The 115,343-nt window shown below is 47.5% G+C and carries 104 protein-coding genes and 1 pseudogene (2 of these 105 only partly in view); 67 read left to right on the top strand and 38 right to left on the bottom strand.

Annotated features, from left to right (window positions below):
* Positions 1-501, top strand: the 3' portion of a protein-coding gene (gene tadA / locus DI392_RS05205; protein ID WP_109318846.1) for a tRNA adenosine(34) deaminase TadA. The gene continues 12 nt to the left of window position 1, outside the view; 501 of the gene's 513 nt are visible here — the last part of the coding sequence; its start codon lies beyond the left edge, outside the window; it ends in the stop codon at positions 499-501.
* A 335-nt stretch (positions 502-836) separates the two neighbouring features.
* Here tadA and mltF read toward each other — a convergent pair whose 3' ends face one another.
* The gene (mltF, locus tag DI392_RS05200; protein ID WP_109318845.1) at positions 837-2,471 is read right to left on the bottom strand and encodes a membrane-bound lytic murein transglycosylase MltF; all 1,635 of its coding nucleotides are present in this window, start codon (positions 2,469-2,471) and stop codon (positions 837-839) included.
* A gap of 290 nt (positions 2,472-2,761) precedes the next feature.
* On the opposite strand from mltF, the gene purL reads away from it, so the two are divergent.
* On the top strand, positions 2,762-6,655 hold the full coding sequence (gene purL, locus DI392_RS05195; protein WP_109318844.1) for a phosphoribosylformylglycinamidine synthase: 3,894 nt from the start codon (positions 2,762-2,764) through the stop codon (positions 6,653-6,655).
* Between the two features lie 353 nt (positions 6,656-7,008).
* On the opposite strand, the gene DI392_RS05190 is transcribed toward purL, so the two are convergent.
* Positions 7,009-8,481, bottom strand: a complete 1,473-nt coding sequence (locus DI392_RS05190; protein WP_109318843.1) for an aminoacyl-histidine dipeptidase — start codon at positions 8,479-8,481, stop codon at positions 7,009-7,011.
* An 885-nt stretch (positions 8,482-9,366) separates the two neighbouring features.
* Here DI392_RS05190 and DI392_RS05185 point away from each other — a divergent pair.
* The 14 genes from DI392_RS05185 (at position 9,367) to pgpA (ending at position 21,649) form a co-directional block, all read left to right on the top strand.
* A complete protein-coding gene (locus DI392_RS05185; protein ID WP_109318842.1) occupies positions 9,367-10,656 on the top strand; it encodes an NCS2 family permease in 1,290 nt (429 codons plus the stop codon).
* A 34-nt stretch (positions 10,657-10,690) separates the two neighbouring features.
* Entirely contained in the window at positions 10,691-11,149 is a 459-nt protein-coding gene (gene gpt, locus DI392_RS05180; protein ID WP_109318841.1) for a xanthine phosphoribosyltransferase, read from the top strand.
* A 106-nt stretch (positions 11,150-11,255) separates the two neighbouring features.
* On the top strand, positions 11,256-12,500 hold the full coding sequence (gene frsA / locus DI392_RS05175) for an esterase FrsA (protein ID WP_109318840.1): 1,245 nt from the start codon (positions 11,256-11,258) through the stop codon (positions 12,498-12,500).
* 91 nt (positions 12,501-12,591) lie between these two features.
* Positions 12,592-12,996: a sigma factor-binding protein Crl gene (crl, locus tag DI392_RS05170; RefSeq protein ID WP_109318839.1), complete on the top strand. Its 405-nt coding sequence runs from the start codon at positions 12,592-12,594 to the stop codon at positions 12,994-12,996.
* Positions 12,997-13,120: 124 nt separating this feature from the next.
* The gene (gene proB, locus DI392_RS05165) at positions 13,121-14,257 is read left to right on the top strand and encodes a glutamate 5-kinase (RefSeq protein WP_109319030.1); all 1,137 of its coding nucleotides are present in this window, start codon (positions 13,121-13,123) and stop codon (positions 14,255-14,257) included.
* Between the two features lie 10 nt (positions 14,258-14,267).
* The gene (locus tag DI392_RS05160) at positions 14,268-15,518 is read left to right on the top strand and encodes a glutamate-5-semialdehyde dehydrogenase (protein ID WP_109318838.1); all 1,251 of its coding nucleotides are present in this window, start codon (positions 14,268-14,270) and stop codon (positions 15,516-15,518) included.
* A gap of 15 nt (positions 15,519-15,533) precedes the next feature.
* Positions 15,534-15,983, top strand: coding sequence for a transcriptional regulator NrdR (gene nrdR / locus DI392_RS05155; protein WP_109318837.1), 450 nt, complete (start codon positions 15,534-15,536; stop codon positions 15,981-15,983).
* Positions 15,984-15,993: 10 nt separating this feature from the next.
* Positions 15,994-17,148, top strand: coding sequence for a bifunctional diaminohydroxyphosphoribosylaminopyrimidine deaminase/5-amino-6-(5-phosphoribosylamino)uracil reductase RibD (ribD, locus tag DI392_RS05150; RefSeq protein ID WP_109318836.1), 1,155 nt, complete (start codon positions 15,994-15,996; stop codon positions 17,146-17,148).
* A 3-nt stretch (positions 17,149-17,151) separates the two neighbouring features.
* Positions 17,152-17,808 (top strand): riboflavin synthase, encoded by a 657-nt coding sequence (locus tag DI392_RS05145; RefSeq protein ID WP_109318835.1) that lies wholly within the window; start codon positions 17,152-17,154, stop codon positions 17,806-17,808.
* 79 nt (positions 17,809-17,887) lie between these two features.
* Positions 17,888-18,997, top strand: a complete 1,110-nt coding sequence (gene ribBA / locus DI392_RS05140) for a bifunctional 3,4-dihydroxy-2-butanone-4-phosphate synthase/GTP cyclohydrolase II (RefSeq protein WP_109318834.1) — start codon at positions 17,888-17,890, stop codon at positions 18,995-18,997.
* 132 nt (positions 18,998-19,129) lie between these two features.
* A complete protein-coding gene (ribH, locus tag DI392_RS05135; RefSeq protein ID WP_109318833.1) occupies positions 19,130-19,600 on the top strand; it encodes a 6,7-dimethyl-8-ribityllumazine synthase in 471 nt (156 codons plus the stop codon).
* A complete protein-coding gene (gene nusB, locus DI392_RS05130) occupies positions 19,600-20,067 on the top strand; it encodes a transcription antitermination factor NusB (RefSeq protein ID WP_109318832.1) in 468 nt (155 codons plus the stop codon). The genes ribH and nusB overlap by 1 nt, the downstream gene beginning before the upstream one ends.
* A gap of 91 nt (positions 20,068-20,158) precedes the next feature.
* Positions 20,159-21,145: a thiamine-phosphate kinase gene (gene thiL, locus DI392_RS05125; protein ID WP_109318831.1), complete on the top strand. Its 987-nt coding sequence runs from the start codon at positions 20,159-20,161 to the stop codon at positions 21,143-21,145.
* 9 nt (positions 21,146-21,154) lie between these two features.
* Positions 21,155-21,649: a phosphatidylglycerophosphatase A gene (pgpA, locus tag DI392_RS05120; RefSeq protein WP_109318830.1), complete on the top strand. Its 495-nt coding sequence runs from the start codon at positions 21,155-21,157 to the stop codon at positions 21,647-21,649.
* A 133-nt stretch (positions 21,650-21,782) separates the two neighbouring features.
* Here the strand turns inward: pgpA and dxs are convergent, their stop codons facing one another.
* Genes dxs through xseB form a run of 3 tightly spaced genes read right to left on the bottom strand, consistent with a single transcriptional unit; the run spans position 21,783 to position 24,833 of the window.
* Positions 21,783-23,669 (bottom strand): 1-deoxy-D-xylulose-5-phosphate synthase, encoded by a 1,887-nt coding sequence (dxs, locus tag DI392_RS05115; protein ID WP_109318829.1) that lies wholly within the window; start codon positions 23,667-23,669, stop codon positions 21,783-21,785.
* Between the two features lie 21 nt (positions 23,670-23,690).
* Positions 23,691-24,575 carry a (2E,6E)-farnesyl diphosphate synthase gene (gene ispA, locus DI392_RS05110; protein ID WP_109318828.1) on the bottom strand — a complete coding sequence of 295 codons (885 nt, stop codon included), beginning with the start codon at positions 24,573-24,575 and terminating at the stop codon, positions 23,691-23,693.
* A gap of 6 nt (positions 24,576-24,581) precedes the next feature.
* On the bottom strand, positions 24,582-24,833 hold the full coding sequence (gene xseB / locus DI392_RS05105) for an exodeoxyribonuclease VII small subunit (protein WP_109318827.1): 252 nt from the start codon (positions 24,831-24,833) through the stop codon (positions 24,582-24,584).
* Positions 24,834-25,140: 307 nt separating this feature from the next.
* Here xseB and pomA point away from each other — a divergent pair, with 307 nt between their 5' ends.
* The 5 genes from pomA (at position 25,141) to rlmM (ending at position 30,977) form a co-directional block, all read left to right on the top strand.
* Positions 25,141-25,905, top strand: coding sequence for a flagellar motor protein PomA (pomA, locus tag DI392_RS05100; RefSeq protein WP_109318826.1), 765 nt, complete (start codon positions 25,141-25,143; stop codon positions 25,903-25,905).
* Positions 25,906-25,924: 19 nt separating this feature from the next.
* Positions 25,925-26,899: a flagellar motor protein MotB gene (locus DI392_RS05095; RefSeq protein ID WP_109318825.1), complete on the top strand. Its 975-nt coding sequence runs from the start codon at positions 25,925-25,927 to the stop codon at positions 26,897-26,899.
* 98 nt (positions 26,900-26,997) lie between these two features.
* On the top strand, positions 26,998-28,446 hold the full coding sequence (gene thiI / locus DI392_RS05090; RefSeq protein WP_109318824.1) for a tRNA uracil 4-sulfurtransferase ThiI: 1,449 nt from the start codon (positions 26,998-27,000) through the stop codon (positions 28,444-28,446).
* A 465-nt stretch (positions 28,447-28,911) separates the two neighbouring features.
* Positions 28,912-29,817: a transcriptional regulator GcvA gene (locus tag DI392_RS05085; protein WP_109318823.1), complete on the top strand. Its 906-nt coding sequence runs from the start codon at positions 28,912-28,914 to the stop codon at positions 29,815-29,817.
* 68 nt (positions 29,818-29,885) lie between these two features.
* Positions 29,886-30,977, top strand: a complete 1,092-nt coding sequence (rlmM, locus tag DI392_RS05080) for a 23S rRNA (cytidine(2498)-2'-O)-methyltransferase RlmM (protein WP_109318822.1) — start codon at positions 29,886-29,888, stop codon at positions 30,975-30,977.
* On the opposite strand, the gene xni is transcribed toward rlmM, so the two are convergent.
* The 5 genes from xni to queF all read right to left on the bottom strand — a co-directional run bounded on the left by xni (position 30,934) and on the right by queF (position 38,241).
* Positions 30,934-31,752: a flap endonuclease Xni gene (xni, locus tag DI392_RS05075; RefSeq protein WP_109318821.1), complete on the bottom strand. Its 819-nt coding sequence runs from the start codon at positions 31,750-31,752 to the stop codon at positions 30,934-30,936. The genes rlmM and xni overlap by 44 nt on opposite strands.
* Positions 31,753-31,825: 73 nt before the next feature.
* Positions 31,826-33,181: a nucleotide 5'-monophosphate nucleosidase PpnN gene (gene ppnN, locus DI392_RS05070; protein WP_109318820.1), complete on the bottom strand. Its 1,356-nt coding sequence runs from the start codon at positions 33,179-33,181 to the stop codon at positions 31,826-31,828.
* 179 nt (positions 33,182-33,360) lie between these two features.
* Positions 33,361-34,941, bottom strand: a complete 1,581-nt coding sequence (locus DI392_RS05065) for a GGDEF domain-containing protein (RefSeq protein WP_109318819.1) — start codon at positions 34,939-34,941, stop codon at positions 33,361-33,363.
* A 123-nt stretch (positions 34,942-35,064) separates the two neighbouring features.
* Entirely contained in the window at positions 35,065-37,362 is a 2,298-nt protein-coding gene (locus DI392_RS05060; RefSeq protein WP_146194520.1) for a tetratricopeptide repeat protein, read from the bottom strand.
* Between the two features lie 33 nt (positions 37,363-37,395).
* Positions 37,396-38,241 carry an NADPH-dependent 7-cyano-7-deazaguanine reductase QueF gene (gene queF, locus DI392_RS05055; protein WP_109318817.1) on the bottom strand — a complete coding sequence of 282 codons (846 nt, stop codon included), beginning with the start codon at positions 38,239-38,241 and terminating at the stop codon, positions 37,396-37,398.
* A gap of 89 nt (positions 38,242-38,330) precedes the next feature.
* Here queF and syd point away from each other — a divergent pair, with 89 nt between their 5' ends.
* Positions 38,331-38,876: a SecY-interacting protein gene (gene syd / locus DI392_RS05050; RefSeq protein WP_109318816.1), complete on the top strand. Its 546-nt coding sequence runs from the start codon at positions 38,331-38,333 to the stop codon at positions 38,874-38,876.
* A 4-nt stretch (positions 38,877-38,880) separates the two neighbouring features.
* A complete protein-coding gene (locus DI392_RS05045; protein WP_109318815.1) occupies positions 38,881-39,657 on the top strand; it encodes a Zn-ribbon-containing protein in 777 nt (258 codons plus the stop codon).
* Between the two features lie 10 nt (positions 39,658-39,667).
* On the opposite strand, the gene DI392_RS05040 is transcribed toward DI392_RS05045, so the two are convergent.
* The 3 genes from DI392_RS05040 to DI392_RS05030 form a co-directional block, all read right to left on the bottom strand.
* Complete coding sequence (locus DI392_RS05040; protein ID WP_109318814.1) at positions 39,668-40,114, bottom strand: YaiI/YqxD family protein; 447 nt, start codon at positions 40,112-40,114, stop codon at positions 39,668-39,670.
* Positions 40,111-40,392 carry a hypothetical protein gene (locus DI392_RS05035; RefSeq protein ID WP_109318813.1) on the bottom strand — a complete coding sequence of 94 codons (282 nt, stop codon included), beginning with the start codon at positions 40,390-40,392 and terminating at the stop codon, positions 40,111-40,113. Before DI392_RS05035 ends, DI392_RS05040 begins: the two co-directional genes overlap by 4 nt.
* A 729-nt stretch (positions 40,393-41,121) precedes the next feature.
* The gene (locus tag DI392_RS05030) at positions 41,122-42,156 is read right to left on the bottom strand and encodes a DUF3549 family protein (protein ID WP_109318812.1); all 1,035 of its coding nucleotides are present in this window, start codon (positions 42,154-42,156) and stop codon (positions 41,122-41,124) included.
* 124 nt (positions 42,157-42,280) lie between these two features.
* Here DI392_RS05030 and DI392_RS05025 point away from each other — a divergent pair, with 124 nt between their 5' ends.
* Positions 42,281-42,595: a YqcC family protein gene (locus DI392_RS05025; protein ID WP_109318811.1), complete on the top strand. Its 315-nt coding sequence runs from the start codon at positions 42,281-42,283 to the stop codon at positions 42,593-42,595.
* Positions 42,595-43,311 carry a tRNA pseudouridine(65) synthase TruC gene (gene truC / locus DI392_RS05020; protein ID WP_109318810.1) on the top strand — a complete coding sequence of 239 codons (717 nt, stop codon included), beginning with the start codon at positions 42,595-42,597 and terminating at the stop codon, positions 43,309-43,311. The genes DI392_RS05025 and truC overlap by 1 nt, the downstream gene beginning before the upstream one ends.
* Positions 43,312-43,469: 158 nt before the next feature.
* On the opposite strand, the gene glnD is transcribed toward truC, so the two are convergent.
* Both glnD and map read right to left on the bottom strand, forming a co-directional pair.
* Positions 43,470-46,094: a bifunctional uridylyltransferase/uridylyl-removing protein GlnD gene (gene glnD, locus DI392_RS05015; protein WP_109318809.1), complete on the bottom strand. Its 2,625-nt coding sequence runs from the start codon at positions 46,092-46,094 to the stop codon at positions 43,470-43,472.
* Positions 46,095-46,274: 180 nt separating this feature from the next.
* Complete coding sequence (gene map, locus DI392_RS05010) at positions 46,275-47,153, bottom strand: type I methionyl aminopeptidase (protein ID WP_109318808.1); 879 nt, start codon at positions 47,151-47,153, stop codon at positions 46,275-46,277.
* A 363-nt stretch (positions 47,154-47,516) separates the two neighbouring features.
* Here map and rpsB point away from each other — a divergent pair, with 363 nt between their 5' ends.
* The 21 genes from rpsB (at position 47,517) to DI392_RS04905 (ending at position 70,427) form a co-directional block, all read left to right on the top strand.
* Complete coding sequence (gene rpsB, locus DI392_RS05005) at positions 47,517-48,254, top strand: 30S ribosomal protein S2 (RefSeq protein ID WP_146194519.1); 738 nt, start codon at positions 47,517-47,519, stop codon at positions 48,252-48,254.
* Positions 48,255-48,419: 165 nt separating this feature from the next.
* The gene (tsf, locus tag DI392_RS05000; protein WP_109318807.1) at positions 48,420-49,262 is read left to right on the top strand and encodes a translation elongation factor Ts; all 843 of its coding nucleotides are present in this window, start codon (positions 48,420-48,422) and stop codon (positions 49,260-49,262) included.
* A gap of 166 nt (positions 49,263-49,428) precedes the next feature.
* Complete coding sequence (pyrH, locus tag DI392_RS04995; protein WP_109318806.1) at positions 49,429-50,151, top strand: UMP kinase; 723 nt, start codon at positions 49,429-49,431, stop codon at positions 50,149-50,151.
* A 107-nt stretch (positions 50,152-50,258) separates the two neighbouring features.
* Positions 50,259-50,816, top strand: coding sequence for a ribosome recycling factor (frr, locus tag DI392_RS04990; RefSeq protein ID WP_109318805.1), 558 nt, complete (start codon positions 50,259-50,261; stop codon positions 50,814-50,816).
* Positions 50,817-50,937: 121 nt separating this feature from the next.
* Positions 50,938-51,693: an undecaprenyl pyrophosphate synthase gene (locus tag DI392_RS04985; protein WP_109319028.1), complete on the top strand. Its 756-nt coding sequence runs from the start codon at positions 50,938-50,940 to the stop codon at positions 51,691-51,693.
* A gap of 10 nt (positions 51,694-51,703) precedes the next feature.
* Positions 51,704-52,546 (top strand): phosphatidate cytidylyltransferase, encoded by an 843-nt coding sequence (locus DI392_RS04980; protein WP_109318804.1) that lies wholly within the window; start codon positions 51,704-51,706, stop codon positions 52,544-52,546.
* Between the two features lie 64 nt (positions 52,547-52,610).
* Positions 52,611-53,819, top strand: coding sequence for a 1-deoxy-D-xylulose-5-phosphate reductoisomerase (gene ispC, locus DI392_RS04975; protein WP_109318803.1), 1,209 nt, complete (start codon positions 52,611-52,613; stop codon positions 53,817-53,819).
* Entirely contained in the window at positions 53,816-55,174 is a 1,359-nt protein-coding gene (gene rseP, locus DI392_RS04970) for a sigma E protease regulator RseP (protein WP_109318802.1), read from the top strand. The genes ispC and rseP overlap by 4 nt, the downstream gene beginning before the upstream one ends.
* Positions 55,175-55,267: 93 nt before the next feature.
* Positions 55,268-57,694: an outer membrane protein assembly factor BamA gene (bamA, locus tag DI392_RS04965; RefSeq protein WP_109318801.1), complete on the top strand. Its 2,427-nt coding sequence runs from the start codon at positions 55,268-55,270 to the stop codon at positions 57,692-57,694.
* 12 nt (positions 57,695-57,706) lie between these two features.
* Entirely contained in the window at positions 57,707-58,216 is a 510-nt protein-coding gene (locus DI392_RS04960) for an OmpH/Skp family outer membrane protein (protein ID WP_109318800.1), read from the top strand.
* A 13-nt stretch (positions 58,217-58,229) separates the two neighbouring features.
* Positions 58,230-59,249 (top strand): UDP-3-O-(3-hydroxymyristoyl)glucosamine N-acyltransferase, encoded by a 1,020-nt coding sequence (gene lpxD / locus DI392_RS04955; RefSeq protein ID WP_109318799.1) that lies wholly within the window; start codon positions 58,230-58,232, stop codon positions 59,247-59,249.
* Positions 59,250-59,363: 114 nt separating this feature from the next.
* On the top strand, positions 59,364-59,795 hold the full coding sequence (fabZ, locus tag DI392_RS04950; protein WP_181388369.1) for a 3-hydroxyacyl-ACP dehydratase FabZ: 432 nt from the start codon (positions 59,364-59,366) through the stop codon (positions 59,793-59,795).
* Between the two features lie 5 nt (positions 59,796-59,800).
* Positions 59,801-60,589, top strand: coding sequence for an acyl-ACP--UDP-N-acetylglucosamine O-acyltransferase (gene lpxA / locus DI392_RS04945; protein WP_109318798.1), 789 nt, complete (start codon positions 59,801-59,803; stop codon positions 60,587-60,589).
* A 231-nt stretch (positions 60,590-60,820) separates the two neighbouring features.
* Complete coding sequence (gene lpxB, locus DI392_RS04940) at positions 60,821-61,969, top strand: lipid-A-disaccharide synthase (RefSeq protein ID WP_109318797.1); 1,149 nt, start codon at positions 60,821-60,823, stop codon at positions 61,967-61,969.
* Positions 61,962-62,570, top strand: a complete 609-nt coding sequence (rnhB, locus tag DI392_RS04935; RefSeq protein WP_109318796.1) for a ribonuclease HII — start codon at positions 61,962-61,964, stop codon at positions 62,568-62,570. Before lpxB ends, rnhB begins: the two co-directional genes overlap by 8 nt.
* A complete protein-coding gene (dnaE, locus tag DI392_RS04930; protein WP_109318795.1) occupies positions 62,563-66,042 on the top strand; it encodes a DNA polymerase III subunit alpha in 3,480 nt (1,159 codons plus the stop codon). Before rnhB ends, dnaE begins: the two co-directional genes overlap by 8 nt.
* 46 nt (positions 66,043-66,088) lie before the next feature.
* The gene (accA, locus tag DI392_RS04925; protein ID WP_109318794.1) at positions 66,089-67,048 is read left to right on the top strand and encodes an acetyl-CoA carboxylase carboxyl transferase subunit alpha; all 960 of its coding nucleotides are present in this window, start codon (positions 66,089-66,091) and stop codon (positions 67,046-67,048) included.
* A gap of 257 nt (positions 67,049-67,305) precedes the next feature.
* Positions 67,306-68,631 carry a tRNA lysidine(34) synthetase TilS gene (tilS, locus tag DI392_RS04920; RefSeq protein WP_109318793.1) on the top strand — a complete coding sequence of 442 codons (1,326 nt, stop codon included), beginning with the start codon at positions 67,306-67,308 and terminating at the stop codon, positions 68,629-68,631.
* 3 nt (positions 68,632-68,634) lie between these two features.
* On the top strand, positions 68,635-68,946 hold the full coding sequence (locus tag DI392_RS04915) for a c-type cytochrome (protein ID WP_109318792.1): 312 nt from the start codon (positions 68,635-68,637) through the stop codon (positions 68,944-68,946).
* 81 nt (positions 68,947-69,027) lie between these two features.
* Positions 69,028-69,366 (top strand): nitrogen regulatory protein P-II, encoded by a 339-nt coding sequence (gene glnB / locus DI392_RS04910; RefSeq protein ID WP_109318791.1) that lies wholly within the window; start codon positions 69,028-69,030, stop codon positions 69,364-69,366.
* 206 nt (positions 69,367-69,572) lie between these two features.
* Entirely contained in the window at positions 69,573-70,427 is an 855-nt protein-coding gene (locus DI392_RS04905) for an endonuclease/exonuclease/phosphatase family protein (RefSeq protein WP_109318790.1), read from the top strand.
* Here the strand turns inward: DI392_RS04905 and DI392_RS04900 are convergent.
* Both DI392_RS04900 and gloB read right to left on the bottom strand, forming a co-directional pair.
* The gene (locus tag DI392_RS04900; protein ID WP_109319026.1) at positions 70,424-72,037 is read right to left on the bottom strand and encodes a lytic transglycosylase; all 1,614 of its coding nucleotides are present in this window, start codon (positions 72,035-72,037) and stop codon (positions 70,424-70,426) included. The genes DI392_RS04905 and DI392_RS04900 overlap by 4 nt on opposite strands.
* A 72-nt stretch (positions 72,038-72,109) precedes the next feature.
* Complete coding sequence (gloB, locus tag DI392_RS04895) at positions 72,110-72,868, bottom strand: hydroxyacylglutathione hydrolase (protein WP_109318789.1); 759 nt, start codon at positions 72,866-72,868, stop codon at positions 72,110-72,112.
* Positions 72,869-72,903: 35 nt separating this feature from the next.
* On the opposite strand from gloB, the gene DI392_RS04890 reads away from it, so the two are divergent.
* Entirely contained in the window at positions 72,904-73,635 is a 732-nt protein-coding gene (locus DI392_RS04890) for a class I SAM-dependent methyltransferase (protein WP_109318788.1), read from the top strand.
* 4 nt (positions 73,636-73,639) lie between these two features.
* On the opposite strand, the gene rnhA is transcribed toward DI392_RS04890, so the two are convergent.
* Entirely contained in the window at positions 73,640-74,104 is a 465-nt protein-coding gene (rnhA, locus tag DI392_RS04885; protein ID WP_109318787.1) for a ribonuclease HI, read from the bottom strand.
* 57 nt (positions 74,105-74,161) lie between these two features.
* Here rnhA and dnaQ point away from each other — a divergent pair, with 57 nt between their 5' ends.
* The 4 genes and pseudogenes from dnaQ to DI392_RS04865 form a co-directional block, all read left to right on the top strand.
* A complete protein-coding gene (dnaQ, locus tag DI392_RS04880; RefSeq protein WP_109318786.1) occupies positions 74,162-74,923 on the top strand; it encodes a DNA polymerase III subunit epsilon in 762 nt (253 codons plus the stop codon).
* 74 nt (positions 74,924-74,997) lie between these two features.
* Positions 74,998-76,251 carry a TIGR03503 family protein gene (locus DI392_RS04875; protein WP_109318785.1) on the top strand — a complete coding sequence of 418 codons (1,254 nt, stop codon included), beginning with the start codon at positions 74,998-75,000 and terminating at the stop codon, positions 76,249-76,251.
* 91 nt (positions 76,252-76,342) lie between these two features.
* Positions 76,343-76,927 (top strand): D-sedoheptulose 7-phosphate isomerase, encoded by a 585-nt coding sequence (gene lpcA, locus DI392_RS04870; protein ID WP_109318784.1) that lies wholly within the window; start codon positions 76,343-76,345, stop codon positions 76,925-76,927.
* 33 nt (positions 76,928-76,960) lie between these two features.
* Positions 76,961-77,725, top strand: a pseudogene (locus tag DI392_RS04865) (class II glutamine amidotransferase); the annotation flags it as partial.
* A gap of 134 nt (positions 77,726-77,859) precedes the next feature.
* Here the strand turns inward: DI392_RS04865 and purN are convergent.
* On the bottom strand, positions 77,860-78,516 hold the full coding sequence (gene purN / locus DI392_RS04860) for a phosphoribosylglycinamide formyltransferase (RefSeq protein ID WP_109318782.1): 657 nt from the start codon (positions 78,514-78,516) through the stop codon (positions 77,860-77,862).
* A gap of 13 nt (positions 78,517-78,529) precedes the next feature.
* On the bottom strand, positions 78,530-79,570 hold the full coding sequence (gene purM / locus DI392_RS04855) for a phosphoribosylformylglycinamidine cyclo-ligase (RefSeq protein ID WP_109318781.1): 1,041 nt from the start codon (positions 79,568-79,570) through the stop codon (positions 78,530-78,532).
* A 173-nt stretch (positions 79,571-79,743) separates the two neighbouring features.
* On the opposite strand from purM, the gene upp reads away from it, so the two are divergent.
* Positions 79,744-80,370, top strand: a complete 627-nt coding sequence (gene upp, locus DI392_RS04850; RefSeq protein WP_109318780.1) for a uracil phosphoribosyltransferase — start codon at positions 79,744-79,746, stop codon at positions 80,368-80,370.
* Between the two features lie 126 nt (positions 80,371-80,496).
* Here upp and DI392_RS04845 read toward each other — a convergent pair whose 3' ends face one another.
* Complete coding sequence (locus tag DI392_RS04845) at positions 80,497-81,744, bottom strand: uracil-xanthine permease family protein (protein WP_109318779.1); 1,248 nt, start codon at positions 81,742-81,744, stop codon at positions 80,497-80,499.
* A 259-nt stretch (positions 81,745-82,003) separates the two neighbouring features.
* Between DI392_RS04845 and DI392_RS04840 the strand changes: the two genes are divergently transcribed.
* Positions 82,004-83,194: a DUF2066 domain-containing protein gene (locus tag DI392_RS04840; RefSeq protein WP_181388361.1), complete on the top strand. Its 1,191-nt coding sequence runs from the start codon at positions 82,004-82,006 to the stop codon at positions 83,192-83,194.
* 69 nt (positions 83,195-83,263) lie between these two features.
* Here the strand turns inward: DI392_RS04840 and bepA are convergent, their stop codons facing one another.
* Entirely contained in the window at positions 83,264-84,724 is a 1,461-nt protein-coding gene (bepA, locus tag DI392_RS04835) for a beta-barrel assembly-enhancing protease (protein ID WP_109318777.1), read from the bottom strand.
* A 162-nt stretch (positions 84,725-84,886) separates the two neighbouring features.
* Here bepA and DI392_RS04830 point away from each other — a divergent pair, with 162 nt between their 5' ends.
* Entirely contained in the window at positions 84,887-85,984 is a 1,098-nt protein-coding gene (locus DI392_RS04830) for an AI-2E family transporter (RefSeq protein ID WP_109318776.1), read from the top strand.
* A gap of 91 nt (positions 85,985-86,075) precedes the next feature.
* Here the strand turns inward: DI392_RS04830 and bcp are convergent, their stop codons facing one another.
* The 4 genes from bcp to DI392_RS04810 all read right to left on the bottom strand — a co-directional run bounded on the left by bcp (position 86,076) and on the right by DI392_RS04810 (position 90,895).
* Positions 86,076-86,537 (bottom strand): thioredoxin-dependent thiol peroxidase, encoded by a 462-nt coding sequence (gene bcp, locus DI392_RS04825; RefSeq protein WP_181388360.1) that lies wholly within the window; start codon positions 86,535-86,537, stop codon positions 86,076-86,078.
* A gap of 213 nt (positions 86,538-86,750) precedes the next feature.
* Positions 86,751-89,549, bottom strand: coding sequence for a heavy metal translocating P-type ATPase (locus DI392_RS04820; protein WP_109318774.1), 2,799 nt, complete (start codon positions 89,547-89,549; stop codon positions 86,751-86,753).
* Entirely contained in the window at positions 89,539-89,982 is a 444-nt protein-coding gene (locus DI392_RS04815) for a MerR family transcriptional regulator (RefSeq protein ID WP_109318773.1), read from the bottom strand. Before DI392_RS04815 ends, DI392_RS04820 begins: the two co-directional genes overlap by 11 nt.
* 370 nt (positions 89,983-90,352) lie before the next feature.
* Complete coding sequence (locus DI392_RS04810; protein ID WP_109318772.1) at positions 90,353-90,895, bottom strand: glycine cleavage system transcriptional repressor; 543 nt, start codon at positions 90,893-90,895, stop codon at positions 90,353-90,355.
* 199 nt (positions 90,896-91,094) lie between these two features.
* Here DI392_RS04810 and dapA point away from each other — a divergent pair, with 199 nt between their 5' ends.
* Complete coding sequence (dapA, locus tag DI392_RS04805) at positions 91,095-91,973, top strand: 4-hydroxy-tetrahydrodipicolinate synthase (RefSeq protein ID WP_109318771.1); 879 nt, start codon at positions 91,095-91,097, stop codon at positions 91,971-91,973.
* 81 nt (positions 91,974-92,054) lie between these two features.
* Complete coding sequence (gene bamC, locus DI392_RS04800) at positions 92,055-93,074, top strand: outer membrane protein assembly factor BamC (RefSeq protein ID WP_109318770.1); 1,020 nt, start codon at positions 92,055-92,057, stop codon at positions 93,072-93,074.
* 69 nt (positions 93,075-93,143) lie between these two features.
* Here the strand turns inward: bamC and DI392_RS04795 are convergent, their stop codons facing one another.
* The 4 genes from DI392_RS04795 to DI392_RS04780 are packed head-to-tail and all read right to left on the bottom strand — an operon-like array spanning position 93,144 to position 95,540.
* Positions 93,144-93,332 (bottom strand): DUF2897 family protein, encoded by a 189-nt coding sequence (locus DI392_RS04795; protein WP_109318769.1) that lies wholly within the window; start codon positions 93,330-93,332, stop codon positions 93,144-93,146.
* Positions 93,333-93,336: 4 nt separating this feature from the next.
* Positions 93,337-94,017: a M15 family metallopeptidase gene (locus DI392_RS04790; RefSeq protein ID WP_109318768.1), complete on the bottom strand. Its 681-nt coding sequence runs from the start codon at positions 94,015-94,017 to the stop codon at positions 93,337-93,339.
* 9 nt (positions 94,018-94,026) lie between these two features.
* A complete protein-coding gene (gene dapE / locus DI392_RS04785; RefSeq protein ID WP_109318767.1) occupies positions 94,027-95,163 on the bottom strand; it encodes a succinyl-diaminopimelate desuccinylase in 1,137 nt (378 codons plus the stop codon).
* A 26-nt stretch (positions 95,164-95,189) separates the two neighbouring features.
* Positions 95,190-95,540: an ArsC family reductase gene (locus DI392_RS04780; RefSeq protein WP_109318766.1), complete on the bottom strand. Its 351-nt coding sequence runs from the start codon at positions 95,538-95,540 to the stop codon at positions 95,190-95,192.
* A gap of 208 nt (positions 95,541-95,748) precedes the next feature.
* Here DI392_RS04780 and DI392_RS04775 point away from each other — a divergent pair, with 208 nt between their 5' ends.
* Positions 95,749-96,036, top strand: a complete 288-nt coding sequence (locus DI392_RS04775) for a winged helix-turn-helix domain-containing protein (protein WP_109318765.1) — start codon at positions 95,749-95,751, stop codon at positions 96,034-96,036.
* A gap of 65 nt (positions 96,037-96,101) precedes the next feature.
* Here the strand turns inward: DI392_RS04775 and DI392_RS04770 are convergent, their stop codons facing one another.
* A complete protein-coding gene (locus DI392_RS04770; protein WP_109318764.1) occupies positions 96,102-96,449 on the bottom strand; it encodes a DUF2956 domain-containing protein in 348 nt (115 codons plus the stop codon).
* 80 nt (positions 96,450-96,529) lie between these two features.
* Here DI392_RS04770 and DI392_RS04765 point away from each other — a divergent pair, with 80 nt between their 5' ends.
* The 4 genes from DI392_RS04765 to DI392_RS04750 all read left to right on the top strand — a co-directional run bounded on the left by DI392_RS04765 (position 96,530) and on the right by DI392_RS04750 (position 100,625).
* Positions 96,530-96,988, top strand: coding sequence for a DUF2919 domain-containing protein (locus DI392_RS04765; RefSeq protein ID WP_109319025.1), 459 nt, complete (start codon positions 96,530-96,532; stop codon positions 96,986-96,988).
* Between the two features lie 77 nt (positions 96,989-97,065).
* Positions 97,066-97,968: a Dyp-type peroxidase gene (locus DI392_RS04760; protein WP_109318763.1), complete on the top strand. Its 903-nt coding sequence runs from the start codon at positions 97,066-97,068 to the stop codon at positions 97,966-97,968.
* Positions 97,969-98,057: 89 nt separating this feature from the next.
* Positions 98,058-99,191, top strand: a complete 1,134-nt coding sequence (locus DI392_RS04755) for a flagellin (protein WP_109318762.1) — start codon at positions 98,058-98,060, stop codon at positions 99,189-99,191.
* A 300-nt stretch (positions 99,192-99,491) separates the two neighbouring features.
* A complete protein-coding gene (locus DI392_RS04750; protein WP_109318761.1) occupies positions 99,492-100,625 on the top strand; it encodes a flagellin in 1,134 nt (377 codons plus the stop codon).
* A 411-nt stretch (positions 100,626-101,036) separates the two neighbouring features.
* On the opposite strand, the gene crr is transcribed toward DI392_RS04750, so the two are convergent.
* The 5 genes from crr to cysZ form a co-directional block, all read right to left on the bottom strand.
* Entirely contained in the window at positions 101,037-101,546 is a 510-nt protein-coding gene (gene crr / locus DI392_RS04745; RefSeq protein WP_109318760.1) for a PTS glucose transporter subunit IIA, read from the bottom strand.
* A 41-nt stretch (positions 101,547-101,587) separates the two neighbouring features.
* The gene (gene ptsI / locus DI392_RS04740) at positions 101,588-103,315 is read right to left on the bottom strand and encodes a phosphoenolpyruvate-protein phosphotransferase PtsI (RefSeq protein ID WP_109318759.1); all 1,728 of its coding nucleotides are present in this window, start codon (positions 103,313-103,315) and stop codon (positions 101,588-101,590) included.
* 148 nt (positions 103,316-103,463) lie between these two features.
* The gene (locus tag DI392_RS04735) at positions 103,464-103,721 is read right to left on the bottom strand and encodes an HPr family phosphocarrier protein (protein ID WP_109318758.1); all 258 of its coding nucleotides are present in this window, start codon (positions 103,719-103,721) and stop codon (positions 103,464-103,466) included.
* 303 nt (positions 103,722-104,024) lie between these two features.
* A complete protein-coding gene (gene cysK, locus DI392_RS04730) occupies positions 104,025-104,993 on the bottom strand; it encodes a cysteine synthase A (RefSeq protein WP_109318757.1) in 969 nt (322 codons plus the stop codon).
* A gap of 173 nt (positions 104,994-105,166) precedes the next feature.
* On the bottom strand, positions 105,167-105,895 hold the full coding sequence (gene cysZ, locus DI392_RS04725) for a sulfate transporter CysZ (protein WP_109318756.1): 729 nt from the start codon (positions 105,893-105,895) through the stop codon (positions 105,167-105,169).
* 215 nt (positions 105,896-106,110) lie between these two features.
* Here cysZ and zipA point away from each other — a divergent pair, with 215 nt between their 5' ends.
* The 6 genes from zipA (at position 106,111) to DI392_RS04695 (ending at position 113,170) form a co-directional block, all read left to right on the top strand.
* Positions 106,111-107,019: a cell division protein ZipA gene (gene zipA, locus DI392_RS04720; protein WP_109318755.1), complete on the top strand. Its 909-nt coding sequence runs from the start codon at positions 106,111-106,113 to the stop codon at positions 107,017-107,019.
* A 108-nt stretch (positions 107,020-107,127) separates the two neighbouring features.
* Complete coding sequence (ligA, locus tag DI392_RS04715; RefSeq protein ID WP_109318754.1) at positions 107,128-109,143, top strand: NAD-dependent DNA ligase LigA; 2,016 nt, start codon at positions 107,128-107,130, stop codon at positions 109,141-109,143.
* Positions 109,144-109,714: 571 nt separating this feature from the next.
* Entirely contained in the window at positions 109,715-110,791 is a 1,077-nt protein-coding gene (locus DI392_RS04710) for a porin (RefSeq protein ID WP_109318753.1), read from the top strand.
* Between the two features lie 76 nt (positions 110,792-110,867).
* On the top strand, positions 110,868-111,608 hold the full coding sequence (locus DI392_RS04705; protein WP_109318752.1) for a YccT family protein: 741 nt from the start codon (positions 110,868-110,870) through the stop codon (positions 111,606-111,608).
* A 180-nt stretch (positions 111,609-111,788) separates the two neighbouring features.
* Positions 111,789-112,706 (top strand): SPFH domain-containing protein, encoded by a 918-nt coding sequence (locus DI392_RS04700; protein WP_109318751.1) that lies wholly within the window; start codon positions 111,789-111,791, stop codon positions 112,704-112,706.
* Positions 112,707-112,717: 11 nt separating this feature from the next.
* Positions 112,718-113,170: an NfeD family protein gene (locus tag DI392_RS04695; protein WP_181388359.1), complete on the top strand. Its 453-nt coding sequence runs from the start codon at positions 112,718-112,720 to the stop codon at positions 113,168-113,170.
* A gap of 107 nt (positions 113,171-113,277) precedes the next feature.
* Here DI392_RS04695 and DI392_RS04690 read toward each other — a convergent pair whose 3' ends face one another.
* Both DI392_RS04690 and DI392_RS04685 read right to left on the bottom strand, forming a co-directional pair.
* A complete protein-coding gene (locus tag DI392_RS04690; protein WP_109318750.1) occupies positions 113,278-114,132 on the bottom strand; it encodes a co-chaperone YbbN in 855 nt (284 codons plus the stop codon).
* A 430-nt stretch (positions 114,133-114,562) separates the two neighbouring features.
* Positions 114,563-115,343: the 3' portion of an SDR family oxidoreductase gene (locus DI392_RS04685; RefSeq protein WP_109318749.1), read on the bottom strand. 50 nt of this gene lie beyond the right edge of the window; only the last 781 of its 831 coding nucleotides appear in the window; its start codon lies beyond the right edge, outside the window — the gene reads right to left on this strand; the stop codon is at positions 114,563-114,565.

The following is a 115,343-nucleotide window of genomic DNA, read 5'->3' as shown; positions in this document are numbered from 1 at the left end:
TCCGAACAGGATAAACAGTTTATGCGCCGGGCTATCGAGCTGGCTTCTTTTGCGGAGCAGGAAGGCGAGGTACCAGTTGGCGCGGTATTGGTGAAAGAAGGGAAGATCATTGCGGAAGGGTGGAATCGCTCGATTGGTGACAATGATGCAACGGCTCATGCTGAAATCCAGGTGTTGAGGAAAGCGGGTCAGGAGCTGGAAAACTACCGGCTGCTGGATACGACGTTGTATGTCACATTGGAACCTTGTCCTATGTGTGCGGGTGCATTACTGCACAGCCGGGTTAAGCGTATTGTCTATGGCGCACCGGACTTAAAAGCCGGAGCTGCCGGAACGGTGCTGGACCTGTTTGACAGTCAGGCTGCTTACCACTATGCCGTCGTTGAAGCGGGTCTTCTGGAAACTGAGTGCAGAGAGCAGTTACAGGCCTTTTTTAAGCGCAGACGTAAAGAGAAAAAAGCAGAGAAGCAACAGAAGAAACTTGGGCAGAGTCCGGGTTAACACTGTCAGAAAGCACCGTCTGTTGAGATTAGAGGTATTCAGAATAAGATAAGTTCAGAGGCAAACATCGGCGATGTTTGCCTGTAGGTCGTTCATTATTTGGCGAGCATAAAAGCCCGATTACGCCAGATGATTTTCTTTTTATTGTTGGCTAACATGCGCTTGCGGCGGTTGGTCGAAACCGTTTTCTGTGCCAGGCGCTTAGCCAGTTTCTTTTTGAGGCCATAAGCTCATCCCCCAACTTCATTATTGTAATTAAGGACATGAACTCACCGTTCACGTCCTTATTATCGATATATCAGATTAGCTTATAGAAGGCAACGATTAAGAAGTGATTACTCGGCTTTACTCTCTATGGGCGGTGTGTTCTTTACTTCACTGATGGCCGCAGTGGGTTCTTTGACTATCTCTGTCAGATTCGCCCGGACTACGCCATTATCAGTATTATGGGAGTTCTGAACGGGTTCTGAGCCTTCTTCCTGTGATTCCTCCGAGGAAGAGTTTTGAATAGTCTCAGTAGTTTCTGAGAGAGGCATATCAATGACCTGCAGATCATCGACATTCACTTCGGCTTCTGCGACGGCCTGCTTTTCTACATGGCCAATAATAGACTGGTAGTAACCCCGGATATTTTCGACGTATTTTTTCGCTTCGTCTCCCCGGGCGTAACCATAGCGGGTCTTGCTGTAAAACTGACGACGTTTCAGCAGAGGCAGCCGTTCTTTTACGTCCGTCCATGAGTCCGGATCGCCACCCTGCATTTTAGTCAGGCGACGCGCATCCATCATATGCCCGTAGCCGACATTATAGGATGCAAGAGCAAACCACATTTTTTCATGTTCAGAAATAGAATCGGGGACCCGCTCAACAATACTGCTCAGGTATTTTACGCCACCGTGGATCGACTGCTCTGGATCCAGACGGTTTTTAACCCCGACAATTTTCGCTGTTGGCAGGGTCAGCATCATCATACCCCGAACCCCTGTAGGCGATTTTGCCCTTGGGTTCCAGTGCGATTCCTGATAAGAGACAGCGGCAATCAGACGCCAGTCAAATTCCTGAGAATATTGCTTAAACAGAGGTTCCCATTTAGGGAGTTTATCATCCAGAGCACGGATAAATGCCCGGGTATCTACGTAGTCAAAGCTTTCTACGTGGCCAAAGTATTTTTCCTCTAGTTGGGCCAGCTCACCTGATTGTTTGATATTGCCGAAAAACTCAATGAGCAAGGCATACAGAGATTCATCATCTGCCCGGCGGATAAACCAGGAGATAGGCTGGTCTTCTGTAAGCTCAAAGCCTCTGTCCAAATCAGGGTAGAGTCGTTGACTCAGTGCCACTTCTACCGAGTCGGCAACAGTAAAGGCCAGCTCTCCGGTTGAAACCCGCTCCAGAAGATCTTTTACGTCAGCATTGGGATCGGTCTGAAATTCTAAGTCAGGAAATTCTTGCTTCTGCTCTTCCAGTGTATGGATAAAGTGCGAGCCTTTTACAACGGTCAGTTTGTCATCCGTTTCCTGAAGGCGTTTAACCAGTTTTTCCATACTATTAGGACGCCAGCTACCGGTTTTGTATACCATTTGCTGGCTCACATAGTAATAAGCAGGGGTTGCGCGGTATTTTTTCAACCGTTCAGGTGACTGGGAGAGTCCGGCAGCGATGATGTCGATTTCACCTTTTTCCAGCGCAGGGAAAAGCCCCGTCAGATGATAAGCGGGTTTCATTTCCAGTTTGACGCCAAGCTCATCAGCAAAGCGTTTGGCTAAGTCATAGTCCAGCCCGGTAGGGCCATCAGGACCGATATAATAAGCGAGCTGGTTATTGAGTGTCCCGATCCGAAGGACACCGCGTTCACGAACTTTATCCAGTTCACTTTTCGGGTCTGACTCAATTTGGCATCCGGCCAATACAACACCAAACAGGGTCAGAATGACTACCTGATATATCCACCGGGAAAAAATCTTATGCATCTGAGTTTACATCATAAAGCTAATCGACAGTCCCATTTATATCAGAGGGAGAGGAAAGGGCAAAGAACTGTGCAAAAAAACAGTGATTAATTTCCAGTTTCCGACAAATTGTAAAAAATGACGCAAACGGTTGCTTTGGGTGTTACGTCACAAAAAGTTTTCCTCTATAATACGCCCGCAACAAAAGAGGTGAAATTGGTATAAGTTTACAACTGGAGTTTATACCTAGGTATACCCCGTTGAATTTATTCCAATATCACCTTAATCAATTGCATAAGAGACCTAAGCACATGGAAATACTGCGTGGCTCCCCAGCTCTATCTGAGTTTCGAGTTAACAAACTGTTGGAACTTTGTCGTGAACGAAGCCTGCCTGTAACCGATATTTACGCCGAATTTATGCACTTTGCAGACTTGACTGCAGACCTTGATGCGTCTGAGAAGGAAAAGCTCGCGAAGCTGCTGACTTACGGCCCAACCATCGAAGAGCACGAGCCGCAAGGTCTTCTGCTGCTGGTGACTCCTCGCCCGGGTACTATCTCCCCTTGGTCTTCTAAGTCTACTGATATCGCCATCAACTGTGGTCTGGATAAAGTGAAACGTCTTGAGCGTGGTGCCGCTTATTACGTGGAAACATCCGCTGATTTATCAGATGTCCAGTTGTCTGAGCTAAAGGCGATTATCCATGACCGTATGATGGAAAGCGTCTTTACCGATATGAATGAAGCTCAAGCTCTGTTTGCTGTTGCTGAGCCTGCTCCTGTGGCTCATGTCGATATTCTGTCTGGCGGACGTCAAGCGTTGGAAGAAGCTAACCTTTCTCTTGGTCTGGCTCTTGCGGACGATGAAATTGACTATCTGGTGGAAAGTTTCACTAAGATGGGGCGTAACCCGAATGATATCGAGCTGATGATGTTTGCTCAGGCGAACTCAGAGCACTGCCGTCATAAAATTTTCAACGCAGACTGGACCATTGATGGTGCTAAACAGGAAAAATCCCTGTTTAAGATGATTAAGAACACCTTTGAAACGACACCAGATTATGTGTTGTCTGCTTATAAAGATAATGCAGCGGTAATGACTGGTTCAAAAGTGGGCCGTTTCTTCCCGGATCCTGAATCCCGTCAGTATAACTACCACAATGAAGATGCGCATATCCTGATGAAAGTGGAAACGCATAACCACCCGACAGCGATTTCTCCGTGGCCGGGTGCTTCAACGGGGTCTGGCGGTGAAATCCGTGACGAAGGTGCAACAGGTATCGGCGGTAAGCCGAAAGCTGGCTTGGTTGGCTTTACCGTGTCTAACCTGCGTATTCCGAACTTTGAGCAGCCTTGGGAAACCGATTTCGGTAAGCCGGGTCGTATCGTAAACGCATTGGATATTATGCTGGAAGGCCCTCTGGGTGGTGCGGCATTTAATAACGAATTTGGTCGCCCTAACCTGCTGGGTTACTTCCGTACTTATGAAGAGAAAGTGAACTCGCATAACGGCGAAGAGATCCGTGGTTACCACAAGCCGATTATGATCGCTGGTGGTATGGGGAATATCCGTGACGAACACGTACAGAAACGCGAGATCCCGGTAGGCGCGAGCATCATCGTGCTGGGCGGTCCGGCGATGAACATCGGCCTTGGTGGCGGTGCGGCTTCTTCTATGGCGTCTGGTCAGTCTGCGGAAGATCTGGATTTTGCTTCTGTACAGCGTGAAAACCCTGAAATGGAACGTCGTTGTCAGGAAGTTATCGACCGCTGCTGGCAGATGGGTGAAGAGAACCCGATTGCCTTTATCCACGATGTGGGCGCGGGCGGTATTTCTAACGCACTGCCTGAGCTGGTCGATGACGGCGAACGTGGCGGTAAATTCCAGCTGCGTGATGTGCCGAATGATGAGCCGGGCATGAGCCCTCTGGAAATCTGGTGTAACGAATCTCAGGAACGTTACGTTCTGGCGGTAGCACCGGAGAACATGGACGAGTTTGACGCTATCTGTAAGCGTGAACGTGCTCCTTATGCGGTTGTGGGTGTGGCAACAGAAGAACGTCACCTGACTCTGGAAGATTCTCATTTCGATAATACGCCGATTGATATGTCTATGGACATTCTGCTTGGCAAGCCGCCGAAGATGTCTCGTGATGCGGTGACGCTGAAAGCGCAGAACCCAGCCATTGACCGCTCTGGCATTGAAATGAATGAAGCCGTGGATCGCGTACTGCGTCTGCCTGCTGTTGCAGAGAAGACTTTCCTTATCACCATCGGTGACCGTAGCGTGACCGGTCTGGTTGCTCGTGATCAGATGGTCGGTCCATGGCAGGTGCCGGTGGCAAACTGCGCGGTGACAGCGGCAAGTTATGATACTTATCACGGTGAAGCGATGTCGATGGGTGAGCGTACACCTGTTGCACTGCTTGACTTCGGTGCATCTGCCCGCCTGGCGGTTGGTGAATCTCTGACAAACATCGCAGCGACAGAAATTGGTGATATCAAACACATTAAACTGTCTGCAAACTGGATGTCTCCAGCGGGTCACCCGGGTGAAGATGCGGGTCTGTATGAAGCGGTTAAAGCGGTCGGTGAAGAGCTGTGTCCTGCACTTGGCCTGACTATCCCGGTTGGTAAAGACTCCATGTCGATGAAGACCAAGTGGGAAGACGAAGGCGAGCAGAAGGAAGTGACTTCTCCGCTATCACTGATCATCACGGCGTTTGCCCGTGTGGAAGATGTGCGTAAGACAGTAACGCCTCAGCTTCGTACTGACAAAGGTGATTCCAGCCTGATCCTGATTGACCTGGGTAACGGTAAGAATCGTCTGGGAGCAACGGCTCTGGCTCAGGTTTATAAGCAACTGGGTGACAAACCTGCGGATGTGGACAGTGCAGAACAGCTGAAAGGTTTCTATGACGCAGTTCAGGCGCTGGTTAAAGATGATAAGCTGGTGGCTTACCACGATAAAGGCGATGGCGGTCTGCTGGCAGCGCTGGCAGAAATGGCATTTGCCGGTCACTGTGGTGTTCAGGCTGATATTGCAGCTCTGGGTGATGACACTCTGGCGGCTCTGTTTAACGAAGAGCTGGGTGCTGTGGTTCAGGTTCTGAATAGCGATGTCGAAGCGGTACAGGCGACACTGGCTCAATATGGTCTTGCTGAGTGCAGCCACGTAATTGGTGCGGTAGAGCAGTCTGATAAGCTAGTGGTTAAATCCGGAGAGCAGGTTATTGTTGACCGTTCCCGTACTGAGCTACGTACCATCTGGGCAGAAACCACGCATAAGATGCAGGCGCTGCGTGACAACCCTGCGTGTGCGGATCAGGAATTCGAAGCGAAGAAAAACGATGCGGATCCTGGCCTGAACGTAAAACTAAGCTTCGATGTGCATGAAGATGTAGCCGCTCCGTATATCGCGAAAGGGGCTAAGCCTAAGATGGCAATCCTTCGTGAGCAGGGCGTGAACTCTCACGTTGAAATGGCGGCGGCATTTGACCGTGCAGGCTTTGAAGCAACCGATATCCATATGAGTGATATCCTGACTGGTCAGGCTGTTCTTGATGAGTACAACGGTCTGGTAGCTTGTGGCGGCTTCTCATACGGTGACGTACTGGGCGCTGGTGAGGGTTGGGCGAAATCCATCCTGTTCAATGCACAGGCACGTGACCAGTTTGAAGCCTTCTTCAAGCGTGAAGATACTTTCTCTCTTGGTGTTTGTAACGGTTGTCAGATGCTGTCTAATCTGCATGAGCTTATTCCGGGCGCGGATCTGTGGCCACGTTTCGTACGTAACGAATCTGAGCGTTTTGAAGCGCGTTTCAGCCTGGTTGAAGTTCAGAAGTCTGATTCTGTCTTCTTTAATGGCATGGAAGGCTCTCGTATGCCGATTGCAGTTTCTCACGGTGAAGGTCGTGTGGAAGTGCGTGATGATGCTCATCTGGCTGCTATCGAAGCATCCGGTACGGTTGCGGTACGTTATGTGGATAATATGGGTAACCCGACTCAGCAGTATCCGAATAACCCGAACGGTTCACCAAATGCGATTACCGGTCTGACAACCAAAGATGGCCGTGTAACCATTATGATGCCTCACCCGGAACGTGTATTCCGTACAGTAGCTAACTCTTGGGCTCCGGATGCATGGGGTGAAGATTCAGCGTGGATGCGTATGTTCCGCAACGCTAGGGTTAATGTGGGATAATTAGAGACTAGTAATAGGGCACGGTAACGTGCCCTTGAAAGTTTATTGTTATTCTTAAACCATCGTTATTCCTTAATTGATCGTCATTCCTGCGAAGGCAGGAATCTTGTCAACTTGGGGATAATGGTTAAGTAGATCCCTGCCTTCGCAGGGATGACGAATGAATGAAGTGCTTGTGATTGGGATGAGGGGGCTTTTTCTGAATTCTGAAAGCAAAGCGCTCTGTATTCTTGATATAAAAAAGCCTGCTAACTTCACCAGTTAGCAGGCTTTCTCTTTTATAGTTTCTAGTTTCTAGTTTCTAGTTTCTAGTTTCTAGCTTCTAGCTTCTAGAAGCGTAGCGATCTAATCTCTTATTTCTTCTCCGGAATATTCTCCAGAATTGCCTGCATCTGTTCCCAGTACAGAGCAACGGTGTCGATCTTCACTTTTTCATCCGGTGAGTGTGGGAACTTGATCGTCGGGCCGAATGACACCATATCCATGTCAGGATATGGATTCTTGAACAGGCCGCACTCCAGGCCGGCGTGGATCACCATGATATTAGGCTTATTGCCGTACAGTTTTTCATAGGTATCACGGAAAATGTGCATGATCTCTGAATCCGAATCCGGCTTCCAGCCCGGGTAAGCACCTTTCGACTCAATAGAGGCTCCGGCCAGCTCAGCAACAGAACCCAGCATCTCCTGAACCTGAATACGGCCTGAGTCGATGAGAGAACGGATTAGGCAGCGTACTGAGATCTGGTTTTCTTCAGTCTGGATAACACCCACATTCAAAGAGGTTTCAACCACGCCTTCAATGTCATCACTCATTCGGATCACGCCATTCGGGCAGGCATTCAGAGCGGCAATAAACCGGGCTTGTTCTGCCTGAGCAAATGGAGCCTGGGTGCTTTCACTCACTTCGTAGAAGGCAATAATATCGGTTTCGATACGGCTAAGCTCAGACTTGATCATCTCTGCGTATTGATCGAACTGCTCGTGTAGCTGACCTTCGTTTTCTGTTGGTACCGCGACAGTAGCAAAGGCTTCTCGTGGTATGGCATTACGCAGAGTACCACCACGGAAATCGATCAGACGCAGGCCCAGCTCCTGTGCATGACTGGCGAGAAAGCGCGCCAGCAGTTTGTTGGCATTACCTCGTCCTGTGTGAATATCACAGCCGGAATGTCCGCCTTTCAGTCCTTTCAGAGTCAACTGGCGGGTGGAGTATCCGGCTGGAAGCACTTCACGCTGCATGGTAAAGGTCATGGTAGTATCAATACCACCAGCACAGCCCATATACACTTCACCTTCCTGTTCGGAGTCGGTATTCAGCAGAATATCACCATCCAGCCAGCCCTTTTCCAGGCCAAAAGCACCTGTCATGCCTGCTTCTTCATTGATAGTCAGAAGTACTTCAAGGGGGCCGTGCTTGATATCGTCAGAGGCCAGAACCGCCAGGCATGAAGCCATACCTATACCATTGTCAGCCCCCAGAGTCGTCCCTTTTGCTGTTACCCATTCACCATCAATGTATGCCTGGATAGGATCGGTGCTGAAATTATGGTCTGTGTCTTCATTTTTCTGCGGAACCATATCCATGTGTGCCTGGAGTACAACACCCTTACGGTTTTCCATGCCTTCAGTAGCCGGTTTTTTTATGAAGATATTTCCCGTTTGATCCCGTTTTACATCTAAGCCCTGTTCGGTAGCCCAGTTAACAATGAAGGATGCTAAGGCTTCTTCTTCATAAGAAGGGTGGGGAATTGAACAAATGAGGTCAAAAAATTGCCATAGGACCTGAGGGGAAAGGGAACTGATTTGTGAGTGATGTTTGGTCACAGGAAAAACTCCTTTTTTGTTATTTTTACTCAGATGTTAACTCTGTATTGATTTATTTTTCTGGTTTAAATAACTGTGTTATCTGTTTGGTCATAGTGTTGTTTATCATAACACCAGATTAAATCTAGCAGAAGTGGCTAAAATTTAGGGTGTGAAGTCAGTAATTATTGTTTTTGTAATTTAATTACTTTAAATGTGGTTTTTTAAGGTTGAAAAGAAAAAGTGTGATTTAGATCACTTTAGCTGTTGTAATAAAATTTCAAGGTGGTATATTTATAACCAAGTCAGCGCAACACCTAATCCAGCGTAATTTTGGATAACGGTTGCTGAAGTGTTTCTGAAAATCTGGGTTGTAACGTCTGTTTACATCTGGGATTTTTACCACCCTACATGTTTTGGTTGTTAATCTAGGTTGTAAGTGATTGATTGCTGAATGTGTGATTTGAACTTTGTGTTCACCCTAATGTTATTGGAAATTTATTACAGCTTAAGGCTGTTTTTATTCTCCCGCTGCTCAAATTGAGTAGCGGTTTTTTATTTCTGGTTGATGTAATCCATTGCATTTGTGTTGTGTTCTCTGCTTTTAAACTGAATTATTGGTTTGAGTGGCATTTTTTTATGTTTACCTGTATTAAATTAGGGTGAAAGCAGTGGTTTTATTATTATGTGATTAAAACTTAATCATTTTTATGTCTTGTATTTTCCTTTGTAAATCATGTCTTTATTTTTGTGGTTTCAGTAATGTTAAGTGAATGTTTATGTTTTTTACCATTCTAATTGTCTGGTGAGGCTTTTTGATGGTGGAATTTGCCTTTTGATAACTTTATAATTCGCGCAATCGTTTACTTGTTGTTTTCTTTTTGAACTAAATGTTAGGACATCACGATGCTGGAAAAACTATTCAAACTGAGTGAGAACGGTACGGACGTTCGCACTGAGGTTATTGCCGGTGTAACCACATTCCTTACAATGGCTTACATCATCTTCGTTAACCCCGCTATTCTGTCTGCTACAGGCATGGATAAAGGGGCTATTTTTGTTGCAACCTGCCTTGCGGCGGCGATTGGCTGTTTTATTATGGGCTTTGTCGCTAATTACCCTATCGCACAGGCTCCGGGTATGGGGCTAAACGCCTTCTTCACCTATTCTGTCGTGCTTGGTATGGGTCATACCTGGCAGGTCGCACTGGCGGCAGTATTCTGTTCTGGTGTACTGTTTATCCTGCTAAGCCTTTTCCGGATTCGTGAATGGATCATCAATTCTATTCCTATGGCTCTGCGTACAGGGATCTCTGCGGGTATTGGTCTGTTTCTGGCATTTATCGCTCTGCAAGGTGCTGGTATCGTCGGTGACAACCCAGCAACACTGGTTTCTCTGGGCGACATGACTAACCTGCATGCCGTTCTTGCTGCTGTTGGCTTCTTCCTGACGGTTGCTCTGGTTACTCATGGTTTCAAAGCGGCAGTAATGATTGCTATTCTGGCGATCACTGCTTTGGGTATCATTTTTGGTGATGTTCAATACCACGGTATTCTGTCTACTCCGCCAAGCATTGCGCCTACTTTCATGCAGCTGGATTTCTCCGCTGTTTTTGAAGTGGGTATGATCTCCGTTGTGTTTGCATTCCTGTTTGTTGATCTGTTTGACACTGCCGGTACTCTGGTTGGTGTGGCAACCAAAGCAAATCTTATCAAAGAAGATGGCAAGATCCCTCGCCTGAATCGTGCGTTGCTGGCTGACTCAACTGCAACAGCGGTTGGTGCTCTTCTGGGTACGTCAAATACAACCTCTTACGTTGAAAGTACTGCTGGTGTCGCCTGTGGTGGCCGTACTGGTTTAACCGCAGTCGTTGTTGGCATTTTGTTCCTACTTGCATTATTCTTCTCGCCACTTGCAGGTATGATCCCAGCCTATGCAACATCTGGTGCGCTGTTCTATGTCGCGATTCTGATGATGTCTGGTCTGGTGGCTATCGACTGGCGTGATCTGACAGAAGCTGCGCCGGTTGCCGTCGTGTGTCTGTTAATGCCTCTGACTTACTCAATTGCAGATGGTATTGCACTAGGCTTTATCTCTTATGCCGCGATTAAGGCTCTGAGTGGTAAAGGCCGTCAGGTACCGGTTGGTGTTTGGGTTCTTGCTGCTATTTTTGCACTGAAATTTGCATTCGCTTAATTGCGAATGTATTAGGTCGAACAGGTTTTATATTATGAGTAATAAATTCATCATCACTTGGGACAATATGCAAAGATATTGTCGTCAATTAGCGGAACGCCAAATGCCAGCAGAGCAGTGGAAAGGAATTATTGGCGTAAGTCGTGGAGGACTGGTTCCGGCAGCAATTCTGGCTCGTGAGTTGGGTATTCGTTATGTCGATACCGTTTGTATCTCGAGTTATGACCACGACCATCAACGCGAAATGACCGTGCTTAAAGCGGCAGAAGGTGATGGTGAAGGCTTCCTGATTGTGGATGACTTGGTCGACAGCGGTGAAACGGCCCGAAAAATTCGGGAAATGTATCCGAAAGCGAAGTTCGTGACCGTATGTGCTAAGCCTGCTGGTGCTGATCTTGTTGACGAATATATTGTTGATATTCCTCAGGATACCTGGATTGAACAACCTTGGGATATGGCGTTAACATTTGTTGACCCTGTTAATAAGCAATAAGCTTTTTGTCACAAATGACACAACCGCCACAAAATAAAAAAATGACCCGACGATGGGTCATTTTTTTTATATGATAGGGAGAGTATTCTCAAAAAAATGGTTGGTTATGTCTGATACAAAAAGCAAAAATCTCTCGGAAACCTTGTTTAAGACTCACAAGCAGGCCAAAGAAACCTCTCAGCTAACCAAGTACCTGCCCAGTAGTGTAACGTTACTGGAGGAAAAAAGAGAACGGGAAGACTACTCCTGGTACCGGAACCTGCGCCGGTATCACTGGATCTGGCAGGGGATGGATCCGATAGAGCTGGAAAGAGTTCTGGCAAAAATAGCCTCTTCCCCTAACTCTCGCTCTGAAGATCAGTGGCTGGATACCGTTATAGGTTATCGATCCGGCAATTGGGCCTATGAGTGGACCGCTCTTGGTATGGAGCATCAGAAACAGGCGGCTGGGCTGAAGGGGGATGAAGCGGCCAATGAATACGCGTATGCCAGTTTGTGCTTTGGGCTGGCCGGGTATCCGCACCTGAAAAATGACAATTTAGCCAGTCAGGCTCAGGTGTTAGCCAGTAACGCCTATGACGAGGTAATCAAGCATAGCAGTTATGTAATTAAGCAGATCGACTTTCCTTTTCAGGGTAAGAAAATTCATACCTATCTCCACCTCCCGCACACCGAAGAACCGCTTCCTGTTGTGGTGGTTGGTGCCGGCCTGGACAGTTTGCACAGTGATTTATGGAAACTGTTTCGTGACTATCTGGCCCCCAATAATATTGCCATGCTGATTCTTGATATGCCTTCTATTGGTCACAGTGCACACTGGACTTTGACCGAAAACAGCTGCTCACTGCACCGTGCGGTTTTAGAACAGTTACCTGACTTGCCCTGGGTTGATCATCACAGGGTTGGGCTGCTTGGTTACCGGTTCGGTGGAAATGCCATGGTGCGTCTATCCTTTATGGAGCAGAGTAAAGTCAAAGCGTGTGTTGCGATTGGTGCGCCTATCCATGATTACTTTTCTACAGCGGAAAGAATAAAACGCGCTTCTAAAATGTATCTGGATGTGCTGGCCTCCCGGCTGGGCAAAAGAACCGTGGATTTAAACAGTTTTGCCGGACAGCTGAATGCCTGGTCCTTAAAGTCTCAAGGCTTCTTCTCTGGTCGGAAAACGAAGGTACCTATTTTAGCGGTCTCGTTAGAAGGGGATCCTATCTCCCCTTATTCGGATAATCAGTTGGTCGCGATGTTTAGTCATGGTGGTAAAGCGAAGCAAATTTCGGCCCGCTCTATTTCAGTTGGGTATGAGCAGGCTCTGGATTTAGCTGTAAAATGGCTTCAGGAGGAATTAAGTTGATGACTTTTGTTTCTTTTTGGTTAAAGATAGAACATCTGAGTTACAAATTAGAAACTTAGATTTCATATTCTAAAAAGAAACGGAGACAATTATGACGGAAGTGACGGCTTGTCCCACGCATTTTAGATTGCTGTCTGCGCTAAGAGCTATCGGACCTTATCTGAGAGAAAAAGATTCAGAGGATGGTCAGTATCTATTCGATTGTTTGTCAGTCTGTGTGGATGACAAAAAATCACCGGAAGAGCGCGAGTTTTGGGGGTGGTGGATGGAACTCGAATCCTGTATTGAGGATGAAATAACCCAGAGCTTTACCGCGAACTTTAAGAAAGGGTTATACAATTATTCTGGATGTTGGGAAGCGAAAACTATTCCGGAAGCGGCACAAAAAGAAGTTGCACGAACTCAGAGTGAGTTTATGCAAAAACTCTCTAAGGTCCTGGAAGAGCGCTTTAGTTTAGAGTTCTGCCTGCATGAAGAATCGGCAGAATTTGTGTAATCTTCTTCGCTAAATGCAAAAAAGGCGCTTTAAGCGCCTTTTCCTCTTGTGCAATCTTCTGATGATTGCTAAAACATCATATCTCCTTTTATCCATCTACTTTTTTAATTTTATTCTGATTAGCATGACTACAAACCACAACGGGAATGTTTCCACTACGAAGACCATTGTAGTGAAACTGGGTACAAGTGTACTGACAGGCGGCACTATACATTTGGATCGGGCTCATATGGTTGAGCTGGTTCGCCAGTGTGCAGAGCTGAAAAAACAGGGCCATTCAGTGGTTATTGTCTCTTCCGGTGCGATGGCCGCAGGAAGAGAGCACTTAGATTACCCCGAACTTCCCAAATCGATGGCAAGCCGACAGCTGTTGGCGGCGGTTGGCCAGAGTCAGCTTATTCAGGCATGGGAATCGCTGTTTTCCATTTATGGTATGAAAATCGGTCAAATGCTTCTTACCCGGGCGGATCTGGAAGACCGGGAGCGTTTTCTGAATGCCCGGGATACCATCAATGCCTTAGTCGAAAACGATATTATTCCGGTCGTGAATGAAAACGATGCTGTCGCGACCTCCGAAATTAAAGTGGGCGATAACGATAATCTGTCAGCCTTAGTTGGGATCCTTTGTGGTGCAGATAAGTTGCTGCTGCTGACTGATCAGCCAGGTTTGTTTACGGCCGATCCTCGTAATAACCCAGATGCGGAATTGATTCGTGAAGTAAGAACGATTGATGCCACCTTACGTAAAATTGCTGGCGGAAGCGGAACAACGCTTGGAACCGGAGGCATGGCGACCAAGCTACAAGCGGCAGATATTGCCCGACGGGCCGGTATTGAAGTGATTATTGCGGCGGGCAGCGCCAGGAATGTCATTGCAGACTCGGTTGGTGAGCAGCCACCTGGCACCCGTTTCTTACCATTAGAGGAAGCGTTGGAGAATCGTAAACGCTGGATCTTAGCCGGACCAATGGCTTCCGGTGATATCATCATTGACGATGGGGCGGTAAGAGCGGTTGTTGAACGAGGCAGTAGTCTGTTAGCAAAAGGGGTGACAGAGGTGTCCGGACATTTCGGTCGTGGAGAAGTGGCAAGAGTCCGGAACCAGGAAGGCAAGCTGATAGCCAAAGGTATTGTCAGCTATTCCAGCGTTGACTTAGCAAAAATTACCGGCAAACACAGCAAAGATATCGGTACCATTCTGGGGTATGAATACGGCGCTGAAGTGATGCACCGGGATGATTTAGTTGTAATTCAAGAATAGGGAATGAGAAATGGAATTGATTCAAATGGGAAAGGCGGCTAAAGAGGCCGCTTTCCACCTGGCAACCGCGTCGACAGCACAAAAAAATAAAGCTTTAGCTATCATTGCTGATGAACTGGAAGCCAATGCAGACGTTATTCTGGCAGCTAATGCGCAAGATATAGAAAAGGGCAGAGAAGCGGGGCTTGGCGAAGCTTTGCTTGATCGCCTGCTGCTGAATGAAGAGAGACTGAAAGGCATAGCAAATGACGTACGCAACGTCATCAACCTGAATGACCCGGTAGGCAGTGAACTGGACAGCAAAGTGCTGGAAAATGGTATGTCACTTTCCCGCCGCCGTGTGCCGCTGGGTGTGGTAGGCGTTATTTATGAAGCCCGTCCGAACGTAACTATTGATATTGCAGCGCTATGCCTGAAAACGGGTAATGCGAGTATTTTGCGTGGTGGTAAAGAAACGTTCTTCTCCAATATGGAGCTGGTTAAAGTGATTCAGTCTGCGCTGGAAAAAGCCGAGCTTCCAGCCGCTTCCGTACAGTATATCGAGAAGCCGGATCGCGAACTGGTATCTCAGTTGCTTAAGCTGGATGACTATGTGGACATGATTATTCCGCGCGGTGGTGCCGGGCTGCACAAAATGTGTAAAGAGAACAGCACCATTCCTGTGATCATCGGTGGTTTCGGTATCAGTCATATCTTTGTTGATGAGAGTGCTGACCTGGAAAAATCAGTCGATGTTGTAGAGAACTCCAAGGTACAGCGTCCGTCTGCCTGTAACTCTCTGGATACCCTGCTGGTGCATGAAGCGGTTGCTGCGGAATTTTTGCCTATGCTGGCAGAGCGCCTGAACGAGCGGGTTGCTTTTGTCGCTGAGCCTAAAGCAAAGGCTCTGCTGGGGAATGCCAAAGAATTGCGTGATGCAAAAGAAGGTGACTTCGATACAGAATGGCTAGCTTATACGTTAGGCGTAAAAGTTGTTGCTGATGTGGAAGAAGCCATTGAGCACATGCATGTGCATAATGCCAGCCACTCAGATGCCATCATGACGAACAGTCTGCAGAATTCAGAGCGTTTTATTAATTCGGTTGGCTCAGCGGCTGTGTATGTGAATGCATCGACTCGCTTTACCGATGGTGCTCAGTTTGGTCTGGGGGCCGAAGTGGCCGTTTCTACTCAGAAACTGCATGCACGAGGCCCGATGGGGTTGGAAGAGCTCACCAGTTATAAGTGGGTTGGCAAGGCAAACTATTTACCAAGAGCATAATCATCCGGAGGTGACATGCATTGTCCATTTTGTTCTGAAAAAGACACAAAGGTCATCGATTCCAGACTGGTCGCAGACGGGCATCAGGTTCGCCGCCGCCGTCAGTGTCTGGCTTGTAACGAACGGTTTACTACATTCGAAACGGCGGAACTGGTCATGCCGAAAGTGATCAAGTCTAATGGCAGCCGGGAACCGTTTAATGAAGACAAAATGGTAGGTGGTATGCAGCGGGCGCTGGAAAGGCGTCCGGTTAGCGCCGATGCGGTCGAACTGGCCATCAGTAATATCAAATCTCAGCTGCGTGCGACGGGCGAAAGAGAGGTGCCGAGCGATCTGATTGGTAACCTCGTGATGGATCAGTTGAAGGAACTGGATAAAGTGGCGTATATCCGGTTTGCTTCTGTTTATCGTTCCTTTGAAGATATTCGAGAGTTTGGTGAAGAGATCGCCAGGCTGGAAGATTAAAGGCGTGACGATGGAAGACAGAGAGCACCCGTTTACTTCTTTTGATTATCAGATGATGTCCCGGGCGATTAAGCTCGCCCGGCAAGGCATCTATACCACGGCTCCCAATCCTAATGTGGGTTGTGTGATCGCTAAAGACGGCGAAATAATCGGCGAAGGCTTTCATTTCCGGGCGGGGGAACCACATGCTGAAGTGCATGCGCTTCGGGCGGCAGCAGGTAATACTGCCGGAGCAACGGCGTATGTGACTCTTGAGCCCTGTTCTCACTACGGAAGAACCCCCCCTTGTGCCGAAGCCCTGATAAAATCTCAGGTGACAAGGGTAGTGTGCGCCATGCAGGATCCTAACCCTCAGGTAGCAGGAAGAGGGATCCGAATGCTACAAGAGGCGGGTATTGAGGTTCAGGTTGGCCTGTTAGAACAGGATGCCAAAGCATTAAACCCGGCCTTTATCAAACGCATGCAAACAGGCATGCCGTTTGTGCAGCTGAAAATGGCAGCCAGTCTGGATGGTCGAACGGCTCTGAAAAACGGTGTCTCACAGTGGATTACGTCACCTCAGGCCAGGCAGGATGTACAGGTTTATCGTGCACAGGCCGGTGCTATTCTCTCCTCATCGAAAACCGTTCTGGATGACAACGCCTCGCTTGCTGTACGCTGGGATGAACTGCCAGGTGCATTAAAGCAGAACTATCCTGAACAGGAGCTTCGGCAGCCTGCAAGAGTGATTCTGGATCGTCAGCAGCAGCTCACCTCTGATCTGCGCTTGTATCAGTCCGGAGGAAAGGTTATCCGGATCTTTGGTGAAAACCAATCTACGGACTGTGGTGGAGCGGATATTCAGGTTCCATTGACTGAAAGTGGTCATTTGGACCTGTATCAGGTTCTGCATAAGCTGGCAACCGAGCACAATATTAACCATGTCTGGGTTGAGGCCGGAGCCACACTCGCTGCAAGTTTTATCGAACAGGCGCTGGTGGATGAACTGATTGTTTATATGGCCCCTAAACTGATGGGAGCCGACGGGCAAGGAGTCGTCAACCTGCTTGGTCTGGAGAGTATGGACCAGGCGATCAATCTGAACATCAGAGATGTCCGTATGGTTGGTCCTGATATTCGCCTGGTTGCTGACATAAAGAAAAACGCACAGATAAAGAAAGAGTAAGCGATGTTTACAGGAATTATTGAAGCGGTAGGCACGCTTACCGCAATTACGCCGAAAGGCGAAGATATCTCTATTACCGTTGAGACCGGCAAACTGGATATGAGCGATGTAAAGCTCGGAGACAGTATCGCCACGAATGGTGTGTGTCTGACGGTTGTTGCATTCGGAGCGAATAGTTACACCGCTGACCTGTCTCTGGAAACCTTGAAAATGACCGGGTTTGCCCAATATAAAGCAGGAGACAGAGTCAATCTGGAAAAAGCCATGTTGCCAAGTACTCGCTTTGGCGGACACATTGTGTCTGGTCATGTGGATGGTGTCGGCGAGATTATTGAGCGTAATCAGGTCGGTCGTGCGGTTGAATTCTGGGTGAAAATGCCTGAAGATCTTGTTCGTTATGTGGCACAAAAAGGCTCCATTACCGTGGATGGCATCAGCCTGACGGTGAACGGATTACGCAAAGATGCCTTTAAGCTCACTATCGTACCGCATACTTCAGAGGAAACGACAATGGACCAATTCCAGGTTGGGCGTAAAGTGAATCTGGAAGTCGACGTACTGGCCCGCTATCTGGAGCGCCTTCTACAAGGGAATCAGGAAGCGTCAGGGTCAGAATCCGGACTGACGATGGAATTTCTACAGCAGAACGGCTTTGCTTAATCGTTCTGAATCAATGAATCAATACCGGGAGGCAGTAGTCAGGTTAACAGTGGCTCCCGAACAACAGGAAAGAGATGTCATGGCAATTAGTACTCCGCAGGAAATTATCGAAGATATTCGCTTAGGTAAAATGGTCGTTCTGATGGACGATGAAGATCGTGAAAATGAAGGCGATATTATTATGGCTGCCGAAAAAGTCACGCCGGACGCGATCAACTTTATGGCGAAGTACGGCCGAGGGCTTATTTGCCTGACCATGACCAAAGAGCGTTGTGAAAATCTGGGCCTGCCACCAATGGTGGAAGATAATAATGCTCAGTTTACCACCGCGTTTACGGTTTCTATTGAGGCCGCTGAAGGCGTCACCACTGGGATATCTGCTGCCGATCGGGCAACCACGGTTCTGGCTGCGGTGGCTAAGGATGCGAAAGCTTCTGATTTGGTTCAGCCCGGGCATATTTTCCCGCTATCAGCACAGGATGGTGGCGTTCTGACCCGTGCCGGGCATACGGAAGCCGGATGTGATCTGGCCCGCCTTGCTGGTCTGGAACCCGCTTCAGTGATTGTCGAAGTACTGAATGACGATGGTACCATGGCTCGTCGCCCTGATCTGGAAACCTTTGCCGAAGAGCACGGCATTAAACTGGGCACGATTGCGGATCTGATTGAGTATCGAAACAATACCGAAACCACCATCGAACGGGTTGCTGAATGTAAATTGCCGACTGAGTTTGGTGAGTTTGATTTGGTGACCTACCGCGATACGATTGATAACCAGATCCATTATGCCCTGCGTAAAGGTGAAATAACCGATGAGCCTTGTCTGGTTCGGGTTCACCTGCATGATGTCTTTACCGATGTGTTGCGTTCTAACCGAAATACTGAGCGCAGCTGGACATTGGATACGGCAATGAAACGTATCGGCAGCGAAGGCGGTGTAATGATCATTCTGGGTAACGAAGAGTCTACGGAACTGCTTATCCATCGTGTTAAAGCCTTTGAGCAGCAGGATAAAGGTGAAGCTCCGGCAATGGCGAAGAAACAGGGAACGTCTCGTCGTGTTGGTGTCGGCTCTCAGATTCTGGCGGATCTTGGCGTCAAACGAATGAAGCTACTGTCCTCTGCCTCTAAACGTTATCATGCTCTGTCCGGTTTCGGACTGGATGTCGTGGAATACATCAGCGAGTAGGGCTACACCTCTACATATCGAATCTCATTATCAGCGCCGGTTTTTAGCTCGTACTTTTTCTAGATATACCTCACAGTATTGTGCTAGAATCCGGCGATTCTCACTTGATGAACATAGTTATAAGGAAATCTTATGAAAGTGATAGAAGGCGGATACCCTGCACCTAATGCAAAAGTAGCGATCGTTATTTCTCGTTTTAACAGCTTTATTAACGAAAGCCTGCTGTCTGGTGCTATTGATACCCTGAAACGTCACGGTCAGATTGCTGAAGACAACATCACAGTGGTCCGCTGTCCGGGTGCAGTTGAGTTACCTTTGGTTGCTCAGCGTGTTGCGAAAACTGAAAAGTTTGACGCTATCGTTTCTCTGGGAAGCGTTATCCGTGGTGGTACGCCACACTTTGACTATGTTTGCAGTGAAATGAATAAAGGTCTGGCACAAGTGTCTCTGGAATTCAGTATTCCGGTGGCCTTTGGTGTGCTGACTGTTGATACAATCGATCAAGCTATTGAACGCGCAGGAACCAAGGCTGGTAATAAAGGTGCAGAGGCTGCACTGAGCGCACTTGAGATGATTAATGTTCTTTCTGAATTAGATTCCTAATGGGGGCCAGTGTGAAACCAGCCGCACGTCGTAATGCACGTCAGTTTGCTCTGCAAGCAATTTATTCATGGCAAATTACTAAAGAGAATGTTGCCACTATCGAACAGCAGTTTTTGTCAGGTGGTAAGTATGATGAAGAAGAGCATCATGCCTTAGAACCTTCTCTGGCAACACCAGAAACTGATGTCGATTATTTTCGTGACCTGCTGACCGGCGTTGTACTTAGCCACACTGAACTGGATAGTAAGTTACGCCCGTACCTGTCCCGTCCAATGCAGGATCTGGATATGATGGAACTGGCTCTGCTGCGCATGGCTATGTACGAAATGACTCGCCGTGATGATGTCCCTTACAAAGTGGTCATCAATGAAGCCATTGAGCTGGCTAAGGTGTTTGCTGCTGAAGACAGTCACAAATTCGTGAATGGTGTACTGGATAAAGCCGCGCCTCATGTGCGTAAAAAGTAACTGAATAATGATTAGAAAAGGTCGGCAATTGCTGGCCTTTTTTGTTCTATCTATTCCCAAATTTAATTATTCCTAAGTTTATAAAATTAATATGCCCGGTGAATTCAACCTTATTGAAAAATACCTTGCTAACCGCCAGAACCAGCGCAAAGATGTCGATCTGGCTCTGGGGGATGACTGCGCGTTAGTGCAGCCGCCAGAAAATGCCAGAATTGCAATCAGTACAGATACCCTGGTCGCCGGAACGCATTTTCTTCCGGATGCGAAACCTGAATGGGTTGCCCACAAAGCACTGGCTTCGAATTTAAGTGACTTAGCGGCCATGGGGGCAACACCTGCATGGGTATCCATGGCATTGACGATGCCTGAGCCGGATGAGTCCTGGCTGGAGCCGTTCTGCGATTCATTTTTTGCACTGGCTGATTACTACAGTGTGCAATTGATTGGTGGTGACACCACCAAAGGCCCTTTGAGTATTACTTTGACTGTGCAGGGGTTTGTTCCCCGTGACAGAGCGTTATGCCGCGATGGGGCAAAGGTCGGCGACTGGATTTATGTGACCGGAAACCTTGGAGAAAGCAAAGCCGGGCTGGATGTTATTCTCGACCAGAGTAACCGGGACAAGCCGTTTGCCGATAAGCTGGAACAGCGTCACTATATGTCGACACCGAGGATCCTCGCGGGTCAGTCTCTGCTGAATCTGGCTTCTGCTTGCGTGGATATTTCGGATGGTTTGCTGGCCGATCTTTCACATATTCTTCATCGTTCAGATGTCGGTGCTGTACTCAATATTGACGCCTTACCGGTTTCTGAAGCGCTGACGGCGTTCTGCGGTAGCCATGAACAGGCCCTGAAATATGCTCTCACCAGCGGCGAAGAGTATGAGTTATGCTTTACCGTGCCGGAAGCTTATAAAAACATGCTGGAAGGGGCGCTGGCTCATACCGGTACTCAGATTACCTGCATTGGTCAGATCCGCAGTGGTAATACGCTGGAGCTTCTGGAAGATGGTGAGAAAATAAGTGACGATCAGCAGCTGCGATGGCTGGCTGAGGGATATGAACATTTTAAGGGTTAAAGGACTGTCATGAATAATCCGGTAGAAAAGCTCTCTCTGAGTAATATCTGGCACCTTCTGGCGACCGGATTTGGCAGTGGTCTGTCACCGGTGGCTCCGGGTACCTTCGGCACCTTAGCGGCGATTCCGTTTTACCTGCTGTTGGTTCAGCTACCGTTACCTGCCTACATGGCTGTTGTGATCGTATCCTGTGTGGTAGGGATTAAGATCTGTCAGGAAGCGACCGATGCCATGGGTGTGCATGATCATGGCTCGATAGTGTGGGATGAGTTTGCCGGTTTATGGATCACCATGAGCGTGATTCCGGCCCTGAACCTGGACCCTTATGAGTGGAAATGGATCATCGGTGGCTTTTTGCTGTTCCGTCTGTTCGACATTATCAAACCCTGGCCAATTGGCTGGGTGGATAGAAGAGTTCACGGCGGTTTAGGTATTATGGCCGACGATATTCTGGCCGGGATGATGGGCGCGGTGGTGCTGTGGGGCATCGTTAAATTTTTCTAGAGACTAGACCGCTTCGCTGCTAGAAACTATAAAACCCAATAAATTTATTCATAAAGATTATTATTGGGTTTCTGTATTCTCAAAGCGAAGCGCTCTGTAACCTCTCTAGTCTCTAGTCTCTAGTCTCTAGTCTCTAGCCCAGATATTCCCGAACCGCTTGCTCAATACCCTCTGCATCCAGCCCAAGCTCAGCCAGAATTTCTTGCTGTGTGCCTTGCGGGACAAACTTATCCGGCAGGCCCAGATTCAGTACCGGCTTAATCAGCTTTTCCTGCATCATAAACTCAACGACACCACTACCAGCACCGCCTGCTGTCACGTTTTCTTCCAGAGTGACCAGAACATCATGGTTTGCAGCCAGTTCCCGGATAAGAGCTTCATCCAGAGGCTTAACAAAGCGCATATCCGCAACGGTGGCATCAAGTTTTTCAGCGGCGTTCATTGCATTCGACAGCAGGGTACCGAAGCTGAGGATGGCGACAGACTTGTTTTCTGCCTGAGAAGCGCCGGTGGACTGACGAACAATCCGGCCTTTGCCGATTTCCAGTGCCGTCATGGTTTTCTGGATAGCAGAACCGGTGGCACTGCCACGAGGATAGCGAACGGCGCTAGGCCCGGTGTGTTTATGACCAGTGTATAGCATCTGACGGCATTCGTTTTCATCACTTGGTGCCATGATCACCATATTCGGGATACAGCGCATAAAGCTGAGATCAAACGCTCCCTGGTGGGTCTGGCCATCGGCACCAACGATACCGGCCCGGTCGATGGCAAACATCACCGGCAGATCCATAATCGCGACATCATGAATCAGCTGATCGTAGCCACGTTGCAGGAAGGTGGAGTAGATAGCCACAATCGGATGGTTCCCACCGATAGCCATACCGGTAGCCAGTGTCACTGCGTGTTGTTCGGCGATGGCAACATCAAAATATTGATCTGGGTATTCGCGGGAAAAACGGACCATGCCTGAGCCTTCCCGCATGGCAGGAGTAATCGCCATGAGTTTAGGGTCTTCTTCCGCTATATCGCAGAGAAAATCGCCGAACACCTGAGAAAAAGTCGGTTTGGTACCATTACTTTTAGGCAGGCTGTCGTGTTTTGGATCAAACTTAGGAACGCCGTGATAGCCGATAGGATCTTTCTCTGCCGGCTCATAGCCTTTACCCTTTTTGGTCATAATGTGCAGGAACTGCGGACCTTTCAGGTTACGCATGTTCTTAAGGGTTTTCACCAGCTCGTTAACATCGTGTCCGTCTACCGGACCAATGTAATTAAAACCAAACTCTTCAAACATGGTGCCGGGTACCACCATGCCTTTCAGGTGTTCTTCGGTGCGGCGTACCAACTCTTTGATGGGTGGAACACCGGACAGGACTTTTTTCCCGCCTTCACGAATCGAGGTATACAGACTGCCGGACAGGATTTGTGCCAGGTGATTATTCAGAGCACCAACGTTCTCTGAAATAGACATTTCGTTGTCATTCAGAATGACCAGCATATCCGGGTGAATATCACCGGCATGGTTCATCGCTTCGAATGCCATACCGGCCGTAATGGCACCATCACCTATGACACTGACCACTTTGCGGTCTTTGCCTTCTTTCTCGGCTGAAATAGCCATGCCCAGAGCGGCACTGATAGAAGTTGAAGAGTGGCCAACAGACAGAACATCGTATTCACTCTCTTCGCGCCATGGGAAAGGGTGCAGCCCGTCTTTCTGGCGGATGGTCGTGAGTTGTTCCCGGCGTCCGGTCAGGATCTTATGTGGGTAAGCCTGGTGACCCACGTCCCAGACCAGCTTATCAAAAGGGGTGTCATAGACGTAATGAAGCGCAACGGTAAGTTCGACGACACCCAGACCCGAGGCCAGGTGCCCGCTGGACTGGCTGACCGAATTCAGAAGATAGGTTCTCAGCTCACTGCATAGCCCTGGAAGCGCCTCTTTGGGAAGGGCGCGTAATTCATCTGGTGTATCGGCAAGAGCCAGTGTCGGATATTTTGAAATATCAAGAGTCATAGGTTGCGCTTTCTTATTGTGTTAGTTTTTGCGCTCGACGACATATCGGGCGAACTCTTCAAGTAATTGCGTATTGTAAGGGATTGAGTCCAAAGCATGAAGTGCCTCGGTCAAAAGATTCTGAGCTTTTTGTCTTGCGCCTTCTAAACCCAGCAGTGAGGGGTAGGTTGATTTGTTCTGTGCTTCGTCGGATCCCTGAGGCTTCCCCAGAGTTTCGGTGTCACTGATAATATCCAGGATATCATCCTGAATTTGAAAGGCGAGGCCGACTGCATCGGCATATGCCTCTAACTGGGGCAGAATCGCCCGGCCTTTTTCACCCGCAGCCAATGCACCTAATATGACCGCACATTTAATTAATGCACCGGTTTTATTATTGTGGATTTGCCTAAGCTCTTCGAAGGAGACGGTACGGTTTTCAGCTTCCAGATCCAGGGCCTGCCCCAGACACATCCCGCGAGCGCCTGAAGCATGAGCGAGTGCCTGGATCATTTTCACCCGGTTACTTTCTGCATCAACCGAGAGTTTTCCTTCCGCAAGTATACTAAAAGCCAGTGTCTGTAAGGCATCACCGGTTAGTATTGCGGTCGCTTCATCAAATTTGATATGACAGGTAGGTTGCCCACGCCGGAGGTTATCATCGTCCATAGCCGGAAGATCATCATGGATCAGGGAATAAGCATGAATACATTCAATGGCCGAGGCGGGAGTATCTAATGCTTCCAGAGAGCACCCCAGCATTTCACCGGTAATATAGACAAGATAGGGGCGCACCCGCTTTCCGCCCAGAAGCAGTCCGTAACGCATCGCCTGGATGAGAGATTGATCCTGAAACTCCGGGGTATCCAGCCAGTGGCTTAGTTGGTCGTTATTGCGTTCCTGATAAAAGGAAAGGGTGGCTACCATTGACGGCTACTCTTCATTTGTCAGGTGATTATCAAAATCAACAAGTTCTGCACTGTCATCCTCTGAAAGAAGGATGGATACCCGTTGTTCCGCTTCTGTCAGCTTAGACTGACCTGCCCGCGCCAGTGAAATGCCCCGCTCGAATTTTTTTAATGCATCTTCCAGAGCCAGTTCACCGGTTTCCAGTTGGTTTACCAGTGTGTCCAGCTCTTCGAGAGTGGCTTCAAAGGTCATGTTTTCGGGTTTTTTACTGGCCATGATGTTTCTGCTCGCGATAGGCATTTTGGAAAAGTGTTGGAAACTTACCTTAGGGAGGGGGAATGGTCAAATTGGATGTATAAAAAATAATGATTAAATACTTCTTTAGGATACTTTGGTCGTGTGGCTTGGCAATCGTTTCAGCAAGGCTTATTCTGTGTGAGGAATCCGTGCAACAGATATAAATGTGAATGAAGGTCGCAAATAACGGGCTAAAAAAAAGGTAAGTTAGCTAAAAAAATTAAGATTGTTGCCGATAAATAGAGTATTCCCACTGATTACAATAGATCAGCGCAAGAGGTGAAAAGTGGATTTAGGCACGTTAATAGGTTTAATTGGTGGTTTCGGCTTCGTTATCATGGCGATGATTCTCGGCGGCAGTCTGGGAATGTTCATGGATACCGTTTCCGTCCTTATCGTCGTCGGTGGTTCTGCCTGTGTTGTAATGATGAAATTTACGCTGGGGCAGTTCTTTACGGCGTTTAAAGTTGCCGGCAAGGCATTTATGTATAAAACCGATGAGCCGGAAGAACTCATTGCACGCATTGTTGAAATGGCTGATGCGGCACGTAAAGGTGGTTTTCTGGCTCTTGAAGAGATGGAAATTTCCAGCAGCTTTATGCAGAAAGGTATCGATTTGCTGGTGGACGGCCATGATGCGGAAGTCGTACGTGCTGCTCTGCAAAAAGATATCGCATTAACGGATGAACGGCATACGCAGGGGAGTGAGGCGTTCCGCGCATTTGGTGATGTTGCTCCGGCGATGGGGATGATCGGTACACTGGTGGGGCTGGTTGCGATGTTGTCTAACATGGATGACCCGAAATCTATCGGACCGGCAATGGCCGTTGCATTGTTGACGACGCTGTATGGTGCGGTACTGGCAAATATGCTGTTTTTCCCGATAGCCGATAAGCTGTCATTGCGTAAGGATCAGGAAAAACTGAACCGTCGTCTGATCATGGATGGGGTGCTTGCTATTCAGGATGGCCAAAACCCTCGGGTGATCGACGGTTATCTGAAGAACTATCTGAATGAGAAGAAACGTGCTCTTGATGTCGACAAAGAGTAATCGGGAGCTGGGCTGAGAGATGGATGAAGAACAAGATTGCAAATGCCCGCCACCTGGTCTCCCGGCCTGGATGGGTACCTTTTCTGATTTGATGGCACTGCTGATGTGTTTCTTCGTACTTCTGTTGTCGTTCTCCGAGATGGATGTACTGAAGTTTAAGCAGATTGCCGGCTCGATGAAATTTGCCTTCGGGGTGCAGAGTCAGCTGGAAGTGAAAGATATTCCCAAAGGTACCAGTGTGATTGCTCAGGAATTCCGTCCCGGACGTCCTGAGCCTACGCCGATTGATGTCATCATGCAGCAGACCATTGATATTACACAGCAGACTCTGGATTTTCGTGAAGGTGAATCGTCCAGTGCGGGGGGCAAACAGCGAGAAGAAGGTAAGCAGGTCGGTGGTCGTTCTCCGGAAACATCCACCACGATGAAAGAGAGCCAGCAGGCTCAGTCTGAGCAGACACAGCAACAGGTAGAAGAAAATCAGCAGTCCGAAGCGATGTCTGAAGAAATGGAAACGCTGGAAGAAAGCCTGAAAAAAGCACTGGAACGGGAAATCGATAAAGGGGCGATTGAAGTAGAAAACCTGGGGCAGGAAATTGTGATCCGTATCCGGGAGAAAGGTGCTTTCCCGGCCGGCTCGGCATTCTTGCAACCTAAATTCCGTCCTCTGGTCAGGCAGATAGCTGATTTGGTCAAAGACGTTCCGGGTATCGTTCGGGTGTCTGGCCACACCGATAACCAGCCTCTGGACTCTGAGCTTTATCGCTCAAACTGGGATCTCTCTTCCCAGCGAGCCGTCTCCGTGGCACACGAAATGGAGAAAGTGAAAGGGTTTGATCACCTCAGGCTGCGTGTTCGGGGTATGGCTGATACTGAGCCTCTGAATGATAATCAAACCATGGAAAAACGGGCTCGTAACCGGAGAGTTGAGATAAGTATCCTACAAGGTAAGCCTCAGTTTAGTGATGAAGTCAGTGTAGGTGAGGGGCAGTAATTGCCTCTCCCTTTTTCTCTCCGTCTATTTATTCCTCTTTACCCCAAACTCATGTATAATTTCGCGCCTTAATTTTTACTCAGATCAGCGAAGTCATCATGAAATTTATCGTTAAGCCACATCCGGAAATTTTTGTTAAAAGTGATTCGGTACGTAAGCGTTTTATCCGAATTCTGGAATGTAATATTCGCAATATCATCAAAAATAAAACCGAGTCGGTGGCGGTATTCAATCGTCGTGATCATATTGAAGTTACTTCTGAGAGCGATGAATATTATGAGGATGTTCTGGCTGTCATGACCCAGACTCCGGGTATTCATCATGTGCTGGAAGTGCAGCAGTCTGAGTTTAAAGATAAGCACGATATCTATGAACAAGTTCTGGCGCTGAGCGGTAGTAAGATCGAGAACAAGACTTTTGTTGTCAGGGTTAAACGCCGTGGTAAACATGATTTTACCTCTATCGAGCTTGAACAGTATGTAGGCGGTGGCCTTAATCAGGCTGTAGAAAGTGCCAAGGTAAAACTGCGTAATCCAGACGTGACGGTGAACCTGGAAGTTTCCGGTGATAAGCTGAATCAGATCCTTGCCCGCCATAAAGGCTTGGGCGGTTTCCCGCTGGGAACACAGGAAGATGTACTGAGCCTGATTTCCGGAGGCTTTGACTCTGGTGTGTCCAGCTATCTGCACATTAAGCGTGGCTCGAAAACTCATTACTGCTTCTTTAACCTTGGTGGCCCTGCGCACGAGATTGGTGTAAAGCAGGTTTCCCATTTCCTATGGAGTAAGTACGGTTCGTCTGCCAAAGTGAAGTTTATTGCGGTGGATTTTGAGCCGGTTGTTGCTGAGATCCTGGAAAAAGTGGATGACGGCCAGATGGGTGTGGTTCTTAAGCGGATGTTTATGCGTGCCGGTGGGATGCTGGCCGAGAAATTCGGTATTCAGGCTTTGGTGACCGGTGAAGCGCTGGGTCAGGTATCCAGCCAGACGCTGACCAACCTGCGTCATATTGATGGCGTGACCGATACCCTGATCTTGCGTCCGCTGATCAACTGGGATAAAGAAGATATTATCGATCTGTCCCGTGAAATCGGTACGGAAGATTTCGCTAAAACGATGCCTGAATATTGCGGTGTGATCTCCAGAAAGCCAACGGTTAAAGCGATAAAAGCGAAGCTTGAAGCGGAAGAAGAGAAGTTTGATTTCTCTATCCTGGAGCAAGTGGTGTACAACGCTCGCGTGATGGACATTCGTGATATCGGTAAAGAGAGCGAGCAGGAAGCGCCGGAAGTTGAACTGGTGGATGCAGTGCACGAGCATGCTATCGTGCTGGATATCCGCAGCCCGGATGAAGAAGATGAAAACCCGCTGGAAATCGACGGTGTGGAAGTCACGCACCTACCTTTCTATAAGCTGGGAACGAAATTCGGCGATCTGGATCAGTCTAAAACCTACCTGCTGTATTGTGATCGTGGTGTGATGAGCCGCCTTCAGGCCCTGTATCTGAAAGAGCAGGGGTTTGAGAACGTGAAGGTGTATCGTCCTTAACTTCGTCAGACTACAGAGCGGACGCTAGCGTCCTGAAGAATACAGAAATTCATTGGCTGGGTTTCTGTATTCTTAAAGCGTAGCGCTCTGTACTCTTTCTAGCCTCTAGCCTCTAGCCTCTAGCCTCTAGCCTCTAGTCTCTAGTCTTTTCCCAAATTCCAGATAAAAAAAAGCACCGCCAAACTGGCAGTGCAAGAATTCTTTTGACAGACAGGTCAAAATAATACAGGAAGTATATGTCATGCATCATAGGCTGATGCAAAACATGGTGGTAGAAACTACCGAACTCTAAAAAAGAGTTTTGCAAACACAACATCGCAACATCAGAGCCAATTGATTCAGGAGAACCAAGCCGTTCAGGTCTGCGTTGCGGGGTGCAATATAGAATTTATCTGGTCGTCCGACAATCGACAATTTATAATGTTTCGGATAAAAAAATCTAATCCAATAGTTTCGAGAATACTGATGTCCAGACGATTACCTCCACTGAACTCATTAAAAGCATTTGAAGCCGCAGCACGGCACCTGAGCTTTACCCGGGCAGCCGAAGAGTTGTTTGTTACCCAGGCTGCAGTTAGCCATCAGATAAAAAGCCTGGAAGAATTTCTTGGCCTGAAATTGTTCAGGCGAAGAAACCGCTCCTTATTACTGACGGAAGAGGGGCAGGGTTACTTTCTGGATATCAAAGATATATTCACTTCAATTGCGGAAGCGACGGATAAAGTTCTGGAGAGAAGTGAAAAAGGCGCATTAACTATCAGTTTGCCGCCAAGCTTTGCCATTCAGTGGCTGGTACCAAGGCTGGCGGATTTCCATCAGCAGGAACCTGATATTGATGTGCGTATCAAAGCGGTGGATATGGATGAAGGATCTCTGACGGATGACGTTGATGTGGCAATCTATTATGGCCGGGGTAACTGGCCCGGATTAAAGGCCGATAAACTGTATCAGGAATTTTTGGTACCGCTCTGCTCCCCTCAATTATTGATAGGGGAGAAACCATTAGAATCATTAGGGGATCTAAGACAGCATAATTTACTACACGACTCTTCCCGAAAAGAGTGGAAGCAGTTCGTAAAACAAAATGAGATTGACGGTGTGAATGTCAATCATGGACCGATCTTCAGTCACTCTACTATGGTATTGCAGGCTGCGGTGCACGGACAGGGTATTGCGTTGGGGAACAATGTGCTGGCTCAGCCGGAAATAGATGCCGGACGTTTGATTGCTCCGTTCGAAGAAGTTCTGATGACCAAGAATGCCTTCTATGTTGTATGTCATGATAAACAGGCTGAAACCGGGCGAATAGCGACTTTTCGTGACTGGATGCTGGCGAAAGCAGCCGGAGAACCTATGTCATCCGCTCAGTGATAACTTCTAAGGTTGCAATTCATACCATTGTGATTATTATCAGCCTCCCAAACAGATAAGGTGACTCAATGAAACACGTAATGCTCTACTGTCGCTCCGGATTCGAGAAGGAGTGCGCCGGTGAAATTCAGGATAAGGCGACGCAACTGGAAGTGTACGGCTTTCCCCGTGTAAAAAAACATTCCGGTTATGTGCTGTTTGAGTGTTATCAGGACGGTGACGCCAATACTCTGATCAAAAAAATTGATTTTCAGTCGTTGATCTTTGCCAGACAGATGTTTGCCGTTGCAGCTGAGTTCACTGAGTTACCGAAAGAAGACCGTATTTCTCCCATTCTGGATACCCTTGGAGACATTGAGGAATTTCCTCGCTGTGGCGATTTGAGGATTGAAACGCCGGATACCAACGAAGCGAAAGAGTTGCTGAAGTTCTGCCGTAAATTTACGGTACCATTGCGTCAGGCTTTGCGCGGTAAAGGCATTTTATTCAATAAAGATAACCCCAAGAAACCGGTACTGCATGTCTGTTTTGTGGAGCCTGGCCACTGCTACATTGGTTATTCATATACCGATAATAACTCGCAGTTTTTTATGGGGATTCCTCGTCTCAAGTTTCCTGCTGACGCCCCAAGCCGCTCAACTCTGAAGCTGGAAGAAGCATTTCATGTCTTTATTCCGAAGTCGGAATGGGACACCCGTCTGGCTTCTGGTATGTGGGCTGTTGATTTGGGTGCGTGTCCGGGTGGATGGACTTATCAACTGGTGAAGCGCTCGATGTTTGTTCATGCGGTGGACAATGGATCGATGGCTGACAGTCTGATGGATACCGGTCAGGTAAAACATCATATGGAAGACGGCTTTAAGTTTGAACCGGCACGAAAGAATGTGACCTGGCTGGTGTGTGATATGATAGAAAAGCCGTCCCGGGTAGCACAACTGATGGGGGAGTGGATCATCAGTGGTTGGGCAAAAGAGGCGATCTTTAATCTTAAGTTGCCGATGAAAGGCCGCTACGATGAGGTGCTGGAAGATATAGAAAACTTAAAACTCTTCCTGACAGAGAACGACGTGAAGTATCGCTTGCAGGCGAAGCACCTTTATCATGATCGGGAAGAGATCACCGTACACGTGCAGTGTCTGTCGAATATTTCTCCGCGCTAGTCTCTGGCGGAACATACCGGATATCCTGCAGGTTAAACCCAAGCTCGATATCCGTTTTCAGACTGGCAACCTGTTTGCAGATTCTGGCCATCTCAATATGCTCGTCAAACTTTTTCCGGTACTTAGTAACCAGTTCTTTCGAGGCATTCGCTTGTTCAATATCCTCAAACTGATTCAGGATCTCTTTTGCTGCTTTTGGCCCGATACCGGCGATGCCCGGTACCTGACTGGAGCTGATACCGGTCAGTCCCCAGTAATCGGCTAATTGTGATGGTTTTACGCCAAATTCTTTTTCAATAAAGGGCCCATCCAGCCAGCGGTGCTGAAAGTAATCTCTAATTTGTAGTGTGGGTGACAGTAACTGGCAATAGCCTTTATCGGTGGACACGATAGTGACTTTTTCTCCGTGGCTGGCGACTTTGACTGCCAGCGTTGCCACCAGATCATCGGCTTCATCACCATCGGAAAGTAAAGAGTCAATGCCCATTTGCCACCAGGCTTCCTGAATGCTGTCTAGCCCTTGTAGCAGTGGTTCCGGCATCGGTTTTCGGTTTTGCTTATATTCCGGGAGCAGTTCCGCACGCCAGCCCCTGTCCTGAAGGTGATGATCAAACACGGCAATGATATGGGTAGGCTGTGATTCCATCAGGATACGGTTCAGAGTTCTCTGAGTGGTTTCTATTGTCCGCGGGATATCGGCCGGATCCGGCTGAGCAGAGTGAACCCGGCGAATCAGGTTTAAGGCATCAATAATAACCAGGTGTATAGCAGACATAGATATCCAAATAATAAGGGCTTATAGGTAAGCCCTTATTTTAACGAAAATATGCCATTAACGAAAATTAGGTTTATTTCGCGATGGTATAGCAGGGAGTATATTCTGAGCCGGGCAGTTTCATTCGCTGCTGGGTGACAAAATCATTCAGTAGCTTATCCATTTTCTGCATGAGAGTCGGGTCACCATCAATCCTGAAAGGGCCATGTTGCTCAATTTCCCGGATACCTTCCTCTTTTACATTACCGGCGACAATGGCTGAAAAAGCCTGACGCAGGTTTGCAGCCAGTGCTTCCGGTGGCTGATCCATATTGAGGTTAAGCTTCGCCACACTTTCATGGGTTGGCCGGAACGGTTTCTGGAAGACGGGATCGACGGTCAGTGACCAGTTGTAGCTGTAGGCATCCTGAGTCGCTTTGCGGTGTTCTCGCACTTCTGGTAGCCCGTTTTTAATGATTCTTGCTGCTTTGGCTGGATCATCAATCACGATTTGATAAAGTTTGCGGGCATCTTCTCCTAATGTATCCGTAATAAATTGATCGATTGAGCGGAAGTATTTTTCACTTTCTTTTGGGCCGGTCAAAACGATTGGCATGGGTTGGTCTGCATTGTCCGGATGCATCATAATACCCAGAACGTAGAGCAGCTCTTCAGCGGTTCCGGGACCTCCGGGGAAGATAACGATACCATGGGCCATACGGATAAAGGCTTCTAACCGTTTTTCAATGTCCGGCATGATGATCAGTTCGTTTACTATCGGATTAGGCGGCTCTGCGGCAATAATGGAGGGTTCAGTTAGCCCGATATAGCGCTGCTCATAGAAACGCTGTTTGGCATGGCCGATAGCAGCCCCTTTCATTGGACCTTCCATGGCTCCCGGTCCGCACCCGGTGCAGATGTTGAGTTCCCTCAGTCCCAGTTCATGGCCCACTTCACGGGTATATTGATACTCTACCGGGTTAATTGAATGCCCGCCCCAGCATACCACCAGGTTAGGCTCAATCCCGACATGCAGTGCGCCTGCGTTACGTAGGATGGCAAAAACCAGATTCGTGATATGGGCGGAATCGTCTCTGTTGCCGTTATGTAATTCGGAGATGCGCATATTGACATAAATAATGTCGCGCATTACTGAGAACAGGTGTTCCTGAATCCCTTTGATGATTTGTCCGTCCACAAAGGCTTCTTGTGGCGGGTTACTTAGCTCTAGTTTCAGGCCTCGCTCCCGGGTGAGCACATTCACGTCAAAGTCGCTGTGTTTTGCCAGCAATTCCTGAGAATTGTCGGTATCACTGCCCGAGTTTAGAACGGCCAGAGTACAGTTGCGATAAAGCTGGTATAGCTCGCTGGAGGCTTCTTTTTTCAGCCTCTGTACTTCGAGTTGAGAGAGTAAATCCATGCTGCCCGCAGGGCTGATATGGGTGATCATACTAACCTCCTTACACCGGGGCTATGGCCTTATCTCGGCGTAACCCTCAGGGGTATTTTTTATTATTGTGTATACCCAGGCCTTAGAAAAAGGCTAGGGTATAAGAATGACTTTATACAGATTTCAGTTGGTTAGCAAAGAAGAGATAGAGAGACTGTGCAGTGAACGTGAAAGTAGGCCTATTTCCATACGATCTGGTTAGAGCCTTTTTGTTTTGCTTCAGACAGCGCCATGTTTAAACGCTCCATAATTTCTTCTGGCGTATCTGGGTCGCTAAAGGCACTGGCTGCGACAGAGACAGTAATCGTTATACTCTGTTCTCTGAATTTGAAAGGTAACTTATTGATTTTCTGTTGCAGGTTGTGCAGCAGAGTGTGGCACGAGGACTGATCAAAGTCTGGTAGCAGGACAACAAACTCTTCTCCGGAGAATCGTGCAACAATATCTTTTTCCCGCATTTCCTGCGCAATACTTCGGGCTATGATCTTTAATGCTTTATCTCCCGCTGAGTAGCCAAAGCTATCATTGATGGATTTAAAGTCATCCAGATCAAGCAGAACAATATGGAGAGAGTGTTGGGAGCGAATCCAACGATGGTACTCGGTTTCCAGGTATTCGAGAAACGCAGTTCGGTTAAGTGTTTTTGTCAGTGGATCGAGTTTCAGCTGTTTAGCCTGATCTTCTAACCTGCGGCGGTAATCCTGGGTGATTTCGAACAGCGCATTCAGTTGTCGCTTATTCTGGATCATTCTATCGTGAACCGCTTCTTCGCGTTTTTCATTATGCTGGAGGCGTTCTGTCAGTATGTGGATCTGCTCCAGAAGCGGTGTTACCGCCGCCCTGGCATCTTCAATATTGGTTGCTCGGTTTAATGCACTCTGGCTGTTCTCTGCCAACAGAGAGAGCTCCTGATGCATGCCTTTCCGGTGTTCAGAATAAGATTCGGTTTGTTCTATACACTGATCATTCGTTTTGATGGCCCGGGAAAGAGAGTGGTTAACCTGGCTAAGAAACTGTTCGGAGGTTTTTCTCTCAAAGTGTGTGCCCTGAATGACCAGTCGGAGGATCTGCAACGTCATCTCAATTAAATCTTCAAACGTTACTCCGGCCAGCAGCTTGATACGCATATCTGCCAGTAGATCACCTGACTCACCGTTGAAATCAAGTTCATTGATAAGGTGTTGCAGCTCTTCGGACAGCTTATTTTGGGTTTCTTTGCTAATTCCGGCATAGCCCTCTCTGCTTTGGGTATGCGCTGAATTTGACATAATGATTTTAATCGCCCGTTCATAGATTGATAACAGGCGGATGGCATTGTCTAACTGCTTGTTGTTTTTTATTGATGGAAAACTCAGTAGGTTTCTGAGGTCACGCTTTAACTGGGCCGGTAATCCGGGAATTCTTTGCAGAGTTTCTCCACTCTGTTTGACTCGTTCATCTAAATGATTCTTTTGTTTTTCCATTTTATAAGTGTTTTTTTTGAGCGTACGCTCCAGCACAGCTAAGTGCGGAACTAACCTACTGACATCATGTTGTTGTTCTAGCGCTGTTTTTAATGCAACTACGCCTTTATCCAGATCGTCATGATATCCTAAGCAGGTTTCACTTAGTTTAGCAACAACTCTCTTAAGAACGCGTGATTCTCTGGTAAATTTTAACGAAGCGTTACGGTGAACTGTTTTCGTTTGTTCTAATTGTAGTTTTAACCGCTCTAGTTCAGAAATCAAATTTTCTGGAAGAGCTACACTAGTATCACTCATAGATAAAACAGGACATAGAGCACCAGCCCACCTGGACAAAAAACACTAATAAAAAACACAATAAAACGATAATAACAAAAAATGTAACAACGTCACTGCTATTTTAAAATTAGTGATTACATATTAGTCAGTAAGTACTGTTTTTTTGATTTCACCCCCATTTTTACGAGAGGAAATCACCTTGATTAATCCTTTATCTATTGCGTCACGGCAAGCGATACGGATGTTGTCACCAGCGAAACTCGCAGCCGGTGCATTTTTGATGGCTTTCAGATAGACCCATTGACTACCACTATTTTCGAGGCTGATGTCTCGTGCCATATTGGATGCCATGAGGAGTATATCAATGAGATCTTTATCATCAATAGCAGTATAAGCTCGTTGTAAAAACGGATAATCCGCAATACCAGCTCTGATACATTTGTCTATTTTTTTATCGGTTTTAAATTGATCAATCCAGTCTGTTACTTTGTAAAAGATCTGTTCGGGATCTTTATCCGGGTTAGGGTTGGGCTCTACATATAAGAACAGGGCATCAGAAAAATGGTAAAGTCTGGCTGGTTTTACTATTTTTGATTTGATAAAAGCACCAAATTCACTTTCCAGTTCCAGACCTGCTTTATATCCCCCGTTAGGATACATATTCCGCAGAAAAGGCAGATCGATCATGATAAAGCGCAGCCGGTCATGCAGAGGCTCGTTAATCAGTTCACCGGTCTCCCATTGTTCAAAGTTAGCATTACTTTGTTCCAGTGAGCTGGGGAGCTTGAGGTTAAGCAGTCGAAGGTTTCTCAGCCCTGAACGGGGATGGGTGTAATGATCTTCATACAGCTCGGTAAGTTCCTTTTTCAGTCTTCGGCTGACGGTTGCTTTCCGTAAGACAAAAAATAGCAGTAAAGAAGAAATGGCAAACAGGGCCATTAAGATATTCTGGTAATGGTGTAATTCCGCTTCCACCCCGGACAGCTTATCCTGCTGATCCTGATAGTGAAGAGAGCTCTCTATAAATTTTTTCTGCTGAATGAAGTTGTCTATCGAGATACGTAACAGTTCATCTTTTTTACTTATCTGCAGTTGGCTGTATAGCTGACTTTGCTCATAAGCATTTTGGTACTGATTAGTCTTGGCATAACTCGAAGCCAGAAGATGGTGCGCCTGTATCCGAATATCAGGGTTATCATATTTACGGGCTTCTTTCTGTGCGAGTGTTGCCTTGGCTATTGCCACTTTGTAGCGGCCAAGGTGAAAGGCCAAATCGGCTTCCAGCAGTATCGCTTTAGCCTGAAGCTGAGGTAAGCTCGAAAAGGACAATAAATTATGTGCTCTGTTCAGGTACTGCTCAGCAAGAGGATAGTTAAATAGCTGGATATAGGTTTTGGCAAGATCCAGACGTAAGTTAATAACGTGTTCAATATCTGTGTCGGTATTTTCAGCATCCAGCACATTAAAATAGTGAACCAGAGCCAGGTTGAATTTGCTCTGCAGATAATAAATGTCGCCCATTTGCTTTAGAATGACAGGTAAAATAGCTGAGTTTTTATACTTGTCATAAAAATCGGCAGCCTGAAGAAGATGCTCAATAGATCTATCCAGAGCCTGTCTCTGATAAAAAACCATAGCCAGAAGGTGGTTACTTCGGGCCAGAAGAACCAGGTTATTCGACTCAATCGCAGACCAGTAAGCGGCCAGAAGGTCGTATAGTGCTCGGTTCAGCCGGTGATGATTCAGGTTGTGCTCACCTAGAGTAAGCTGATAGTTAATAAACAGCTCTGGCCGTCCTGAGCCGGAGGCATACTTTTCTGCTTTCTGGAAGAAAGAGTCGGCCTGCTTAAGCTGCAGTGATTCTGACGCTATTGTTCCTCTCAGCATGGTTAGCTGGTAGTTGAGGGCATCGCGGGATGTGGAGGACAAATTGCCACTTTTTATATCCTGCTGAGTGGTATCCAGCTCGGCTGAGACTTTACTTTTGTCTTTATAAAGTTTCCACAGCATGCCTGTTTTTATCATCTGGCTTTGTAGACGGGCATAACTCAGAGTGTGGTGCTGTGCGACGGAAACGGCTTCATCTATCGCATTTAGAGCACCCCGGGCATCTTTTAGTGCTAATCGGGAACGGGCCAGAACCTGAAGGGCGATCACCGTTGTATTGGGTGTCCGAATCGTCTTCTCAGCATTTTCTCTTGAGGCACTGATCTCCTGGGAATCTGAGACCAGCTTTCTGGCGGACAGATAGTTTTGTGTGATCTGTTTTGCCCGGGCCGGCGCAATATCGACGAGTTTTTCTGCTTCATCCAGTATCGGGGAAGTAGGAATTTCCGCCCATGAGTAAAAAGGAGTGAATATGGCTACCGGCATAAAAACCAGCATCAGCCATATTGTCCTTTTCTTAAGGTTTCCCTTTAGGGGAGAAAAAATACTCATCGACAACTATTCCTTTTATTCGTAAGAGGGCTGTTACTGACGTGCCAGACGGTTGTTCAACGCAGGTGCTGCACTCACTGAAGAGCGATATGGATTAATATCCAGACCTCCGCGGCGGGTATATCGGGCATAGACGGTCAGTGTATCCGGCTGGCAGTATTTTTGTATATCCGTAAAGATACGCTCAACGCACTGTTCGTGAAACTCATTATGTTCGCGGAACGAGACGATATAGCGCAGCAGGGCTTCGCGGTCAATTTTCTTACCCGTATACTCAATTTCGACACTGCCCCAGTCAGGCTGGCTGGTGATAAGGCAGTTGGATTTTAACAAGTGGCTATGCAAGGTTTCGGACACACACTCATTGCTGGTGGCATTCAGCAGGTGATCCGGACGAAAATCGAAGTCGGTAATGTCGATATCCTGATCGTCAATGCATTCGCCCTGCATATTGGCTATGGTCGAGCCCGTATAATGGGTGACAGGGTAAATGTGGACGGTAACCGCAGCACCGGCACATTCAGATAAATCTTTTTTCAGTGTATCCGTTACCTGATCCCAACTGGCAAAGCGGGTTTGGTTTAAGCTGTTAAGATACAGTTTAAAAGATTTAGACTCAATCAGGCTGTGGCTGCTGGCCGGAATCGATACTTCGCCGACGGCAACCTGAGGCAGACCTTTTTCATTTAGCCAGGACAGCTCATACAGAGTCCAGATATCGCACCCCTGGAAAGGGAGTTCGTCACCCAGATTAAGGTCATCCCGGTTCAGGCTACGGGGGACAGGCTGGAGCAGACTGGCATCGTATTGGTTACAGTATTCAGTTTTCTGTCCCAGTGTCAGACCGGATAATTCTTTCGCGTTGGAATATTTGCTCATGGTGTTTTCAGAGAAAGATCGATTAGAATGACGGGAATTTTACTGAATAGCCCGTTGGCTGTCATTAACCCTTTTGTCAGGAGCCATTTATGACTCAATCTGCCGCACAGGCTTTATACGCATTTTCCCTGCGTTTTCAGCAGGCATGGAAAGACACTTGTCACTCACTTCCCGCTAACGAAGAGTTTTGGGAACTGGCCTCTCCCTGCGTTGAAGAGAAAAAAGACGGTAAAGTCTACTGGCAGCCTGTGAAACGAACCGCTCCTGCCGATTTTTCTAATTTGGAGCAGGGGATAGAGCTAACCCTGCATGAGGATATTAAAGCCTTTTACGGTACTCAGTATGCGGCGGATATGGAGGCTCGCTGGCAGGGTAATTCTCTGATTCTGCTACAGGTATGGAGTGATGAGGATTTTATCCGTCTTCAGGAAAATATTCTGGGACACCTGGTGACGCAGCGCCGTCTGAAGTTAAAACCTACCGTATTTATCGGAGCCACAGAGTCTGACCTGGATGTTATTTCTGTCTGCAACCTGACCGGACAGGTTATTTTTGAGCGCCTGGGAACCTCACAGCGAGATGTACTGGCTGAATCAATCAGCGACTTTCTGGCTGGACTGGAACCAGAGGTGTAATGCAATGTATGTAGTTGAACTGCAATTTGAATGTTTCGATGATACAACGGTTAGTGCCGTAGAAAAGGGCATTAACGGGCTGATGGAAGCCCTGCGATATAATGGTCAGGTACTGGGGCGCGAATTTCCGGTCGTGATGGGCGACGGAATTTTTACCGTGCGGGCAGTGTGTCCTGAGCAGGATGCGTTGCATCCGGATAATCATTCCGATTATGTGAAATTTTGTCTGAAGAAACTGTCTGATGCCTGTCTGCTCGCTCCCAAGGTGCGTCTGGTTGGCCGTGATCTGAACTCCGAGCAGGCAGCGGAAGAGCAAGCGCCTTCATGGCAGGTGCTGTATACCACATATGTGCATACCTGTTCTCCGTTAAGAAGTGGTGACACGCTATTGCCGATCCCTCTTTACCGTAACCCACCAACGCTGAACGGTGACCATAAAACCGTTATCAAATGGCAGACGGAATGGCAGGCCTGCGATGAACTGCAGATGGCCGGTGCCTGCAAAGCTGAGCATGCCGCATTACGGGAAATGACGGATGTGAACAGTGATCTGTTCCGAAGAGGCTGGGATATCAGAGGCAGGATCGAGTACATTACTAAGATCCCGACCTATTACTATCAGTACCGGGTCGGGGGTAAGAGTCTGGCCGAAGAGAAACAGCGTAAATGTCCCGGTTGTGGTGGGGAATGGGCTCTGGATCAGCCCATCCATGATATCTTCCACTTTAAATGCGATAAGTGCCGTATCGTGTCCAACTTATCCTGGGATTTTCTAAAATAATTGAGCCTTGTTAGCGCGATTTAGCCAGTATCCGATCCAGATGGTTGGCAAACTCCCGGCGTTCTGTCTGGGAAAGTGCTGCCGGGCCTCCGGTCTGAACACCACTGGCTCTCATGGTGTCCATAAAATCCCGGATATTAAGCCGGGATTTTATCGTTTCTTTGGTATATAACTCCCCCCGGGGGCTTAAGGCGAGCGCACCTTTAGTGATCACTTCATCTGCCAGTGGAATATCGGCGGTAATAATCAGGTCACCCGGTTCACAGCGCTGTACAATTTCATTGTCGGCAATATCAAACCCGGCCTGCACCTGAATGCTGCGAATATTTGTCCGGGTCGGTACCGGGATATAGTGGTTGGCGACGAAAGTACATTCCACGCCGGTTCTTTCTGCTGCACGGAACAAGGTTTCGCGTACTACCTTAGGGCACGCATCGGCATCGACCCATATTTTCATGCTAATTTCTCTTCCAGTGCCTGAATTCTTGAGGTCAGTTCCTGAACCTGTTGTTCTAACTGGCGAATACGCTCTTGATCCGAATCCTCCTGACGGGCAACTTCGACCTTAGGTACTTTCTTACTGTTTTTCCAGCTTTTAATCGCAGTAATTAAGGCAGGCATGGGGACCGGAGAGGAGAGTCTGGCTTTTACCAGTGCCAGAGTCGGCTCTTTGCCTTGCTGGTGCAGGGCATTCATGATCTGTGTCAGTTCTTCTGTTACATCTTTAGTTAGCATACGGCTATCCTTGAGACATCATCTGGGGGATTTCACCGCTAGAGGATACTTTCTTGTCTGACAATTAGTAAGTGTTTTTTCTATTGTCATTCATAGGTGACAATTTATTCATTAAATATCCTGCATGTGAATATTTACCACATTAAGTGAATAGAGTGTCATTTAGAGAAGATATAGCTGAAGTGATTTGTGAGAGATCTCTTACATTCTTTGTAGGAAAAATCGAAACTTATGCTGAATATGAGCCAGTCTCGTTGTTTTATCCTGTTGTTTTTCCTTGTTTTGTACGATTAATAAACGTTTGGTTGAATAAAAATACAGAAAAACGGGCTTGTTCAGAATCAGGATAAGGGTAATCTTAATGGCGTCGGCAGGATGCAGACATGGATTTAAGTATAACCAGGGAACAGGTTATCTTCAGGAAGAAGTTTTGATTGTCAGGAACGCAATCAGCACGGAGCACAGGACACCTTCAGGACGAAGGCAGGAACCACATCAGGATGATGTCAGGGAAACCGCTCAGGGAACAAGTGACGTGCGCTAATCAGGATTATTAGCAGGTCAGGACGACCAGGACACCGCCAGGATGGCGATGCAGGATTAAACCGAGGGATTCGGTACTATTAAGGATGATGCAGGGAGCACCGTTGTAGTAGCCGGAATGCTGCGAGTAAGATCATAACCCCGATACGCGAGTATCGGGGTTTTTCTTTTTTGGAAAGAAAAATACTATTTGACCGACTGCTGAAGCCTAATCAGCGCGTCTGCAAGCTCCTGTGAGGGGGCATTATGCAGTAAAGGCAGAAATACGATACGTAATGCGGGAAGCATCACCAAATCAGCAAACAGCTGATTGAACAGTGGCTGATTGCCTGTCTGAGCGATACGAAGCAGGAACTGTTCTGCTGCTTCTGGGTTTTCCAGCGCTTCCCAGGCCCGTCCGGCAAGTCCGATAAGGACTTCCTGATGGCTAAGTCCGGGGCTGTCCAGAATGGTCGTGATGACGTCCTGTAAAATAGTCTTATCAGCGCCGGACAGGGCTCTGACTAATGCGGATAACAGGAAAAGATCCGGTTCTTTGCTTTTGCATTCGGTCAGTGCCATGCCCTGGATTTTTTCCGCTAGTTTGTCTGGCAACTGGATATGCTCCAGTCCCCCCAGAAGGGCATATAGCGGCTCAGAGGGCAGGTGAGAGATCGCTTTGCGGATTAATACACCATTCTGTTCTTTATTCAGTCGCGCGCAAATGTCGGTGATACCCTGCAGGCCAACCGTCTGCCAGTTTTCCCAGCCTAATCCACCGGAAAAATAGTGCTGAGCGTGCTCATAATACTGGCTGGTGGCTATATCCAGAGAAGCACGTAACTGGCTGTGAAACACCGCCATTTTGTCTTCTGCCGGTTTAAAGGTGTATGGATTGTTGGCCAGCTTCTGTTGCTGTTCTTCATCAAGTTGTTTATTCAGTCGGGAGCCCATGGCTTCCAATACATATTTGATAAAGTTGCCGACATCAGATTGTTTTAACAGGCCGCGCTCATCCAGTGGAAACTTCAGGAACCAGATCCAGGGCTGCTTTTCTTCATTCCAGTAGGCGACTGCTAGTTGGGCGTGGCGCTGAATCGGATAAGGATAGGGGTTCTGTCCCTGTTCAACAGCGGAAAAAAGCGCATTATCAATTGGCTGGATACGTCGGCCAAGGTCATAAATTTGATACTCACAGCCACTGTTAGTCAGTAGCTGGGTCAGGGTATAAATACTGTCCATGAATGGATCCCCGATTGGAATTATGGGTATTTCCTTAATAAATGGTACTCTTGGGCCAAAATTCAAGGCAGTCCCGTATAATTCAGGGTAAGCCTGCATAAAAACGGTGAACATTGGAGCAGAAATGACAAAAATTATCCGGTTTAAGCAGCATCTGAGTGAGCTGGAGCAGGGTATGCGCGAAAGTGGCTTGTGGAGTCAGTCTTCCCCGTCTGCAGTGGCTCTCAGTAGCCAGCAGCCGTTTTCAGTGGATACATTGACTCCCGAAGAATGGTTACAGTGGATCTTCATTCCCAGAATGCTGGATTTGATGAGCCGGGAACAGCCTGTTCCGTCAGGCTTCGCTATCTCCCCCTATTTTGAGGAAGTGTGGAAACTGGATGCCGGTAAACAGGCGCTGTTAACATTAATAGAGGATATAGATAAAGCATGTCAGTAATGCTGGAAATAGTGTATCAGGATGACTACCTGATTGCGGTGAACAAACCGGCAGGTATGCTGGTGCACCGTTCATGGCTGGATAAATATGAAACCCAGTTTGTGATGCAGACACTGCGGGATCAGATTGGACAGCATGTTTTTCCTTTGCATCGTCTGGACAGGCCGACGTCCGGAGTGCTGTTCTTTGCGCTCTCCAGTGAGGTTGCCTCGCAGGTGATGCCGATGTTTGCTCATCATGAAATGCAGAAAACCTATCATGCTGTGGTGCGGGGCTGGATAGAAGAAGCGGCAGTACTGGATTATCCGTTAAAAGAAGATCAGGACAAAATTGCAGACAAGTTCGCCAGCAAAGAGCCGGAAGCTAAAGAGGCGGTGACTGAATACCGCCCCTTGGCGAAGGTGGAAGTGCCATTCTCGACCGGCCGCTTTCCGACCAGCCGCTACTGCCTGGTGGAAATGAAGCCAAAAACCGGTAGAAAGCACCAGCTACGCCGTCATATGCATCACCTGAGTCACCCCATTATCGGAGACACCACCCATGGTGACGGTCGGCATAACCGTCTGTTCCGCGAGCATTATGATGCCAAGCGGCTTTTGCTGCACGCCTCTGAACTGAGCTTTGTTCACCCGTTTAGTGGAGAAGAGATAACCATCAAAGCGGGTTTTGATGAGGTGTGGTTAAGGCTGTTTGGTGAGTTTGACTGGACGGTCTAGAGACGAGATCGCTTTGCTTCTAGATACTATACAAGCAACACCTGTTGTCATTCCTGCGAAGGCAGGAATCTTATCAATGAGTCTGTGATGGCTTAGTAGATCCCTGCCTTCGCAGGGATGACGATTTCCTCTAGCCTCTAGCCTCTAGCCTCTAGTCTCTAGCTCGGCATCAGCTCCGACACATTCTGGATCAGCAGCTCTTTGAGTTGCTCCTGTTCTTCGTAGGTCAGCAATGAATCGGTTGAAGAGGTCAGGATAAACAAGTCTTCTGCCCGTTCACCAATGGTCGTAATTTTCGCACCATGCAGGTTGATGTTCAGCTCTGCGAAGGTTGCGCCGATTTTTGCCAATAGTCCGGGGGTATCCAGAGCCACAAACTCCATCAGAGTCTGCTTCCTTCTCTTGGTCGGAATAAAGTCGACCCGGGTTTTCACATTAAAGTGCTTAAGGTTCCGAGGGGTCCGGCGTAGTTTAATGGCCGTGAGTTTACCTTCCTTGATCACCTGCTTCAGGCTACGGATTAATCCCACATGCTGGCTTTCATCAATGGGCTCACCATTCTGATCCAGGATGATAAAGGTATCCAGAGTATAGTCATCTTTACTCTCCATGATTTGCGCATCCAGCACGCTCAGGTTTCTTCTGTCCAGTTCTGCCACAACTTTAGCAAACAGGGATGGTTGGTCTTTGGTGTAAATGAACATTTCCGTACCACCACGGGAGGCCTTTTCGCCGAAAAGGATTTGGGTTCCATCGGCATCCTCCATTCGTAATAGATGTTCACTGTGCCAGGCGATTTGTTGGTAGGTATGACGCAAGAAATAATCGGCCTTAAAGCGGTGCCATAACAGTTCGATTTCCCGGCTGGTAAAGCCCTCTTTGCGCAGTTGAGCTGAAGCCATTTGTTGATTGTGACGGATACGGTCACGAACATCGACAGGGTTTTCCAGGCCACGGCGCAGAGCTCGCTGGGTCGAATGATAAAGTTCCGCCAGAAGCGTTCTCTTCCAGCTGTTCCATAGTTCTGAGTTGGTGGCGCAGATATCGGCGACAGTCAGACAGACCAGATTGTCCAGATATTCTTCGTCCCGCACTTGTTTGGCAAACTCGGCAATAACTTCGGGGTCGTAGATGTCACGTCGCTGAGCGGTCACCGACATGAGCAGGTGGCTTTTTACCAGCCAGGACACCAGCTTAGCTTCTGGTTTAGACAGGCCATGTTCAAGACAGAAGTCATAGGCTTCAACAGAACCGATTTCTGAATGATCGCCGCCCCGCCCTTTACCTATATCGTGGAACATGGCGGCCAGCAATAAGAGTTCCTTCTTCTGAAGGCGAGGATAAACTTCGCAACAGATAGGGTGGACAGCCGCATTTTCAGGCTGGCTGAAGGTGTGAATATGTTTCAGTACCCGGATACTGTGCTCATCCACCGTATAGACATGGAACAGGTCAAACTGCATCTGCCCGACAATATGACTCCACTGAGGTAGATAAGTCGCCAGTACCCCCAGTTTGTGCATCAGGCTGAAAGCTTTATACAGCGAGTTCGGGTGACGGACCAGCGTCATGAACTTTTCCCTGGCCTCCGGGATGGTATGCAGGAACTTATTCAGTCGTCTTCTTGCTGTCCGCAACTGACGCATCGTTGCGGGCCCCACATCTTCAATGGTGGAGTCATTGGCAATGTGGATAAACATATCCAGAATGGTTTCCGGCCGGGACTGAAACAGTGCGGGTTTTCTGGCTTCGATGAGTGAGCCACGGCGCTGGAAATCATCATCCAGGATTTCAGCTTCCGGTTGTTCACCCTCGCTGATAATGGCCTGATCGAACAGGCGTAGCAGCATCTGGTTGAGTTCGGCTACCCGGCGAAGGGTTCGGTAGAACTCTTTCATCATAGTTTCTACCGCCGTATTTCCCTTTCCGGTGAAGCCTAACAGTTCAGCAACACCAGCCTGATGAGCAAAGGTCAGGCGGTTATCGTATCGCTTCAGTTCCAGATGCAGAGCAAAACGGATACGCCAGAGAAAATCCTGGCATTCCTTCAGTTCCCGGTATTCACTGTCGGTCAGGAAACCAAAATGGCTCATTTCCAGCAGTGACGTTGCACCGAAGTGGCGTCGGGCGACCCAGCCAAGTGTATGAATATCCCTTAGCCCGCCCGGGCTAGACTTAATGTCAGGTTCCAGGTTGTAGGTGGTGTCATGATAACGGGCATGTCGTTCTTTCTGTTCTTTGACTTTTGCTTCGAAGAACACGTCGCTGGGCCAGAATGAATCGGCCAGGATGATGGTTTTGAGCCGGTAAAATGTATCTTCACAGCCACTTAACAGGCGAGCTTCCTGCAAGTTGGTCGCAACCGTCAGATCTTCTCGTCCGATGTCCGCACATTCCTGAACCGTACGCACAGCATGACCGACTTCTAACCTGAGATCCCATAACAACGTGATGAACTCACTGAGTTTGGCTTTGACCGATTCCGGTGGCGGGGTAAGAGACAAGAGTAAAATATCAATGTCTGACAGAGGGTGCAGTTCAGCGCGTCCGTAGCCGCCGACAGCAACCAGGCAGAGATTGTCTATTTCAGAAAAGCCATAATATTGCCAGAGTCTCTGCAGCAACTGATCCATATATTCACTGCGGGCATAAACCAGATCGGTAATGGGGTGGTTATTCTGGAATTCTTGTCTCTGGTATTCAAACAGGGCATCCAGTTGCTCTTTCAGACTGGTTGGGGTTAATTGCTCGTCAGCAAGTTTTAGTGGTGACAAATACGGCATACAACGCGTTCCATGCAAAATAAAACTAATTAGGCACAATGTACCAGCCGTACGTGAGATTGTAAAAATGTGAATCTGCCGCTTTATGGCGATGAAAATAATGATGGTCGCGGGGAAAGGGATCCGGACAAGGTATTCCCTATGAAGGGAATACCTGTAGTAGGCCAAATGGTCCGGAGATTAGTTATTTACCATGGTACGGGGAATCGTCTCATCAGAGCGTAATGTCAGGACTTCGCAGCCTGTCTCTGTCACCACAAGAGTGTGTTCCCACTGCGCGGAATTTTTACCATCACCCGTGTAGACGGTCCAGTCGTCTTCACTGTCGACTGAACAGCCGAACTTCCCGGCATTAATCATTGGTTCAATGGTGAAGACCATGCCTTGCTTCAGAACTCTGCGATCATTATTACGGTAGTGAACTACCTGTGGCTCTTCATGGAATTCATCACCGATGCCGTGACCACAGAAGTCTTTGACAATAGAGAACTTATTTCGCGGATTTTTTTTGTTATTTTCTTTGATGTACTTATCAATGGCGGTGCCGATATCTCCGACCGTTGCCCCTGGTTTTACTTTACGCATACCTACGTACAGTGCTTCCTGGGTAACCATGCACAAACGTTTATTGGCCGGTGAAACATCGCCTACCAGAAACATACGGGATGTGTCCCCGTGGTAGCCCTGAGGTCGGGTTTCCAGTGAGGCGTCTTTATCGTCAGGAATGATCACCGTGATATCAATATTGATAATATCACCGTCTTTCAATACAGCAGGCTTCAGTTTACCTGTGCTGCCCATTTCATCTTTTGTCGCAGGGATGCCGTGACAGACGATGTGGTTGATAGAAGTACAGGTCGCTTTAGGAAAACCGTGATAATCAAGAGGAGCGGGATACGCGCCATTGTCGACGATAAACTTGTGACACAACTGGTCCAGTTCTTCTGTTGTGACTCCTGGCTTAACATACGGTTCAATCATCTCCAGCACGTCAGCCGCCAGTTTACCGGCTACGCGTAGTTTCTCTATTTCTTCTTCGGTTTTGATTTTGATTGTCATTTCGTTTCTCAGCTCTACTGCAATAGGCGTATTCTACCAGTGGTCAACATAACCGCAATGGATTCTATTAGTAATCCTGAATCTTAAAGTAATTTAAGCATATTACTGGCAATAGAGGGGCAAAATATGGTATAAAGCGCGCCAAGTCAAAGGTCTGTTATCTCTCTGGTTGCAAACTAAAGTGAACTTTGGTGACAAATCATGGCGAAGCCGGTTTTTGACCTATAAACAATTTATCTTTAAATCACACACGTACCGACACATGTTCCGGGGTGCTTACACTGTTTGTTAGCCATATTTATGGCTGGTGGTAAGTCGGATGCATGGGGTATGTGGAGGCCTAACCCCATAGAGGATTTTAAAATGGCAACTGTATCAATGCGCGATATGCTAAAAGCTGGTGTTCACTTCGGTCACCAGACTCGTTACTGGAACCCAAAAATGAAGCCATTCATCTTTGGTGCTCGTAACCGTGTTCATATCATCAACCTGGAAAAAACTGTACCTATGTTCAACGACGCTCTTGCTGAGCTGGTTAAAGTTGGCGAGAAAAAAGGTAAAGTTCTTTTCGTTGGTACTAAGCGTGCTGCATCTGAAGCTGTTAAAGAAGCTGCTATTGCAAGCAACCAGTTCTACGTTAACAACCGCTGGCTTGGCGGTATGCTGACTAACTACAAAACTGTTCGTCAGTCTATCAAGCGTCTGAAAGATCTTGAAGCTCAGTCTCAAGACGGCACTTTTGACAAACTAACTAAGAAAGAAGCTCTGATGCGTACCCGTGAAATGGAGAAGCTAGAGAAATCTCTTGGTGGTATCAAAGACATGGGCGGTCTGCCTGACGCTCTGTTTGTAATCGACGCTGATCACGAACACATCGCAGTTAAAGAAGCTAACAACCTGGGCATCCCAGTATACGCTGTTGTGGATACTAACTCAGACCCTGACGGTGTTGACTTCATCATCCCTGGTAACGACGACGCAATCCGTGCGGTTCAGCTATACCTGAACGCTGCAGCTGACGCTGTAAAAGAAGGTCGTAACCAAGACGTAGCTGCTGTAGCTGCTGAGCAAGATGGTTTCGTAGAAGAAGCTGCTGAATAATAGCGGACTCTGACGTCATACACTTAGTGATGCCGGTAGTTTGTTTATGCCGGCTCTGTTTTTGTGACACACTACTTAAACATAAACTAAGCTATAGTTAGTATCAGGGGCCGATTGTCAGGCCCCTGATTTTTATCTTATCCAGAATCAATTGAGGAATAGAGAATGGCTGTTACTGCTGCTCTAGTTAAAGAACTGCGCGAACGTACTGGCGCAGGCATGATGGAATGTAAAAAAGCGCTTGTTGAAACTGATGGTGATGTTGAACTGGCAATTGAAAACATGCGTAAGTCTGGTGCTGCTAAAGCTGCTAAAAAAGCTGGCAACGTAGCGGCTGAAGGCGCGATCATCATCAAAGAAGCTGATGGTGTTGCTGTTCTGCTTGAAGTTAACTGCCAAACTGACTTCGTTGCTAAAGATGCTAACTTCACTGCGTTTGCAAACGAAGTTGCTGAAGCAGCTCTTGCTTCTAAAGCTTCTGTTGAAGAACTACAAGCACAATTCGAAGAAACTCGTGTTGCTCTAGTGGCTAAAATCGGTGAAAACGTAACTATCCGTCGCGTTCAGTATGTTGAAGGTACTGCTCTGGCTTCTTACCGTCACGGTGAGAAAATCGGTGTTGTTGTTGCTGGTGAAGGCGATGCAGAAACGCTTAAGCACGTTGCAATGCACGTAGCAGCGTCTAAGCCTGAGTACGTAAACCCAGAAGACGTACCAGCTGACGTAGTAGAAAAAGAGAAAGCGGTTCAGGTTGAAATCGCAATGAACGAAGGCAAGCCTGCTGAAATCGCAGAGAAAATGGTTATCGGCCGTATGAAGAAATTCACTGGCGAAATCTCTCTGACTGGTCAGGCGTTCGTTATGGAACCTAAGAAATCTGTAGGTGACATCCTTAAAGAGCGTGGTGCTTCTGTTGCTACTTTCGTTCGCCTGGAAGTGGGTGAAGGTATCGAGAAAGGCGAAGAAATGAGCTTTGCTGAAGAAGTAGCTGCAGCGCAGAAAGGTTAATCCTTCGCGTTTAATGCTTATAGAAAAGGCCGTAGTTAAGACTACGGTCTTTTTGCAGATAACCGTTACCATTTGGTTTTTGTATGCTGGCGAATATTCTTAAGTTCGGTATAAGCAAATATTAAATGGTAACTGTTAACAACAACACTGTTTGGAAGGAAACTCCATGGCTACTAATCCTAAACCTGCATATCAGCGTATTCTGTTAAAACTTAGTGGTGAAGCTCTTCAGGGAGAAGAGGGGTTTGGTATTGATCCTGCGGTTCTTGACCGTATGGCTCAGGAAGTAAAAGAACTGGTTGAACTTGGAGTTCAGGTGGGGCTGGTGATCGGTGGTGGCAACCTGTTCCGTGGTGCCGGTCTGGCTGAAGCGGGTATGAACCGTGTTGTGGGTGACCACATGGGCATGCTGGCGACGGTTATGAATGGTCTTGCGATGCGTGATGCGCTACATCGTGCTTACGTTAACGCTCGTGTTATGTCTGCTATTCCTCTGAATGGTGTCTGTGACGATTATAATTGGGCGAATGCCATCAGCCAGCTACGTCAGGGCCGTGTGGTTATTTTTTCTGCGGGTACCGGTAACCCATTCTTTACTACGGATTCTGCGGCGTGTCTGCGTGGTATCGAAATCGAAGCCGATGTGGTTCTGAAAGCCACTAAGGTTGATGGCGTATTTAGTGCTGACCCTGTAGCCAACCCAGATGCAGAGCTGTATGATAACCTTGCTTACAATGACGTTCTGGAAAAAGAGCTTAAAGTAATGGACTTAGCTGCCTTTACGCTGGCCCGGGATCATAAAATGCCAATTCGGGTATTTAATATGAACAAACCAGGTGCGCTTCGCCGAATTGTGATGGGTGAAGCTGAAGGTACTCTGATCAGCTAAGCTTAAGCATCAGACATAGTTATAACTAACAACAGGTTTTAGATCAGAAGAGATTAGAGAGCTAGGCTTTTCTTCTGAATCTATAGAAAGAACATTAAGGTGAAAACGTGATTAACGAAATTAAAACTAGCGCACAAGAGCGCATGGAAAAAAGTGTAGATGCACTGAAAAATAACCTGAGCAAAGTTCGTACTGGTCGTGCTCACCCAAGCCTGCTTTCTGGTATTTCAGTTGAATACTATGGTGCAGCAACACCTCTTAACCAGGTTGCAAACGTGATTGCAGAAGATGCACGTACGTTAGCCATCACTGTATTTGATAAAGAGCTGGCTCCAAAAGTAGAGAAAGCGATTATGATGTCAGATCTGGGTCTAAACCCTATGTCTGCTGGTACGGTTATCCGTGTACCACTTCCTCCGCTAACAGAGGAACGTCGTAAGGACCTGGTTAAGATTGTACGTGGTGAAGCTGAAAATGGCCGTGTTGCGATCCGAAATATCCGCCGTGATGCGAATGGTGATCTGAAAGCTCTGCTGAAAGAGAAAGAGATTTCTGAAGATGAAGATCGCAAAGCTCAGGAAGAAATCCAGAAAATCACAGATGCAGCCGTTCAGAAAGTAGATGAAGCTCTTGCTGCGAAAGAAAAAGAGTTGATGGAAGTTTAATTATCCATAAACTGGCTTTTGTGCACATAAATGTGTAAAGAAAAAACGCTGTGGTTGGCAGCCAGCTACCCGGCGTTTTTTTATGCAAATTTTTTTAACCAATCTGTGTCGTAGTTTCTTTATGTCGAATACTCCTGTTTCTTTAGAATCTGTTCCTAAACATATTGCCATTATTATGGATGGCAACGGCCGGTGGGCTAAAGCTCAGGGTAAACCCCGAGTGTTTGGGCATAAAGCGGGTGTTACGGCGGTCAGGAAAACCATTTCTGGCGCTGTTAATCTTGGTGTCAAAGCGGTCACACTTTTTGCATTCAGTAGTGAAAACTGGCGTCGTCCAGCGGAAGAAGTGAACTTGTTGATGGAGCTGTTTATTACGGCTTTATCTAAAGAAGTGAAACGGATGCATAAAAATAATCTTCGCCTTCGAGTGATTGGCGATAAGACTCAGTTTAGCAAACGACTACAGAATAAAATTGCCAGTGCAGAAGAGCTTACCGCGGGTAATAGTGGTATGGTCGTGAACATTGCTGCAAATTATGGTGGCAAGTGGGATATCACGAATGCTGTGAAGATGATTGCTTCAGACGTCCGTAAAGGCGAATTACAGGTCGAGGATATTACCGAGTCTCTGGTACAGCAGCACCTGACGATGGCTGATCTTCCAGAGGTTGACCTGTTGATCCGTACCAGCGGTGAATGTCGGATAAGTAACTTTTTGTTATGGCAACTGGCCTATGCCGAAATGTATTTTACCCCGGAATGTTGGCCAGACTTTGACGAAGAGAGCCTGGCTGAGGCTGTGTCGTGGTTTGTTAACCGTGAGAGACGATTTGGTTGTACTGGAGAGCAGATTAAAGCTCTGATGAATAATAAATAGGATAACGCACTTGAAACAACGAATTATTACCGCGTTAATTCTGGCACCTCTTGTGGTGTTGGGTATATTTACTCTTTCTTTACCTTTATTTGAGCTGGCACTGCTGGCTATCACTATGATAGGTGTCTGGGAGTGGGCTCAATTTGTTGATGGCCGTTCTCGTATGTCAGCGATGCTGCCTACAACGGTCGCTCTGTTTCTCAGCTACTTTTTGCTGCCTTCCACAGTGGACAGTCTGAATCAGGTGCTAAGCAGTCATTATGTGATTCTCGCTGCGGCATCAGTCTGGTGGGTCATTGCCAGTATTCTGGCGGTCACTTATCCCAAATCAACAACCGCCTGGCAATCAAACAATCCTTTACGTCACCTGTTCGGAATGCTGACACTGATCCCTTTCTTCTGGAGTATCTTGTTACTTAGGGCAAATGGTATTGACGCAGACCCTTATCATGGAGCCAAGCTCGTCATGTTTGTGTGTCTTCTGGTATGGGCTGCTGACAGTGGCGCTTATTTCGCCGGAAAAAGTTTTGGTAAACATAAAATGGCACCTAAAGTGAGCCCGAATAAGACACTGGAAGGTCTGATGGGGGGCGTTGTGGCGGCCCTGGTGGTTGGCTGGTTTGCCGCTGACTGGTTTGATGTGGGCTTTACCAGCACGTTCTCTATGATTTTGATTACCTTGTGCACGGTTGTGATATCGGTGCTCGGTGATTTGGCTGAAAGCATGTTTAAACGAGTGTCCGGCATTAAAGACAGCAGCAACATCATTCCCGGACACGGTGGCATTTTGGATCGAATTGACAGTTTGACCGCAGCTTTTCCGGTATTTACCTTACTTTATTTCCTGTTCTGATGATACTAGAGGGGGCTTCCTCCCCTTAGCTCATCTATAATTTTTTCAGATGCAGTGTGTAGGAATGCGACATATTACTATCTTAGGTGCAACCGGCTCTATCGGTTCCAGCACCCTTAAAGTCATTGCGGAAAATCCGCAACACTTTTCAGTGACCGCCCTGGCTTCCGGCTCAAATGTGGAGAAAATGTTTGAGCTTTGTGTGCAATGGAAACCCAAATATGCTGCCATGTCAGACCCGGCGGCAGCTGGCTGTTTGCAACAGCGCCTGAGTCAGGCCGGAATGGTGACAGAGGTTCTTGCCGGACAAGACGGAGTGAGTCAGGTTGCTGCGTTAGATGACGTTGACACCGTCATGGCGGCAATAGTCGGGGCTGCTGGTTTGGTGCCGACCATGGCTGCCGTTAAAGCCGGCAAGCGAGTACTTCTGGCCAACAAAGAAGCGCTGGTCATGTCCGGTAAGCTGTTTATTGAAGAAGTGGAAAAGTCAGGCGCGGAATTGCTCCCGGTTGACAGCGAACATAACGCGATTTTTCAGTGTCTTCCTGAACAGGTTCAGCAGCAGATAGGCCGCTGCCAGTTAGAACAGAATGGTATTTCACATATTCTTCTTACCGGTTCTGGCGGTCCTTTCCGCTATACCGATGTTTCTGCACTGTCTCATGTAACCCCTGAGCAGGCCATTGCTCATCCCAATTGGTCTATGGGGCCGAAGATCTCCGTTGACTCTGCCACAATGATGAACAAGGGGCTGGAGTATATCGAAGCCAGGTGGTTGTTCAACTGTACCCGGGAACAGCTCAAAGTCCTTATCCACCCTCAGTCAGTAATCCACTCCATGGTGCAGTACAAAGATGGTTCGGTACTGGCTCAGATGGGAGAGCCGGATATGTGTACGCCGATTGCGTTAACCATGTCTTATCCGAAGCGTATTGCTTCGGGCGTTGCTCCTCTGGATTTTACAAAGGTCAGCGAATTAACGTTTCTCCAGCCCGACTTTGCTCGTTACCCTTGCCTTAAGCTGGCAATGGACGCTTGCTATGAGGGGCAGCATGCTACAACGGCGATAAATGCAGCAAATGAAATTGCCGTGGATGCTTTTTTACATAACAGACTGAACTTTACTGATATTGCCGCTGTCAATGAACAAGTACTTTCAAAGGTTTGCGCACGAACTCATCATACTGATGAACGCAGCTTGGAAAGCTTGCTCGAGCTGGATAGAATGTCCAGAGTCTTAGCAACGGAAATAGTCAGAGAACGGTCACTATGACAGATATACTGTGGAATTTTGCCAGCTTTATTATTGCACTTGGAGTGCTGGTTGCTGTTCATGAGTTTGGACACTTCTGGGTCGCACGCCGCTGTGGAGTGAAGGTGGAAAAATTCTCCATTGGTTTCGGTAAATCTTTATGGAAAAAAACGGGTAAAGACGGTACAGAATACAGTATTTCTGCTATTCCTCTGGGGGGCTATGTGAAAATGCTGGATGGGCGGGTAGAAGAAGTACCCGATTCACAAAAGCATTTGGCGTTCGATTATAAACCGTTGTGGCAGCGTAGTGCGATTGTGGCTGCCGGGCCTGTCTTTAACTTTCTGTTTGCCATATTTGCTTACTGGCTGGTTTTCCTGATAGGCGTTCCTGCTGTTAAGCCGGTTGTTGGTGAGGTTGTTCCTCATTCTATTGTGGCAGAAGCCGGAATTAAGCCAGGTATGGAGCTTAAGGCGGTTTCGGGAATCCAAACCGCAGACTGGGAATCGGTCAATATGCAGCTTATATCTCATATTGGTGATAACCAGATGAGTTTGTCAGTAACACCGGAACATGAGATAGGTTCAACACAGACGGTTACTCTGGATCTTAGCCAGTGGCAGTTTGATCCGGAAACCGAGTCGGCAATGACTACGCTCGGGTTCAAGCCATATAGTCCGGAAATTTATACCTCGGTGGCACATGTGTCAGAAGGTGGGGCCGCAGACGAAGCCGGGTTTATCATTGGTGACAAAATAGTGGCTATTGATGGAGAACCCGTTACCGAATGGCTGCAGGTCGTTAACAGAATACAGGCATCCGCCGAACGAACATTAAGGGTCGAAGTGGCGCGTAATGGTGGAATAACAGAGCTCTTACTAACACCGGAAAGCCGACGGCTGTCTGGAGACCGCGTTATCGGATTTGCCGGGATCGCGCCTGATGTAGCAGAATGGCCACAAGAATATCGCATTGAAATTAAATATGGTGTATTTCAATCTGTTGGTAAAGCGATTGAAAAAACAGGTCAGCTTATCGACCTGACGTTCACTATGCTTAAAAAACTGATCACCGGAGATGTCGGGCTAGAGAACCTGAGCGGACCGATTTCTATTGCTAAAGGTGCAGGCGCAACGGCAGACTACGGATTAGTTCATTTCCTTGGGTTCCTGGCTTTGATCAGTGTTAACCTGGGGATTATTAACCTGGTGCCGTTACCGATTCTGGATGGCGGGCATCTGTTGTTTTATGCGATAGAAGCGATTATTCGCAGGCCAGTGCCGGAAAAGGCACAGGAGCTGGGATATCGTATCGGCGGAGCCATTATTTTTTCTCTGATGGCTATTGCGATCTTTAATGATTTTATGCGCCTGTGAACTGATTCAGTAGTACCGTAGGCCAATAACAGCTTTTGCTTTTTCTGTTAGTCAGAAGCAAAAAAGAAGTAACAAGGAATAATCAGAACAGGTATGGCGATTAAGCGAATACTGCTGACTTCACTGCTTGTAGCGAGTACTGCAGCGAGTGGGGCGGATCAATTTGTAGTTCAGGATATTAATGTAGAAGGCCTGCAGCGTGTTGCGCTGGGCGCAGCCTTGTTGAAAATGCCGGTCCGTGTCGGAGATACAGTCGATTCTCAAGATGTGTCTGACATTATCAAGGCTCTGTATTCTTCAGGAAACTTCGAAGATATTCAGGTATACAGAGACGGCGATGCTTTACTGGTTAAAGTAAAGGAAAGGCCGACGATTGCCAGTATCGCGTTCTCAGGAAACCAGGCAATAAAAGAAGAACAGTTGCAGCAGAATCTGGATGCTTCCGATATCCGCGTTGGCGAGTCTCTTGATCGAACTACGCTCAGTCAGATAGAGAAAGGACTGGAAGATTTTTATTACAGCGTGGGGAAATACAACGCATCGGTAAAAGCGGTGGTGACACCATTACCACGGAACAGGGCCGATCTTAAGTTTGTGTTTGCTGAAGGGGTTTCTGCCAAGATTCAGCAGATTAACTTTATCGGCAATGAAGTCTTCGACGATGAAGAACTGGAGTCCCGCTTTGATCTGAACGCCGATGTTTCCTGGTGGAACTTCTTATCTGATGATAAATATCAGAAACAGGTACTGGCCGGAGATATCGAGTCTCTGCGTTCTTACTACCTCAACCGGGGTTATCTGAAATTTAAGATTGACTCAACACAGGTCGCCATATCTCCTGATAAGAAAGGGGTATACATCACGCTGGTGCTGGATGAAGGCAAACCTTATACCGTCGAAGGTGTGAAATTCAGCGGAGAGCTGATCGGTAAAGAAGCGGAGTTTCAGCAACTCGTCCCGTTTGAAAATGGCGATATTTACAACGGCTCTCAGGTAACGTCTCTGGAAGAGAATGTGAAAAAGGTTCTGGGGGAAGCTGGTTATGCCTATCCTCAGGTACGGACTGTCCCTGAATTCGATGATGAAAAGCAGGAAGTCGTACTGAATCTGCATATTGAAACGGGTAAGCGTATCTATGTACGGGATATCCGCTTTACCGGCAATATGCTGACCAAAGATGAGGTCCTGCGCCGTGAAATGCGTCAGATGGAAGGCAGTTGGCTGAACTCTAAATCGATAGAAACGGGTAAGACCCGTCTGAACCGTACTGGCTTTTTTGAGTCAGTAGACGTCCAGACCGTGCGCGTGCCGGGTACGGATGATCAGGTCGATCTGGTGTACAAAGTCAAAGAGGCTAACTCAGGCAGCGTTAACTTTGGTATCGGTTATGGTACAGAGTCAGGGGTGAGCTTTCAGGTAGGTTTGCAGCAAGATAACTTTGCCGGTACCGGTAACCGGGTGGGGATCAGTGCCACAACCAATGACTATCAGCAGAATGTGAGCCTGGAGTACCGGGACCCATACTGGAACCTGGATGGTGTCAGCCTGGGTGGCAAGGTGTTCTATAACAAGTTTGAGGCGTCTGATGCCGGTATCGTGGATTACACCAACGAAAGCTACGGCAGCAGTCTGACCTGGGGTTTCCCGTATGATGAGCTGAATTTCCTGGAAATGGGCGTTGGTTATACTCATACCAAGATTGAAAATCTGGACCCTTATGTTCAGGTGCAGCAGTTCCTGTGTAACCTGGGGGATTGTGATGCAACTAACCTGCAGGCTGATGACTTTGATTTAACGCTGACCTGGACCCGAAATAACCTGAACCGAGGGTATTTCCCGACAGCGGGTAGTCATCAACGCTTTACGTATACCATGACGGTACCCGGTTCGGATGTGCAGTACTTCAAGATGCGCTACGATACGCGCCAGTACTTCCCGTTGACCAAAAAGCATGAGTTTACTCTGTTACTACGTGGACGTCTGGGATACGGTAACGGGTATGGTCAGACAGACGGGGCGGACAACCTGTACCCGTTTTATGAAAACTTCTACGCCGGGGGCTTTACCACGCTGCGGGGCTTTGGTTCTAACTCAGCCGGTCCGAAGGCGATTTATGATGAAGGTTCATTGTCAGCCAGTGGAAGCAGTGGTAACAACTCCGGGTATATTGCGACAGATGATTCTGTTGGTGGTAACGCCACCGCTCTGGCCAGTGCCGAGTTAATTGTACCGACACCGTTTGCTTCGGATGAGATGCAGAGTCAGATCCGAACCAGTATTTTCTATGATATGGCCAGTGTCTGGGATACTGAATTTGATGATAATTCAAGTGACGTTTTGTATGGTCAGCGTTATTACTATGATTATTCTGATCCGACGAATTACCGTTCTTCATACGGTGCGGCACTACAGTGGATGTCTCCGATGGGGCCTCTGGTGTTTGCCGTAGCGAAACCTATTAAGAAATACGATGGTGATGACGAAGAGTTCTTCACATTCACTATCGGTCGAACCTTCTAAAAGGATATTATTTTGAAAAAGATTGTAAAAGCAGCAGGTATTAGCCTTGTAATTCTGAGCTCTTCATTTATGGCGCATTCAGCAGAAGCGGTGCAAAAAATTGGCTATGTCAGCACTGGTTACCTGATGAGTAAACTGCCTCAGCGCGAAGCGATTGTTAAACAGCTGCAGCAGGAAAACCGTGACGACCAAGCTGAGCTGCAAAAGCTGGAAGCGAAGATCAATACCAAGATTGAACAGGCTAAGCGTGACCGTGAGCTGCTCGGAGAGGAAGGCCTGCAGAAGCTGCAGATTGAGATAGCTTCGCTGCAGAAAGAAGGACAGCTAAAGGCAAACAAGTTTAAGAAAGAGCGCCAGGAGCGTGAATATAACGCTCAGCGTGATATGGGTAAACTGATTCAGGATGCAGTGAGCAAAATCGCTGAGGCTGAAGGTTATGATATTGTGGTTGACAGTCAGGCACTGCAATACGCCAAGCCGGATCTGAATCTGACAGAAAAAGTGTTAGCTGAATTAAAATAATTAACTGAAAATTATGCCAAAAATTACTCTTGCAGAACTGGCAGCCATTACCGGTGGAGAGCTTTACGGTGATGGTGAAACAGTGATTACTGCTGTTGCCGCGATGGATAAAGCAGGGGAAGGTGATATCACCTTCCTGTCTAACTCTAAGTATCGGAAGCATTTGTCAGAATGTGCTGCCTCTGCGGTCATGGTCAAAGACACCGAACGTGAGCTGTGCACAACCAATGTCTTGGTGGTGAATGACCCTTATCTGGCTTACGCGCGTGTGGCTCAGGCTCTGGATACGACACCAAAACCCGCAGAGCGGGTGCATTCGTCGGCGGTCATCGCAGATAATGTGATTCTCGGAGAGAATGTATCCATTGGAGCCAATGCAGTGATAGAGTCAGGAGTAACGCTGGGTGATAATGTCTCTATTGGGGCTGGCTGCTTTATTGGAAAAAACGCGACCATCGGGGCTGATACCCGCTTATGGGCTAATGTATCGATTTACCATGAGGTACAACTGGGTGAATCCTGTCTGATTCAGGCAAACACCGTCATTGGCTCTGATGGTTTTGGTTATGCCAACGATAAAGGCGAGTGGGTGAAGATCCCACAGGTGGGGACGGTACGTATCGGTAACCGGGTTGAGATTGGTGCCGGTACCACCATTGATCGTGGTGCTCTGGATGATACGGTGATCGAAGATAACGTGATTATCGATAATCAGATGCAAATTGCCCACAATGTACACATCGGCTATGGCACAGCAATGGCCGGAGGCACTATTGTTGCCGGCAGTACTAAGATTGGTAAATATTGTATTATCGGCGGTGGTACTGTTATCAATGGGCATATTGAGATCGCTGATGGTGTCACCATTACCGGAATGGGAATGGTGATGCGAGGTATTGATGAGAAGGGGATGTACTCCTCCGGTATCCCATTGCAACCGAATAAAGAATGGCGCAAGACGGCAGCCCGGGTACATCGGATAGACGACATGAATAAGCGTCTCAAAGCTATCGAGAAGAAATTGGAATCTTAATCCAGATATTTCTTTACAGAGACCTGCCGTTTGCAGGTCTTTTTCGTTTATAATCCCTGCCAGTTTATTGATTTGTTATATAGGAAGATGATTTTGACTACTGAAAAGAAAACGATGAATGTGACTGAAATTCGCGAACTGCTGCCACATCGTTATCCGTTCCTGCTGATTGATCGCGTGACGGATTACGAAGAAGGTAAATACCTTATCGGCCTTAAAAATGTCTCAGTGAATGAACCTCAGTTTACCGGTCATTTTCCTCAGTTACCTATCTTCCCGGGTGTATTGATTCTTGAAGCAATGGCTCAGGCAACAGGCCTGCTGGCGTTTAAAACGTTCGGAGCTCCTACGGAAAACGAACTATACTATTTTGCAAGTATTGATAATGCGAAGTTCCGTAAGCCGGTTGTTCCGGGCGACCAGCTGATTATTGAAGTTGAGTTTATTAAGGAGCGCAGAGGTATTGCTCTGTTTAACGGTGTAGCCAAAGTTGATGGCGAAGTCGTTTGCTCCGCCGAACTGAAATGTGCCCGTCGAGAGTTCTGATAATTATGATTCATGAAACTGCACAAATTCACCCTACTGCTATTGTTGAAGAAGGTGCTGTCATTGGAGCCGATGTAAAAATTGGCCCATTCTGTTTTGTCGATAGTAAGGTAAAAATTGGTCGGGGTACCGAGCTACTTTCCCATGTGGTGGTGAAAGGGCCGACAACGATTGGTGAAGAGAATAAAATCTTCCAGTTTGCCTCTATTGGTGAGGCTTGCCAGGACCTGAAATACGCTGGTGAAGATACCCGTCTTGATATTGGTGACCGTAATACCATTCGTGAAAGCGTAACTATGCACCGTGGTACGATTCAGGATTCAGGGATCACCAAAGTCGGTAGCGACAACCTGTTTATGATTAATGCCCATGTCGCTCATGACTGTGTGATTGGGGACCGTTGTATTTTTGCCAATAATGCAACCTTAGCCGGACATGTTATTGTGGGTGATCATGCCATTATCGGTGGCATGTCTGCGGTACACCAGTTCTGCCATGTTGGTGAGCACTGTATGCTGGGGGGTGGTTCTATTGTTGTTCAGGATGTGCCGCCTTATGTGATGGGGCAGGGTAACCACTGTGAGCCGTTTGGTATTAACGTGGAAGGTCTGAAGCGTCGGGGCTTTGAGAAGCAAGAAATCCTGGCTATCCGCCGTGCTTACAAGGCGCTTTACCGTAGTGGTATGACGCTGGCTGAAGCAAAAACTGAAATAGCTAAAGAAGCGACAGAATATAAGTCCGTACAAGTGTTTATGGATTTTCTGGATAACTCTGAACGCGGGATTATCCGCTAGAGGCCGAAGAAGTGAGGCTGGATATTTACTTGCTGGAATGCCAAATAGGGTAAATATATCATCATCCCTGCCTTCGCAGGGATGATGATGATCTTTAAATAAGATGCTTTTCTGTATTCTCAAAGCGAAGCGTTCTGTACTCTCTCTAGTCTCTAGTCTCTAGTCTCTAGTCTCTAGTCTCTAGTCTCTAGTCTCTAGTCTCTAGTCTCTAGTCTCTATTATGGAAAAAGTATGCGACCTCCTCTGAAAATCGGCATAGTTGTTGGTGAGCTGTCAGGTGATACCTTAGGTGAAGGACTGATAAAAGCGATCCGCAACCGTTACCCTGACGCTGAATTTGTCGGTATTGGTGGCCCTAAAATGATCGAGCAGGGGTGTGAATCCCTGTTTGATATGGAAGAGCTGGCCGTGATGGGGCTGGTGGAAGTGCTTGGCCGTTTGCCTCGCCTGCTGAAAGTAAAAGCAGAACTGGTTCGTTATTTTACCGATAACCCGCCGGATGTGTTTATTGGTATCGATGCGCCTGACTTTAATCTGCGCCTGGAAAAAGATCTCAAATTCGCCGGGATAAAAACGGTTCATTATGTCTGCCCGTCAGTATGGGCATGGCGTCAGAAACGCATCTTTAAGATTAAAGAAGCCACCAATCTGGTTCTGGCTTTTCTGCCGTTCGAAAAAACATTCTGTGATAAATATTCTGTGCCGTGCGAGTTTATCGGACACACTCTGGCGGACAGTATCCCGTTAGAAAACGACAAGTCAGCAGCGAGAACGTTGCTGGGGCTGGAGCAGGATAAGCGCTGGCTGGCGGTACTTCCGGGCAGTCGCGGTTCGGAAATGAAGATGCTGGCTCAGCCGTTTATTGAAGCCTGTCAGAAGCTACAAAGTAAGTATCCCGAGCTGGGCTTTGTCGTTGCTCTGGTAAACCCGAAGCGACGTGAACAGTTTGAGCTGGTATGGAAAGAGCTGGCCCCGGAACTCAGTTTTGTGTTGGTGGACGATACGGCACGTAATGTTATCCAGGCGTCTGACGCGGTTCTGCTTGCTTCCGGTACGGTGGCACTGGAATGCATGCTGGTTAACCGCCCTATGGTGGTGGGGTACCGGGTCAATGCGATTACAGCGTTTATTGCAAAACGTCTGGTGAAAACCGAATTCGTGTCCCTGCCAAATATTCTGGCCGGCAGAGAAGTGGTGAAAGAATTTTTACTGGAAGACTGTACGGCAGCAAACCTGGCTGAAGAAGCGGAGCGCCTGCTGACCGGGGACACGACTGATATGCTGGAGACCTTTGCCGGGCTGCACCAGTTAATTCGTAAAGATGCTGACAAACAGGCCGCTAAAGCTGTATTAAGATTGATTGAGCAAAAAAATGACTAAAGAATTCCCTCCGTTTGACTATCCGTCTGGTTATCAGCTCATCGCTGGTGTTGATGAAGTCGGGCGGGGTCCGTTAGTCGGCGATGTTGTGACCACCGCCGTGATTCTGGATCCCAATAATCCGATCGAAGGGCTGACGGATTCAAAAAAATTATCAGAAAAGAAGCGACTGGCATTGTTTCCTGAAATCAAGGAAAAGGCGCTGGCCTGGTCAGTCGGTCGTTGTTCTCCTGCTGAAATTGACGAGCTGAATATCCTGCACGCGACCATGCTGGCGATGCAGCGCGCTGTCGCTGGCTTGAGTATTCAGCCGGATTATGTCCTTATTGATGGTAACCGTGTACCAGAGCTTTCTATGCCCGGAGAGGCAGTAGTGAAAGGCGATCTCAGAGTGGCTGAAATTAGCGCGGCTTCCATACTGGCGAAGGTGATCCGGGATCAGGAAATGGAAGAGCTGGATAAGCAGTACCCGCAATTCGGGTTTGCCAAACATAAAGGTTATCCGACCAAGGCGCATTTTGCTGCCATAGAAGAGCACGGAGTAATCGAGCAGCACAGAAAAAGTTTTAAGCCGGTGAGAAGAATTCTGGAAAATGGCTGATCCTAAGTTTATACATTTACGCGTACACAGCGACTTCTCCATGGTGGATGGCCTGGCGAAGGTTCCGCCTCTGGTCAAAAAAGTTGCCGAGATGCAGATGCCGGCAATGGCGCTTACTGATTTCACTAACCTGTGTGGGCTGGTCAAGTTCTATAACACAGCACACGGTTGTGGCATTAAGCCTATCATCGGGGCTGATTTTGCGATGCAGTCACAAGAGTTCGGCGATGAGCTCACCCGGTTGACAGTTCTGGCGTCAGACAATAAAGGGTATAACAACCTCACCTTATTAATATCCGAAGCTTATTTGCGTGGGCATGTTCAGCACCAGCCGGTTATTGACCGGGAGTGGCTGGTCAAGCACTGTGAGGGGCTGATCCTGCTTTCCGGTGGCAAAAACGGTGAGGTGGGTAAGGCTCTGCTAAAAGGTAACCAGCCTCTCGTTGACCGATGTATCGACTTCTATCAGCAGTATTTTCCGGATCGTTTCTATCTTGAACTGACCCGCACTGGTCGAGCGGACGAAGAAAGCTATCTGCATTTTGCTTTGGAACAGGCAGAGAAAAGCGATCTGCCGGTCGTTGCGACCAATGAAGTGGTATTTCTGACCGAAGATCAGTTTGACGCTCATGAAATCCGCGTGGCGATCCATGATGGTTACACCCTTGAGGATCCCCGCCGGCCGAAAAACTACAGCGCTCAGCAATATCTGCGTAGCGAAGAGGAAATGTGCGAACTGTTTGCCGATATTCCTGAAGCTCTGGCAAACAGTGTCGAGATTGCCAAGCGGTGTAATGTGACTGTCCGGCTGGGTGAGTACTTCCTGCCGAACTTCCCGACAGAAGGGATGGCGATAGAAGATTTCCTGGTTAAGAAATCACAGGAAGGTCTGGAAGACAGGCTGGAGTTCCTGTTTCCGGATCCGGAAGAGCGTCAGCGCCGCCGACCTGAGTATGATGATCGCTTGCAGATTGAGCTGGATGTGATCAACCAGATGGGGTTCCCTGGCTACTTCCTCATCGTGATGGAGTTTATCCAGTGGTCCAAAGATAACGATGTGCCGGTTGGTCCGGGCCGGGGGTCCGGTGCCGGTTCTCTGGTGGCCTATGCGCTTAAAATTACCGACCTGGATCCGTTGGAATATGACCTGCTGTTTGAACGCTTCCTTAACCCGGAACGGGTATCCATGCCCGACTTCGACGTCGATTTCTGTATGGATAAACGTGATCAGGTAATCGATCACGTCGCCGAAATGTATGGCCGTGATGCGGTATCGCAGATCATCACCTTTGGTACCATGGCAGCAAAAGCGGTTATCCGTGACGTAGGCCGGGTTCTGGGCCACCCATACGGTTTTGTTGACCGTATCTCTAAGCTGATCCCGCCCGATCCGGGGATGACACTGGATAAGGCGTTTAAAGCCGAGCCTCAGCTTCCTGAAATATATGAAGCTGATGAAGAGGTAAAAGAGCTGATCGATATGTGTCACATACTGGAAGGGGTGACACGTAACGCCGGTAAGCACGCGGGTGGGGTGGTTATTTCACCGACCACCATTACGGATTTTGCGCCGATTTATTGTGATGCGGAAGGGCATCACCCCGTTACCCAGTTTGATAAAAATGATGTAGAGACAGCCGGTCTGGTGAAGTTTGACTTCCTTGGCCTGCGGACACTGACCATCATCGACTGGGCGCTGGGTCTGATCAATCCGCGTATGGAACGGGAAGGGAAAGATCAGGTACGTATCGAGTCGATTCCTCTGAATGACGCCGCTTCATTTACGGTACTGAAAAATTCAGAAACTACGGCGGTATTCCAGCTGGAATCCCGGGGCATGAAGGATCTGATCAAACGCCTTCAACCCGACTGTTTTGAAGATATCATCGCACTGGTTGCCCTGTTCCGTCCCGGCCCGCTACAGTCGGGCATGGTAGATAACTTTATCGACCGGAAGCATGGCCGTGAGGCCATTTCTTATCCGGATGAAACCTGGCAGCACGAATCGCTGAAAGAGACCCTGGAACCAACCTACGGAATCATCCTGTATCAGGAACAGGTGATGCAGATTGCTCAGATTCTGGCTGGTTATACGCTGGGTGGAGCGGATATGCTGCGCCGTGCGATGGGTAAGAAAAAGCCGGAAGAGATGGCGAAGCAGCGTGCTGTTTTCCAGGAAGGTGCTGAAAAGAACGGTGTTGATGGCGAACTGGCAATGAAAATCTTCGATCTGGTAGAGAAGTTTGCTGGTTACGGTTTCAACAAATCGCACTCGGCCGCTTACGCTTTGGTCTCTTATCAGACGTTGTGGCTGAAAACCCATTACCCAGCTGAGTTTATGGCTGCGGTTATGACGGCAGATATGGACAATACCGAGAAAGTCGTTGGCTTGGTGGACGAGTGCTTCCGGATGAAGCTGACGGTGATGCCACCTGACGTTAACTCGGGCCTGTATCGCTTTAATGTGGATGAAAATGGCGCGATTGTTTATGGTATCGGGGCAATTAAAGGCGTGGGTGAAGGCCCGATAGAGAATATTATAGAAGCCCGTAATAAGGGTGGCTATTTTAAAGACCTGTTTGATTTCTGTGCCCGTATTGATCTGAAGAAAGTAAATAAGCGGGTGATTGAAAAATTGATTCAGGCTGGTGCGCTGGATCGTCTTGGCCCACACCGTGCTGCGATGTTAGCGTCTGTCGATGACGCGGTGAAAGCCGCAGGCCAGTATCATCAGGCCGAAGCTTTTGGTCAGGCAGATATGTTTGGTGTTCTGACAGAAGCTCCTGAGGAAGTGGAACAGGCTTATGCTCAGGCACCAGAGTGGCCCGAGAAGGTGCGTCTGGATTTTGAACGTGAAACCTTAGGGCTTTATTTAACCGGACACCCAATAAATGAGTATCTTAAGGAACTTGGGCGCTTTACCAGTTGTCGATTAAAAGATGCGACACCAACCCGGCGTGATCAGTCTCTGACGGTAGCGGGTCTGGTGGTGGCGGCTAAGGTCATGACCACCAAGCGCGGAACGCGGATTGGCATCATGACACTGGATGATCGTTCCGGCCGGATGGAAGTGATGTTGTTTTCTGATGCACTTGATAAGTATGCAGAAGTGCTGGAAAAAGATAGAATTCTGATCGTATCCGGACAGGTCAGCTTTGATGACTTCAACGGTGGCCTTAAAATGTCGGCCCGCGAAATTTTAGATCTTGGCGAAGCACGGGAAAAATACGCCCGTGGGTTGTCAGTGTCTATTATTCAGTCACAGATAGATGAGCAGTTTTTTGAGCGTTTTGCCCGCACTCTGGAGCCGCACAAAGCAGGAACGGTTCCTGTTCATATTTATTACCAGCGGGCAGATGCCAGAGCAAAAATCGAATTAGGTACGGAGTGGCGCGTCACTCCGAATGATTCGTTATTAGATGAATTAAAACAGCTGCTTGGTAAAGACCAGGTAGAACTCGAATTTAACTAAAATCCAGTTGCATCGAACACGTAACTGAATAAATAAGGATTCATAGATGAGCATGAATTTTCTTGAATTTGAAAAGCCTATCGCTGAACTAGAAGCAAAGATCGAAGCGCTTCGCGATGTATCTCGTCATGGTGGCGATGCTTCTGTCGATTTAGACAAAGAAATTCACCAGTTAGAAGAAAAAAGTCAGGAATTAAAGAAAAAAATCTTTAATGATCTGGGCGCATGGCAGGTTGCTCAGCTGGCTCGCCATCCTCAACGTCCGTATACGCTGGATTATATTGAGAATGCCTTTACGGAATTTGAAGAACTGGCAGGCGATCGTGCTTATGCTGATGATAAAGCGATTGTGGGTGGTATCGCCCGTTTAAATAATCGTCCGGTTATGGTTATCGGTCATCAGAAGGGCAGAGAAACCAAGGAAAAGGTAAAGCGTAACTTTGGCATGCCGAAACCTGAAGGTTACCGTAAGGCTCTCCGCCTGATGGAAATGGCGGAACGTTTTAAAATGCCGATTATTACCTTTATCGATACTGCTGGTGCTTACCCTGGCGTTGGAGCGGAAGAGCGCGGACAATCAGAAGCGATTGCCCGTAACCTGAAAGTCATGTCTGGGCTTAAAGTGCCGGTCATCTGTAATGTGATTGGTGAAGGTGGTTCTGGTGGTGCACTGGCTATTGGTGTGGGTGACTACGTTAATATGCTGCAATACTCTACCTATTCTGTCATTTCACCTGAAGGCTGTGCATCTATCCTGTGGCGTGATGCGGATAAGGCACCTCAGGCTGCTGAAGCGATGGGGCTGGTTGCACCTCGTCTGAAAGAACTGGATCTGATCGATACCGTGATCGAAGAACCACTGGGTGGCGCGCACCGTGATCCGATCCAGATGGCTGTGAACCTGAAAGCCGTACTTCTGGAACAGCTTGAGTCGCTTGAAGTTCTGGATGAAGATACTCTGCGTGAGCGTCGTTATCAGCGTCTGATGAATTACGGGTATTGCTGATTAGAGACTAGATCGCTTCGCTTCTAGAGGCTATAAAGGTATAAGTATTGTGCCTCTATAGCTAAAACAGTACGAGAAATTATAGTTAAAAAATATCGTCATTCCTGCGCAGGCAGGAATCTAATAAGTCAGCTGATATCTGTTTAGTAGATCCCTGCCTGCGCAGGGATGACGGTTGTCTTTCTGTATTCTCAAAGCGAAGCGCTCTGTATTCTTTCTAGTCTCTAGTCTCTAGTCTCTCCCCCCAAGAGGTCCACGTGCTCTATCCCCATTTCTCCTCTATTCTCAAACGGTACCATTCATCAGGTTGTAAAATTGTACTGGCCCTCAGTGGCGGAGTGGATTCTCGGGTGCTTCTGCACCTTCTCTCGCTGTTTAAGCAGGATAACCCACAGACAGAATGTCTGGCCGTTCATGTTCATCATGGACTGAGTTCTAATGCTGACTTCTGGGCGGAGCAGTGTCATCAATGGTGCTCTGATTCTGGACTTTCCTCGGTGGTTGAAAGAGTATGTCTGAATCTCGGCAGCCGTATCAGTATTGAGCAGGAAGCAAGGCAGCAGCGTTATCTGGCACTGAAAAAGCACATTCAGGAAGGGGACTTGTTATTGACGGGTCAGCACTTAAGTGATCAGACAGAAACCTTTCTTCTGGCTTTAAAGCGGGGAAGTGGCCCCAAAGGGCTTTCCTCTATGCCAGAGGCTGCTTCTTTTGGTAAAGGCATGCTATTACGGCCCCTGCTTTCAGTGAGCCGAGAGAAGGTTGTCGATTACGCAGAGCAGCATTCTTTGAGCTGGGTGGAGGACGAAAGCAATACGGATACCCGTTATGACCGTAACTTTTTGCGTCAGTATATCGTCCCCCAACTGACTGAACGCTGGCCGGATATCGAACGTTCGGTGTCCCGTAGTGCTCAGTTATGTGCCGACCAGGAAGCTCTGCTGAATGAGTTACTTGCGGAGCGACTGGCAAAGATGATTGGTGCCGATGGTGGTATTAGTGTGGTGTCTTTGCATTCTGAGTCGGCATTGGCACGTAACCAGCTGATCCGGATGTGGCTGGACACATATTCTGTTCTTATGCCTGGCCGTAAACAGCTCTCCCTGATCTGGAATGAAGTGGTTTGTGCCCAGCCAGATGCGAATCCTCGACTGACGTTGTCTCAGGGTGAAATACGCCGCTATCAGAATCGGCTATATTGGGTGGATAAACAGCAGGATATTACAGACTGGCGTACTGAGTTCACATTAAATACCCCAGTCGATTTACCTGATCGGCTTGGTTCTATTATGCTCACTGATAGAGTCAGTGAAAACGGTTTTAAGCTTAGGGCGGCCAGACCGGAAGAAAGGGTATGGGTAAGCTTTAACCCGGAAGGGATAGTGGCGCACCCGGAAGAAAGAGCCCATAGCCGCAAGCTGAAAAAGTTATTTCAGGAATATGGTGTTCCGCCTTGGTTACGTCGCCGCTTACCATTAATTATGTATAACGACTGTCTTGCTGGTGTTGCGGGGCTTTTCGTAGACCGGGATTTTTCCGGTAATGCTGTTGAAGTGGTATGGGACAGGCAAACGCAGGGGTAGGAAATGCTGAAAAAGATAAGTGGTGTGATTCTGGGTGTTCTGTGTCTGACCAGTACTGTGGTGGCCGGAGATATGGAAAAAGGTCGGGAGGCCGCAAAGCGCTGTATTATGTGCCACGGTGTGAACGGTGAATCCAGGATCCGCACTTATCCCAGTTTAAAAGGGATGGATGAGCAAAAATTTATTGCAGCCATTTATGCCTACAGAAACGGGGAAAAGGAGGGTAACCTTGCCGGGATGATGCGTTCACAGGCGTTGGGATTATCCGAGGAAGAGATTAAGAATATGGCAGCATATTTTTCGTCGCTGAAGTAAAAATTAAGTTACGTAGATTGCTATTTGAATGATATCGGTAATAATAGCCAGACAATAGAAATAGGTAGTTAAGGGATTACAATGAAAAAAATTGAAGCCATTATTAAACCATTTAAGTTAGATGATGTTCGTGAAGCGCTGGCAGAAGTAGGTATTACCGGTATGACAGTTTCTGAAGTAAAAGGCTTCGGACGTCAGAAAGGGCATACAGAGTTGTACCGTGGTGCAGAATACATGGTAGATTTTCTGCCAAAAGTGAAGCTTGAAATTGTCGTGAATGCTGATGTTGTCGAGCAGTGCCTGGATACCATTATTGAAACCGCTCAGACCGGTAAGATTGGTGATGGTAAGATCTTTGTCTGCGATGTTGAGCGTGTGGTTCGAATCCGTACCGGCGAAGAAGACGAAGACGCGATTTAACAAAGAGGCAAGGTCGCTACGCTTCAAAGGGAAAGGGTTAAGTCGTTTATCGAAGAATTAACCACTTAACACCTTCTCCCTTATTCCTTCATCCTTGGTGTTCTGTATTCTATAAGCGAAGCGCTCTGTATTCTTTCTAGTCTCTAGTCTCTAGTCTCTAGTCTCTGGTTTTTCTAACCTAAACCTTTCCCCTTCCGGATACCTCTATGAAAAAGCTCATCGTCGCTTTTCTGTTTTTACTTTCCGGTTCGTACATTGCCTTTCAGGTGGTTTTTGATGTGCCTGAATCACCATTACTTATGATCCGCCAACCGCATGGTGTCTGGCAGAAAACCGGACAGTGCTACCAGTCTTCGCCAGTAAAGGGTATTGATAATCAAGGTACTCTGCAGGCTCTGGTCTGGAATATCTACAAGGAAAACCGCCCCGGATGGCAACAGGAACTCAACCACTTGAGTGACAGTGCCAGTCTGGTGCTGCTTCAGGAAAGCAGCCTTAAAGATGAATTTACTGGGTGGCTGGATAAGAAAAATTGGGTAAGTACTCATGTGAGTGCGTTTGATGCTCTTAATGTGAGTGCCGGGGTGATCAATCTGTCCCGCACTTTACCGCAGGCGGTGTGTGCTTATACGCAGATGGAGCCATGGCTTCGCTTGCCTAAATCAGCGCTGTTCAGCCTGTACCCTTTATCTGATGGACGGTCTCTGGCTGTTATCAATGTGCATGCGGTAAACTTTACCCTTGGTATCGATGAGTATAGTGAGCAGCTACAGACATTAAGAGAGCTGGCACTAGAACATACGGGACCCGTACTGGTGGCAGGTGACTTTAACTCATGGAGCAGTAGCCGCACGGAGCAGTTAAGGGAAGATATGGGCCGTCTGGGGCTTAAAGAAGTGCACTTTGAGCCAGATCACCGTACTGAAGTGCTAACCGGCTATAAGCTGGATCATCTGTTCTTTCGTGGTATGGAGCTGATAAAAGCAGAAGCGCCCATGACGAGCGCTTCTGATCATAATCCTCTTGTGGTCAGTTTCCGTCTCGCAGAACCGTTACCTTAAACACTCACTTTGGTCACATCAACATACAGTTTCAGTTGCTGGCCTGGTTGAATGTATTTCTGATTATTCAGATTATTCCATTTGATGATATCTGAGCTTTTAACCTTAAAGCGGCTGGCTATTGCACTGATGGTATCACCATGACGAACCTGGTAGTGAACGGTACGGATGATGGAGCCTTTACTCCCTTTCTTCCAGATAACCAACTTTTGCCCTATGCGCAGGGTATCCCGTGGGCCCATGCCATTCCACTTAGCCAGAGAAAGGTGTGAAACTTTATGTTTACTCGCGATAGTCCATAAGCTGTCGCCACTGGAAACGGTATAAGTCAGCTTGTATTGCCCGCGGCTGATGGCCTGAGTCTTCGCCAGACGATTTTTTGCACTTAAAGCGTAGATGCTGCCGTCTTTGGTTGATGTTGGGATCATCAGGTATTGCCCGGCCCGGATGCTATTATTAGGTAAGCCATTTGCTTCCCGAATAATTGCGCTGGTGGTTTTGTATTTCTTCGCCAGAAGGCTGATAGCGTCTCCGGATTTGACCTGATAACGGATCAGTTTTAATCCTTTACCTTTATTCTTCGAAGCCGCTAATTCAAACTGAGCGGCTTTTTCTACCGGTAGCAGTAGGCTATGAGGGCCTTCAGGGGCTGTGGACCAGCGGTTAAAGGCCGGGTTGTAGCTTTGTAGCTCTTTCACTGTCATGCCAGCATATTTCGCTGCGATAGCCAGATCCAGCTGTTCACCCGGGTCAACCTGCAGCAGAACCGGATGGTTGGGGATAGGGGGAATCGCTATCCCGTATGTGTCCTGGTGAGCCACAATATCGGCCAGTGCCAGTAATTTGGGTACATAGCCACTGGTCTCTTTGGGTAAATCCAGAGAAAAGAAATCCGTCGGTTTATGCAGTCGGGTATTTTTGGTTATCGCCCGGGATACTCTGCCGCCGCCACTGTTATAAGCGGCGATGGCATGGTTCCAGTTACCATCAAAGCGATTACTCAGATAGGTAAGGTAGTCCAGAGCAGCATCGGTCGCGGCTGACACATCCCGTCGCCCGTCGTACCAGAAGTTTTGTTTCAGACCGTACATTTTCCCTGTGCCCGGGACAAACTGCCATAGACCGGCTGCACTGCCATGCGAATAAGCAAAAGGGTCAAACGAACTCTCAACGATAGGCAGTAAAGCCAGCTCCAGAGGCAGATCCCTTTCTTCGATTTTTTTCACAATCAGGTACAGGAAGGGGGTGGCTCGCTTAGAGACACTTTCCAGATGGTGAGGGTGCTTCAGGTACCAGTTACGGTAGTAATCAATTTTTTTATGTTCAGGAACGGGAATACTCAGTTGCATTCCGATTCTTTTCCAGACATCTTCCTGTTCGGCCGGGCCGATGACAACGTCAGGTTCGTCTTCAGGTTCAGCCTGAATAAGTATGACCTGAGCATCCTTCTCTGCGGACTCTGTTTCGGGAAGAACGCCTGAAGAGAGGGGAGTCATTGCCTGTTCAGGGGCAGGATTGGTTTCTGCCTCCTGTTTCGTCGGTTTTTCTTGTTGGGTCATCTGGCATCCTGCCAGTAACAGAACAACTGCCCAACCGAATAGTTTTTTCATTAATACAGCCTTTTCAAAAAAACGGCTGCTGATCATACTTGTCATACTATATAGGTGACAAGTCAGAAGCCGTTAAAAGTCGTCTTTCCAACGGCGTAATGCTGTGAAGATCTCAATTGACGAGGTGTCGGTAGTCCGGTTTGCAACGGATCGGGCAATACTTGGCTCATGGGTTCTGAGAAAAGGGTTCACTTCTTTTTCCTGTTTTAGTGTCGTAGGCAATGTTGGTTTATCCTCTGTTCTCAGACGGTTCACCTTGTCCCGGTAGATAAGGAGCGCTTCGTTGTCAGGCTCTGCTGCCAGTGCAAAGGTAATGTTACTGCTGGTGTATTCATGGGCAGGGTAAATCTCTGTCTCATCCGGCAGTGCAGCAATTTTCTGTATTGATTCATACATCTGTTCTGGTGACCCCTCGAAAATTCGGCCACAGCCGGCAGAAAACAGAACATCACCACAAAACAGTTTGCCACCACCAACATAGCCCACATGGCCGAGCGTATGACCGGGAAGATCAATGACATGAAATGTTTCACTGAATAGCTCAAACTGCTTCCCTTCAGACACTGAGTGCGTCAGAGCCGCGACCGGGTCGTTTTCTGGTCCTACAATATTCAGTTTTGGATAGTGGCGCTGTAACTCGGTAACACCGCCGGTATGATCGGTGTGATGATGAGTGATTAAAATGGTTTCAAGCTGTAGCCCGTGTTGCTGGATATAGTCCAGTACTGGTTTGGCTTCGCCCGGATCGACAACAGCACAACGATTGTCATTATTTTGAATCAGCCAGATGTAATTATCTCTGAATGCAGGTATGCTTTTGATGACTAACATATTTCGTTCCTTAATTATTATGAGCGAGGTGGCAATTGAAACCCGCACGTACATCACGAAGGCTTGAGAAGCCTCATTCCTGGCATCAGTTACAGAAAGGCCAGTGGGTTGCTCAGTCGATCCAGGCCCGCCTTGATGAATGGTGCCCTAGGTTATTCGGCTACCATATGCTAAAACTGGGGGGCTTGAGTTGTGAGCTTGCCAGTTGTATGTGCAATATTCAACATCAGGTTCATCTGGACACAGAAAATGTATTGCGTACCGTAACCGCCGATCCTTATGAGTTGCCTTTTCTGGAAAAAAGCTTTGATGTTGTCCTGATGACACACCTGCTTGATTACTGTAATGATCCTCACCGCTTATTGCGTGAAGTTGACCGGGTGATGATTGATGATGGCTATCTGATTGTGACCGGGTACAACCCGATCAGCTTAACCGGGGTATCGAGCCTGCTGCCATGGAATAAGCACCATCTGCCATGGAGTGGCAGAATGTTTACGCCAAACCGTATTAGAGACTGGTTGGGGCTACTGAATTATCAGGTGATACATACCGATTGTTATGCCGTTTTCCCGCACAGGATACCTTTATTAGGAACCTGGCTGGAAAACAGTATCGGTGAGCGGTTACAGTTGTTTGGCAGCCTGTATTTTATCGTGGCCAGAAAACGCACGTATCCGCTCAAACCGATCAAGCCTCACTGGCACCTGAAACGGCGATTTTATCCGTTGGGGGTCAATTATAAGGTGTATGGAGAAGACTCCTGACCAGTCAGGATGCCTGATACCCCGTGTCTTCTTCCGTCGGTGATTCGGCGGCGGCACGGGCGATTTCATCGCAGATTTCGTTTTCTCTGTGGCCTGCATGACCTTTCACCCAGTGCCAGTCTACCTGATGGCGGGCGGTTTCCTGATCCAGAGCCTGCCAGAGGTCTGCATTTTTAACCGGCTTTTTGTCTGCCGTTTTCCAGCCCCGCTTTTTCCAGTTATGAATCCACTGGGTGATTCCCTGGCGGACATACTGGCTGTCGGTCGTCAGAATAACGTGGCAGGGCTCTTTTAGTGTCCGCAGAGCGACAACGGCAGCCATCATTTCCATCCGGTTGTTGGTCGTGAGCTTGTATCCCTTCGCCAGTTGCTTCTCTGTCTGTTTATAACGCAGGACGATACCGTAGCCACCGGGGCCGGGATTACCTAAACAGGAACCGTCAGTGAAAATCTCAACTTGTTTTGTCATGTCTGATATTATTACCTGAAAATCGCAGAATCGACATAGTCTGACACAGATATCATTATGAATACCAGTAACAATTCAAGCCGCGTAAATAGTTCGGCCCAGCACCGTATCGTGGTACTTGATACCGAAACCACAGGTATGAACCGCGAAGGCGGACCTCATTACATGGGGCACCGTATTATCGAAATCGGTGCCGTTGAGATCATTGACCGGAAACTGACCGGGCGACACTTTCACGTTTATATCAAGCCGGATCGGGAGATTCAGCCGGACGCAATTGAAGTTCATGGTATCACCGATGAATTTCTGGTCGATAAACCAGAGTATCGGGAAGTTCATAAAGAGTTTCTGGAATTTATCGATGGGGCTGAGCTGGTGGCTCACAACGCACCCTTCGATACCGGCTTTATGGATTACGAATTTGAAAAGCTGGACCCGGCTATTGGTAAAACTGAGCAGTATTGTAAGGTTACCGATACCCTGGCGATGGCGAAGAAGATTTTTCCGGGAAAGAGAAACAACCTGGATATCTTATGTGAACGTTATGGTATAGATAACTCTCACCGGACGCTCCACGGGGCATTGCTCGATGCCGAGATTCTGGCTGACGTTTATCTTCTGATGACCGGCGGTCAGACATCACTGCAGTTTAATGCCGGGTCTCAGGAAGGAGACGATACCGGTGGCGAAGCGATAAAACGTGTGGCTGGTGGGCGAAAAGCACTAAAGGTTTTGCATGCTTCTGCCGATGAATTAGATGCACATCAGTCTCGTCTGGATATTGTTGAGAAAGGTGGTAGTTGCCTTTGGCGTCAATAGCGGTACTGACGTCAGTCTGCCTTTGACATCAATGTGGTGTGTACTAAAACCCAACCAACCTGATTGAGGGAACTATGCTAAGGATTCTGTTATTACTCTTATGTATGCTGGTCAGCCCGTTGAGCCGGTCTGAAACAGAATCATCCGTTTCCTTGCTGGATAATCGCTTTCGGGTGGATCCGACGATTGAGCAGATTTCATTTGTTATTTACCGGAAAAAACCGTCAAAAGCCGTCGTACTGGTTCGTCCGGACGGCAAAAAGTACTATGCCTGGGATTATCCGGATAATGTTTCCTGGTACGAGGAAAATGGCCTGGATATTATTTCAATCGATAAGCCTATGCCTGGTCCGTGGCAGGCTATTGGTAAGATCACACCGAAAAATAATATTATTCTGCTCTCTAACCTGGAGTTAAGAGTGGACGAATTTCCTTCCCGTTTGTTTGAGGGGGAAAGACTTAAGTTTACCGCAAGGCTGCTTCAGGATGGTAAGCCTCTCGTTTTACAGGATTTTCTTGAGCGGGTTCGATTACAGGTCGCCTTTTTGCCCTATGTCGAAAATGAGGAAGTGCTGGCCGAGGCGTTGCAGCCAGAGCCTATTATGCTTGGATCGTTTATGGATGATGGGGAAGGGCTGGATGAATACCCGGGGGACGGTATTTTCACTGCTGAAGTCCCAGTTGACGTTGACCCCGGGAAGTACAGAACTCGCATTGTCTCGGGAAATGGCGTGTTTTTACGTGCGGTAGAGCAGACTTCGTTGGTCTACCCGTCTCCAATGACCGTTACTTTTGTCCGGGCCCGGGATGAAGAAAAACAGCATAGACTGATGGTCACCGGGGAGCAGGGAATGCTTATGCCGGGGAGTATTGCGGTCACAGTCACGCAGACTAATCCACAAGAAGAGCAGAGAGTGACTCAGTCCTCCTCGGATAAAGATTCATTGACGGCTGACTTTATGTTGCCGGCGGACGAGGCTCCGGGTAAGCATACGTGGAAAGGTACGGTTTTTGCGACTGAAGCCGGTACCAAACGTCCTCTGATACTGACTATTCCGGAGAGCAGCTTTAGTGTTATGCGAAAACTGGATGTCGAAAAATCAACAGCCGAGTACCACCGTATTCAGGAAGAGCAGAAACGGGCTCTTGAGCTGGCCAGAATCAAGAGAGAAAGAGATGAGGCTATTCAGTCGGGCATGCTGACCATTATTATTGGTAATGTGGTTGTTATTTTGCTGGGGCTGGTGATCTGGTTCGTTATTTCCAAGCTACGGATACGTAAAGTCGAAAAACCGGAAATGCAGCTTGATGCACCGCCGAAAAACTAATGTAAAAATCGACAGAAAAATGAATTTCTGAGTAAACTCAAGTATAAATATGATCTTATTTAAATCAGCCTCAAATATAAGAGAGACGAGTATGTACCAAGATTTGATCCGTTCAGAACTGAATGAAGCCGCTGAAGTACTGAATAAATTTCTCAATGACGATGACAATATCCGTAAGATTGAAGCAGCAGCTCAAATGATTGCAGACTCTTTTAAGCAGGGAGGGAAAGTGCTGTCTTGTGGTAATGGGGGGTCTCATTGCGATGCGATGCATTTTGCCGAAGAACTGACAGGACGTTATCGCGATGAACGTCCGGGATACCCTGGTATTGCGATTTCGGATCCCAGCCATCTGTCCTGCGTCAGTAACGATTATGGCTATGAGTATGTGTTTTCCCGTTATGTCGAAGCGGTCGGTAACACAGGGGATGTGCTGTGGGGGCTATCTACATCCGGTAATTCCGGTAATATCCTGAAAGCCATCGACGCGGCGAAAGCGAAAGGCATGAAAACGATCGCTCTGACCGGAAAAGACGGTGGTAAAATGGCCGGTATTGCGGACATTGAAATTCGCGTTCCGCATTTTGGTTATGCAGACCGTATTCAGGAAATCCATATTAAGATCATTCATATCGTGATTCAGTTAATTGAAAAAGAAATGGCTAAGTCGGCATAAGAACCGTTAGCAGAAAAATAAAGGAAATAATGCATGTGTGAACTGCTTGGTATGAGTGCCAATGTACCAACGGATATCTGTTTCAGTTTTTCCGGGCTAATGCAGCGGGGAGGCCGGACAGGGCCACACCGGGACGGGTGGGGAATTACGTTTTACGAAGGGAAAGGCTTTCGTACTTTTAAGGATCCTAACCCCAGCTATAACTCTAAAATCGCGGAGCTGGTGCAGAAGTACCCGATTAAAAGCTGTTCGGTGATAAGCCATATTCGTCAGGCTAACCGGGGCGGCGTAAAACTGGAAAATACCCATCCGTTTACCAGAGAATTATGGGGCCGGTTCTGGACCTTTGCCCATAATGGCCAACTGACTGATTATCAGAAGCTGGATACCGGACGTTTTCGGCCGGTAGGGGAGACAGACAGTGAGCTCGCTTTTTGCTGGCTGTTGAAACAGATGGGGCAGCGTTTTCCTGAACCACCAACGGATATGGCAGCCCTGTTTAGGTTTATTGCTGAATGCTGTGAAACCCTGAAAGGGCTTGGGGTTTACAATATGCTGCTTAGCGATAGTGAATACCTGATGACGTTTTGTACGAATAACCTGCACTGGATCACTCGCCGGGCACCGTTCGGGCAGGCATCGCTGATCGATGAAGATGTGACGGTAAACTTTCAGGAAGAGACGACACCTAATGATGTGGTGACGGTCATTGCCACTCAGCCGCTGACAGATAATGAACAGTGGCAGAAGATGCAGCCGGGGGAGAGTGTGCTGTTTTATCTCGGAGAAAAAGTGGATTTGTAATAAAAAAGGCCTTCAAATTGAAGGCCTTTTTCTCGTTCTCATGTTTCGCATCTCTCGTTCCAACGCTCCTGAGTGGGAATGCATACCTAGCTTAAAGCTGGTATACATGCATTGTCATCCAGATGCTATTACTCGTCGGCATAACCGTGCGAGCCCAGAACCTTCCCGTCCAGAACGGCACTGCCGTCAGCCATCTTAAGGCGATCTTGCAGGAACCATTGAATCGTCAGCGGATAAATCTTATGCTCCTGAGTCTGCACTCTTTCCTGAAGCTGCTCTGGCGTATCATCAGTGAATACCGGCACTTTAGCCTGCAGAATAACCGGGCCACCGTCTAACTCTTCAGTGACAAAATGCACACTGGTACCGTGCTCTTCATCTCCGGCCTCAATGGCCTTATGGTGAGTATGCAGGCCAGGGTATTTAGGTAGCAGAGAAGGGTGGATATTGATCATTTTGCCCAGATAGTGACGGACAAATTCATCACTCAGAATACGCATATACCCCGCCAGCACCAGAAGATCTGGCTGGTAGCTGTCAATTTTTTCCATCAGAGCAGCATCGAAATCAGCTCTGGAGGCAAATTCACCGGGATCAACAAAAATGGCGGGTATATCAGAACTACGGGCTCTTTCCAGCCCGTAAGCAGCAGCTTTATCAGAAAAGACCGCAGTCACTGCTCCAGAAATACCCTCTGTACCGGAAACACTGCCAGATTCACAGGCATCCAGAATAGCTTGCAGATTACTGCCATTGCCAGAGATCAGTACTACGATCTTCTTCATGTGACGGACTACCTTAGTTGATTTCTACCTGCTCTTCACCAGCCAGAGCTTCAGCAACAGCACCGATAACCCATGCCGTTTCACCTTCTGCTTTCAGCAGTTCAACCGCTGCTTCAGCTTGTGCTTGCGGTAGCGCAACGATCAGGCCAACACCACAGTTAAAGGTACGGTACATTTCAAATGTTTCAACATTCCCTTTTTCCTGCAGCCAGGAGAAAATAGCCGGCCATTCCCAGCTGTTGCCATCAATAACCGCTTTTGTGCCTTCAGGCAGAACGCGTGGAATGTTTTCCCAGAAGCCACCACCAGTGATGTGCGAAATCGCATGGATATCATGCTCAGCAATCATCTTAAGAGCGGATTTGATGTAGATTTTAGTGGGTTCAAGTAGCTGTTCACCCACAGTGCGCTCGCCAAGAACTTCGTTCAGATCGGCATTGGATACTTCCAGAATCTTACGGATCAGAGAGTAACCGTTAGAGTGAGGACCGCTGGAACCTACCGCGATTAGTGCATCACCCGCTGCGACTTTAGAGCCGTCAATCACTTCTGATTTCTCAACCACACCCACACAGAAACCGGCAACATCGTAATCTTCGCCTTCGTACATGCCTGGCATTTCGGCAGTTTCACCGCCAATCAGAGCACATCCTGCCTGGATACAACCTTCACCGATACCTGAAACGACATCAGCCGCAGTGTCTACGTCCAGCTTACCTGTCGCGTAGTAGTCCAGGAAGAACAGAGGTTCGGCACCCTGAACAATCAGGTCGTTAACACACATCGCGACCAGGTCGATACCAATGGTGTCATGTTTTTTCATATCCAAAGCCAGGCGAAGTTTAGTACCTACGCCATCAGTGCCTGAAACCAGCAGAGGTTCCTTGTAGTTAGTCGGCAATTCGCAAAGTGCACCAAAACCACCGATACCGCCCATTACTTCAGGGCGGCGAGTGCGTTTCACTACACCTTTGATTCTGTCTACCAGAGCATTACCTGCATCAATATCTACACCAGCGTCTTTATAGCTAAGAGAAGAGTTGTTACCGCTCACGGGGATGTCCTCGTTTTAGTTTGGATGTGAAAAATCGGCGCTATTCTATCAGGCGTGAAGACAAAAAGGAAAACGTTTGCGCAGAAAATTTATCTCTGCTTTTTTGTCAAAAAAAGTACAAAGTTCATGTATAATTGCAAGGTTTTATATTTTATAAAAAGCCGGAGAAAAAGATGAAAGTTGTTGAAGTGAAGCATCCGTTAGTTAAACATAAAATAGGTTTAATGCGAGAAGGTGACATCAGCACAAAACGTTTTCGTGAATTAGCTACAGAGGTAGGTAGCCTGCTAACGTACGAAGCCACGTCTGACTTTGAAACAGAAACGGTAACCATTGAAGGCTGGAATGGTCCGGTAGAAGTAGAACAGATCAAAGGGAAAAAGGTAACTGTTGTTCCTATTCTGCGTGCTGGTCTGGGTATGATGGATGGTGTTCTGGAACATATCCCGAGTGCACGTATCAGTGTTGTCGGTATTTATCGGGATGAAGAGACTTTAGAACCGGTTCCGTATTTCAATAAACTGGCTTCTGCGATTGATGAGCGTATGGCGCTGGTTGTCGATCCGATGCTGGCGACCGGTGGTTCGATGATTGCGACTATTGACCTGCTAAAAGAAAAAGGCTGTAAAGCGATTAAGGTTCTGGTTCTGGTTGCGGCTCCTGAAGGTCTGGAAGCTCTGGAAAAAGCACATCCGGATGTTGAGCTTTATACCGCAGCGATTGATGAAAAACTGAATGACAGAGGTTATATCGTCCCTGGTCTGGGCGATGCAGGTGACAAGATCTTCGGTACTAAATAATTGGTCTTGTAGACCTATCTACCTATTTTATACAGATGCATAAAGCTTTATAAAGAGACATAAAGCACAAAGGGCTGGTTGCATACCAGCCCTTTTTCTATTTGGAATTGATATCAGGGAAGCCGTTTACGCTTCTTCTTCTATTTGAGCGTTATCGACAACGTGGGATTCACCCAGCTCATCAGGAAGAATCAGGTTAAGGACAATTGCCACGATACCGCATAGGCTGATCCCTTGCAGACTGAACCCACCAATACCGAAAGCCATACCGCCGATACCAAAGACCAGTGTGACTGCAACAATAGCCAGATTGCGGGATTTATGCAGGTCAACGTGGTTCTTGATCAGGGTATTCAGGCCAACAGTTGCAATGGAACCAAACAGCAGGATCATAATACCCCCCATAACAGGAACCGGAATGGTTTGCAGTATTGCACCCAGTTTACCAACCAGTGCCAGGATAATCGCAGTAACCGCAGCCCAGGTCATGATGGCCGGGTTAAAAGCGCGGGTCAGGACAACGGCACCGGTAACCTCACTATAGGTTGTATTTGGTGGCGCGCCCAGCATAGCGGCTGCCATCGTCGCGACCCCGTCACCGGTAATCGTGCGGTGCAGGCCTGGCTTTTTCAGATAATCTTTACCGGTTACCTGAGAGATAGCAATCATATCGCCAACGTGTTCAACGGCCGGAGCTATAGCCACCGGGATCATAAACAGAATGGCGTTCAGGTTAAACTCAGGGAAAGTGAAGTTTGGCAGAGCAAGCCATGCCGCCTGAGCAACAGGGGTAAAGTCAACAATGCCGAATATCAGGCTTAGTACGTAGCCAACCACAATACCGCCAAAGATAGGCAGAAGCTTCAGCATGCCTTTAGCAAAAACACTGATGGTAATGGTGGTGATAAGAGAGGCACATGACACCCACAGAGCAATATCGCCATTCACTAATTGGGCGCTGCCATCACCGGTTTTACCCAGAGCCATATTGACAGCGGTCGGAGCAAGTCCAAGACCGATAACCATAATCACCGGGCCGACAACGACCGGAGGAAGCAGTTTGTGAATAACCGCAACGCCTTTCGCTTTGATTAACGCACCCATAAAGACATAGACAAGTCCGGCTGCAATCAGGCCACCCATGGTTCCGGCAATACCCCAGGTTTGGGTGCCGTACATAATAGGAGCGATAAAAGCAAAGGAAGAAGCAAGAAAAACAGGAACAGAACGACGGGTGATAATTTGGAATAAAAGGGTCCCGAAACCGGCTCCGAAGAGCGCGACATTCGGGTCAAGTCCGGTCAGTAAGGGGACCAGGACAAGAGCACCGAATGCGACGAACAGCATCTGGGCACCTTGGATAATGGTAGTCATAAGTAGTAATCCATCTGGCTAATAAAAATAAAATTCGCGGGATTTTATCATTTCGCAATCGGTTGCTTCAGGCATAAGATCAAAAAAAACTGTGATGAAGTTAAAATTTTTAAGGGTTTAATGGGGGCTGAGTAACTGAGTGAGCAGAGAGAACAATGATAACATAGGTGATATGGCGGCAGCGAAAGACGTATTGTCTTGCTCCCTTGCCCGGAGTTGCTTATCATCGTTGCTTCATTTGTGGTCTGTTGGGAGCAGTATGCGTTATATAGCTTTTCTTTTACTGGGATTATTGGCTTCACCCTCTTACGCATTAACAAACGTGGATGTTTATAGTGCTGAAGTGCTGCTCGACGGAGCCGCGTCCGATGCTGAAAATACGGCCCGGCGGCAGGGGATGGCGCAGGTCATTGTCCGGGCCACTGGCGATAAGCAGGCGGCTGATAACCCTGTTGTTATCAAAGCATTACGTAATAGCGGAGAATACCTTTCTCAAATTGGCTATGGGACCTTGTCTGAACAGCAGACGTTACGAATGGTATTTAATGCCCCTCAGATCCGTTCGTTACTGACTCAGGCTCAGTTGCCATTCTGGTCTGAAGAGCGGGCCAGTGTGTTGGTCTGGCTGGTGGAAGAAACGAGATATGGCCGTGATATTGTCTGGGAGCAGTCAGAAGACGACGCCGTGTCGACGCTGAAATATTATGCCGGGCTGAGAGGTTTACCAGTGACTGTTCCTGTCGGGGATATCGAAGATGTGACCGGAATCAGTCCACCAGAACTGTGGGGTGGTTTTGTTCAGTCCATCGGTAAGGCCAGTGAACGTTATCCGGCTGACGCTGTTCTTGTTTTGCGTATTTCCGGTGATGCTGATAATAGTCAGATACGTTATACCCTCTATGACGATAAGCCGGCGTTGCTGGCCTCTTCCAGTGAAACGCCTGTTTCCGGACAGAGTCGTGGTTCATTCAGTTCAGCCCTGGAACAGGCTGTGGATCAGGTAAGTGATTATTTTTCAGCAAAAAATTCAGTCCAGTACAGCGGAGAAGCATCGGGAGCGGTGACCGCTCAGTTTATCGAGATCAATTCTTCGGATGACTTTTTTGCTCTGGAAAAACAGATTAAAGCGCTTAACTCGGTTGCGGGTGTGGATCTGATGAACATCTCCGGGAACGAAGTCACACTGCGGATACACCTGTTAACATCGGAAGAGAATTTCGAAGGCGAACTAACCGGTTCCCTGCATATCCGAAAATTCGATATTGAGCCGTTCGGGGAGCAGCTGTCAGAGTCAGTGCCAGAGTTTCAGATGCAAAGCCCGTTATCAGATGATCCAACGGTGGCGGTAGAGAGTACTGGTGAGGTGGTACCTGTTTCCGTAGGGGAAAGTACAGTAGTACCAGAAACGCAGGAAGATGAGCCGTCTTTCGTGTTTGAGTGGGTTCGTTAGCGCGTGAATAAGTTGAACTGATAAGGCCCGGATATCCGGGCCTTATTGTTATGCGAAGGAGGAAGGTGTCTACTGAAGTGACTGGAATTTGTCCCGAAGGACTAACAGTTCATCGATTCTGGCATCATACCTTGCCTGCTTCAGGCTTCCCAGCTCGACCAACTGGCTTGCCTTAGTGTAATACTGAATGGCTTTGCCCCAGTTGGCCTGCAGAGCAAACAGTTCTCCTCTGGCGGCCAGTTCCTGATCGCTGATGCCTTGTTCGGCGCTTGCTTTTGCTAGTAATTGCCAGCCGTTCATATCGTCCGGGTAGTCGTGGGTGTAGTGCTGAAGCAGAGGAATCGCTTCCTCATATTGGCGGTTTTCGATTAATGCATTCGCATAATTGACTGTGAGTACCGGGTTATCCGGTTTCTTACCCAGCGCTTTTTCCAACATCTGAATAGCTTTCTTTGGTTTCTGCTGAGCCAGAAACAGGTCCGATAACGCATCCAGATAGAAGTTATTGTTTGCATCCTGTTTAAGCAGCTTCAGAAGAATGGGTTCCGCCTTATCCAGTTGATTGGTATCCAGGTAAACCAAAGCTTGTCCGTATTCCAGAGTTGAAACAAGTACCTCCGGCGCTTTTTTCAGTTTTCGGGCATACCAGTCAAGCGCTGCCTCAGAATCGATACCGGCATAGCGGGCGACAATTCGGGCTTTCGCCAGATGGTATTCAATTGAAAGGCCCGGTTTTACCGGAGAGTAATGCTGTGCCCGCAATCGTGAGTCAGTGATCCTCGCCTCCGGCAGGGGGTGTGTTAATAGCATGGCTGGTGGTGTACTGGCATAACGGTATTGTTCTGCCAGCCGGGAAAAGAAGCGGGGCATAGCCTGAACCTCAAAGCCAGCTTTCGCGAGGGTGGCCATACCAAACCGATCGGCTTCTTCTTCATTGCTGCGGGTGTAATTTATGCTACTTTGCATCGCTCCTGCTGTTGTGGCCGTCATCGCCGCTACTCCAGCCTGAGGAGCCGCAATGGCTAACAAAAGTGACCCGGCAAGGGCGGCAATCGTCGCCGGTGAGCGACGGGCTTCATCTTCCATACTGCGAGCCAGATGCCTCTGGGTTACGTGGGCAATTTCGTGCGCGATAACCGAAGCCAGCTCGCTTTCGCTGTTGGCGTGCAGAAAGAGTCCGGAATGCAGAGCAACATGACCGCCAAAGAATGCAAAGGCGTTAATATCCCTGTCCCGGATCATAAAGAAGCTGAAAGGCGTTTTTACATCATTGGCATTGGCCACCAGTTTGTGTCCGAGGCTCTGAATATATTCATTCAGTACCGGATCGTTAATGATAGGTTTGCTTGCCCTCAGCATACGCATATAGGCATCCCCGTAGTTCAGTTCCTGATCAATCGTCAGGGTGCCTGCAGCTGCAGTACCGATATCCGGCAGATCCATCTCCGGGGTGTTCGCAGAAGATGCAGGAGAAAGAGTGATGGCAACAGCAATACAGAGTGACATAAAGGATCGGCGGCACTTTAACATGACGGACAACGGCTCCGGAATTTTTATAACTTACTTTGAATGTATGACCACCAAGTTTACACTTTGTTTCGGGGATCGGAAAATACTCCCTATAACTATTAGAGTAAAACCTATATGATTGATTTCGGATAGAATCCGACCATTGAAAGAGAGCCTTTACCGATGTTTGATATGATAGTGCGCTGGTATCAGCGACGATTTTCTGATCCGCATGCCGTGAGCCTGGTAGCGATACTGCTGTTCGGGTTTATTACCATTTATTTTTTTGGGCACCTTCTGGCTCCTTTTCTGCTCGCTATCGTTATCGCCTACCTTCTGGAATGGCCGGTGATGAAAATGGTTCGTGTCGGTATACCCCGAACGATTGCGGTGATTCTGGTTCTCATTTTATTTGTCAGTTTGATGCTCCTTGCTCTGTTTGGGCTTATACCGACGATATGGAGTCAGGTGAGTAACCTGCTTAACGATATACCGAGTATGTTTGCCGGACTGCAGAATTTTGTTAACACTATTCCGGAGAATTACCCGGAACTGGCCAATATGCAGATCGTTGAGCCTGTCATGTCTAATGCTAAAGATCAGATTGTTGCGTTGGGCGAAACTATGGTTAAGGGGTCTTTGTCCTCGCTGGTGAGTATTGCTACTCTGGTTGTGTATCTGATACTGGTGCCGCTGCTGGTCTTTTTCCTACTAAAAGACAAAGAGACCATGTTGGATATGCTAAGCAGTTTTATGCCGAAAAACCGACGCCTTGCGACTCGGGTGTGGAGAGAGATGAACCAGCAGATCTCCAACTATATCCGCGGTAAGGTGATGGAGATCCTGGTTGTCGGTGCCGTGAGTTATGTGACTTTTGCCGTACTGGACCTGCGCTATTCTGTTTTGCTCAGTGTTGCGGTTGGGTTGTCGGTATTAATTCCGTACATTGGTGCTGCCGCAGTGACCGTCCCGGTGGCGATTGTCGGCCTGTTTCAGTGGGGGCTTACACCTGATTTTTACTGGTTATTAGCGTCTTATGGTGTCATCCAGGCTCTGGATGGTAACTTGCTGGTACCAGTACTGTTCTCTGAAGCGGTTAACCTTCACCCTGTCGCCATTATTATTTCTGTCCTGTTTTTTGGCGGTCTATGGGGTTTTTGGGGCGTCTTTTTTGCCATCCCCCTGGCAACGTTGGTGAAAGCGGTCTGGAATGCGATTAAGAGTCAGGATGAGGGGGACGCTGTAGAGGAGTCCTCAGAAAGCGAATCCTCTTCAGATTAAAGACTTTTCCCGTTGGGTATAGGGTGAGAAAAAGCCATTGTTATTCATGTAGCAATGGCTTTTTAAATACAAAATGCGCTATTTATCTGTTTTAAGCGTCGTTCAGATAGTTCAACACCACTTCATGGTGATCTTTGGTTTTGAACTTATTAAAGATATGTTCAAGGTTGCCGTTTTCGTCAATTAAGAAGCTGGTACGGACCACACCCATATTTTCTCTGCCCATAAATTTTTTCAGCTGCCAGACTCCGTAGGCTTCACACACTTCATGTTCAGGATCGGCCAGCAGGGTGAAATTCAGGCTCTGCTTTTCGGTAAAGTTGGCGAGTCTCTTTGGCGTATCAGGGCTGATACCCAATACTTCAACGTTGAGGTCTTTCAGTTCTGCCATCGAATCTCGTAACCCGCATGCCTGAGTGGTACATCCTGGTGTTGAGGCTCTCGGGTAAAAGTACACCAATACTTTTTTGCCGCCGAAGTCGGCAAGTGAAACTTCAGAGCCGGTCTGGTCTTCTAGTGTAAAGGTTGGGGCTGGCTTACCAATGTCTAACATGGCGTTGACTTCCTTTTTAGTGTTTATACCTATTCCAGTCATAAGGATAGTTGAATGGCTGGCCTTGGTATCAGTTTATCGTTGTATTCTTGTTATATGATCGGCCAGCCCCGTTAGTCAACCGTATTATCCTTCAGGCTATTTCATCCAGAACCACCAGATGATCAGGCCAATCACAGCTAATCCTATTAAATTAATCAACATAATTTGCTCCTATTTGTTTGTTCCCTGAGGGCTAAACAGGCGAAGACGGTTCGCGTTGCTGACCACGGTAATGGAGGATAACGACATGGCGGCACCGGCAATGATCGGGCTGAGCAGCCAGCCTGTCAGTGGGAACAGCACGCCTGCCGCAACCGGAATGCCCAGAGAGTTGTAGATAAAGGCACCCAGCAGGTTCTGTTTGATATTTTTCATTGCTGCACTGCTGATGGCGATAACGTCGGAAATCCCATGCAGTGAGCCGCGCATCAGGGTGATATCGGCACTTTCGATGGCAACATCGGTACCGCTGCCGATAGCAAAGCCGACATCCGCCTGAGCCAGTGCAGGGGCATCATTGATACCGTCACCGACCATCCCGACGACCTTGCCTTTGCTTTGAAGAGTCTTAACCCAGTTGAGCTTGTCTTCGGGCATTAATTCAGCGTAAAACTCATCAACGTTTGCTTCACGCGCAATTGCGGCGGCAGTATTCGGGTTATCCCCGGTCAGCATGACCACACGCAGATCCTGCTGGTGGAAGCGAGCAATGGCGGCTTTAGAATCTTCCCGGATAGGGTCGCTGATGCCGAACAGAGCTTCAATACGGTTGTCTCTGGCAAAGTAGGTTACTGTATTGGCCTCTTGTTCCCATTCTGATGCCAGTGTTTTGACCGAATCAACATTAATGCCGTGCTGGCGCATTAGTTTTTCATTGCCAAGCAGTAACTGAGTCTCACCAGCAGTCGCTTTTACCCCCATGCCTGTGACGGATTCAAAGTCGGTTACCTCTACAGTGATGCTTTGTTCCGGTTTGTGTTCACTTGCCAGTTTATGTTCACTGGCATAGCTGGTTAATGCCATTGCCAGTGGGTGGTTAGAGCCTTTTTCCAGCGCTTCGGTCAGGCTTAACAGATCGTCACTATCGCTGAAGCTGCGGTAATTCGTGACGACAGGTTTACCCTGAGTGATGGTGCCGGTTTTATCCAGAACAATGGTATCCAGCTCACTGGCCCGTTGCAGCGCTTCACCGTTACGGATCAGTCCGCCAAATTCTGCGGCTTTACCCACCCCAATCATGGTGGATATCGGGGTGGCCAGTCCAAGGGCACAAGGACAGGCGATGATCAGTACTGAAGTGGCTGCGACAACCATATAAACCAGAGTCGGCTGCGGACCAAAGTTATACCAGGCCAGTGCGGTCAGAACAGAAAGAATCATCACAGTCGGAACAAACACGGCTGACACTTTATCTGCCAGGTGGCTGATAGGCGGCTTCGAGTTCTGAGCGTTGGACACCATACTGATGATCTGGGCAAGGACAGTATCGCTGCCGACCTTTTGTGCTTCAAACAGAATACTACCCTGTCCATTTACCGTACCGGCTGAAACACTGTCGCCAGCCACTTTTTCAACGGGAATGGGTTCTCCGGTCAGCATGGATTCATCAATCACGGATTGTCCCTCGAGAACAATGCCATCCACCGGGATTTTCTCTCCGGCTCTGACTCTGATCTGGTCTCCGGCCATGACTTCTTCCACCGGCAGGGTCAGTTCCTGACCATCTCTGATCACCAGAGCGGTTTTCACTCTGAGGTCAAGCAGGCGGCGTATCGCTTGCGAGGTTCTTCCCCGAGCTTTTAATTCCAGAGCCTGCCCCAGGTTAATCAGACCAATAATCATGGCGGTTGCTTCGAAATACAGGTGACGGGCACTCTCTGGTAAGTATCCGGCAGCCAGAACCACGACCATTGAGTATAACCAGGCGGTACCGGTACCCAGTGCTATCAGGGTATCCATATTCGCGTTTCGGTTAAGAAATGCTTTGAAAGCACCGGAGAAGAAATGTTTGCCTGCCTTCCACAAAATAATGAAAGTGATCAGGCCTACTCCTAACCAAAGCAGACGTTCAGAGCCGGTATCGACATTCATCGGGCCGCCCAGCAGACCATAGATCATCAATGGCAGGCCGACACCAAGACCAATGGCACTTTGGGTCATTTTCGCCCGGTATTCTTGTTTCTCCTGACTGACGCGTTCTTCTTCTGCTGCGTCTTCATCGACAATCTGTTTGGCACCGTAACCGGCGGACTCTACGGTTTCGATTAGGGTTTCTGCCGGGTAAGCCGATACGATGGTAGCGGTTCTGGTACCAAAGTTGATATTTACCGTTTCAACATCCGGTAGTTTATTGAGTGCCGTCTCAATCGTATTGACGCAACTGGCACAGGTAACCCCAGACAGGGCGAGTTGAACAGGATTCTTTCCTGAATCTGCCGTAAGATCCGTTAACTGGATGTCTTGAGCTTGGTGAGTGTTTGGTTCATCGGAGACGACAGTGGAGGCGGGAACCTCTTTTGGTTCTGTTTCAATGTCTTCTGATTGCTTCCCGGCAGCGTAGCCGAGTTCATTCAGTACGTTTTCTGCCTGACCGACGCTGACATTACCAGTTACCGTGAGTTGCTGGGCCTCGATATCCACGGCAACATCCGCATCCGGGTCCAGTTCCTTAATCGCTTTGGTAATTTTCTTTACGCAGCCCTGACATGACACTTTAGCCACCGGCACAATGATAGTATCGTCGTTTACACTGGGTTCAGCTTCTATGGTAGCGGCCTGATAACCAGTTTCGGTAATAATCTCAATAGCCTCTTGTGGCGCTAGCTCTGTGATGAGATCCGCCTGATCTTTACTGTCATTAATCACCAGTGATATATCCGGGTCGTGCTCACGCAGTGATGTGGTGATTTTACCGACACATTTCATGCAATTAACACCGCTCAGAGACAGTGAATAGGTATTAGTGCTCATTGTTAGTCTCCTTTGGTGACTTACTATGATTATCAGACCAGTCCTCGATAAGACAGCAAATGGCTTTGCCATCAGGGACCATGTCTGGTTCTGTAGCCCAGTCAGAAAGCGTTTCTTGCATCATGATCAGGTGCTGTTGTAATTCCTCAATTTTTTTCTCGGTCTCCTGAATCTTCTGACCAAGCATCTGACGTACTTTTGGGCAAGGTGAGGTACCTTGCTCCGAAAACTGAATAATGTCCTCTATATCTTTCAGGCTGAACCCGATGGCTCTGGCCTGAGTGATAAATTTCAACCGCTCTAATGCTGCTTTATCATAGAGTTTGTAATCATTTTCTGGATCTCTGGTCGCGGTTAGCAGTCCTTTGCGTGTGTAAAAGCGTACAGTTTCTGCTGTTACACCAACCTGTTTTGCCAGTTCTGATGTCTTCATGATCGTATCCTTTCAATGAACGGAAAGTGTAGACGTATGTACTTGTCACTATCCGTAATCAGATAAACTTATTAGCCAAATAAAACAACAAGTAATAGGATAGCGAACAGCATCACTATAAGTACTTTGAACATTAACGCCGGATTATTACTGCCCCCGTTAGGTGCTTTATTGCAGCAGCTCATTTGGTCTCTCCTGTTTCGTTGTATAACCTATCTATCATTATCTTAGAACCTATGTGTAACACATAGGTCAAGAAATGGTTTAAAGAATATTCATACCGGAGAGCGAGTCTGAAAGGAAAGCAACACACCATCCCCGGAGCATAGAGGCGACTCCGGTGGTCGTTGTATCGTTGAACGAGCCTGGATTACAGGCTGTTTTTGATAAAGTTGAGGGAGCCCTGTACTGATAGTGAAGCGCACAGGGCATTAAAATCTTCTTGTAATTGCATCAGGTTACAGTCGGAATCCACTCTGGCAGTGATGGAAATCTGGAACTGGTCGGTGTCTAAGTGCAGTTTGCGCTTATCGATGGCCTTAGCACTGAGAGACTCCATGTCGATGTTTCTGTCGGCAAAGAAATGGGTAAACTGTTCTGTTAATCCCGGCCTGTCTTCTGATTCGACAAACACTTCTACGGTATAGCAGTGCTCCGGTTCAGTGTGGGGGGAGGTCCGTTTCATGATGGTGATAAGGTCGAGTTCCTGCCCGAGCAGAGGAAGGGTCGTTTCTACTCTGGTGATGCCATTAATGTTACCGGAAATCAGCATAATCAGGGTAAATTCATTACCAAACAGGGCGATACGGCTATCAACAATATTACACCCGGCCTCGGCGACTAAATGGACAACTTGGTTACATACGCCGGGGCGGTCTGAGCCTATTGCGGTGATCACTAGGTGTTGAGACATGGCTGCACTTCTTTATGAGTTGTTATCTCTGACATACTAGCACATTGGCGGAGTGGGTAAATATCAGGGCGTTATTGACCATGGAATTGGTCTGCTATGAATTAATCGTGATTTAGTATCGGTAAACCGGCTTTAATCCCTTGTGTTCACTGAGATTCATGCATTACTATGCTCGGAGTACAAAATAAGGGAGATAGACATGTTTTCAGGAAGCATTGTTGCGCTAATAACACCATTTGACAGTAACGGTGAAGTTGATTTTGATAGCCTTAATAAGCTTGTAGAGTTCCATGTAGAGTCAGGTACGGATGGTATCGTGATCGTAGGGACAACTGGTGAATCGGCAACATTAACGATTGAAGAACATGTCAAGGTAGTAAACAAGACGGTTGAGTTTGCTGATGGCCGTATTCCAGTGATTGCGGGAACAGGAGCAAACGCAACTCATGAGGCGGTAACATTCAGTCGCCTTCTGAATGATTCCGGTATTGCCGGTGTCCTGAGTGTGACGCCTTACTATAATAAGCCAACTCAGGAAGGCTTGTATCAACACTACAAGGCAATAGCGGAAGTCAGTGAAGTTCCCGTTATTCTTTATAACGTGCCGGGACGTACTGCAGTGGATATGAAACCTGAGACAGTGGCTCGTCTGGCTAAGATTGACAATATTGTGGCACTCAAGGACGCAACGGGTGATTTAGAAAGAGTTGCATTGCACCGTGAACTTTGTGGCAAAGATTTCGTCTTACTCAGTGGTGATGATGCAACCGGGCTTGAATTTGTTCGCCTGGGTGGTGACGGTGTGATCTCTGTGACCAACAATGTTGCAGCTGTTGATATGGCAACCATGTTCAGGCTTGCGGCTGAAGGTCAGTGGGAGGAGGCGGAGGCCCTTAACCAGAAGTTGATGTCTCTGCATAAGAATCTGTTTATTGAGTCTAGTCCTATCCCTGTGAAGTGGGCAGCCCACCGTATGGGGCTGATCCAGAATGGCCATTTGAGACTACCTATGACCGAACTGACAGAAGAAAATCAGCCGATTGTTGAGAAGTCAATGGCTGAAGCCGGTTTGTTATAGAGCATCATTTTAGTAATTGTTTTCTTCGAGGTCATTTGAAGCAAAGCTTCAAATGACCTCGGATGTTTATCAGGAGTAGCGATGAAGTTTTCTCGTCAGCTAGTGGTGAGTTCACTGGCTGTTATTGTCTTAAGTGCATGTTCGAGCAGTCCTGCGGAACGCCGTCAGGCCGGGGATGATTTTTCTTATCTTGAGACTAAGGCATTTGAAGCATGGACCTTGCCTGAAGGTGCTGAGTCACTGTTTTACCCGAACTATGATATTCCGGCTGGTGAATTTAAAGGTCCGGTTGGATCAGCGGTGGATATCCGTCCTCCTCAGCAGTTGTTGGAGTTAGTACCCGGAGCCCGTACAGAGCTGGATAATGGCAGCGTTATTATGTGGCTGGTGAAACAGGAAGAAATGGATAAGGTATGGTCTACTGCCAGGGAAATGTTGCAGGCTCGGAATATTGCATTGCGGGAAAACAGCAATAATCGGATCGAAACTGGCTGGGTGAGCTGGAATCGTGAAGATGAAGACTCTGAAGTGAGTGCCAGGTTTGTCATGGAGCGTTTTGAAGCGAACCGTCGGTTTGGATTCAGGGTAAGCATGCTTGAATGGCGACAAGGAGAGCAGGTTCAGTCTGTGAGCGGGCTTAACCGGGAGCGCTACAACATACAGATGGCAAATTTAGTGACCATGCTGTATGACAAAAAACAGCAAGATGAAGCAGAGCGGAGAGCGCAGCAACTGGTTCAACAGATCCCGGTCAGTGTCGGGAAAGACAGAAACGGGCTTCCGGTTATTATTGCTCGTGCTCAGTACAATATCTTCTGGAAGCGGGCCGCCGATATTTTGCCGAAGCTAGGCTTTAAACTGAAAGACCGTAATCAGTCTCAAGGGGTTATTGAGACAGAATACAATGAAGCAGATGAAGAGTTCTGGCAGCGTCTTGATATGGCACCGTTGAGCCTTACCGGAACAGAGTATACGTTCCAGTTAGGGGATCTGGGTAACCGAACTTCGATTGCTATTACCAATTATGAAGACAAAGCGGTCGATGAACAGGCTCTGGCTGAAGTGTCGGAAGCGTTAGCTGCGGTAATGAAGCTGGATTAATTGGTCACTTTTTAGAGATGCGCAAGGGAAGGCTGAACGGCCTTCCCTTTTTAATTTTGGGGCTTTGAATTACTGATGCTCTTCCGGGTGGTGCTTTTTATCCAGCTCAGTTAATTTTTCAAGATCGCTTTTTTGTCCCTGCTTTTTTTCCATCCATTCCAGTCTCAGATGAGAGGCGTGCTTAAGCGCGGCTACATTGCCGATAATCACAACAACAAGAATGATAAAGATAACCACGGGGGTTAAAGGGATCTCCATAAGCTTAATCCGGCTGGCAGATATTGGTTATATACTGAGTGTATATGGTTTCAAACTGTTCGAGAACGGTATGCTTGCCTGAAAGAGAGGCTGCTCCCACTACTGATTGGATGATGTGCGGTGTTGTCTCTTCCATATATGCCTGACTGCGCTGAATATGGCTGATGTGCCAGGGTTCAGGGGCAACGCCCCCTTGGTCTTCAGCATAAGGGAAGAAGAACCCATAATCAGTCAGGTTCTCTCGTAACCAGTAATAGAGCTCTGCTTGATGACCGGAGTGGTATTCCCAGGGCTCAAGTTGAAGCCGGGTATCTGCGGGCAACAGGTTTTGAGCATAAACGTCAAAATCGGTTCCCCAGTGATGGCGGCTTGCGCCCGGCAGAGCCGACCAGCGCAAAATAGCGAACAGCTTTTCAGTCTCAGTCAGCTTCCGGATATCAAGAGGTCTGCCCTGAGAATCCAGGAGCGGGCGCTTACCGGTGAACTTGTTATTCCAGATTATTAACTGACGGGAAAAATCCCGGAAGCCGCTGGCGACAGTTAGCTGAAAGCCTGAAGCGCTGGCAGAGTTAACCAGAGCAATAAGATCATCGTGAACCTTTTGCTCAGCCAGCAGGCTCTGATGCAGGGTCGTAAGTTCTGCAAGATGGTTGCTGCTTTGTCCGGTTAACTCTTCAGGACGCATATTAATAGGCTACTTTGTTAACAATTTTTCCAGTGTTTTCTGGTACATATCAGTCAGCTTTTCCAGTTCCGCAATGTTCACACACTCATTCACTTTATGGATTGTCGCGTTTACCGGGCCCAGCTCAATCACTTCTCCTCCCATACGGGCGATAAAGCGTCCGTCTGAGGTACCACCGGTAGTCAGTAGTTCTGGTGTTTTATGGTTTACATCTTCTACTGCAGCGACAACGGCATCAAGCAGTGCGCCTTTGTCGGTCAGGAACGGGTCACCATTCAGAGTCCAGTTCAGTTCGTAGTTAAGGCCGTAGGAGTCTAATGTCGAATGGATGCGACGCATAATATCGTCACTGCTCAGTTCAGTGCTGTAACGCAGGTTAAACTGAACGTCCATTTCCCCCGGAATCACGTTAGAAGCACCGGTACCCGCATGAATATTTGGGATCTGGAAGCTGGTTGGCGGGAAGAACTCATTACCTTCATCCCATTTGGTGTTAGCCAGTTCTGCCAGAGCTGGAAATGCTTCATGTACCGGGTTAGTGGCAAGGTGTGGATAGGCCACGTGCCCCTGTGTCCCCAGAACGATAAGATCACCAGTAATAGAGCCTCTGCGGCCATTTTTGATGACGTCACCGGTAAAATGCGTACTGGATGGCTCACCCACAATGCACATATCAATGTGCTCACCGCGCTGCATCAGTGTGTCCACTACGCGAACAGTACCATTGATAAATGGTCCTTCTTCATCGGAGGTGATAAGAAAGCCGATAGAACCTTTGTGATCTGGGTTTTCTTCAACAAAACGCTCGACAGCCACAACCATGCAGGCCAATGAGCTCTTCATATCAGCAGCACCACGGCCATGCAGGTGACCATCAATGACAGTCGGTTCAAATGGCTGCGTATGCCATTGCTCGATTGGGCCGGCAGGAACCACATCAGTATGGCCGGCAAAGGCAAATAGCGGAGCTTCTGTACCGCGGCGGGCCCAGAAGTTAGTGGTATCTTCAAACACCATCACTTCAACTTGAAAGCCCAATGCTTCAAGTCGTTTGATCATTACTTCCTGGCAGCCTGCGTCTTCAGGGGTAATCGATTGGCGGCTGATAAGATCTTTTGCCAGAGCCAGTACAGGGCTGTCTGTCATCCTTGGAGTTCCTTACGTGTTAAAGCTTACTTATTAAAAATAGCGGAATATTCGTCGGCCTTAAAGCCAAGATAATAGTGTTCATCAACCAGCAGAACAGGGCGTTTGATCATTGCCGGGTGCTCAACCAGCAAAGTGATTGCTGTGGCTTCGTCCAGCGTGTCTTTCTGCTCCTGGGTCAATTGACGGTACGTGGTACCCCGCTTATTGACAACTTTTTCCCAGCCAAACTGCTGGCAGAATGTTGTCACCATTTCTGTGTCGACACCCTGTTTACGATAGTCGTGAAATTCATAATCAATACCAGCCTGTTCAAGCCATTTTTTTGCTTTTTTTATGCTATCGCAGTTTGGGATGCCATACATGGTTATTGTCATACCATATCCTTTTTTCTTTGTTGAGTGGCTGAATCGTAACAGGAAGAGGTAGCCGTGCAAAATAAGATTTACGTAATTCCTCATGATGTGCCGTTCCTAAAGGAGGCTCTGACGGATTAATCGAGGTAACTCGGGTATATTTGATCGACCTCAAAATAATTTGAAGCAAAAAAGAAATAATGGTTTTACATCGTATTTGGAGGTATCAATGGAGTTGAATCCTGTTTTTGCAAGGCGTTTGTATTTAGCCTTATTGGTCGAGAGTATGGAAAGACCAAACGTACCAAGGTTAATAGAAAAAACGGGGTGGCCTCGCAGAACCATTCAGGACGTTATTAAAGCTCTGCCGGGAATCGGTATTGAGCTGATGTTTATCCAGGATGGGCGGCGTCATAACGACGGCTACTATCAGCTTTCAGATTGGGGTCCGTTTGACAGCAAGTGGGTACAGGAACGCCAGAGGGATATTGCTTCTACTCTGGGGGTATATGATTAAACTCAGTCTGGCTCCCCGCACAACGGGGAGCGGCTTTCCTGCCGGATGTGCGAATATTAAAGCATTCAGCGCAGGAACATAAATCCGATGAACCCTATCCAGCTAAGAGTCAGTAATATCCAGGGCAATTTATTCCCCTGAGCTGCATTGTCCTCCGGGGGCGTGTGGGTATCCTGGGCTACTGACATCGAGCTATGCGGTATGGCTTTTTCTTTTTGTGCTTTTTTCTTCGCTTTATCAGCCTGGCGGCTCTTTTCTTTCTGCTGCTTTTTATACTGAGCAATCCCTTTTTCGATTCCCTGAGCAACCAACTTGGTCTGCTCTTTCGTCTGTCCGGGTTTCTGGGTTGCTTTGGCGATTTTCATGGCTTCCGTTTGTGTTTCTGCTGAAACGGTACTTTTTTTCTTCGACATTGTAAGCCTTTTTACACAAAAACAGGGGTGATAAGTGTACCATATTGACCTTATCAATGTAGATGCTTGTTAGGGTTTGTGTGCGTTATCCAATTGAAGACTATGATAAATATGGTTATCTCAGGGCACCGGTATGGTTATGGCTGGGCTGGTTGTTTTTAGCCCGGGCGTGGGTGGTTTTTGTGATTGCCGGAGTGAGTCGTCAGTCCGGGGAAAAAATGCTGGGAATAGTCTATCCTGACCATTTGGCTCTTTATGTGGATCTGGCATTGGGGCTTCCCGCTATCTTCCTTATTTGGCTGATTGGTCTGCGTCGGCCGGAAAGGTCACTTATTAGTAAAATCCTCCGCATGGGAAAAGCGGTTTCCGCGTCTATTATTATTATTCAGCTAAATGTAGTGATGTACCGTATTTATCTCACCTCTGGAAGGTTTCACTGGCCTGAGGCGGTAACGCTGGTGGTTTTGTGCTGGTTTTTATTGTTTGTACTCAGAAGCCGCAGAGTCACGCACTGTTTTAAAGGGCTCTCCTTAAAATAGTGCTGGAAATCAAAGCGGAAGGTATTATGGTTATGTTATTACATATGGATATTTAAATAAGAATAGGAAGTAACGTTATGTCACAATCTCAATCCGCCATTTTGCCGGAACCGGGGCCTTTTGCGCTGTTTGTGCAATTGAAAATTCAGTCCAGTCAGGAAAAAGTACTGGCCGAACTGCAACACATTCCCGCACTGGTTGAAGAGCTGAATCAACTTCAGCCGGGGGCGGACCTGACAGCCTCTGTCGCATTCAGTCAGTCATTCTGGCGGCATACCAATATGCCGGTGCCGCCGGAACTGGTTGCCTTCAAGCCGCTTGGTAAAGGGGACACCACAGCACCGGCCACTGATGTGGATGTTCTGATCCATTGTCATTCTAACCGTCATGACCTGCACTTTTATCTGGTACGTAAGCTGATGTCGGCGATAGCTGATGATGTTGAGGTGGTGGACGAAACTTACAGCTACCGTTATCTGGATGCCCGTGATATGACTGATTTTATCGACGGCACTGAAAATCCGGAAGGAGGGGAGCGCGCTGAAGTCGCTATTATTCCCGAAGGCGAGTTTGCCGGAGGCAGTTATGTGATGGCCCAGCGCTTTGTACATAAGCTGGATGCCTGGAACAGAATGTCTGTTGAGCAGCAGGAAAAGGTTATTGGCCGTACCAAACCGGATTCTATTGAGCTGGATGATGTACCGGCAAACTCTCATGTTGGCCGTGTAGATATCAAAGAAGAAGGCAAAGGCCTGAAGATTGTGCGCCATAGCCTGCCATACGGTACGGTTACCGGTGATCATGGCCTGTTGTTTACCGCCTACTGTAATACCATGCATAATTTCCAGACGCTTTTATCCAGCATGTATGGTGAGAAAGACGGAACCACAGATCAATTGTTGCGTTTTACTCAGGCAGTGACCGGAGCGTACTTCTTTGCACCATCTGCCGGGATGCTGCAGGCAATGAAAATGGCCTAAAGGCTAAAGTTCTTTGTATTTCTGCCGATATGGGTCTGAAAGCGACTTTTCTCAGGGCTGACAGACTCTTTTGGGGGCTTACAGGAATAATGGCAATTACGGTAAATACAAACGTTTCAGCGCTTACCGCGCAGCGTCACCTTGGACTGGCAACAGATATGCTGAACCAGTCCCTGGAGCGTTTGTCTTCCGGTAGCCGGATTAACAGTGCCAAAGACGATGCTGCGGGCCTGCAGATCTCCAATCGTATCGAATCTCAGATGCGTGGCCTGGATGTGGCGGTACGGAATGCCAATGATGGTATTTCTATCATGCAGACCGCTGAAGGGGCGATGCATGAAACCACCAATATTCTGCAGCGAATGCGGGATCTCTCCTTACAGTCAGCCAATGGGTCTAACAGTAAGGCAGACCGTATTGCCATTCAGGAAGAAATGTCCTCTCTGAATGATGAACTGAACCGTATCGCTGAAACTACGTCATTTGGCGGCAAAAAGCTTCTTAACGGTAACTTCGGGAAAGCCTCTTTCCAGATAGGAGCTGGCTCCGGTGAAGCGGTACAGATCGGCCTGAAAAATATGCGGTCTGATACGCTGGATATGGGGGGGATCAGCTATACCGCGAATGCGATGGCAGATAAAAGCTGGACGGTGACAGAAGGGCAGAATGATTTGATGCTGCACTTCACAGGCGGACAGGGCGAGGACAAGAGTATTCATATTCAGGCGAAAGCCGGTGATGATATCGAAGAACTGGCCACCTATATCAATGGTCAGACGGATACCGTATCTGCCTCCGTAAATGAGTACGGGCAACTGCAGATTTTCACCGCCGGTAGTCAGCACGTTGGTGCGATTCAGTTTAGCGGCTCTCTTGCGAATGAGCTGTCTATGTCCGGACCGGTCGTGGAAACCGTCGATAGTCTGGATATCACTACTGTGGGGGGGGCTCAACGGGCGGTTGGCGTGATTGACGGGGCACTGAAATTTGTCGACAGCCACCGGGCAGAGCTGGGGGCTTACCAGAACCGTTTCGACCACGCCATTAATAATCTGGACAATATCCACGAGAATCTGGCGGCGTCAAACAGCCGGATAAAAGATACGGACTTCGCCCGGGAAACCACTGCACTGATCAAACAACAGATCCTGCAACAGGTCAGTACCAGCATCCTTGCTCAGGCTAAGCAGGCCCCTAACCTGGCGTTAACTCTATTGGGTTGAGTCACTGCTCTCTGGCAAACTATAAAGCCAAATCCGGCATTGAGAATAAATAAGGCATACCCTTTGTGGTATGCCTTTGTTTATAGTAAGCAAACTGTATCGGCCAGTTACTTACCAACTTTAGCCTTTTTTCTCTATTTACAGCCTTTTCCCACAAAAAAATTCTTTTTTCAAAAAAAACTCAAAACTCGCTAAAGGATCTGTCCGCTGAGCCGTTAATGAAAGTAACTTTGAGAGAACTACTTGGTTTTCCGAGACGTCGGAAAACGAAATACCGGAAAATCAATTGGAGAAATCACCATGGCAGTTAATGTAAATACCAACGTATCAGCAATGACAGCACAACGTCACCTGAACAGTGCAGCAAGCGACCTGAACAAATCTATGGAGCGTTTGTCTTCAGGCTTCAAAATCAACAGCGCAAAAGACGATGCCGCAGGTCTGCAAATCTCGAACCGCTTGAACGTACAGAGTCGCGGACTGGACGTTGCCGTACGTAACGCGAACGACGGTGTATCCATCGCCCAAACCGCTGAAGGTGCGATGAAAGAAACCACTAACATCCTGCAGCGTATGCGTGACCTGTCCCTGCAATCAGCTAACGGTTCTAACACTAAGGCAGACCGCGTGGCTATCCAGGAAGAGGTTGTGGCACTGAATGACGAGCTGAACCGTATTGCAGAAACTACGTCTTTTGGTGGTAACAAGCTGTTGAATGGTACTCACGGCACAAAATCTTTCCAGATTGGCGCAGATAACGGTGAGGCGGTTATGCTGACGCTGAAAGATATGCGTTCTGATAACGAGATGATGGGTGGTGCCAGCTACGTAGCCGAAAGCGGAAAAGATGAAAACTGGACAGTACAGTCTGATGCATCAGATCTGACCATGACTCTGACCGACTCATTTGGTGAACAGCAGGAAATCACTGTTAACGCTAAAGCCGGTGATGATATTGAAGAGGTGGCGACATACATCAACGGTCAGCAGGATTTGGTAAAAGCATCGATCAATGAAGATGGTCAGCTACAGGTATTTGCCGGCAATAACAATGTTCAGGGGGATGTTTCTTTCTCCGGTGGCCTGGCTGGTGAACTGGGTATGAGTGGTGCTCAGGCTGTCACGGTTGATGATATTGATGTGACTTCAGTGGGTGGCGCTCAGGAATCCGTTGCTATCGTCGATGCGGCACTGAAATACGTGGACAGCCACCGTGCTGAGCTGGGTGCATTCCAGAACCGTTTCGAACATGCGATGAACAACCTGGACAACATCAACGAGAACGTGAATGCTTCGAAGAGCCGGATCAAAGACACAGACTTTGCCAAAGAAACAACATCTATGACCAAGTCTCAGATCCTGCAGCAGGCTTCTACTTCAATTCTTGCTCAGGCGAAACAGGCACCAAACTCAGCACTGAGTCTGCTGGGTTAATAAAGTCCAATACAGCAAGTTATAGCAGAGCCCGGCCACTTGGTCGGGTTCTTTTTTGTGGAGAATACAGAAGCTAGAGACTAGAATGCTTCGCTTTGAGATTACAGAACAGCAGGTCCCCCAAAAGCCAAGCTGGGAGTATGGGGGAGGGATTAAGGGCTTATACCGTATGCCTCCGTTGGTAAATACAGCGCGGCAGTGCTGCTGCTCCGGGCAAACAGAACGGATTAACGTCTTAGTCCTTGAAGCGTAGCGACCTCCAACCTGTATGGTTTTATAGTCTCTAGCAGCGCAGCGATCTAGTCTCTGTAATCTCAAAGCGAAGCTCTCTGTAATCTGGATTCTTCTCTTCCTGTAAACAAAAAACGCCACCCGAAGGTGGCGTTTTGAATATTCACTTAACGAACTAAATTACTTAGTTACGCGAAGAACTGGAGTTTCACCAACAGTAACTGCACCAGAAAGTTTGTTCAGCTCTTTGATTTCGTCCATGTTAGAAATAACAACAGGAGTCAGAGTTGATTTTGCTTTCTCTTCCAGGAAAGGAAGATCGAATTCGATGATAGTGTCGCCAGCTTTAACAGACTGACCTTCTTCAGCGATACGAGTGAAGCCTTCACCTTTCAGTTCAACAGTGTCGATACCGAAGTGAACGAATAGCTCAACGCCATCGTCAGATTCGATAGAGAAAGCGTGGTTGGTTTCAAAGATCTTACCGATAGTACCGTTTACAGGTGCTACCATTTTGTCGCCGTTCGGCTTAACAGCAATACCGTCACCAACGATTTTCTCAGCAAAAACCACATCTGGCACATCTTCGATGTTTACGATTTCACCAGATAGTGGTGCGATGATGTCGATAGCCCCCGCATCAGCACTATCATCAGACACTAGCTTCTTAAGTTTGTCAAACAGACCCATGTCATGCTCCTAACAATTTTGTTTTATTCTGTTGAATTATATTAGCAGTTTGTTTTTTCTGCGATAAATTTTTCAACATGTGCTTCAATTTCTGCAGCAGTTGCCATTTGCAGGGCTTCATCAGCCATTGCTTTAACTTCTGCAAAATTCGCATTACGAACAAGTTTTTTAACGCGAGGAATTGAAATACCGCTCATGCTGAACTCATCTAGCCCCATCCCTAGAAGAAGCAGAGTTGCACGCTCGTCACCAGCAAGTTCACCGCACATACCAGTCCACTTACCTTCTTTATGTGAAGCATCAATTACTTGCTTGATTACAGTAAGTACAGCAGGTGATAGTGGATTGTACAAGTGAGAGATTAGCTCGTTACCACGGTCAACAGCAAGAGTATACTGGGTTAAATCGTTTGTACCAATACTAAAGAAGGAAACTTCTTTCGCCAGGTGGTGTGCAATTGCAGCAGCTGCTGGTGTTTCAACCATAACACCGATCTCGATATTTTCGTCGAATGCCAGGCCTTCAGCACGCAGTTCAGCTTTGTATTCTTCAATAGCTTTTTTCAGTTCACGGATTTCTTCTACAGAAATGATCATCGGGAACATGATGCGTAGCTTACCGTGTGCAGACGCTCGCAGGATACCACGTAGCTGATCACGAAGGATTTCGCGACGGTCAAGACTGATACGAACCGCACGCCAGCCAAGGAATGGGTTCATTTCTTGTGGCAGGTCCATGTATGGAAGGTCTTTGTCACCACCAATATCCATTGTACGGATAATGACAGAGTTGCCTTCCATTGATTCAGCAACTTCTTTGTATGCTTCGTATTGCTCTTCTTCTGTTGGAAGCGCAGTACGGTCCATAAACAGGAACTCTGTACGGTACAGGCCAACACCTTCACCACCGTTACGCAGAATACCGTCACAGTCTTTAACGGTACCGATGTTACCGCAAACTTCTACGTGATGGTCATCAAGAGTGACTGCTGGAAGATCTTTCAGTTTTGCCAGTTCTTCTTTTTCAGCCAGGAATTCGTCACGAATTTTCTTAGCAGTAGCCAGTTCTTCTTCTGATGGGTTCACGATAATTTTGTTATTGATTGCATCAAGAACAAGAGTATCGCCGTTCTTAACCTGCGCAGTGATATCGTTAGTACCAACGATAGCTGGCAGTTCAAGTGAACGAGCCATGATAGAAGTGTGAGAGGTACGGCCACCGATATCACAAGCAAAACCAAGAACGTAGTCCAGGTTGATCTGTGCAGTTTCGGATGGAGTCAGGTCGTAAGCAACCAGAATCACTTCTTCGTTGATATCACTTAGAGAAACAATGTTGATGCCCAGAGCATTCTTAACAAAACGGGAGCCGATATCACGAATATCTGTTGCACGTTCTTTCAGGTACTCATCATCCAGAGATTCAAGCGCAGAAGCTTGTTCTTCGATAACGGTGTGGATAGCGTTATCTGCATGCATTTTCTCATCTTTGATGAGGGTTAAGATTTCTTCTTCCAGCTCTTCATCTTCAAGCAACATGATGTGACCTTCAAAGATGGCTTCTTTTTCTTCGCCAAAAGTTTCCAGTGCTTTTTGCTTGATAGCTTCTAATTGCTGTTTAGATTTGTTACGTGCGTCGAAGAAGTTCTGAACCTGAGCTTCAACTTGGTCGTCAGAGATTGAATTTGTGTTTAGGACAATTTCATCTTCTTGAAGAAGTAGTGCTTTACCAAAAGCAATACCAGGAGATGCTAGAATGCCTGAAATCATAGCCTTACCTTAGTGGTTGTTCAACAGTGAATGGTTTGAATGGTTTCCGCCGCCAGAATTATATCTGACTTCTTGTTACTGTGCTCTATGTTTAATAAAGCCACTTTGCTGTACAACAAAATGGCTTTACTTAACTGATACTAACGTATTAGTCCAGTTTATCCATCAGAGCGACCAGATGATCAACAGATGCCTGAGCTTGTGGACCTTCTGCAGAGATAGTGACTACAGTACCTTTTACCAGGCCAAGAGTTTGTAGTTTAAACAGGCTTTTTGCGCTAGCGCTTTTGCCGTTAGAAGTCACAGTGATGTCTGCGTCGAATGCTTTTGCTTCTTTCACAAACTGCGCTGCTGGACGAGTGTGAAGACCATTTTCTGCAGTGATTTCTACTTGCTTCTGATACATGTGATATACCCCAATAAAATATTTTTTTGTTTGTTGCTGTGTGGAAGCTTAATCACTAGTAGCCTGATCTGCCAACACAAAGCAGAGCTTTAGCGATAAAAACGACCACCAGAGCAAAAGAAGCTATTTGCTATCAAAAATTTTTGTAAAAATTAAACTTCTTTTGACAGGTTTACTTTTATTTTGATGCTAAAAATAAAACTGCCCCGATATTACCAAAGGTGCGGCAAGGATCAACAAAAAAGCCCCTGAATGGGGCTTTTTTACGCAAAATTTTGATTTCATCACATGAATGTTACCAGATTATTGCTGATTTTCTTTTTCTGTAAATAGTCCTGCAAACAAGGCAGTGCTTAGGTAGCGCTCACCTGAGCTTGGCAAAATTGTTACAATTTGTTTACCTGCAAATTCTGGTAGTTCGGACAGACGATTTGCTGCGACAACTGCTGCACCAGAAGAAATACCAGCCAGAATACCTTCTTCTTCCATCAGGCGTCGGGCCATTTCAATGGCTTCTTCAGACGTGACTTTCTCAACGCGGTCAATCAGATCAAGATCCAGGTTTTTAGGAATAAAGCCGGCACCGATACCCTGAATTTTGTGTGGTGCTGGTTTGATTTCTTCTCCAGCCAGTGCCTGAGTGATTACCGGTGATTCTGCCGGTTCAACCGCAACAGTGGTAATGGCTTTACCTTTCTCACCTTTAATATAACGAGTTGTACCCGTCAGTGTACCGCCTGTGCCCACACCGGAAACAAAGACATCAACACCACCTTCAGTTGCATCCCAGATTTCTGGTCCTGTGGTTTTTTCGTGAATCTCAGGGTTTGCAGGGTTGCTGAACTGTTGAAGCAGCAGATAGTTTTCCGGATCGCTGGCAACAATTTCTTCAGCTTTGGCGATAGCGCCACCCATTCCTTTTGCTGCTTCAGTCAGAACCAGGTTTGCTCCTAGTGCTTTCAGTAGCTTTCTGCGCTCAAGGCTCATTGATTCAGGCATGGTCAGTGTCAGTTTATAGCCACGGGCAGCGGCAACGAATGCCAGAGCAATACCAGTATTACCACTTGTTGGTTCAACCAGTTCAATGCCTGGTTTCAATTTGCCTGATTTTTCTGCGTCCCAGATCATATTAGCGCCAATACGGTCTTTAACGCTGAAGCTTGGGTTGCGTGATTCGACTTTGGCGAGAACATTACCGTTACTGACTTTGTTCAGACGAACAAGAGGGCTGTTACCGATTGTTAACGAGTTATCTTCGTAAATTTTGCTCATGGTGCTGATTCCTTTGCTAAGCCTGCTGACCGTATCAGCAAGGTATATGTTTATCTAAACTTAAGTGATGCGTATGAGAATATGCTGGAACATATATCAATAAAAAGACTAAAAAGTTATATCTTATTAGAGACTTGGTTCTTTCAGGTCTGTTTACGTTGTTCAAAATGTCGTTAGTTCTGCTGCTTAAACTCTTCAACCCACATTGCAGTTGCACCACATACGGCAACCGGCATCACTATCAGATTAAGAATAGGTACCATAGTGAATAGCGCAACCAAAAAACCAAACCCGTAGGCTTTAGTTTGTTTTTGTTTAAGCTGCCTTTTCATGGTGTGAAAAGGGACTTTATGGTTATCAAACGGGTAATCACAATACTGAATAGCTAAAATCCAGGCAGAAAAAATAAACCACAGCAGTGGTGCAACGGTTTGTCCCAACGCAGGGATAAGTAACAGGAGAAAGAGCCCGATGGCTTTTGGCAGAAAATAAGCCAGTTTTTGCCATTCTCTGAGCATCACGCGGGGAACATCTCTGATAAGAGCCCGGATACTGGAATCATAATCAGGTTTGCCAGAGAGGATGGCTTCGACATGTTCAGCCAGCAGTCCGTTGAAAGGGGCTGCGATAAAGTTAGCCAGAGAGCTGAAAAAATAGGAGAACGTGCCGAGTATCGTCAGTACCAGAAGTGGCCAGATGATGTAAGACAGCCAGGTGAGAAAGTCCGGCAGGTATCCCATCCATTCCTCAATCCAGCTATTAAGATTAGAAAACAGGTAAATCAGAGCTCCACCTATCAGAAGTATGTTTGCAAGCAAGGGAAGGAGAACGAATCGTCGGATGCCGGGTCTGAAAGCTAGTTCCAATCCATAAAAGAAATAGCCAAAGCCGCTTCTGCTCATAATTAATTATCCGGTTGTTAGTCTTTAAAACGTTGGAACCCATTGTACTTAGCTTAAAAAAGAAAAAAAGCGTGGTGGCGGTCACAGGCTGCTTTTACTATAGAAGATTAATTACTTCAAAAACTTCACAGAGTTTTGGTAAAGTAACTTATTCATGTGTTATAACGCCTGACTATATAAGATAAGCTGCTATCAGGTTAAGCCGAGAATTAAAAATGCAGGAATTGCGATTAGTACTCATAGTCGTCGGCGCGCTGGCGATCGCCGCACTATTATTTCATGGTCTGTGGACCAGTAAAAAAGAAGGAAGAGCCAGGTTTGGGGATAAGCCTCTTGGCGTGGATGACGATACAGAAGATTTGTCGCCCGAGCATACCTATATTCCTGAAGATGATTTCGAGATCATTAAGAAAGAATCCGGGGCACCGGCTTTTAGCGCTGAACGTGCTTTCAGTGGGGATCCGCTGGATGAACATTATGCATCAGATGTTGCTGAGGAGCAGGATTTATCTGATCAAATTCCCCATATCCGTCTGGAAGACGATGAGCTGCAGCGTGGAGATGATGAACTCGTTATATTGACTGAGGAAAAAGAGCGTACTGAAGAGATAGAAACGGTATCAGAGCCTCGTACTGTTGCAGAAACCGATGAGCCAGAGCCCGACACCGGAGTTTCAGCCTCTGATACCCGACAGGAAGATGAGTTACAGGTGATTGTCATGAATGTACATTGCTCCGGCGATGAGCCTTTTGTCGGAACCCGATTGTTTGACAGCCTGCAGCAAAATGGACTTATCTATGGTGAAATGGACATTTATCATCGGCATGCCGATCTTTCCGGAAATGGGAAGGTGCTGTTCAGTGTGGCTAATATGATGCAGCCGGGGACTTTGCAGCATGACGATCCGGACACCTTCACGACGAAAGGTATTTCTTTCTTTATGACTCTGCCTTGTTATGGTGATGCAGACCAGAATTTTAAGTTGATGCTGAAAACTGCTCAGCAGATAGCCGACGATATGAGTGGTAATGTTCTCGATGAGCAGCGTAATTTAATGACACCGGATAAGCTGGAAAGCTATCGTAAGCAGATCCGAGAGTTTAAGGCTAAACAGAACGGCTGATTAGGCCTCAGACCCGGTCACAGCGTATCTGATAGTGATAAAAAAGGGGCTCCTTCGTCGGGGGCCCTTCCTTATTTTTATGTAATCCGTTTTTAGAAGTAAACCACTATGTCCCAATCAATAGAAGAACAACTGAATCAACTGAAACAGACTATCCATTACCATGGTGTGAAATACTATGTTGAGGACAGTCCTGAAATACCAGACGTCGAATATGATCGCCTGATGCGTGAGTTGCAGGCTATTGAAGCGGAACACCCTGAGCTGGTGACAGTTGACTCTCCGAGCCAAAGGGTTGGCGGTGTTCCTTTGGATGGCTTTACTCAGGTTACCCATGAAATACCCATGCTGTCTCTTGATAATGCGTTTAGTGACGAGGAGCTGGATGCTTTTCAGAAGCGAATGCGAGACCGGTTGACGGCATCATCAGTGGGACTGTTCTGCTGTGAACCAAAATTAGATGGTCTGGCGGTAAGCTTGATGTATGAAAACGGAATATTGGTGCAGGCGGCGACCCGTGGTGATGGCACCACCGGGGAAAATATAACCGAGAACGTCCGTACGATTAAGTCAGTTCCGCTGCAACTGCAGGGGGATGACTGGCCGGAGCGTCTGGAAGTTCGAGGGGAAGTCTTTATGCTCAAAGCCGGTTTTGAGCGTTTTAATGAAGAGGCGCTGAAAAAAGGTCAGAAGCCTTTTGCTAACCCGCGCAATGCCGCAGCCGGAAGCCTGAGACAGCTGGATTCTAAGGTGACGGCCCAGCGACCTTTGGCTTTTTACGCCTATAGTGTTGGTGTTGTTGAAGGCCTGGAACTTCGGAGCAGCCATTATCAGCGTTTTATTCAGCTTAAAAAGTGGGGCCTGCCGATGTGTCCTGAAACCCGTCAGGTTGCCGATCTCGACGAAGTAAAAGCGTATTATCAGAATATTCTGGAGCACCGCGATGAGCTGAATTATGAAATTGATGGTGTGGTGATCAAAGTTGATGATATCGCCTTGCAGGAGCAGTTAGGATTCGTTGCCCGAGCACCACGCTGGGCAATAGCGTATAAGTTCCCGGCTCAGGAAGAAATAACCGTCTTAAACAGTGTGGAGTTCCAGGTAGGGCGTACAGGGGCAATTACACCGGTCGCTAAGCTGGAGCCGGTATTTGTTGGGGGCGTTACAGTCAGTAACGCGACTCTGCATAATGCTGATGAGATCGAACGGCTGGGAGTGAGAGTCGGCGATACCGTCATTGTTCGCCGGGCTGGGGATGTTATCCCACAGATCACAGGGGTTGTTTTGGATCGCAGGCCGGAGGAGTCTCAGCCGATTGTGTTTCCTTCTCACTGCCCCGTGTGTAGTTCTGAGATAGAACGGGTTGAAGGTGAGGCGGTAGCTCGCTGCACCGGGGGCTTGGTGTGTCAGGCTCAGCGAAAAGAAGCTCTGAAACATTTTGTTTCCCGCAAAGCATTGGATGTTGATGGACTTGGCGAGAAAGTGATCGAGCAACTGGTGGATAAGGAAATGGTCAGTACGCCCGCTGACTTATTTAAGTTGTCTGCCGGGGTGCTAACTGTACTGGAACGAATGGGTCCAAAATCGGCTCAGAACGTCGTGAATGCTCTGGAGAAGTCTAAGTCAACGACCTTGCCAAGGTTTTTGTATTCACTGGGGATTAGGGAAGTGGGAGAGGCAACGGCAGCGAACCTTGCCCGGCACTTCTTTACTTTGGAAGCCATTCAATCGGCGACCCATGAAAAACTGCTGGAAGTGCCTGATGTCGGTGGTGTGGTCGCCAGCCATATTATTCATTTTTTCCAGCAGGAACAGAATCAGATGGTTATTGATGATCTGCGGAAACAAGGAGTGCACTGGCCGGAAGTTGAGCAGGTGGCTGACGATACGCCGCAGCCCCTGGAAGGAAAAACCGTGGTGCTGACCGGTTCTCTTTCACAGCTTAGTCGTAGTGATGCAAAAGCTGCACTGCAGGCGCTGGGGGCGAAAGTGACCGGTAGTGTATCTAAAAAAACCGATATTCTGTTTGCCGGAGAAGCGGCGGGTTCAAAGTTAGTAAAAGCACAAGAGCTGGGGATTGATATTCGTGGCGAGCAGGAGCTTGTGGATTTAATTAGTAAGTAAAAATAACCAGGCTTGTATTAAGCGCCTACCTTTCTGTTAGGCGCTTTTTTTTGTTTCTTTTTTCCATTCCTTGTCTTTTTTTTCGTTAAAAACGTCAAATTATTAAGTTTTCTATTGGTTCTTCCATACATGAAATTCAGTTAGATGATCAATAGATCCTCCTCTCATTCTTACCTGTCTAAGTGTTCATCGCTGAAATTATCGATGCACTTCATATTATTAGATTGTTTGTTGTGCTTAACGTGTTGAAATTTATATTTTTTTATCTATTTCATTTTTATCATTATGCCTTTATGAAGTTGATCACTTATTAGGCGAAACTTTGTACCCCCTCATATTTTTTTTAAAGAAAATTAAGTTGTGTTTGATATTTTTTGTTTCAAAGTTAGTCTGGCTGTGTCAGTACACATATGTGTTAAGACAGACATAAGATTTGGTTGTCTAGCGATTAATTTACCGGTTTATAGCCAAAATTTTATGATGAAAACGACTTTCTGCCTTCGGCGGCCAACTTAAGGCAGGAAGTAAAAAACAACAGCTATATCTATTCTTGGGAGTTTTCCATGGAAAAATGTTCAAACGTACCCTTATCGGTGCGGCAGTGGCAGCAGCTGCTATCTCTGGGTCTGCTAATGCAGCCATTCAACTGGCTGGCGACGCAGTTCAGCTTTATGGTCAGGCGGCCATTTCTTATCAGTACTGGAGTGCTGACCATGCTGATAAAGAAAATACGGTTGTAGCGGAGGTTGAATCTCGCTTTGGTCTGAGAGGAACCGTAGAATTTGAAGACTTTGGCCCGGATTTGGTCTGGCAAATGGAGTCTGGCAATGCTGCGAACGGTGGCGGTAATGACAAAGGGCAGGGCGCACTAGGTGGACGTGATACCTTTATCGGGTTTGCTTTTGACGGTTTAGGTTCGATCAAATATGGTCGTCAGTTGGTGGCAGCCTACAACTATGTTGACTGGCCACACACAAATCCAGGTTTAGGTAATGTGTTTGACTGGCACAATGCTATTGGCGCTGGCTATACCGATCGTGTCAATAATAATCTGCGTTTTGACTCTGAAACTTTTGGTGGCTTTAATTTCCAGGCAACCATCAGTGGGATGGATAAAACTACTGATGCAATGGTAGCCAGTGTTGCTGGTTCCTATACAGTCGATGGTTTAAGTGTCCATGCGGGCCACTATACTCAGGATGAATACGGTGACAACAAAGGTGATATATCTTATACCATTCTGGGAGGTAGTTTCTCTACGGGGCCAATGACTTTCACTGCCGGCTATAAAATGATGGAAAATGGTAATTACCAAGCTAAGGATGCTTCGGATCAGGCTACAGGGCCATATATGAGCAATGACCAGAATGCTATGTCTGTAACCGCTGCATATAACCACGATGGTGCTTGGCTTTATAAAGTTGGTTATGCTCAAACGTTTGAGTCAGATAAAGGCTCTGATGATGAATCAACAGCAATTACTGCTCGTGTAATGCGTATGTTGCCAAGCGCAGTTATCTATGTTGATGTACGTAACTATGATATGAATAAAGCTTACTTTAAGAAATCAGATGGTGGTGATGACAAATATCACGATGACCTGAACGACGGTACTCGCATTATGCTGGGTACAGAATACTACTTCTAACGTACTGTCTTAAAAATATAATATTATCTGGCGGACATCTGGTGGTGTCCGCCTTTTCTGATTGAGGAGATCAGGTATGAGATTTATCAGATGTATGCTGACCGGTTGCATGTTGTTACTTTCACCTTTGGCTTTTTCTGCGGTAATGGTTGAGCTAGACAGAGAGCTGGAGCCTGTGATGATTGATGGGAAAGAGGTTGGAATTCGAATCAGCACGCAACGTGTGATTGAACTGGAAAATGGTCAGAATCAGTTGGTGGTGCGGGTATCTAAACTTATCCCTAAACAAAGCCAGTTTGAGAAATACTACTCTAACCCGGTTGTGCTGACCTTTGAGGCACATGACACAACGCTCTATGTATCCGCAGCAGAAGAGGTAAAAACGCAGGAGCAGGCTAAGCGCTTTAAAGACAGCCCTGTAATGAATGTTGTGGATAATGCCGGCAAGCCACTTGTTGTTCAGCAGGGAGTGCTTATGCCGGGGAGTGGGCTGGTACGTAACTACCGGAATGAACTGGAAGAATTTAATCAGACTCATGGTCTTATGGGCGCTGGTGCAGAAAGGAAGGCTCAGGCTCTCAAGGTGACGAAGCAACAAAACAGCAGTCAAGCATTGGAAATGATTCAATACTGGTATGCTAAGGCATCAGATAAAGACAGAGAGACGTTTATCAATTGGGCTTTCCAGAACAGAAAAACCATATCTGAACCTCTGATGTGGGAAAATCAACCGGCTAAGATGTTGGGGTATTGGTATACAGAAGCCGCAGAAAAAGAGCGCTCAGGCATTTTGGGTTGGCTGCTTCAGCAAGAGTAGAGCACTTATCACATAAATGATAGCGAAAGATGTTTGTGCTCTTGGTTACTGACGTTTTTTATGATTAATGCTTGCCATCTCCCAGATATACGCTATTGATTGTTTACTAACTGATAAAAAGCGATCCAAAATAAAGCACAGTTTATTATTTTTAATTTCAATATCTTAGAAGGGAAAAATATGGCCATTGATGTCATGGTAACGATAGGGGTTCTGCTATTTGTTGTTATTGTGTTTATAGCAGCTGGAGTAAAAACGGTTCCTCAGGGGAGTAACTGGACGGTTGAGCGTTTTGGGCGGTATACGCATACCCTGAAGCCAGGTTTGAACTTAATCATTCCGTTTATTGATAGTATTGGCTCAAAAATCAGTATGATGGAACGTGTACTGGATATTCCCGCTCAGGAGGTGATATCGAAAGATAATGCTAACGTTACCATTGATGCGGTCTGTTTTGTTCAGGTGGTTGATGCTGCTCAGGCAGCATATGAAGTAAATGATCTGGAGCATGCCATTCGCAACCTGACACTCACCAATATTCGTACTGTACTTGGTTCTATGGAATTGGATGAAATGTTGAGCCAGCGGGATATGATCAATGTTAAGCTGTTGGCCATTGTCGATGAAGCGACCAACCCGTGGGGGGTAAAAGTTACTCGTATCGAAATAAAAGACGTTCAGCCGCCGGAAGATCTTACTGCTGCCATGAATGCTCAGATGAAAGCGGAGCGGAATAAGCGGGCCGAGGTACTTGAGGCTCAGGGGATTCGTCAGGCAGAAATTTTACGCGCCGAAGGTCAGAAGCAGGCAGAGATCCTGAAAGCTGAAGGGGATAAGCAGGCCGCTATCTTACAAGCTGAGGCTCGGGAACGGGCGGCAGAAGCGGAAGCTCGCGCGACCGAAATGGTGTCGAATGCCATTGCAAAAGGGGACATGCAAGCCGTTAATTACTTTATTGCCCAGGGGTATACTGAGGCGCTGAAGTCTATTGGTCAGGCTGAAAATGGTAAGATTATCATGTTGCCATTGGAAGCTTCCGGGTTAATGGGATCTGTAGCTGGTATTGCGGAAATGTTTAAACAGCAGAAATCTGAATAGGAAAAATGAGTTTGATAGAACTGTTACAGCAGGTCAACCACTGGCACTGGATTGCCTTAGGGCTGGTTTTATTATCCGGTGAGTTACTCGGTACCGCGGGGTATTTTCTCTGGTTAGGTATTTCAGCTGTCTTGGTTGGTCTGATTCTTACCTTAATACCATTGAGCTGGCAGTTACAGTGGGTAAGTTTTGCTGCGTTTTCTCTAGTGACAACCTGGCTTTGGTGGCGTTATCAGCATCAGCAGGATCGCTCTGCCAATGCGAAAAGTGTTTTGAACCAACGTGAGCGGCAGATGATAGGTCAGACAACAAGGGTAGCTGAAAATATTCAGCGAGGCAGTTGTCGGATTCGCCTTGGTGATACCACCTGGTCGGCAAAGTGTGATCAGGATATCCCGGCTGGTACTCTGGTTAAAGTTGTGGATGTGGATGGTATCGTATTATTTATTGAACCGGTTAAGTAATCAGCAAGGTTTAGCGTGCTTTATTAAAGCACCGGAATACAGAAAGGGCGCATTTGCGCCCTTTCTGTATGATTGATTTTGCACGAATACTTTCTGTAATCTGTAGATCAGTACAGCAACGAATACAGCTGTCGGCGGTATTTTGCTGCAGCCGCGTTACCCTGCCCCAGCGCAGAAAGAATGTCCATAAATGCTTTTTTTAGTTCGCCATCCAGTGCATTCAGGTCTTTGGATAAAAAGGACCAGATAAGCTCAAGCGCTTCCTCACTGCGACTCACCTGATGGTACTGCAGTGCCAGTTCACAGGCCGTTTTTACATTGTGTGGTTCCTGTTGCATCTGGTTTTCCAACGCTTGAATTTCCGGGCTATCAGCAGCCTGATCATGTAACTCCAGCTTAGCAATCAGGCCCTTATAATAGTTGTCCTGATACTCCATCGGAATAGCAGACAGAAGTACTCTTGCCTGTTCAAACTGCTGGGTTTCAAGATAACAGTCAGCCATAGCCAGCTTCACATCGCCTTGTTGCTGCATCTCTTCCGGCAATCCTGTCAACATTGGCAGCGCTTCGCTGTACTGTTTATCCTGTACTTTCTCTAACGCACTTTTCAGGGTCAGCTCATCCTGACTAGGAAGGTGTTTACTCAGCATTTCGCTAATAGCCTCAATTGGGTGAGGCCCACCCAGACCGTCGACCGGCTGTCCATTCACAAACAGAGCAATAGTCGGAAGGGCCTGAACGCCAAACTGCATTGCAATATTCTGCTCTTGTTCACAGTTCAGCAGGGCTAAGGTAAATGCCCCATTGTATTGTTGAGCCAGAGTTTGTAACTGAGGGATGATTTCAGAACTTTCCTGACTCATGGAAGCCCAGAAATGAATTAATACCGGGGTTTGTACGGAGCTTTCCAAAACCTGACGGAAGTTCTGTTCATTTAACTCAACAACATATTCAGATTGCATAGCGATGGTTCCTAAATTGGGTTATATCAGAGAGATATGGGTGAGTGAGCCAGTTATCAAGGGGAAGCGGCTGATAAGACAACGCCCCTGATAACAGGGGCGATGTGGGTGTAACAAGCGAAGGTGTTATATTCTGTTCTATTTGAGCAATATGATCTGTTTTTATTTTCTCAAAGCAGCATAAACAATATAAGAGTAATACTGATACTTATCCAGTTAAGCATGTGTAGGGTCATATAATTTACCGAATGCATCTCTTTACTTGGGGCAGACATAGCACAATGCTATGTAATAAAGGATAAGGTTACATTGTGACCATTTGATGACAGTGTATATACATTGTCATCAAATGGTCATTTAGCGGGGGGAAACGGTCACTGATAGTTCAGAACCACCATGGAATAGTCGGGGATATTTAAAGATTGCGTGGCTAAGCTGATTTTCGAAGAATATTATCCAGAACGGAGGTCGGTAATAGCCTCTTCAGCACAGCAGCAATCTTAGTCTGAGTGGTGACCCGATAGCGAGGTTTTGGATCCGGGGATTCCAGAGCATGTATCAAAGGGGCAACGATGGCTTCGGCGGGTAGTACAAAGCGGTTTCCCGATGTTGTCTTATTTAAGCGAGCCAGTTGCGACTGATAGTCTGTTTTATGGTAACTGGACTCAATATCAATCCACTGCCGGAATTTTTGTAATGCATTTGCCCGGAAGCGGGTTTCTATCGGGCCGGGTTCGATTAGGCAGATATTGATGCCAGTGTTGTAGAGTTCCAGTCTTAAAGTATCAGTCCAGCCTTCTATAGCAAACTTCACGGCATTGTACGCACCGCGATAAGGGATGGCCGCAAAGCCTAATACAGAGCTATTTTGAATAATTCTTCCGTTGCCTTGTTCGCGCATGACAGGCAGAACCTCTTTAACTAACTGATGCCAGCCAAAGAAGTTGGTTTCAAACTGTTCCCGGAGTGCTTCTGTCGGAAGATCTTCTAATGCGCCTGGCTGGCCATAGCCACCATTATTAAATAAAGCATAAAGATTTCCATTGCTGAGTTTTAGCGTTTGCCTGACTGCAGAAGTGATACTCTCCGGGCTGCTGAGATCCAACTGGATACAGGTCAGGCCTTCGGACTGCAGCCGTAAGACATCTTCTTCCTGCCGACATGACGCGATGACATTATAGCCCCTGCTTTTTAAAGCATGGGCACAGGTA

The organism is Vibrio albus, assembly GCF_003144035.1.
GTDB classification, from domain to species: Bacteria; Pseudomonadota; Gammaproteobacteria; order Enterobacterales; family Vibrionaceae; genus Vibrio; species Vibrio albus.
The sequence above is the reverse complement of the archived record's forward strand: the minus strand, read 5'-3'. Positions and strand labels throughout refer to the sequence as shown.

Excerpts from the sequence above, each read along its gene's own strand:
- DI392_RS05065 (WP_109318819.1), bottom strand. The coding sequence starts at position 34,941 with ATGAGTGATACTAGTGTAGCTCTTCCAGAAAATTTGATTTCTGAACTA.
- DI392_RS05040 (WP_109318814.1), bottom strand. The coding sequence starts at position 40,114 with ATGAAAATATGGGTCGATGCCGATGCGTGCCCTAAGGTAGTACGCGAA.
- DI392_RS05085 (WP_109318823.1), top strand. The coding sequence starts at position 28,912 with ATGTCCAGACGATTACCTCCACTGAACTCATTAAAAGCATTTGAAGCC.
- crl (WP_109318839.1), top strand. The coding sequence starts at position 12,592 with ATGACGGAAGTGACGGCTTGTCCCACGCATTTTAGATTGCTGTCTGCG.
- DI392_RS04820 (WP_109318774.1), bottom strand. The coding sequence starts at position 89,549 with ATGAGCACTAATACCTATTCACTGTCTCTGAGCGGTGTTAATTGCATG.
- truC (WP_109318810.1), top strand. The coding sequence starts at position 42,595 with ATGCTGGAAATAGTGTATCAGGATGACTACCTGATTGCGGTGAACAAA.
- ispA (WP_109318828.1), bottom strand. The coding sequence starts at position 24,575 with ATGGTAGCCACCCTTTCCTTTTATCAGGAACGCAATAACGACCAACTA.
- dnaQ (WP_109318786.1), top strand. The coding sequence starts at position 74,162 with ATGAATACCAGTAACAATTCAAGCCGCGTAAATAGTTCGGCCCAGCAC.
- DI392_RS04690 (WP_109318750.1), bottom strand. The coding sequence starts at position 114,132 with ATGCAATCTGAATATGTTGTTGAGTTAAATGAACAGAACTTCCGTCAG.
- bamC (WP_109318770.1), top strand. The coding sequence starts at position 92,055 with ATGAAGTTTTCTCGTCAGCTAGTGGTGAGTTCACTGGCTGTTATTGTC.
- zipA (WP_109318755.1), top strand. The coding sequence starts at position 106,111 with ATGCAGGAATTGCGATTAGTACTCATAGTCGTCGGCGCGCTGGCGATC.
- glnB (WP_109318791.1), top strand. The coding sequence starts at position 69,028 with ATGAAAAAAATTGAAGCCATTATTAAACCATTTAAGTTAGATGATGTT.
- ribD (WP_109318836.1), top strand. The coding sequence starts at position 15,994 with ATGGAAGACAGAGAGCACCCGTTTACTTCTTTTGATTATCAGATGATG.
- queF (WP_109318817.1), bottom strand. The coding sequence starts at position 38,241 with ATGAGCAAATATTCCAACGCGAAAGAATTATCCGGTCTGACACTGGGA.
- dapA (WP_109318771.1), top strand. The coding sequence starts at position 91,095 with ATGTTTTCAGGAAGCATTGTTGCGCTAATAACACCATTTGACAGTAAC.
- rpsB (WP_146194519.1), top strand. The coding sequence starts at position 47,517 with ATGGCAACTGTATCAATGCGCGATATGCTAAAAGCTGGTGTTCACTTC.
- thiI (WP_109318824.1), top strand. The coding sequence starts at position 26,998 with ATGAAATTTATCGTTAAGCCACATCCGGAAATTTTTGTTAAAAGTGAT.
- upp (WP_109318780.1), top strand. The coding sequence starts at position 79,744 with ATGAAAGTTGTTGAAGTGAAGCATCCGTTAGTTAAACATAAAATAGGT.
- ppnN (WP_109318820.1), bottom strand. The coding sequence starts at position 33,181 with ATGATCACCCATATCAGCCCTGCGGGCAGCATGGATTTACTCTCTCAA.
- nrdR (WP_109318837.1), top strand. The coding sequence starts at position 15,534 with ATGCATTGTCCATTTTGTTCTGAAAAAGACACAAAGGTCATCGATTCC.
- DI392_RS05095 (WP_109318825.1), top strand. The coding sequence starts at position 25,925 with ATGGATGAAGAACAAGATTGCAAATGCCCGCCACCTGGTCTCCCGGCC.
- DI392_RS04875 (WP_109318785.1), top strand. The coding sequence starts at position 74,998 with ATGCTAAGGATTCTGTTATTACTCTTATGTATGCTGGTCAGCCCGTTG.
- xni (WP_109318821.1), bottom strand. The coding sequence starts at position 31,752 with ATGTCTGCTATACACCTGGTTATTATTGATGCCTTAAACCTGATTCGC.
- ligA (WP_109318754.1), top strand. The coding sequence starts at position 107,128 with ATGTCCCAATCAATAGAAGAACAACTGAATCAACTGAAACAGACTATC.
- mltF (WP_109318845.1), bottom strand. The coding sequence starts at position 2,471 with ATGCATAAGATTTTTTCCCGGTGGATATATCAGGTAGTCATTCTGACC.
- DI392_RS05145 (WP_109318835.1), top strand. The coding sequence starts at position 17,152 with ATGTTTACAGGAATTATTGAAGCGGTAGGCACGCTTACCGCAATTACG.
- DI392_RS05025 (WP_109318811.1), top strand. The coding sequence starts at position 42,281 with ATGACAAAAATTATCCGGTTTAAGCAGCATCTGAGTGAGCTGGAGCAG.
- gpt (WP_109318841.1), top strand. The coding sequence starts at position 10,691 with ATGAGTAATAAATTCATCATCACTTGGGACAATATGCAAAGATATTGT.
- ribH (WP_109318833.1), top strand. The coding sequence starts at position 19,130 with ATGAAAGTGATAGAAGGCGGATACCCTGCACCTAATGCAAAAGTAGCG.
- lpxD (WP_109318799.1), top strand. The coding sequence starts at position 58,230 with ATGCCAAAAATTACTCTTGCAGAACTGGCAGCCATTACCGGTGGAGAG.
- ribBA (WP_109318834.1), top strand. The coding sequence starts at position 17,888 with ATGGCAATTAGTACTCCGCAGGAAATTATCGAAGATATTCGCTTAGGT.
- dnaE (WP_109318795.1), top strand. The coding sequence starts at position 62,563 with ATGGCTGATCCTAAGTTTATACATTTACGCGTACACAGCGACTTCTCC.
- DI392_RS04770 (WP_109318764.1), bottom strand. The coding sequence starts at position 96,449 with ATGTCGAAGAAAAAAAGTACCGTTTCAGCAGAAACACAAACGGAAGCC.
- DI392_RS04710 (WP_109318753.1), top strand. The coding sequence starts at position 109,715 with ATGTTCAAACGTACCCTTATCGGTGCGGCAGTGGCAGCAGCTGCTATC.
- lpxA (WP_109318798.1), top strand. The coding sequence starts at position 59,801 with ATGATTCATGAAACTGCACAAATTCACCCTACTGCTATTGTTGAAGAA.
- lpcA (WP_109318784.1), top strand. The coding sequence starts at position 76,343 with ATGTACCAAGATTTGATCCGTTCAGAACTGAATGAAGCCGCTGAAGTA.
- gloB (WP_109318789.1), bottom strand. The coding sequence starts at position 72,868 with ATGTTAGTCATCAAAAGCATACCTGCATTCAGAGATAATTACATCTGG.
- rlmM (WP_109318822.1), top strand. The coding sequence starts at position 29,886 with ATGAAACACGTAATGCTCTACTGTCGCTCCGGATTCGAGAAGGAGTGC.
- DI392_RS04705 (WP_109318752.1), top strand. The coding sequence starts at position 110,868 with ATGAGATTTATCAGATGTATGCTGACCGGTTGCATGTTGTTACTTTCA.
- DI392_RS04700 (WP_109318751.1), top strand. The coding sequence starts at position 111,789 with ATGGCCATTGATGTCATGGTAACGATAGGGGTTCTGCTATTTGTTGTT.
- DI392_RS04790 (WP_109318768.1), bottom strand. The coding sequence starts at position 94,017 with ATGCGTCCTGAAGAGTTAACCGGACAAAGCAGCAACCATCTTGCAGAA.
- fabZ (WP_181388369.1), top strand. The coding sequence starts at position 59,364 with ATGAATGTGACTGAAATTCGCGAACTGCTGCCACATCGTTATCCGTTC.
- DI392_RS04985 (WP_109319028.1), top strand. The coding sequence starts at position 50,938 with ATGTCGAATACTCCTGTTTCTTTAGAATCTGTTCCTAAACATATTGCC.
- lpxB (WP_109318797.1), top strand. The coding sequence starts at position 60,821 with ATGCGACCTCCTCTGAAAATCGGCATAGTTGTTGGTGAGCTGTCAGGT.
- DI392_RS05060 (WP_146194520.1), bottom strand. The coding sequence starts at position 37,362 with ATGAGTATTTTTTCTCCCCTAAAGGGAAACCTTAAGAAAAGGACAATA.
- DI392_RS04810 (WP_109318772.1), bottom strand. The coding sequence starts at position 90,895 with ATGTCTCAACACCTAGTGATCACCGCAATAGGCTCAGACCGCCCCGGC.
- ispC (WP_109318803.1), top strand. The coding sequence starts at position 52,611 with ATGCGACATATTACTATCTTAGGTGCAACCGGCTCTATCGGTTCCAGC.
- dxs (WP_109318829.1), bottom strand. The coding sequence starts at position 23,669 with ATGACTCTTGATATTTCAAAATATCCGACACTGGCTCTTGCCGATACA.
- bepA (WP_109318777.1), bottom strand. The coding sequence starts at position 84,724 with ATGTTAAAGTGCCGCCGATCCTTTATGTCACTCTGTATTGCTGTTGCC.
- DI392_RS04780 (WP_109318766.1), bottom strand. The coding sequence starts at position 95,540 with ATGACAATAACCATGTATGGCATCCCAAACTGCGATAGCATAAAAAAA.
- map (WP_109318808.1), bottom strand. The coding sequence starts at position 47,153 with ATGACAATCAAAATCAAAACCGAAGAAGAAATAGAGAAACTACGCGTA.
- DI392_RS04900 (WP_109319026.1), bottom strand. The coding sequence starts at position 72,037 with ATGAAAAAACTATTCGGTTGGGCAGTTGTTCTGTTACTGGCAGGATGC.
- DI392_RS05185 (WP_109318842.1), top strand. The coding sequence starts at position 9,367 with ATGCTGGAAAAACTATTCAAACTGAGTGAGAACGGTACGGACGTTCGC.
- nusB (WP_109318832.1), top strand. The coding sequence starts at position 19,600 with ATGGGGGCCAGTGTGAAACCAGCCGCACGTCGTAATGCACGTCAGTTT.
- thiL (WP_109318831.1), top strand. The coding sequence starts at position 20,159 with ATGCCCGGTGAATTCAACCTTATTGAAAAATACCTTGCTAACCGCCAG.
- syd (WP_109318816.1), top strand. The coding sequence starts at position 38,331 with ATGACTCAATCTGCCGCACAGGCTTTATACGCATTTTCCCTGCGTTTT.
- rseP (WP_109318802.1), top strand. The coding sequence starts at position 53,816 with ATGACAGATATACTGTGGAATTTTGCCAGCTTTATTATTGCACTTGGA.
- DI392_RS04905 (WP_109318790.1), top strand. The coding sequence starts at position 69,573 with ATGAAAAAGCTCATCGTCGCTTTTCTGTTTTTACTTTCCGGTTCGTAC.
- DI392_RS04830 (WP_109318776.1), top strand. The coding sequence starts at position 84,887 with ATGTTTGATATGATAGTGCGCTGGTATCAGCGACGATTTTCTGATCCG.
- DI392_RS04845 (WP_109318779.1), bottom strand. The coding sequence starts at position 81,744 with ATGACTACCATTATCCAAGGTGCCCAGATGCTGTTCGTCGCATTCGGT.
- purN (WP_109318782.1), bottom strand. The coding sequence starts at position 78,516 with ATGAAGAAGATCGTAGTACTGATCTCTGGCAATGGCAGTAATCTGCAA.
- frsA (WP_109318840.1), top strand. The coding sequence starts at position 11,256 with ATGTCTGATACAAAAAGCAAAAATCTCTCGGAAACCTTGTTTAAGACT.
- xseB (WP_109318827.1), bottom strand. The coding sequence starts at position 24,833 with ATGGCCAGTAAAAAACCCGAAAACATGACCTTTGAAGCCACTCTCGAA.
- tsf (WP_109318807.1), top strand. The coding sequence starts at position 48,420 with ATGGCTGTTACTGCTGCTCTAGTTAAAGAACTGCGCGAACGTACTGGC.
- DI392_RS04755 (WP_109318762.1), top strand. The coding sequence starts at position 98,058 with ATGGCAATTACGGTAAATACAAACGTTTCAGCGCTTACCGCGCAGCGT.
- rnhA (WP_109318787.1), bottom strand. The coding sequence starts at position 74,104 with ATGACAAAACAAGTTGAGATTTTCACTGACGGTTCCTGTTTAGGTAAT.
- DI392_RS05035 (WP_109318813.1), bottom strand. The coding sequence starts at position 40,392 with ATGCTAACTAAAGATGTAACAGAAGAACTGACACAGATCATGAATGCC.
- crr (WP_109318760.1), bottom strand. The coding sequence starts at position 101,546 with ATGGGTCTGTTTGACAAACTTAAGAAGCTAGTGTCTGATGATAGTGCT.
- bamA (WP_109318801.1), top strand. The coding sequence starts at position 55,268 with ATGGCGATTAAGCGAATACTGCTGACTTCACTGCTTGTAGCGAGTACT.
- DI392_RS04775 (WP_109318765.1), top strand. The coding sequence starts at position 95,749 with ATGGAGTTGAATCCTGTTTTTGCAAGGCGTTTGTATTTAGCCTTATTG.
- DI392_RS04815 (WP_109318773.1), bottom strand. The coding sequence starts at position 89,982 with ATGAAGACATCAGAACTGGCAAAACAGGTTGGTGTAACAGCAGAAACT.
- accA (WP_109318794.1), top strand. The coding sequence starts at position 66,089 with ATGAGCATGAATTTTCTTGAATTTGAAAAGCCTATCGCTGAACTAGAA.
- DI392_RS05045 (WP_109318815.1), top strand. The coding sequence starts at position 38,881 with ATGTATGTAGTTGAACTGCAATTTGAATGTTTCGATGATACAACGGTT.
- pgpA (WP_109318830.1), top strand. The coding sequence starts at position 21,155 with ATGAATAATCCGGTAGAAAAGCTCTCTCTGAGTAATATCTGGCACCTT.
- glnD (WP_109318809.1), bottom strand. The coding sequence starts at position 46,094 with ATGCCGTATTTGTCACCACTAAAACTTGCTGACGAGCAATTAACCCCA.
- ptsI (WP_109318759.1), bottom strand. The coding sequence starts at position 103,315 with ATGATTTCAGGCATTCTAGCATCTCCTGGTATTGCTTTTGGTAAAGCA.
- DI392_RS04795 (WP_109318769.1), bottom strand. The coding sequence starts at position 93,332 with ATGGAGATCCCTTTAACCCCCGTGGTTATCTTTATCATTCTTGTTGTT.
- rnhB (WP_109318796.1), top strand. The coding sequence starts at position 61,962 with ATGACTAAAGAATTCCCTCCGTTTGACTATCCGTCTGGTTATCAGCTC.
- DI392_RS04840 (WP_181388361.1), top strand. The coding sequence starts at position 82,004 with ATGCGTTATATAGCTTTTCTTTTACTGGGATTATTGGCTTCACCCTCT.
- pyrH (WP_109318806.1), top strand. The coding sequence starts at position 49,429 with ATGGCTACTAATCCTAAACCTGCATATCAGCGTATTCTGTTAAAACTT.
- DI392_RS05160 (WP_109318838.1), top strand. The coding sequence starts at position 14,268 with ATGGAATTGATTCAAATGGGAAAGGCGGCTAAAGAGGCCGCTTTCCAC.
- DI392_RS05030 (WP_109318812.1), bottom strand. The coding sequence starts at position 42,156 with ATGGACAGTATTTATACCCTGACCCAGCTACTGACTAACAGTGGCTGT.
- cysZ (WP_109318756.1), bottom strand. The coding sequence starts at position 105,895 with ATGAGCAGAAGCGGCTTTGGCTATTTCTTTTATGGATTGGAACTAGCT.
- DI392_RS04750 (WP_109318761.1), top strand. The coding sequence starts at position 99,492 with ATGGCAGTTAATGTAAATACCAACGTATCAGCAATGACAGCACAACGT.
- DI392_RS04915 (WP_109318792.1), top strand. The coding sequence starts at position 68,635 with ATGCTGAAAAAGATAAGTGGTGTGATTCTGGGTGTTCTGTGTCTGACC.
- cysK (WP_109318757.1), bottom strand. The coding sequence starts at position 104,993 with ATGAGCAAAATTTACGAAGATAACTCGTTAACAATCGGTAACAGCCCT.
- DI392_RS04735 (WP_109318758.1), bottom strand. The coding sequence starts at position 103,721 with ATGTATCAGAAGCAAGTAGAAATCACTGCAGAAAATGGTCTTCACACT.
- dapE (WP_109318767.1), bottom strand. The coding sequence starts at position 95,163 with ATGACAGACAGCCCTGTACTGGCTCTGGCAAAAGATCTTATCAGCCGC.
- DI392_RS04760 (WP_109318763.1), top strand. The coding sequence starts at position 97,066 with ATGTCACAATCTCAATCCGCCATTTTGCCGGAACCGGGGCCTTTTGCG.
- purL (WP_109318844.1), top strand. The coding sequence starts at position 2,762 with ATGGAAATACTGCGTGGCTCCCCAGCTCTATCTGAGTTTCGAGTTAAC.
- bcp (WP_181388360.1), bottom strand. The coding sequence starts at position 86,537 with ATGTTAGACATTGGTAAGCCAGCCCCAACCTTTACACTAGAAGACCAG.
- proB (WP_109319030.1), top strand. The coding sequence starts at position 13,121 with ATGACTACAAACCACAACGGGAATGTTTCCACTACGAAGACCATTGTA.